The 113,389-nt window shown below is 73.2% G+C and carries 101 protein-coding genes and 5 tRNA genes (2 of these 106 running past the window's edge); 50 read left to right on the top strand and 56 right to left on the bottom strand.

Annotation, left to right across the window (positions count from 1 at the left end; translation table 11 throughout):
• Positions 1-15 carry the start of a response regulator transcription factor gene (locus tag ACN268_RS30625; RefSeq protein WP_088642184.1) on the bottom strand. It extends 642 nt beyond the left edge of the window, so only the first 15 of its 657 coding nucleotides appear in the window; it begins with the start codon at positions 13-15; the stop codon falls past the left edge of the window.
• Between the two features lie 95 nt (positions 16-110).
• Here ACN268_RS30625 and ACN268_RS30620 point away from each other — a divergent pair, with 95 nt between their 5' ends.
• Complete coding sequence (locus tag ACN268_RS30620; RefSeq protein ID WP_421486510.1) at positions 111-1,250, top strand: LolA family protein; 1,140 nt, start codon at positions 111-113, stop codon at positions 1,248-1,250.
• Positions 1,251-1,445: 195 nt separating this feature from the next.
• Positions 1,446-3,806, top strand: coding sequence for a HelD family protein (locus tag ACN268_RS30615; RefSeq protein WP_421486509.1), 2,361 nt, complete (start codon positions 1,446-1,448; stop codon positions 3,804-3,806).
• A gap of 70 nt (positions 3,807-3,876) precedes the next feature.
• Here the strand turns inward: ACN268_RS30615 and ACN268_RS30610 are convergent, their stop codons facing one another.
• On the bottom strand, positions 3,877-4,266 hold the full coding sequence (locus ACN268_RS30610; RefSeq protein ID WP_421487037.1) for a hypothetical protein: 390 nt from the start codon (positions 4,264-4,266) through the stop codon (positions 3,877-3,879).
• A 415-nt stretch (positions 4,267-4,681) separates the two neighbouring features.
• Between ACN268_RS30610 and ACN268_RS30605 the strand changes: the two genes are divergently transcribed.
• Complete coding sequence (locus ACN268_RS30605; RefSeq protein ID WP_204924175.1) at positions 4,682-4,966, top strand: hypothetical protein; 285 nt, start codon at positions 4,682-4,684, stop codon at positions 4,964-4,966.
• Between the two features lie 124 nt (positions 4,967-5,090).
• Here the strand turns inward: ACN268_RS30605 and ACN268_RS30600 are convergent, their stop codons facing one another.
• From ACN268_RS30600 to ACN268_RS30590, 3 genes are all read right to left on the bottom strand, one after another.
• Positions 5,091-6,077 carry a sporulation protein gene (locus tag ACN268_RS30600; RefSeq protein WP_421486508.1) on the bottom strand — a complete coding sequence of 329 codons (987 nt, stop codon included), beginning with the start codon at positions 6,075-6,077 and terminating at the stop codon, positions 5,091-5,093.
• A gap of 63 nt (positions 6,078-6,140) precedes the next feature.
• Complete coding sequence (locus ACN268_RS30595) at positions 6,141-7,406, bottom strand: Bcr/CflA family efflux MFS transporter (RefSeq protein ID WP_421486507.1); 1,266 nt, start codon at positions 7,404-7,406, stop codon at positions 6,141-6,143.
• A 72-nt stretch (positions 7,407-7,478) separates the two neighbouring features.
• Positions 7,479-8,147: a TetR/AcrR family transcriptional regulator gene (locus tag ACN268_RS30590; RefSeq protein WP_421486506.1), complete on the bottom strand. Its 669-nt coding sequence runs from the start codon at positions 8,145-8,147 to the stop codon at positions 7,479-7,481.
• 56 nt (positions 8,148-8,203) lie between these two features.
• Here ACN268_RS30590 and ACN268_RS30585 point away from each other — a divergent pair, with 56 nt between their 5' ends.
• A complete protein-coding gene (locus ACN268_RS30585; protein WP_421486505.1) occupies positions 8,204-9,058 on the top strand; it encodes an alpha/beta fold hydrolase in 855 nt (284 codons plus the stop codon).
• A 93-nt stretch (positions 9,059-9,151) separates the two neighbouring features.
• On the opposite strand, the gene ACN268_RS30580 is transcribed toward ACN268_RS30585, so the two are convergent.
• The 3 genes from ACN268_RS30580 to ACN268_RS30570 form a co-directional block, all read right to left on the bottom strand.
• The gene (locus ACN268_RS30580) at positions 9,152-9,493 is read right to left on the bottom strand and encodes a hypothetical protein (protein WP_421486504.1); all 342 of its coding nucleotides are present in this window, start codon (positions 9,491-9,493) and stop codon (positions 9,152-9,154) included.
• 126 nt (positions 9,494-9,619) lie between these two features.
• Entirely contained in the window at positions 9,620-10,180 is a 561-nt protein-coding gene (locus ACN268_RS30575; protein WP_421486503.1) for a DinB family protein, read from the bottom strand.
• A gap of 126 nt (positions 10,181-10,306) precedes the next feature.
• On the bottom strand, positions 10,307-11,080 hold the full coding sequence (locus tag ACN268_RS30570) for a phosphotransferase (RefSeq protein ID WP_421486502.1): 774 nt from the start codon (positions 11,078-11,080) through the stop codon (positions 10,307-10,309).
• Positions 11,081-11,181: 101 nt separating this feature from the next.
• Here ACN268_RS30570 and ACN268_RS30565 point away from each other — a divergent pair, with 101 nt between their 5' ends.
• Entirely contained in the window at positions 11,182-11,613 is a 432-nt protein-coding gene (locus tag ACN268_RS30565; protein ID WP_421486501.1) for an NUDIX domain-containing protein, read from the top strand.
• Here the strand turns inward: ACN268_RS30565 and ACN268_RS30560 are convergent.
• Both ACN268_RS30560 and ACN268_RS30555 read right to left on the bottom strand, forming a co-directional pair.
• Positions 11,587-12,021: a hypothetical protein gene (locus ACN268_RS30560; RefSeq protein WP_421486500.1), complete on the bottom strand. Its 435-nt coding sequence runs from the start codon at positions 12,019-12,021 to the stop codon at positions 11,587-11,589. The two genes, ACN268_RS30565 and ACN268_RS30560, sit on opposite strands and share 27 nt — an antisense overlap.
• A gap of 57 nt (positions 12,022-12,078) precedes the next feature.
• The gene (locus tag ACN268_RS30555) at positions 12,079-12,444 is read right to left on the bottom strand and encodes a DoxX family protein (protein ID WP_421486499.1); all 366 of its coding nucleotides are present in this window, start codon (positions 12,442-12,444) and stop codon (positions 12,079-12,081) included.
• A gap of 117 nt (positions 12,445-12,561) precedes the next feature.
• Here ACN268_RS30555 and ACN268_RS30550 point away from each other — a divergent pair, with 117 nt between their 5' ends.
• The 3 genes from ACN268_RS30550 to ACN268_RS30540 all read left to right on the top strand — a co-directional run bounded on the left by ACN268_RS30550 (position 12,562) and on the right by ACN268_RS30540 (position 14,148).
• Complete coding sequence (locus tag ACN268_RS30550) at positions 12,562-12,939, top strand: winged helix-turn-helix transcriptional regulator (RefSeq protein WP_421486498.1); 378 nt, start codon at positions 12,562-12,564, stop codon at positions 12,937-12,939.
• A gap of 32 nt (positions 12,940-12,971) precedes the next feature.
• On the top strand, positions 12,972-13,175 hold the full coding sequence (locus ACN268_RS30545) for a hypothetical protein (protein ID WP_421486497.1): 204 nt from the start codon (positions 12,972-12,974) through the stop codon (positions 13,173-13,175).
• A 232-nt stretch (positions 13,176-13,407) separates the two neighbouring features.
• Complete coding sequence (locus ACN268_RS30540) at positions 13,408-14,148, top strand: hypothetical protein (RefSeq protein WP_421486496.1); 741 nt, start codon at positions 13,408-13,410, stop codon at positions 14,146-14,148.
• Between the two features lie 143 nt (positions 14,149-14,291).
• Here ACN268_RS30540 and ACN268_RS30535 read toward each other — a convergent pair whose 3' ends face one another.
• Together ACN268_RS30535 and ACN268_RS30530 are read right to left on the bottom strand one after the other, a co-directional pair.
• The gene (locus ACN268_RS30535; RefSeq protein ID WP_421486495.1) at positions 14,292-14,513 is read right to left on the bottom strand and encodes a DUF397 domain-containing protein; all 222 of its coding nucleotides are present in this window, start codon (positions 14,511-14,513) and stop codon (positions 14,292-14,294) included.
• Positions 14,510-15,367, bottom strand: coding sequence for a helix-turn-helix domain-containing protein (locus tag ACN268_RS30530; protein ID WP_421486494.1), 858 nt, complete (start codon positions 15,365-15,367; stop codon positions 14,510-14,512). Before ACN268_RS30530 ends, ACN268_RS30535 begins: the two co-directional genes overlap by 4 nt.
• Before the next feature lie 304 nt (positions 15,368-15,671).
• Between ACN268_RS30530 and ACN268_RS30525 the strand changes: the two genes are divergently transcribed.
• Together ACN268_RS30525 and ACN268_RS30520 are read left to right on the top strand one after the other, a co-directional pair.
• Entirely contained in the window at positions 15,672-15,920 is a 249-nt protein-coding gene (locus ACN268_RS30525) for a DivIVA domain-containing protein (RefSeq protein WP_357537967.1), read from the top strand.
• Positions 15,914-16,177: a hypothetical protein gene (locus ACN268_RS30520; protein WP_421486493.1), complete on the top strand. Its 264-nt coding sequence runs from the start codon at positions 15,914-15,916 to the stop codon at positions 16,175-16,177. Before ACN268_RS30525 ends, ACN268_RS30520 begins: the two co-directional genes overlap by 7 nt.
• A gap of 10 nt (positions 16,178-16,187) precedes the next feature.
• Here ACN268_RS30520 and ACN268_RS30515 read toward each other — a convergent pair whose 3' ends face one another.
• Together ACN268_RS30515 and ACN268_RS30510 are read right to left on the bottom strand one after the other, a co-directional pair.
• Positions 16,188-16,964, bottom strand: a complete 777-nt coding sequence (locus tag ACN268_RS30515) for a DeoR/GlpR family DNA-binding transcription regulator (protein WP_421486492.1) — start codon at positions 16,962-16,964, stop codon at positions 16,188-16,190.
• A gap of 40 nt (positions 16,965-17,004) precedes the next feature.
• Positions 17,005-19,053: a beta-galactosidase gene (locus tag ACN268_RS30510; RefSeq protein WP_421486491.1), complete on the bottom strand. Its 2,049-nt coding sequence runs from the start codon at positions 19,051-19,053 to the stop codon at positions 17,005-17,007.
• A 278-nt stretch (positions 19,054-19,331) separates the two neighbouring features.
• Here ACN268_RS30510 and ACN268_RS30505 point away from each other — a divergent pair, with 278 nt between their 5' ends.
• The 4 genes from ACN268_RS30505 to ACN268_RS30490 all read left to right on the top strand — a co-directional run bounded on the left by ACN268_RS30505 (position 19,332) and on the right by ACN268_RS30490 (position 24,904).
• Entirely contained in the window at positions 19,332-20,657 is a 1,326-nt protein-coding gene (locus ACN268_RS30505; protein ID WP_421486490.1) for an ABC transporter substrate-binding protein, read from the top strand.
• Positions 20,658-20,679: 22 nt separating this feature from the next.
• Positions 20,680-21,639 carry a carbohydrate ABC transporter permease gene (locus ACN268_RS30500; protein WP_421486489.1) on the top strand — a complete coding sequence of 320 codons (960 nt, stop codon included), beginning with the start codon at positions 20,680-20,682 and terminating at the stop codon, positions 21,637-21,639.
• Positions 21,636-22,556: a carbohydrate ABC transporter permease gene (locus ACN268_RS30495; RefSeq protein ID WP_421486488.1), complete on the top strand. Its 921-nt coding sequence runs from the start codon at positions 21,636-21,638 to the stop codon at positions 22,554-22,556. Before ACN268_RS30500 ends, ACN268_RS30495 begins: the two co-directional genes overlap by 4 nt.
• A 152-nt stretch (positions 22,557-22,708) precedes the next feature.
• Complete coding sequence (locus ACN268_RS30490; protein ID WP_421486487.1) at positions 22,709-24,904, top strand: alpha-galactosidase; 2,196 nt, start codon at positions 22,709-22,711, stop codon at positions 24,902-24,904.
• A gap of 157 nt (positions 24,905-25,061) precedes the next feature.
• Here the strand turns inward: ACN268_RS30490 and ACN268_RS30485 are convergent, their stop codons facing one another.
• On the bottom strand, positions 25,062-26,441 hold the full coding sequence (locus ACN268_RS30485) for a cellulase family glycosylhydrolase (RefSeq protein WP_421486486.1): 1,380 nt from the start codon (positions 26,439-26,441) through the stop codon (positions 25,062-25,064).
• Between the two features lie 381 nt (positions 26,442-26,822).
• On the opposite strand from ACN268_RS30485, the gene ACN268_RS30480 reads away from it, so the two are divergent.
• Both ACN268_RS30480 and ACN268_RS30475 read left to right on the top strand, forming a co-directional pair.
• Positions 26,823-27,785, top strand: coding sequence for a TIGR03557 family F420-dependent LLM class oxidoreductase (locus ACN268_RS30480; RefSeq protein ID WP_377682238.1), 963 nt, complete (start codon positions 26,823-26,825; stop codon positions 27,783-27,785).
• Positions 27,782-28,804 (top strand): alpha/beta fold hydrolase, encoded by a 1,023-nt coding sequence (locus ACN268_RS30475; RefSeq protein WP_421486485.1) that lies wholly within the window; start codon positions 27,782-27,784, stop codon positions 28,802-28,804. The genes ACN268_RS30480 and ACN268_RS30475 overlap by 4 nt, the downstream gene beginning before the upstream one ends.
• A 168-nt stretch (positions 28,805-28,972) precedes the next feature.
• Here the strand turns inward: ACN268_RS30475 and ACN268_RS30470 are convergent, their stop codons facing one another.
• The 8 genes from ACN268_RS30470 to ACN268_RS30435 all read right to left on the bottom strand — a co-directional run bounded on the left by ACN268_RS30470 (position 28,973) and on the right by ACN268_RS30435 (position 36,019).
• Entirely contained in the window at positions 28,973-30,082 is a 1,110-nt protein-coding gene (locus ACN268_RS30470) for a hypothetical protein (protein WP_421486484.1), read from the bottom strand.
• A complete protein-coding gene (locus ACN268_RS30465; protein ID WP_421486483.1) occupies positions 30,079-30,597 on the bottom strand; it encodes a SigE family RNA polymerase sigma factor in 519 nt (172 codons plus the stop codon). Before ACN268_RS30465 ends, ACN268_RS30470 begins: the two co-directional genes overlap by 4 nt.
• 91 nt (positions 30,598-30,688) lie before the next feature.
• Positions 30,689-31,516, bottom strand: a complete 828-nt coding sequence (locus tag ACN268_RS30460) for an endonuclease/exonuclease/phosphatase family protein (protein ID WP_421486482.1) — start codon at positions 31,514-31,516, stop codon at positions 30,689-30,691.
• A gap of 10 nt (positions 31,517-31,526) precedes the next feature.
• Positions 31,527-33,020, bottom strand: coding sequence for a phosphatase PAP2 family protein (locus ACN268_RS30455; protein ID WP_421486481.1), 1,494 nt, complete (start codon positions 33,018-33,020; stop codon positions 31,527-31,529).
• Between the two features lie 83 nt (positions 33,021-33,103).
• Entirely contained in the window at positions 33,104-34,105 is a 1,002-nt protein-coding gene (locus ACN268_RS30450; RefSeq protein WP_421486480.1) for a YihY/virulence factor BrkB family protein, read from the bottom strand.
• Complete coding sequence (locus ACN268_RS30445) at positions 34,098-35,105, bottom strand: diacylglycerol/lipid kinase family protein (protein WP_363795430.1); 1,008 nt, start codon at positions 35,103-35,105, stop codon at positions 34,098-34,100. Before ACN268_RS30445 ends, ACN268_RS30450 begins: the two co-directional genes overlap by 8 nt.
• A gap of 102 nt (positions 35,106-35,207) precedes the next feature.
• Positions 35,208-35,786: a Clp protease N-terminal domain-containing protein gene (locus ACN268_RS30440; RefSeq protein WP_421486479.1), complete on the bottom strand. Its 579-nt coding sequence runs from the start codon at positions 35,784-35,786 to the stop codon at positions 35,208-35,210.
• A complete protein-coding gene (locus tag ACN268_RS30435; RefSeq protein WP_088642213.1) occupies positions 35,783-36,019 on the bottom strand; it encodes an HTH domain-containing protein in 237 nt (78 codons plus the stop codon). The genes ACN268_RS30440 and ACN268_RS30435 overlap by 4 nt, the downstream gene beginning before the upstream one ends.
• Positions 36,020-36,135: 116 nt before the next feature.
• Between ACN268_RS30435 and ACN268_RS30430 the strand changes: the two genes are divergently transcribed.
• The 4 genes from ACN268_RS30430 to ACN268_RS30415 all read left to right on the top strand — a co-directional run bounded on the left by ACN268_RS30430 (position 36,136) and on the right by ACN268_RS30415 (position 41,316).
• Complete coding sequence (locus tag ACN268_RS30430; RefSeq protein WP_204924060.1) at positions 36,136-36,942, top strand: PP2C family protein-serine/threonine phosphatase; 807 nt, start codon at positions 36,136-36,138, stop codon at positions 36,940-36,942.
• Between the two features lie 83 nt (positions 36,943-37,025).
• The gene (locus ACN268_RS30425; protein WP_421486477.1) at positions 37,026-37,850 is read left to right on the top strand and encodes a universal stress protein; all 825 of its coding nucleotides are present in this window, start codon (positions 37,026-37,028) and stop codon (positions 37,848-37,850) included.
• Between the two features lie 125 nt (positions 37,851-37,975).
• Positions 37,976-40,378, top strand: coding sequence for a phosphoketolase family protein (locus ACN268_RS30420; RefSeq protein WP_421486475.1), 2,403 nt, complete (start codon positions 37,976-37,978; stop codon positions 40,376-40,378).
• A gap of 71 nt (positions 40,379-40,449) precedes the next feature.
• Positions 40,450-41,316, top strand: a complete 867-nt coding sequence (locus ACN268_RS30415) for a universal stress protein (RefSeq protein ID WP_421486473.1) — start codon at positions 40,450-40,452, stop codon at positions 41,314-41,316.
• A 164-nt stretch (positions 41,317-41,480) separates the two neighbouring features.
• On the opposite strand, the gene ACN268_RS30410 is transcribed toward ACN268_RS30415, so the two are convergent.
• The gene (locus ACN268_RS30410) at positions 41,481-43,814 is read right to left on the bottom strand and encodes a heavy metal translocating P-type ATPase (RefSeq protein ID WP_421486472.1); all 2,334 of its coding nucleotides are present in this window, start codon (positions 43,812-43,814) and stop codon (positions 41,481-41,483) included.
• A gap of 187 nt (positions 43,815-44,001) precedes the next feature.
• Here ACN268_RS30410 and ACN268_RS30405 point away from each other — a divergent pair, with 187 nt between their 5' ends.
• Positions 44,002-45,012, top strand: a complete 1,011-nt coding sequence (locus tag ACN268_RS30405; RefSeq protein ID WP_421486470.1) for an Acg family FMN-binding oxidoreductase — start codon at positions 44,002-44,004, stop codon at positions 45,010-45,012.
• 96 nt (positions 45,013-45,108) lie between these two features.
• Positions 45,109-46,779 (top strand): GAF domain-containing protein, encoded by a 1,671-nt coding sequence (locus ACN268_RS30400; RefSeq protein ID WP_421487036.1) that lies wholly within the window; start codon positions 45,109-45,111, stop codon positions 46,777-46,779.
• A 136-nt stretch (positions 46,780-46,915) separates the two neighbouring features.
• Here the strand turns inward: ACN268_RS30400 and ACN268_RS30395 are convergent, their stop codons facing one another.
• Positions 46,916-47,554 (bottom strand): response regulator, encoded by a 639-nt coding sequence (locus ACN268_RS30395; protein WP_067310092.1) that lies wholly within the window; start codon positions 47,552-47,554, stop codon positions 46,916-46,918.
• Between the two features lie 284 nt (positions 47,555-47,838).
• Between ACN268_RS30395 and ACN268_RS30390 the strand changes: the two genes are divergently transcribed.
• Entirely contained in the window at positions 47,839-48,813 is a 975-nt protein-coding gene (locus ACN268_RS30390; protein ID WP_421486468.1) for an Acg family FMN-binding oxidoreductase, read from the top strand.
• Positions 48,814-49,149: 336 nt separating this feature from the next.
• Here the strand turns inward: ACN268_RS30390 and ACN268_RS30385 are convergent, their stop codons facing one another.
• The 3 genes from ACN268_RS30385 to ACN268_RS30375 form a co-directional block, all read right to left on the bottom strand.
• Entirely contained in the window at positions 49,150-49,350 is a 201-nt protein-coding gene (locus ACN268_RS30385; protein WP_421486466.1) for a hypothetical protein, read from the bottom strand.
• Positions 49,347-49,664: a hypothetical protein gene (locus ACN268_RS30380; protein ID WP_421486464.1), complete on the bottom strand. Its 318-nt coding sequence runs from the start codon at positions 49,662-49,664 to the stop codon at positions 49,347-49,349. The genes ACN268_RS30385 and ACN268_RS30380 overlap by 4 nt, the downstream gene beginning before the upstream one ends.
• Positions 49,665-49,946: 282 nt before the next feature.
• On the bottom strand, positions 49,947-50,951 hold the full coding sequence (locus ACN268_RS30375) for an NAD-dependent epimerase/dehydratase family protein (protein WP_421486462.1): 1,005 nt from the start codon (positions 50,949-50,951) through the stop codon (positions 49,947-49,949).
• 559 nt (positions 50,952-51,510) lie between these two features.
• Between ACN268_RS30375 and ACN268_RS30370 the strand changes: the two genes are divergently transcribed.
• Positions 51,511-51,633, top strand: a complete 123-nt coding sequence (locus ACN268_RS30370) for a hypothetical protein (protein ID WP_421486460.1) — start codon at positions 51,511-51,513, stop codon at positions 51,631-51,633.
• Between the two features lie 540 nt (positions 51,634-52,173).
• Positions 52,174-52,764: a hypothetical protein gene (locus ACN268_RS30365; protein WP_421487035.1), complete on the top strand. Its 591-nt coding sequence runs from the start codon at positions 52,174-52,176 to the stop codon at positions 52,762-52,764.
• 108 nt (positions 52,765-52,872) lie between these two features.
• Here the strand turns inward: ACN268_RS30365 and ACN268_RS30360 are convergent.
• Both ACN268_RS30360 and ACN268_RS30355 read right to left on the bottom strand, forming a co-directional pair.
• A tRNA-Val gene (locus ACN268_RS30360) sits at positions 52,873-52,947 on the bottom strand.
• 9 nt (positions 52,948-52,956) lie between these two features.
• Positions 52,957-53,029 (bottom strand) — tRNA-Gly (locus ACN268_RS30355).
• A 155-nt stretch (positions 53,030-53,184) separates the two neighbouring features.
• On the opposite strand from ACN268_RS30355, the gene ACN268_RS30350 reads away from it, so the two are divergent.
• Positions 53,185-53,421: a DUF6458 family protein gene (locus ACN268_RS30350; RefSeq protein WP_421486458.1), complete on the top strand. Its 237-nt coding sequence runs from the start codon at positions 53,185-53,187 to the stop codon at positions 53,419-53,421.
• 49 nt (positions 53,422-53,470) lie between these two features.
• On the opposite strand, the gene ACN268_RS30345 is transcribed toward ACN268_RS30350, so the two are convergent.
• The 4 genes from ACN268_RS30345 to ACN268_RS30330 form a co-directional block, all read right to left on the bottom strand.
• Entirely contained in the window at positions 53,471-55,891 is a 2,421-nt protein-coding gene (locus ACN268_RS30345; RefSeq protein ID WP_421486456.1) for an ATP-binding protein, read from the bottom strand.
• Between the two features lie 195 nt (positions 55,892-56,086).
• A tRNA-Val gene (locus ACN268_RS30340) sits at positions 56,087-56,158 on the bottom strand.
• A gap of 13 nt (positions 56,159-56,171) precedes the next feature.
• Positions 56,172-56,242 (bottom strand) — tRNA-Cys (locus ACN268_RS30335).
• Between the two features lie 34 nt (positions 56,243-56,276).
• Positions 56,277-56,349: transfer RNA gene (locus ACN268_RS30330), tRNA-Gly, on the bottom strand.
• Between the two features lie 298 nt (positions 56,350-56,647).
• Between ACN268_RS30330 and ACN268_RS30325 the strand changes: the two genes are divergently transcribed.
• Together ACN268_RS30325 and ACN268_RS30320 are read left to right on the top strand one after the other, a co-directional pair.
• Positions 56,648-57,247 (top strand): TetR/AcrR family transcriptional regulator, encoded by a 600-nt coding sequence (locus ACN268_RS30325; protein WP_421486455.1) that lies wholly within the window; start codon positions 56,648-56,650, stop codon positions 57,245-57,247.
• Positions 57,248-57,366: 119 nt separating this feature from the next.
• A complete protein-coding gene (locus tag ACN268_RS30320) occupies positions 57,367-60,297 on the top strand; it encodes a M36 family metallopeptidase (protein ID WP_421486453.1) in 2,931 nt (976 codons plus the stop codon).
• 49 nt (positions 60,298-60,346) lie between these two features.
• Here ACN268_RS30320 and ACN268_RS30315 read toward each other — a convergent pair whose 3' ends face one another.
• Positions 60,347-61,216 (bottom strand): hypothetical protein, encoded by an 870-nt coding sequence (locus tag ACN268_RS30315; RefSeq protein ID WP_421486452.1) that lies wholly within the window; start codon positions 61,214-61,216, stop codon positions 60,347-60,349.
• Positions 61,217-61,419: 203 nt separating this feature from the next.
• Here ACN268_RS30315 and ACN268_RS30310 point away from each other — a divergent pair, with 203 nt between their 5' ends.
• The 3 genes from ACN268_RS30310 (at position 61,420) to ACN268_RS30300 (ending at position 65,581) form a co-directional block, all read left to right on the top strand.
• Positions 61,420-62,088, top strand: coding sequence for a class I SAM-dependent methyltransferase (locus ACN268_RS30310; protein ID WP_421486451.1), 669 nt, complete (start codon positions 61,420-61,422; stop codon positions 62,086-62,088).
• Between the two features lie 9 nt (positions 62,089-62,097).
• Complete coding sequence (locus tag ACN268_RS30305) at positions 62,098-63,264, top strand: cytochrome P450 (protein ID WP_421486449.1); 1,167 nt, start codon at positions 62,098-62,100, stop codon at positions 63,262-63,264.
• 805 nt (positions 63,265-64,069) lie between these two features.
• Complete coding sequence (locus ACN268_RS30300; protein WP_421486448.1) at positions 64,070-65,581, top strand: SulP family inorganic anion transporter; 1,512 nt, start codon at positions 64,070-64,072, stop codon at positions 65,579-65,581.
• Between the two features lie 79 nt (positions 65,582-65,660).
• On the opposite strand, the gene bioD is transcribed toward ACN268_RS30300, so the two are convergent.
• Both bioD and ACN268_RS30290 read right to left on the bottom strand, forming a co-directional pair.
• Positions 65,661-66,365 (bottom strand): dethiobiotin synthase, encoded by a 705-nt coding sequence (gene bioD, locus ACN268_RS30295; protein WP_421487034.1) that lies wholly within the window; start codon positions 66,363-66,365, stop codon positions 65,661-65,663.
• Positions 66,366-66,503: 138 nt separating this feature from the next.
• Positions 66,504-67,664 (bottom strand): 8-amino-7-oxononanoate synthase, encoded by a 1,161-nt coding sequence (locus tag ACN268_RS30290; RefSeq protein ID WP_421486446.1) that lies wholly within the window; start codon positions 67,662-67,664, stop codon positions 66,504-66,506.
• Between the two features lie 258 nt (positions 67,665-67,922).
• Between ACN268_RS30290 and bioB the strand changes: the two genes are divergently transcribed.
• Genes bioB through ACN268_RS30275 form a run of 3 tightly spaced genes read left to right on the top strand, consistent with a single transcriptional unit; the run spans position 67,923 to position 69,681 of the window.
• A complete protein-coding gene (gene bioB, locus ACN268_RS30285) occupies positions 67,923-68,918 on the top strand; it encodes a biotin synthase BioB (RefSeq protein WP_088645442.1) in 996 nt (331 codons plus the stop codon).
• A gap of 7 nt (positions 68,919-68,925) precedes the next feature.
• Positions 68,926-69,171 carry a hypothetical protein gene (locus ACN268_RS30280; protein WP_421487033.1) on the top strand — a complete coding sequence of 82 codons (246 nt, stop codon included), beginning with the start codon at positions 68,926-68,928 and terminating at the stop codon, positions 69,169-69,171.
• A gap of 3 nt (positions 69,172-69,174) precedes the next feature.
• Complete coding sequence (locus tag ACN268_RS30275; protein WP_421486445.1) at positions 69,175-69,681, top strand: GNAT family N-acetyltransferase; 507 nt, start codon at positions 69,175-69,177, stop codon at positions 69,679-69,681.
• Positions 69,682-69,752: 71 nt separating this feature from the next.
• Here ACN268_RS30275 and ACN268_RS30270 read toward each other — a convergent pair whose 3' ends face one another.
• Positions 69,753-72,227 carry a non-reducing end alpha-L-arabinofuranosidase family hydrolase gene (locus ACN268_RS30270; RefSeq protein WP_421486443.1) on the bottom strand — a complete coding sequence of 825 codons (2,475 nt, stop codon included), beginning with the start codon at positions 72,225-72,227 and terminating at the stop codon, positions 69,753-69,755.
• A 210-nt stretch (positions 72,228-72,437) separates the two neighbouring features.
• Entirely contained in the window at positions 72,438-75,401 is a 2,964-nt protein-coding gene (locus ACN268_RS30265; RefSeq protein ID WP_421486442.1) for a glycoside hydrolase family 9 protein, read from the bottom strand.
• A 240-nt stretch (positions 75,402-75,641) separates the two neighbouring features.
• Between ACN268_RS30265 and ACN268_RS30260 the strand changes: the two genes are divergently transcribed.
• On the top strand, positions 75,642-76,046 hold the full coding sequence (locus ACN268_RS30260; protein WP_421486440.1) for a VOC family protein: 405 nt from the start codon (positions 75,642-75,644) through the stop codon (positions 76,044-76,046).
• A 244-nt stretch (positions 76,047-76,290) separates the two neighbouring features.
• On the opposite strand, the gene ACN268_RS30255 is transcribed toward ACN268_RS30260, so the two are convergent.
• Both ACN268_RS30255 and ACN268_RS30250 read right to left on the bottom strand, forming a co-directional pair.
• Positions 76,291-77,415: a GNAT family N-acetyltransferase gene (locus tag ACN268_RS30255; RefSeq protein ID WP_421486439.1), complete on the bottom strand. Its 1,125-nt coding sequence runs from the start codon at positions 77,413-77,415 to the stop codon at positions 76,291-76,293.
• Between the two features lie 89 nt (positions 77,416-77,504).
• A complete protein-coding gene (locus ACN268_RS30250) occupies positions 77,505-78,206 on the bottom strand; it encodes an amino acid-binding protein (RefSeq protein WP_282272364.1) in 702 nt (233 codons plus the stop codon).
• Between the two features lie 152 nt (positions 78,207-78,358).
• Between ACN268_RS30250 and ACN268_RS30245 the strand changes: the two genes are divergently transcribed.
• Positions 78,359-79,447: a phosphotransferase family protein gene (locus ACN268_RS30245; protein WP_421486437.1), complete on the top strand. Its 1,089-nt coding sequence runs from the start codon at positions 78,359-78,361 to the stop codon at positions 79,445-79,447.
• Positions 79,447-80,658, top strand: a complete 1,212-nt coding sequence (locus ACN268_RS30240; protein ID WP_421486435.1) for an acyl-CoA dehydrogenase family protein — start codon at positions 79,447-79,449, stop codon at positions 80,656-80,658. The genes ACN268_RS30245 and ACN268_RS30240 overlap by 1 nt, the downstream gene beginning before the upstream one ends.
• Before the next feature lie 79 nt (positions 80,659-80,737).
• Here ACN268_RS30240 and ACN268_RS30235 read toward each other — a convergent pair whose 3' ends face one another.
• The 6 genes from ACN268_RS30235 to ACN268_RS30210 all read right to left on the bottom strand — a co-directional run bounded on the left by ACN268_RS30235 (position 80,738) and on the right by ACN268_RS30210 (position 87,338).
• A complete protein-coding gene (locus ACN268_RS30235) occupies positions 80,738-81,784 on the bottom strand; it encodes a LacI family DNA-binding transcriptional regulator (RefSeq protein ID WP_088645450.1) in 1,047 nt (348 codons plus the stop codon).
• Between the two features lie 92 nt (positions 81,785-81,876).
• On the bottom strand, positions 81,877-83,310 hold the full coding sequence (locus tag ACN268_RS30230) for a GH1 family beta-glucosidase (RefSeq protein ID WP_421486434.1): 1,434 nt from the start codon (positions 83,308-83,310) through the stop codon (positions 81,877-81,879).
• Positions 83,307-84,149: a carbohydrate ABC transporter permease gene (locus ACN268_RS30225; RefSeq protein ID WP_421486433.1), complete on the bottom strand. Its 843-nt coding sequence runs from the start codon at positions 84,147-84,149 to the stop codon at positions 83,307-83,309. Before ACN268_RS30225 ends, ACN268_RS30230 begins: the two co-directional genes overlap by 4 nt.
• A gap of 10 nt (positions 84,150-84,159) precedes the next feature.
• Complete coding sequence (locus ACN268_RS30220; RefSeq protein ID WP_204924032.1) at positions 84,160-85,128, bottom strand: carbohydrate ABC transporter permease; 969 nt, start codon at positions 85,126-85,128, stop codon at positions 84,160-84,162.
• 118 nt (positions 85,129-85,246) lie between these two features.
• Entirely contained in the window at positions 85,247-86,539 is a 1,293-nt protein-coding gene (locus ACN268_RS30215; protein WP_421486432.1) for an ABC transporter substrate-binding protein, read from the bottom strand.
• Positions 86,540-86,792: 253 nt separating this feature from the next.
• A complete protein-coding gene (locus tag ACN268_RS30210; RefSeq protein ID WP_421486430.1) occupies positions 86,793-87,338 on the bottom strand; it encodes a plasmid pRiA4b ORF-3 family protein in 546 nt (181 codons plus the stop codon).
• Positions 87,339-87,488: 150 nt separating this feature from the next.
• On the opposite strand from ACN268_RS30210, the gene ACN268_RS30205 reads away from it, so the two are divergent.
• On the top strand, positions 87,489-88,274 hold the full coding sequence (locus ACN268_RS30205; RefSeq protein ID WP_421486428.1) for a pyrimidine reductase family protein: 786 nt from the start codon (positions 87,489-87,491) through the stop codon (positions 88,272-88,274).
• Between the two features lie 106 nt (positions 88,275-88,380).
• Here ACN268_RS30205 and ACN268_RS30200 read toward each other — a convergent pair whose 3' ends face one another.
• Positions 88,381-89,925 (bottom strand): M4 family metallopeptidase, encoded by a 1,545-nt coding sequence (locus ACN268_RS30200; protein WP_421486426.1) that lies wholly within the window; start codon positions 89,923-89,925, stop codon positions 88,381-88,383.
• Positions 89,926-90,367: 442 nt separating this feature from the next.
• On the opposite strand from ACN268_RS30200, the gene ACN268_RS30195 reads away from it, so the two are divergent.
• The 9 genes from ACN268_RS30195 (at position 90,368) to ACN268_RS30155 (ending at position 101,468) form a co-directional block, all read left to right on the top strand.
• The gene (locus ACN268_RS30195; protein ID WP_421486425.1) at positions 90,368-92,128 is read left to right on the top strand and encodes an ATP-binding protein; all 1,761 of its coding nucleotides are present in this window, start codon (positions 90,368-90,370) and stop codon (positions 92,126-92,128) included.
• Positions 92,129-92,140: 12 nt separating this feature from the next.
• Positions 92,141-93,289 carry an exonuclease SbcCD subunit D gene (locus ACN268_RS30190; RefSeq protein WP_421486423.1) on the top strand — a complete coding sequence of 383 codons (1,149 nt, stop codon included), beginning with the start codon at positions 92,141-92,143 and terminating at the stop codon, positions 93,287-93,289.
• Positions 93,289-95,763 carry an AAA family ATPase gene (locus tag ACN268_RS30185; RefSeq protein ID WP_421486422.1) on the top strand — a complete coding sequence of 825 codons (2,475 nt, stop codon included), beginning with the start codon at positions 93,289-93,291 and terminating at the stop codon, positions 95,761-95,763. The genes ACN268_RS30190 and ACN268_RS30185 overlap by 1 nt, the downstream gene beginning before the upstream one ends.
• Positions 95,764-95,850: 87 nt before the next feature.
• Positions 95,851-96,816, top strand: coding sequence for a hypothetical protein (locus tag ACN268_RS30180; protein ID WP_204924024.1), 966 nt, complete (start codon positions 95,851-95,853; stop codon positions 96,814-96,816).
• Between the two features lie 28 nt (positions 96,817-96,844).
• Positions 96,845-97,702: a spermidine synthase gene (locus tag ACN268_RS30175; protein WP_421486420.1), complete on the top strand. Its 858-nt coding sequence runs from the start codon at positions 96,845-96,847 to the stop codon at positions 97,700-97,702.
• A gap of 82 nt (positions 97,703-97,784) precedes the next feature.
• The gene (locus ACN268_RS30170) at positions 97,785-98,489 is read left to right on the top strand and encodes a sigma-70 family RNA polymerase sigma factor (RefSeq protein ID WP_088645463.1); all 705 of its coding nucleotides are present in this window, start codon (positions 97,785-97,787) and stop codon (positions 98,487-98,489) included.
• Positions 98,486-99,268, top strand: a complete 783-nt coding sequence (locus ACN268_RS30165; protein WP_421486419.1) for an anti-sigma factor family protein — start codon at positions 98,486-98,488, stop codon at positions 99,266-99,268. Before ACN268_RS30170 ends, ACN268_RS30165 begins: the two co-directional genes overlap by 4 nt.
• A 207-nt stretch (positions 99,269-99,475) precedes the next feature.
• Positions 99,476-100,144, top strand: coding sequence for a hypothetical protein (locus tag ACN268_RS30160; RefSeq protein ID WP_363656353.1), 669 nt, complete (start codon positions 99,476-99,478; stop codon positions 100,142-100,144).
• A gap of 403 nt (positions 100,145-100,547) precedes the next feature.
• Positions 100,548-101,468: a DNA-3-methyladenine glycosylase family protein gene (locus ACN268_RS30155; protein ID WP_421486417.1), complete on the top strand. Its 921-nt coding sequence runs from the start codon at positions 100,548-100,550 to the stop codon at positions 101,466-101,468.
• A 127-nt stretch (positions 101,469-101,595) separates the two neighbouring features.
• Here the strand turns inward: ACN268_RS30155 and ACN268_RS30150 are convergent, their stop codons facing one another.
• The 3 genes from ACN268_RS30150 to ACN268_RS30140 form a co-directional block, all read right to left on the bottom strand.
• Complete coding sequence (locus tag ACN268_RS30150; RefSeq protein ID WP_421486415.1) at positions 101,596-102,093, bottom strand: DUF1990 family protein; 498 nt, start codon at positions 102,091-102,093, stop codon at positions 101,596-101,598.
• 153 nt (positions 102,094-102,246) lie between these two features.
• Positions 102,247-102,669 carry an SRPBCC family protein gene (locus ACN268_RS30145; RefSeq protein ID WP_421486413.1) on the bottom strand — a complete coding sequence of 141 codons (423 nt, stop codon included), beginning with the start codon at positions 102,667-102,669 and terminating at the stop codon, positions 102,247-102,249.
• A gap of 247 nt (positions 102,670-102,916) precedes the next feature.
• Positions 102,917-103,126 carry a hypothetical protein gene (locus tag ACN268_RS30140; RefSeq protein WP_204924018.1) on the bottom strand — a complete coding sequence of 70 codons (210 nt, stop codon included), beginning with the start codon at positions 103,124-103,126 and terminating at the stop codon, positions 102,917-102,919.
• A gap of 135 nt (positions 103,127-103,261) precedes the next feature.
• Between ACN268_RS30140 and ACN268_RS30135 the strand changes: the two genes are divergently transcribed.
• A complete protein-coding gene (locus tag ACN268_RS30135) occupies positions 103,262-104,377 on the top strand; it encodes an ATP-dependent DNA ligase (protein ID WP_204924017.1) in 1,116 nt (371 codons plus the stop codon).
• A gap of 32 nt (positions 104,378-104,409) precedes the next feature.
• Positions 104,410-105,990 carry an alpha/beta hydrolase gene (locus ACN268_RS30130; protein WP_421486412.1) on the top strand — a complete coding sequence of 527 codons (1,581 nt, stop codon included), beginning with the start codon at positions 104,410-104,412 and terminating at the stop codon, positions 105,988-105,990.
• A gap of 30 nt (positions 105,991-106,020) precedes the next feature.
• Here ACN268_RS30130 and ACN268_RS30125 read toward each other — a convergent pair whose 3' ends face one another.
• Positions 106,021-106,518 carry a potassium channel family protein gene (locus ACN268_RS30125; RefSeq protein WP_357928182.1) on the bottom strand — a complete coding sequence of 166 codons (498 nt, stop codon included), beginning with the start codon at positions 106,516-106,518 and terminating at the stop codon, positions 106,021-106,023.
• Between the two features lie 121 nt (positions 106,519-106,639).
• Between ACN268_RS30125 and ACN268_RS30120 the strand changes: the two genes are divergently transcribed.
• A complete protein-coding gene (locus ACN268_RS30120; protein WP_421486410.1) occupies positions 106,640-107,092 on the top strand; it encodes a GNAT family N-acetyltransferase in 453 nt (150 codons plus the stop codon).
• Positions 107,093-107,097: 5 nt separating this feature from the next.
• Here ACN268_RS30120 and ACN268_RS30115 read toward each other — a convergent pair whose 3' ends face one another.
• The 4 genes in view from ACN268_RS30115 to ACN268_RS30100 are tightly spaced (at most 43 nt apart) and all read right to left on the bottom strand, a layout consistent with a single transcriptional unit that may run on beyond the window.
• Positions 107,098-107,814 (bottom strand): ABC transporter ATP-binding protein, encoded by a 717-nt coding sequence (locus tag ACN268_RS30115; protein ID WP_421486409.1) that lies wholly within the window; start codon positions 107,812-107,814, stop codon positions 107,098-107,100.
• The gene (locus tag ACN268_RS30110; protein ID WP_204924014.1) at positions 107,811-108,809 is read right to left on the bottom strand and encodes an ABC transporter ATP-binding protein; all 999 of its coding nucleotides are present in this window, start codon (positions 108,807-108,809) and stop codon (positions 107,811-107,813) included. The genes ACN268_RS30115 and ACN268_RS30110 overlap by 4 nt, the downstream gene beginning before the upstream one ends.
• Before the next feature lies 1 nt (position 108,810).
• Complete coding sequence (locus ACN268_RS30105) at positions 108,811-111,501, bottom strand: FtsX-like permease family protein (protein ID WP_421486408.1); 2,691 nt, start codon at positions 111,499-111,501, stop codon at positions 108,811-108,813.
• A 43-nt stretch (positions 111,502-111,544) separates the two neighbouring features.
• Positions 111,545-113,389 carry the 3' portion of an FtsX-like permease family protein gene (locus tag ACN268_RS30100; protein ID WP_421486407.1) on the bottom strand. The gene runs 1,341 nt beyond the window's last position, so the window shows 1,845 of its 3,186 coding nt (coding positions 1,342-3,186); its start codon lies off the right edge, out of view; the stop codon is at positions 111,545-111,547.

Here is a 113,389-nt window from a genome sequence, read left to right as displayed (position 1 = left end):
CACCAGCACCCGCATCGTCCCAGCGTGCCACCTCGACGCGACGGACCGGCACGCCGTCCTCAGCGGGCTCACAGCAGCGAACCGGCAGGATGGTCGCAGGAGGTGCGCTCATGTCCGTACTGAAGAACCGTTCCACCCTGCGGTGGCTGGTGCCGCTGACCGCCGCGGTCACCGTCGTCGGTGGGGGTGCCGCGATCGGCACGTTCGCCGCGAACGCCGAGCCGGCCCTGCCGCCGCGCAGCGCCGCCCAACTCCTCGTCGACCTGCAGACCGCCCGGCTGGACGGGTTGTCCGGCACGGTGGTGCAGCGGGCCGACCTCGGGCTGCCGCCGCTGGCCGGGCTGGCCGGCGGGGACGCCGCGCTGCTCACCGGCACGCACACCCTGCGGGTCTGGTACTCGGGGCCGGACCGGCAGCGGGTCGCGTTGCTCGACACCCTGGGCGAGCGGGACGTCATCCGTTCCGGTCGGGACGTGTGGACCTGGGACAGCAAGGCCAACACGGCGACGCACCGGACGCTGCCGGAGTCGACCGGGCGGGCGGCGGAGGGCGCGTTGCCGGTCACCCCGAAGGACGCCGCCGAGCAGGCGTTGGCCGCCGTCGACCCGAGCACGCTGGTGACCACCGGCCGGTCGGCCACGGTCGCCGGTCGGGACGCGTACGAGCTGGTGCTCACCCCCCGTGACGAGGCGTCCCTGGTGCACCAGGTGCGGATCGCCATCGACGCGACGGAGCACGTGCCGCTGCGGTTCGAGGTGCTCGCCGACGGGGCCGACCGGCCGGCGTTCGAGGTGGCCTTCACCCAGGTCGACTACCGTCGTCCCGACGCCGACCAGTTCACCTTCAACCCGCCGCCCGGGGTGAAGGTGTCCGAGGAGACCACCGGCCGGCCGGGGTCGAAGGCCGGTCCGCACCGCAAGGAGGGCAAGCCGGGCGCGCAGCGTCCGGGGGCCGGGGACGCGGGTCTGCGTACCGTGGGGACGGGCTGGACCACCGTGCTGGTGGCGCGGACCGGCGCGGCGGACGTGGCGCGGACGCCGGCCGGTGACGCGGCGAAGCCGGGACCGGCCGACGGCCCCGGCGCGGCGCAGGCCCTCGACCTGCTCAACGGGTTGCCGAAGGTCAGCGGGGACTGGGGCAGCGGTCGGTTGTTCGCCGGGAAGCTGTTCAGCGTGCTGCTCACCGATGACGGGCGGGTGCTCGCCGGTCTGGTGACGCCGGAGCGGCTGTACGAGGCGGCGCGGGGCTGATCCCGCACGTCACGACCCTCGGGGGTCCGGGTCGGCGCGAGCCGACGCGGGCCCCCGTCGCCGTGTCCGGCATGGGTTCGGAGTCGTGTCCGGCGTGGGCTCGGAGTCGTGTCCGGCAGGCTTGGTGGGGGCCGCCGCAGGCGGTATCTTGAACAGTTCCCGAAATGCAAAAAGGAACGGCTGAAGAGCCATTCCATGCGTGATTCTAAGCGACGAGGAGACGGCTTGTCAACGCACCCGGACGAGCTGCGACAACACGACGACGAGATCGGCCGCGAGCAGGAGTACGTCTCGATGCTCTACGGCCGGCTGGACGCCATGCGTGAGCAGGCCGCCCGGCGGCTCACCGACGAGCTGCGCGCCGGTGGCGGCGGCACCCAGCAGGACCGCTCCCAGCGCGACAGCGCCGTCCAGATGTACGCCGACCAGGTCGAGCAGTTCTCGGCGGTCGAGCAGGGGCTGGCCTTCGGCCGGCTCGACGGGGCCGACGGCGGCCGGCACTACATCGGCCGGATCGGCATCTTCGACACCGAGGGCGACTACGACCCGCTGCTGATGGACTGGCGTGCCCCCGCCGCCCGGCCGTTCTATCTCGCCACCGCCGCCAACCCGCAGGGCATCCGGATGCGGCGGCACCTGCGCACCCGGGAGCGGAAGGTCACCGGCCTCAACGACGAGGTGCTGGACATCGAGACCGCCTCCCCCACCGGCCACGAGGAACTGACCGGTGAGGCGTCGCTGCTCGCCGCGCTCAGCGCCGGCCGGACCGGCCGGATGCGGGACATCGTGGAGACCATCCAGGCCGAACAGGACCGGATCATCCGGGCCGACCTGCCCGGCGTGCTGGTCGTGCAGGGCGGCCCCGGCACCGGCAAGACGGCGGTCGCGCTGCACCGCGCCGCGTACCTGCTCTACACCCACCGGCAGCAGCTCTCCACCCGGGGCGTGCTGCTGGTCGGGCCGAACGCGACGTTCCTGCGCTACATCTCGCAGGTGCTGCCGACGTTGGCCGAGACGGGTGTGCTGCTCAGCACCCCCGGCGACCTGTTCCCCGGGGTCAGCGCCCGGCGCACCGAACCGGCCCGGACCGCCGCCCTCAAGGGCCGGGCGGTGCTGGCCGAGGTGCTCGCCGCCGCCGTCCGCGACCGGCAGTGGGTGCCGGACGAGCCGATCGAGATCGAACTGCCCCAGCGGGAGGTGCTGCGACTGGACCCGGAGACGGTACGCCAGGCCCGTGACCGGGTCCGGCGTAGCGACCGACCGCACAACCTGGCCCGCGCCCTGTTCGACATCGAGATCGTGCACGCCCTCGCCGACCAGGTCGCCGAGCGGATCGGGGCGGACCCGCTCGGCGGGGACAACCTGCTGGAGGAGGCGGACCGGGCCGAGATCCGTCGGGAGCTGCGCGAGGAACCGGAGATCACCGCCGTCCTGGACGAGTTGTGGCCGGTGCTCACCCCGCAACGGCTGCTCGCCGACCTGTACGCCGCGCCCGAGCGGATCGCGGCCGCCGCGCCGATGCTCACCGACGACGAACGCGCCCTGCTGCACCGCGCACCCGGCGGTGGCTGGACGCCGGCCGACGTGCCGCTGCTCGACGAGGCCGCCGAGCTGCTCGGCGAGGACGAGCGGGCCGCCGCCGCCCGCCGGGAACGCATCAGGTCCTTCCAACGCGAGTACGCCGAGGGCGTGCTGGAGATCGCCAGGGGTTCCCGCTCGATCGACGTCGAGGACGAGGCCGAAGGCGGTGAGATCCTCGGCGTCACCGACCTGATCGACGCCGATCGGCTGCTGGAACGGCAGGAGGAGACCGACCGGCTGACCACCGCGCAGCGGGCCGCCGCCGACCGACGGTGGGCGTTCGGGCACGTGATCGTGGACGAGGCGCAGGAGTTGACCCCGATGGCCTGGCGGCTGCTGATGCGCCGCTGCCCGAGCCGGTCGATGACGATCGTCGGGGACGTGGCGCAGACCGGGGCGCTGGCCGGCACCCCGTCCTGGGGCGAGGCGCTGGAGCCGTACGTGGCACGGCGCTGGCGGCTGGAGGAGCTGACCGTCAGCTACCGCACCCCGGCCGAGATCATGGCGGTGGCCGCCGAGGTGCTCGCCGGGATCGACCCGGAGCTACGCCCGCCCCGCTCGGTACGCCACAGCGGCGTGCCGCCGTGGGACCGGACTGTCACGGCGGGCCGGCTCGGCGCGGAACTGGTCGCGGCGGCCCGTGCGGAGGCCGCCGACCTCGCCGGTGGCGACGGGGACGGCCACCCCGGCGACGGCGGCGGCCGACTCGGGGTGATCGTGCCGGCCGGGCGGGCCGACGAGTTGGCGGGCGTCGTGCTGGCCGCGATGCCCGAGGTGGCCGTGGGCGAGCAGCCCGAGTTGGAGAGCCGGGTGGTGCTGCTCACCGTCGGCCAGGCCAAGGGGCTGGAGTTCGACTCGGTGCTGGTGGTCGACCCGGACGGGATCGTCGCCGAGTCGCCCCGGGGCCGCAGCGACCTCTACGTCGCGTTGACCCGCGCCACCCGACGCCTGGGCGTGCTGCGCCCGACCGGCTGACCGCCCGCGCGGCCGGGTCGGGGGGCGGGCCCCTCCGACCCGGCCGCCGGGGCGTCGGCGGCGGCCGGCGTCAGTCGTCGGAGAAGTCGCCGATCTCGACGGCGCTGGCGGACTGGTCGCTGACCGGGCCGCCGGTCGGGGTGCTCAGGCCACCGGTGGTGGCGTCGCCGATGGTGGTCGGGGCCACCGTGCCCGGATGCCGTTCGGGTTGCCGGGCCACCCGCCGGACGCTGGCCGGCCCGGCGGTGCCTCCGGTGGTGGTGACCGCGCCCTGACCCCGGGTGGGGCCGCCGTCGCGCAGCACCTCCGGGTCGACCGGCACGTCGGCCACGTCGTCCGGGTCGTCCTCCTGTAGTGCCCGGGTCACGTCGATCTGGGGCACGGTCACCTCGTCGAGGGCGCCGGGACCGTACGCCCCGGCGGTGAGCCGTTCCTCGGCCTGGCGGGTGGACTCCCGCATCCTGTCGTCGCTCACGTTCCTCACCTCACAGGGTGTCGGTGGAACCCACTGCGTGCCCGGGGGCCCGACCACCAAACACCACCGCCCTTGGCCCGGCCGGACACCACCGCTTTCTGCCGGCCGGGGCGGCGCGTACCACGGTCGGGGCACCGGGCTGCGGACCCGGCGGGTGGCGGATTTTCGGCCGGAGGCCGGTGTTACCTGCTCCGGGTCGGGGGGTAGACCCAGGGTGCCCCCGCCACAGCAGGTGAACCGTGCCGTGGCCGACCGCGGTAGCGGGGCGAGGGAGTGCAGGTACTCATCAAATCCTGAGGAGGACCAGATGAGCACGCAGGCTGCATCCACCAGGCCCATGAACCGGCCGATGCAGGACACCGCCCAGCGCAACGCCATGATGAACGACCAGACCCGGCAGATGCCGATGATGCACGACGGGCACCGGGAAGCGATGCCGTCTCCGGGTACGGAGACCAAGCAGTCGTTCCTGACCACCGAGTTCTGGGTCTACGCCGCCGCCGTCGCGGTCGTGGTGATCTCCGCCTTCTGGCGTGGCACCACCACGAACGGCCTGAACATCAACAACCCGACGCAGGCGTGGTGGTTCCTGACCGCCCTGACCGGCGCCTACCTGGTGAGCCGGGGCCTGGCGAAGGCGGGTTCGGCGCGGCGTTCCGGCGCGGAGCGCAAGGGTCGTCGCTGACACGGCTGACCCGAGCAGCGTGAGCTGCTGAGCACGATGGCCCCCGGGATTCCTCCCGGGGGCCATCGCTGGTCCGCGTCGGCCGCCGCACGGCGGCCCGCCGGTGTCGGGCGCGATCCTCAGCTCACTCGTCGTCGCCGAAGTCGCCGCCGTCGTCGTCGCCCTCGAAGGCGTCGTCGAGAAGTTCACCGGCGACGAGTCCACCGGCGACACCGAGTGCCGCGCCGGCCACCACGCCGCCCATCCCCGGCCCCCGGCCGTGGTGACCGTGGCCGTGGCCGTGCATCGGGTAACCGTGGCCGGGGGCACCGAAGCCGGAGGAGGCGCGCAGGTTGCCGTACGTGGCGGTGGTCTCGCGCAGCCAGCCGTCGACGACCTGGGCCCAGTCGACCCGGTCGACGTCGCCGTGGGAGACGGTGTACCTGCCGAACACGTCGTGCCCGGAGCTGAGGAAGCCGCCCCGCTTGTCGCACTCCAGCACCACCTCGACGCCGTGCGGGCTGGTCACGAAGGTCAGCTCCACCTCGGAGATGACCTGCGCGTACTGGGGCGCGGCGAAGAACTCGATCTCCTGGTAGAACGGCAGCGTCTGCTGCGAGCCCCGGATGTGTCCCCGCTCCAGGTCGGCGTGCTTGAACCGGAAACCGAGCTGCTGGAACGCGCCGAGGATGCGCTCGTGCACCGGCAGCGGGTGCACGTTGACCTGGTCGAGGTCGCTCTTGTCGACCGCGCGGGCGATGGCCAGCTCGGTCCGCAGCCCCATGGTCATGCCGTGCAGGCGCTGCCCGTAGACGTCGGTGATCGGGGTCTCCCACGGCACCGGGAACTGGAACGGGATGGCGAGCTGCTGCTTGGGGGCGAGCTGGAGCGGGCCGCTGACCACCATCCGGTGGAACTCCATGACGCCTGCGTACTCGCTGTCGCCGCCCTCGATCTCGACCCGGGTGACCAGGCCGATGCCGATCTGCTCGATGTTGGCGGGGGCGTCCCCGCCGACCAGGTTCACGTTGCCGTCGAGGGTCAGGCCGGGCCGGGTGTTCGGGTTGGCCAGGACGGTGTCGACGCTGGGCCCGCCGACCCCGAACGCGCTCAGCATCTTCTTGAAGACCATCGGAACTCCCGCTTCACGGTCGGCGCACTCCACCGTGGAGCACGCACGGTTACCCGGCGCACCCTAACCGCCAGGACTGTGAAGTGCCTGAAAGGACGCACCGGGGCGGGCCAGCAGCACCAGCACCACGCAGGCCGCCACGAAGAAGACCGCCATGGCCGAGGCCATGGGCAGCAGGGTGGCGTACCCGAGGAGACCGGTGAGCGGCGTGACCAGCGCGCCGGCGAGGAAACCCAGGCCACCCTGGAGCGCGGCGGTGGTGCCGGCGGAACGCCGGCCCGCCTCCTGGGCCAGCGCGGTGCTGGCCGGGAGGGTCAGGCCCATGCCGGCGACCACCACGGCGAGCAGCGTCCACGGCACGGCCAGCGGCCCCCCGGCCCGCCGGTCGACCAGGGCGACGACCAGCAGTACGAGGGTGGCCACCGTGGACGCGGCGAGCCCGGCGGCCCGCAGCCGGCCGGCACCGACCCGCCTGACCAGCACCCGGAACAGCAGCCCGGCGGCGGCCATCCCGGCGGCGTTGGTGGCGAAGATGAGGGTGTAGCGGGACTCGTCCACCCGGTAGGCGGTCTGGAAGACGAACGCCGAGCCGCCGATGTAGGTGAAGAACCCGGCGATGGCCAGGCAGAGCACGACCAGGTTGGTGAGCACCGTCCGGTCGCGCAGCAGCCCGGTCATCCGGGCCAGCGCTGCGTGCGGCCCACCGCCGTGCCGGCGGTGCGCGGGCAGCGTCTCCGGCAGGCCGACCAGCGCGGCCACCGCCATCGCCGCCCCCAGCCCGGTGAGGGCGAGGAAGACGGTACGCCAGGTGCCGTGGTCGAGGATCACCCCGCCGACCGCCGGTGCCAGCACCGGGCCGAGAAACGTCACCGAGGCGATGCTGCCGAACCGGGCGGCGGCATGGTCGCCCTGCCACGCGTCGGTCACCATCGCCCGGCCGAGCGCCACCCCGGTGCCGGCCGCGATCCCCTGCCCGAGCCGGGCGAGCACCAGCACCCCGGCGGTCGGGGCGGCGGCGCAGAGCAGCGACAGCAGGGCGAAACTCACGGTGCTCACCAGGACGATGCCGCGCCGGCCCCGGCTGTCGCTGACCGGGCCGAGCAGGAGCTGACCGGCGGCCACACCGATGATGAAAGCGGTGAGCGTCAACTGCGCCATGGTGGCGCTGGTGTCCAGGGAGCGCCGCAGTTCGGGCAGGGCCGCGATGTACGCGTCGGTGGCGAACGGCCCCACACCGGTCAGCAGCACCAGCGCGACCATGGAGGGTTTGCCCGCCGCCCGGCCGGGTGGGTGCGACCTGGACGGCGTCTTCACCTGCGGTGGTGTCACCCATGGACCGTAGTCCCGTGACCGGGCGGGCGCAGGGTTGTGGTGTCGGGCCGCCATCAGGCGCGTCCGGGCCTATCCGGCGTCGTCGACGAGCAGTCCACGCAGGACGCTGCGTACCGTCGCTTCGAAGAGGTCGCGGGGCGCGGACGGTGACGGGTCGGCCATGGCGGCGACCAGGTTCGGGTAGGCCGCCAGGTCGATGCCGGCGAAGCCGACCGGCGGCGCGGCGGACTCCTGCCGGGCGAACAGCGACGTCACCCCGGTCATCATGGCGATCGCCTCGAACTTGGTGGTGGTCGCCGCCGGCACCGGCCGCAGGACGGCCAGGCAGTGGTCGAACCAGGCCAGGCTCTGCGGGCCGGGGGCGGTCGGCCGGGGCAGGACCTCCACCAGCCAGGGGTGCCGCCGGTAGAGGTCGAGTTGCCGCCGGGCGAGGCGCAGCATGGTGTCGAGCCAGTCGTCGCCGGCTTCCGGGTAGGGGCGCAACTCCCCCGCGGCCCGGTCGACCATCAGGTCGAGCAGGTCGTCGCGGGAGGACAGGTAGCGGTAGAGCGAGCCGGCACCGGTGTGCAGCGCGGCGGCGACCGCCCGCATGGAGACCGCGCCGATGCCGTCGGCGTCGGCCACCACGATCGCGGCGGCCACGATCTCGTCCCGGGAGTGCGAGGGCACGGGGCCGCGCTGCCCCCGGGCGGGCCGGGACCAGATCGGCGGACGCGCTGGCTCGTCGGGTGAGGTCACCGCTACACTCTAAAACTGCAAACGCCGTTCGCGGTTTCGATGTCGGGGAGGACGAGATGGAACAGCACTGGACCGTGCAGCGGGTACCGGCGGCCGACCACGCCGAGATCGTGCTCCACTCCACCGGCAGCGGGCCGGGCATCGTCGTGGTGCACGGCGGCGGCGTCACCATCGGCATCTACCGCCGGTTGGCCCTGCGGCTGGCCGACCGGTTCACCGTGCACCTCTACAACCGTCGCGGGCGCGACGACGCGGCGGCCCGTGCCGAGCCCTACGACGGCGAGCAGGACGTCGACGACCTCGCCGCGCTGCTGACCGCCACCGGGGTCGGCAACGTGCTCGGCCACAGCGGCGGCGGCTTCGTGGCCCTGCGCGCCGCCGCCCGAGGGCTGCCGATCGACCGGCTCGCCCTCTACGACCCGGCAGTCCAGGTCAACGGCCTGTTCCCGCTCGACTGGGTGCCCGCCGCCCGCGCGGCGGCACACGCGGGCGACATCGCCCGCGCCATGGCGATCACCGGGGCCGGCCTCAACACCCAGTCGGCCACGTCGCGCCTGCCACTGGCCGTCCAGGTGGCCATCTGCCGGCTGTTTCTGCGTACGCCGATCGGGCGCGGCATGGGCGAGCTGCTGCCGTCCACCCTGGACGAGAGCGCGCTGATCCAGCACCACGACAGCCCGCCGCAGCGGTGGGCCGGCGTCACCGCCGAGGTGCTGCTGGCCTGCGGCGGCAGCGGCCCGCCCTACTACCGGCCGATCACCGAGGCGCTGGCCGGGGCGCTGCCGCACGCCCGCACGCTGGTGGTGCCGCGCGCCGGTCACGACGCGCTCAACCGGGCCCCGCAGCACCTGGTCGACGCGCTGGCCGAGTTCTTCACCACCCCGGTCACCTCGCAGCGGGCCCGCTCCTGACCAGCCGGCGGACGGCAGGCGGGCCGGCGTCAGCCGTGCGACAGGGCCGGCGTCGGCCCACCGAGGTGCCGGTTACGCCGACCCCGCCCACCCTCACCGACCGGTGAGCACCGGCGACGTGATCACCGACAACTCCAGCACGGCCGGCAACGCCGCCACACCCGGACCACCGGCCCGAACCCAGGCGACCAGATCAGCCACCACGGCGTCGTCGGCGACAAGCCCGAACCAGACCGGCCGCGCACCGTGACGCCGCGCGGCCGGACCGGGCTGCACCACCATCACGTTGGACTGCGCGCACACGTCCAGGCACAGACTGGTCCGCACCCGATGATCCGGCTCCAGAGCCTCTCGTAGACCGTCGAGCTGCGCCCCGTGATCGACCGTCGGATGCTTGGTCCGGCTGCCGCAGCAACAGTCGCGGCACACCGTCACCGTGCAACCCTCGGTCAAACCCGTTCCTCCCGTAGTGCCCCCTCACCACGGTAGCCGCACCTCCGCCTTCGACCGGCCCAGAACTCGTCCGCGACGATCCACGGGGTTGCGCACCCCTCTCGGCGGCTACTGGCCCGTACGTCCATCGATGCATTCGCGGAGCAGGTCCGCATGGCCACAGTGCCGCGCGTACTCCTCGACCATATGGATCAGGATGTCGCGGACGCTGACCTGCTCGCCGTTGGCCATGCTGACCATCGTGCCGAGATCGGTCACCGAATCCAGCCACCTGTCAGCCATGGCGATCTGCTCTCGCCAGGTGGTGAACGCATCGTCCACGACGTCCGGGTCAGCCACCGCACCGTCGAAGTCCCGGTCGGGTTCCTCCGTGGACCAGTGCAGCGGCGGCGCGTCCAGGTTGCCCTGCAGGATCCGGTAGAACCAGTTGTGCTCCACGGCGGCCATGTGGCGGAGCAGGCCGAGCAGGCTCATCGTCGACGGCGGCACCGACCGGGAGGCCAACTGCTCCGGTGAGAGGTCTTCGCATTTCATGCCCAGCGTCAGGCGGTAATTGGACAGGTAACCACGGATGGTCGCCAGTTCGCCCTCAGGGCTGACGGCGGACCTGGGGTCCGCTTCGGGTTCCGCCCACATGCCGTGGTAACCGACGTGCCGCTGACTGGTCATGCGTGCACCCTTCCCGATGGCTGCAATCCTGCCAAACCCGTTTCCGTGGGCGTCCGTGTTGTTGCCGACGCGCTCACCTCGGCAGGAGCGAATGGCTGGTGGTGGCGTCTCCGCCCACGAGTGCGGTCACCGCATCCAGAAGGTCGCCGGAAGGGCTTCGACGTCGGTCGCGGACCGCTCCAGCAGGGCCGCGATGGGCAGCAGCGCGGTCGCCGCAGCATCCCCGGCGTCGGCCAGGTGACGGATCACGCCCGCCTGCCGCCGGGCCCGCTGCGGTACGGCAGCGGCGAACCCACCCCGGTCACCCTCGTAGCCGTACGCGTCGAGCAGCAGGCGTAGCCGGCGGGCCCGCTCGCGCAGGTCGTCGTCGCTCAACGGGCTGCCGTCGCGCGATGATGCCAGCGGCACCCAGGTCAGCGCGGAGAACGCCAGGTCCCACTCCCGCGACGACGGGCCGGCGGTGTCCCAGTCGCAGAACCCGACCAGCCGGTCACCGTCCACCACCGCGTTGTAGGGGGAGGCGTCCTGGTGCCCGACGACCAGCCCGGGGCCCATCGTGCGGCCGACGAACCAGCATTCGTCGGGCGGCGGGGTGAAGTCGGCGGTCAGGTCGTGGACCCGGCGCAGCCACCGGCCGACCTGGACGAGCATCGCGTCGGCCCTCGCCCAGTCGGGCCAGGGCTCCCGGCCGCCGATCGTCTCCCCCGGCAGATAGCTGAGCATCTCGCGGCCCTGGTCGTCGAAGCCGAGGGCGCGGGGAGCGGCGTCGAACCCGGCATCCTCCAGATGTCGCAGCACCGCGTGCACGGTGGTCGTCCACCGCGACGCCCGCTTGTGTACGACACCATCGATCGACACGGCACCCGTGGTGTTACCGCCGGGAAGCACCTCTTCACGCATCTGCCCGGTATACCGGGCGTCACGACGCCGACGACACTGAATTTGGTACGACCGGACCCGACCACGGCCCGACTGTCCCACCCCTGTGGTCGAATCCCGGCATGCACATCGTCGTCTGCGGGGCGCTCGTGGTGAACGACGCGGTCCTGCTGGTGCACCGCAGTCCGGCCCGCCTGGCGTACCCGGATCTGTGGGATCTGCCCGGGGGTCACGTCGACGCGGGCGAGTCCGAACGCCAGGCCCTCGCCCGTGAGCTGTGCGAAGAGGTCGGCGTCGAGATCGTCGCGGAGTCCTGCTCCCGGCTGGGCGAGCTGCGGTCCGGCAGCGGCGAGGACGCCGTACGCGTGGGTGTGTGGCACGTCGGAGCCTGGCTCGGCTCCCCCACCAACCGCGCGCCCGACGAGCATGACGACCTCGGCTGGGTCGGGCTCAGCGAGCTGGGCGGCCTCCCCCTCGTGCACGGCGGCCTACCGGCGCTGCTCCGCGCCCTCGACCGGCCGCCCGCCTCACGCCTGATCGAGGAGGTGGCGTGACGGCAGGTAGTCGATCTTCGTGTCGGCGTAGACGCCGAGCGTGCCGTCGTCGAGGCACCGCAGGCCGACGCTGATCCAGCGCACCTCGCCGTCGGCACCGAGCGCGTAGCCGACCGCGACGGCGAACTGCTCACCCCCGCAGGGGCAGGAGCAGGACTCGTGACCCGCCTCGTCCCAGTAGTCGGCGCTGTCGCCGATGAAGGCGACCGCGCCGCAGGCGAGGCAGGTCCGTCGGGTCGCCTCCTCCTCGTCGATGTCGACGCGGAAGGCACGGCCGTCGCACCCGGCACACCGGGACTCCACCACCGTGGCGACCGGGTAGCCGCCGGCCGCGAAGTAACGGAGGTAGTCGGCGAGGTCGTCGACGTTCTCCCCGCGCCACAGTTTTCCGGACCTGTCGAGTGCCATCCCGGCATTCTGCCCGGTGCGGGCGGCGCGTCGGCCAGCGGACGACCCTCGTCCGGCTCAGACCCAGACGGTGGCCAGCCAGGTGGCGACGGCGGCGGTCACCAGCAGGACGATGTTGAGCCCGATCTGGCGGGCCTCACCCCGGGACAGGTGCACCGCGATGCCGCCGACCTGGATCAGGACGAACCCGACGGCCGCCGCGACCGCGAGCCAGGGTGCGATCCCGGTCAGCGGCGGCAGGATCAGGCCGGCCGCGCCGAGCACCTCCAGCACCCCGATGGTCCGGACCAACGGCATGGGTACGCGGTCGACCCAGCCCATCATCGGTTGCAACTGCTCCCGGCTCTGCGCGACCTTCTTGCCCCCGGCGTAGAGATAGAAGACGGCCAGCAGGGCGGCGACGATCCAGTAGGCGAGTGTCATGACGGGCCCCTCCGACTCCGAGCGCGATAGTTACGAGAAGGAACTAGCCACATCATGTGTCAGTATCGGAGGGCTTACAAAAGGCACACGGGTGTGCGTAAGGCACAGGGGGTGGTCATGTCGCAGTACGAACACACCTGCATGATCCGGGGCGACGGCGGCCGGACGATCCGGGCGATCCTCGACCGCATCTGCAACAAATGGACGCTGCTGATCGTGGCGACGCTCGACGCGGGCGCGCTGCGCTTCACCGAGCTGCACCAGCAGATCCCCGGCATCTCCCAGCGCATGTTGACGCTCACCCTGCGCCACCTGGAGCACGACGGCCTGGTGTCCCGCACGGCGTACGCGGAGGTCCCGCCCCGGGTGGAGTACGCGCTGACCCCCACCGGCAAGAGCCTCATCCCGCCCGCGCTGGCCCTCGCCGGCTGGGCCATCGAACACGTCCCCCACATCGAGGCCAGCCGCGCGTTTCACCAGAAACCCGCCAGATGACCCGGTCCGGTCCGCCCGGCTAGGCTGACCACATGCGGCAGGAATTGAAGGACCTGACCTTCTCCGACCACTCCGAGTGGTTCGGCGTGGGCCCGCTGTTGTTCGCCGTCCTTGCCGGCATCCGCGCGATCGTGGCCGATGAGCCCTTCGCCCGCTGGGCCTGGGCCGCCGTCGCCGTCATCATGCTGATCATCTGCGCCGTCTATGTGATCTGGGCGAGGAAGAAGCGCTCCTGAAACCCGAGACACATCGCTTTATGTCCAGTCGACTATTCACCAGGTTCGACCGGGTCGTCGTGCACGCCGACCTGCCCGCACCCCCACTGGCGGTGACCATCGGCTGCGTCGACCCGGGATACGCAGACCGCCGCGTGCGGGCGCACTACGACTTGCCGCCGATCGGTATGCTGACACCTCACCGCATACACATAGATCAAATAATCTTGATCGACCGCTTGGGGCGTCCGAAGTGAAGCCATATGAACGCAAGTCTGAGGTCGTAGAGGAGTGGGCCCTACTTGTCTTTCTGCTCGCCTGCTTCCTTCTTGCATTCTTCAAGGACATCTACCCCGTCCTCGACAAAAGCCTGACCGCCGCAGTTTTCGCAAGCGCTTTCTTCATCCTCAAGCAGATCCGCGACCTTCGCATCGAGGTGCGCTCTCTCGACGACCCTCCGGAGAAGCACTATCCTTCCGCGCGAGAGTTCTACGAGTCGGCCGCACGTGCCGTGACGCGCTCCCAGCACCAAATATGCGCCACATACTTCAGGAACAACAGGCCAACGAAAGACTTCGGCAAGGCTGCGGAACAATACTTCGACGCGGTTCTGAGGTTTGCGAAGGAGAAGGGGACGGTTCGACGCATAATAAAGGTGACCAACCCAGAACTTGCAGCGTGGTGCCGGGAGCAGGAAGCGCTAGACCGAAGCATTCCCAGGTACTACGTGAGAGTCCTCAACCCAGCCCAGGGCAACATGGAGCCCATGAACATGGCAATTATGGACAAGACTATCACCTACCTACTTTTCGCAGACCACACCGACACCCAACTTGGCGGCGTCCGGCCGACCGGAAAGCAATTAGCAGAGTTTCTCCAAGCGAGATTCGACGAGCATTGGAGGTTGGCTATTCCGATCAGGGATTACGTGGAGAGCGATGAATTCAAGTCGCTGTCACAGAGCGGTGGCAATACCAGGCGCGGTCGACCCTGAATGAACAACCCATCCTCACGCGCTGCACATGGCCACGCTCCAATGAACAGGTTGTGACGCGAGGCGAGAATACTCGCCCGCAGCGCCACGAGGGGTAGCAACATCCACGTCGCCACCCCTCGCCCCGCCCGAAGGGCTGCGGGTCACGCCCCGGTGAAGTCGAACTCGCCGCCCTTGACTCCACCGACGAAGGCCGTCCACTCGTCAGCCGTGTAGATGATCGTCGCCGCGTCACGCGCCTTGCTGTGTCGCACCGCCACCCGACCCGAGCCGTCGAGCAACGGCCCCGCCTCCACACAACTCCCGCCGTTGTCGTTGCTTTTCGTGCTGATGTGCCAGGCCACTGCCGGCAGACTCCCGCTCATGACAACCCCTCCACGACACTTGCGATCAACTGACCCGACTCACTGGTGCTCAGCGCAGCATCCCTCAGCCGATCGTATACGTGAACGAACTTCATTGATCTTGGCGCTTCCACATAAAGTCGCCCGGCGAGGTTCTCCACGTAGGCGACTGCCGGGTAGGGCTTCGGCAGAGTGAACACCGTGAAGGCTCCGTCCATGCCCGCATGGAGAGCCTTTGCAGACGGCAAGACCGAAATCTCCACGTTCCGTCGCGCGGCCAGTTCGAGAAGATGTTCGAGCTGTGCGCGCATGGTCGAGGGTCCACCAACCAACCGACGCAGGACGCTCTCGTCAAGCACGGCACCCACCTTGGCTTTCCCGTCGAGTACCTTCTGCCGCTCGATGCGCAACTCCACCCACCGGGCCACCGTCGCGTCAGGCACACCGGGCTCCTCCGCGTTGCGGATCACCGCTTCGGCATAGGCCCAGGTCTGCAGCAGACCGGGCAGCAGCATCGTGTTGTACGAGCCGATGTGCTCGGCGCGGCCCTCCAGCCACGGGTACTCGATGAAGGACGAGTCGACGACATCGCCGTAGTCCTCGTCCCAGCGGTCGGTGCGCCACACGTCCTCGGCCAGCGCCAACAGGCGGGCCCGCTCGGCGGCGTGGTGGAAGCCGTAGAGGTCGAGCAGTGCGACGACGTCGCCCTTGCGGATCGGCCAGTCCGCCCGCTCGTAGCGGCCGAGCGCCGACATGTCGCGTTGCAGGTGCTCCGAGACGAGCTTCAAGGTCATTCCGCGTTCTTCCCGGAGGGCGCGGAGTTGTTGCCCGAGCCACTGCGCGCGCAGGGTCCGTATGAACGGCTTGTGCGGCATGATCCACCTCTCGAAAAAGTTGACGAGGCCCGCGAAGGAACCATTGCTCCAGTTCCAACCCACTGGAAATGTGGCCTTCGGGTGAGGGTGATCACCGGCCCCCGGGGACGCCCGGTGCAAGCGCAGTAACCGCGGCTGTGCCAACAGCCGAGAAGGTGACGAGAGACGGCCTCGCGGATGGCAGCCGCATACCGGATCTCGTCGGGTCTCAACATGAAGCCGAATTCCGGCTCCGACCGACTTGCTGAATACCTATCACGGCGGCGCGGGTTCCCGCGACCCCGTACCCGTCAGGAGGCGACGAATGATCCGCGATGACGGCACGCTGCCGGCCCGGCTGCATCCGGTCCTGGTCCGCGACCACCAGTTCCCCGCCGCCGGCTTCGGCCGGCGCGGCCTCGACCCGCGGGAGGTACGCCGGTTCCTGCTCCGGGTCGCCCTGGAGCTGGCCAGCCTGCACCAGGAGGTGACCCGGCTGACCGGGGAGAACACCAGGCTCAAGCGGCTGCTGCGGGACCGCCGCAGCGCCCAGGCCAACCGTCCCCCGTGCTGAGTCACGACCCGACGACCGGTCCCCGCTACGTGCTGCACCTGCCCGTGACGGTCCCGACCGAGGAGCAGGCGTTGCGGTTCGCGTACGCGCTCGCGCGGTCGTTGGCGTTGGTGCCGGGGGTCGAGGTGGCCGGGGCCACCGTGTCGGCCGAGGACGCCCAGCACGTACGACGGTGGGTGTTCTGTGACCGGATCATGGCCGACCGGCGGCGCTGCCGGGCGCGGGCCGACCACGACGGGCCGTGCGACCCCGACTGATGAACCGGGGTCAGCCGACCTCGACGACGACCAGCTCACCGACCTGTTCGCCGATCTGCCGGCGGCCGTCCGCCGACAGCCCGGCGTCGGTGATCAGCAGGTCGGCCTCGGCCAGTGGGGCGATGGTGGCGATGCCGATCGTCTCCCACTTGGTGTGGTCGGCCAGCACCACCAGGTGCCGGGCCGCCCCGATCAGCCGCTTGTTGACCGCCGCCTCCAGCAGGTTGGGGGTGGTGAACCCGGTGCGCGGGCTCATCCCGTGCACGCCGAGAAAGAGCAGATCCACGTTCAGGGTACGGATCGCCGCCTCGGCCACCGGCCCGGTCAGCGCGTCCGACGGGGTACGGATGCCGCCGGTCAGCACCACCGTCTGGTCGACGCGCGGGTTCTGGTAGAGCGCGTCGGCGACCGGGATCGAGTTGGTCACCACGGTCAACCCGGGTACGTCGCCGAGCAGGGTGGCCAGCGCGGCGGTGGTGGTGCCGGCCGACAACGCGACGGCCATCCCGGGCTCGACCATCCGGGCCGCCCGGCCGGCGATGGCCCGCTTCTCGTCCTGCTGGCGGACCGACTTCGCGGCGAAGCCGGGTTCCTCGGCGGACCCGGGGCCGGCCAGGGTCGCCCCGCCGTGCACCTTGTCGACCAGCCCCCGTTCGGCGAGCACCTCCAGGTCGCGGCGGATCGTCATGTCGGAGACGCCGAACCGGCTGACCAGGTGACTGACCCGCACCCCGCCGCGCTGCCGGATCAGCTCCAGGATGGCGTTCTGCCGTTGCTGAGCGAGCATCGAACCTCCCAACCGCGCGGACGAGGGAACGGTACGCAGGTCAGGCCGCTGCGGCCGGGGACGGTTCACCCGCTGGGACCGCCCCGCTCACCGCCGGCTCCTCCCGGACCACGGCCACCTCGCCGGCCGGCACCCGCAGCGTGCCGCCGCAGGGCTGCCCGGTGAGCAGGTCGGTGCCGGTCACGTCGAGGGTCGCCTCGGCGTCGGTGTGGTTGACCACGAACAGCCAGGACCGGTCGTCGGCCCGGCGACGGACCACCTCGACGCCGGGCGGGGCGGCGGCAGGTGGGCGTACCCCGGCCTCGGTGAGCAGCCGGCCCACCAGGGCGTCGGTGGCCGCCTCGTCGAGCCGGGTGGCCAGGTACCAGGCGGTGCCGTCGCCGACCCGGTGCCGGGTCAGCGCGGGCACGCCCGGCAACGGACCGTCCTCGTAGGACGCGACGACCTCCGCGCCGGCCGGGTGCAGCCACTCGGTCCACACGTCGGCGGTGGACCCGTCGTCGAGGGCCACCCGCTCGCCTGCCAACAGCGGGAAGAACTCTTCGGTACGCACCCCGAGCAGGTCCCGGAACGCCCCCGGGTAGCCGCCGAGCCGGATGTGGTCGTGCTCGTCGACGATCCCACTGAAGTACGTCACCAGCGCCGTCCCGCCCCCGGCGACGTACCGGCCCAGCGCCTCGGCGTCGGCGTCACGGACCAGGTAGAGGGTGGGGACGAGGACCAGCCGGTAGCCGGACAGGTCGGTCGACGGGTGCACCACGTCGGCGGTGACCCCGGCCCGCCACAGCGCGTCGTAGAGCGCCCGCATCCGGTCGGCGTAGGTGACGTCGACGCTGGGGTGGGAGTCCAGCTCGACGCCCCACCACGCCTCCCAGTCGAACAGGATCGCCACGTCGGCGTCGACCCGGCTGCCGCGTACCTCGGCCAGGGCGGTGAGGTCGGCGCCGAGCCGGCAGACCTCGTCGAAGACCTTCGTGTCCGGGCCGGCGTGCGGGACGAGGGCGGAGTGGAACTTCTCCGCCCCGGCCCGGGAGGCCCGCCACTGGAAGAACAGCACCCCGTCGGCGCCGCGCGCCACGTGGGTGAGGCTGTTGCGGCGCAGCTGGCCGGGGGTCTTGGCGACGTTGCGCGGCTGCCAGTTGACCGCGCTGGTGGAGTGTTCCATCAGCAGCCACGGGTCGCCGCCGGCCACGCCCCGGGTGTGGTCGGCGGCGAACGCCAGGCCGAGGTGGGCGTTCGGGTCGGTGACGGTCAGGTAGTGGTCGTTGGCGACCAGGTCCACGTCGGCGGCCCAGGAGTGGTAGTCCATGTGCTTGATGCCCATGCCGATCATGAAGTTGGTGGTGACCGGCTGGCCGACCCGCCGCTTGAGCACCTCCCGTTCGGCGCGGAGCTGGGCGCGCTGGGCGTCGGAGGAGAAGCGCAGGAAGTCGAGTTGCTGGGTGGGGTTGGCGAAGGTGGGCGCGGCGCGCGGCGGGTTGATCTCGGCCCAGTCGTGGTAGCGCTGGCTCCAGAAGGTGGTGCCCCAGGCGTCGTTGAGCCGGTCGAGGTCGCCGTAGCGCTCCCGCAGCCAGTCGCGGAACGCCTCGGCGCTGACGTCGCAGTAGCAGTGCACGTTGTGGCAGCCCAGCTCGTTGGAGACGTGCCACATCACCACGGCGGGGTGCTCGGCGTAGCGGTCGGCGACCGTCTCGACTAGGGCGAGTGAGTGCTGGCGGAAGATCGGCGAGCTGGGGCAGTAGCCCTGCCGGCCGCCGGGCCACAGCACGGTGCCGTCGACGGTGCGCGGCAGCGTCTCGGGGTGCCGGTGGGCCAGCCACGGGGGCGGGCTGGCGGTGGCGGTGGCCAGGTCGACCCGGATGCCTCCGGCGTGCAGGACGTCGAGGGCGCGGTCGAGCCAGCCGAACTCGTACCGGCCGGGGGACGGTTCGAGCAGGGCCCAGGAGAAGATGCCGACCGAGACGAGGTTGACGCCGGCCCGGCGCATGAGCGCGACGTCGTCGGCCCAGACCTGCTCGGGCCACTGCTCGGGGTTGTAGTCGGCGCCGAAGTAGATTCCGTCGCCCTGCCAGCTGCCGTGTTGCCGCATGAGAGCAGAGCGTGCCCCTAGCGGTCGATCAAGTCAACACTTTCCAACACGGACCCGCTTTCCAACGTTTACCGCCAGGATCCCGTACGGCTTCGGCGATACCGATCCGGAGCTGCCCTCTTGACAGGCGCGTACGGACGGGTAGCTTCAAGCGCCACCGGGAGTTTGTGTTTGCCAATGTTCGTTCTCGGTGGATCTATGTTGGCATCTCGAACAGCCGCTCCCCCACCACTGACGGCCCTCGGGCGCAGCGCACCTCTTCTTCCGCAGGAGGCACCATGTCCCGTCCCCGCACCGAAGCCGAGTATCTCGCCCGGCTCGTACCGTCCTCCGTCGCCGGCATCGGACGACGTTCCCTGATCACCGGGGTCGGCGCGGGCGCGCTGCTCGGCACCGGGCTGCTCGCCGGTTGCGGCTCCGACTCCGGGTCGGGCGCCGACAGCAAGGAGGTGTCGGTCGGTTCCAACCAGTCCGACCCGCAGCCCAAGGGGGTCATCGCCAAGGTGATGGACGGGTTCAAGACCTCGTCCGGCATCACCACCAAGATCAACACCGTGGACCACAACACCTACCAGGAGAACATCAACAACTACCTGCAGGGCAAGCCGGACGACGTGTTCATGTGGTTCGCCGGCTACCGGATGCGCTTCTTCGCCGCCAAGGGACTGGCCGGCGACATCAGCGACCTGTGGGGCAAGCTCTCCGGCTACTCCGACGCGTTCAAGAAGGCGTCCACCGGGGACGACGGCAAGCAGTACTTCGTGCCGTCGTCGTACTACCCGTGGGCGATGTTCTACCGCAAGTCGGTCTGGAAGCAGCACGGCTACCAGGTGCCGACCACCCTCGACCAGCTCACCACCCTCAGCGCCCAGATGAAGCGGGACGGCCTCACCCCGATCGCCTTCGCCGACAAGGACGGCTGGCCGGCGATGGGCACCTTCGACATCCTCAACCTGCGGATCAACGGCTACCAGTTCCACATCGACCTGATGGCGGGCAAGGAGGCGTGGACCTCCGACAAGGTCAAGAAGGTCTTCGACACCTGGGCCGGGCTGCTCCCGCTGCACCAGCCGGACAGCCTGGGCCGCACCTGGCAGGAGGCCGCCCAGTCGTTGCAGCAGAAGAAGAGCGGCATGTACCTGCTCGGTCTCTTCGTCGCCCAGCAGTTCGGCAACGACGAGCAGGACGACATCGACTTCTTCACCTTCCCCGAGATCGATCCGGCCATCGGGGCCAAGGCCCTGGACGCGCCGATCGACGGCTACATGCTGGCCCGCAAGCCGAAGGCCGAGGCCAACGCCAAGAAGCTGCTGGAGTTCGTCGGCTCCAAGGAGGCCGCCGACATCACGGTGAAGAACGACCCGACCACGCTGGTCGCCAACAGCGGCGCGGACACCAGCGGCTACACGGCCCTGCAGAAGAAGGCCGCCGAGCTGGTCGGCTCGGCCACCGAGATCGCCCAGTTCCTCGACCGGGACACCCGGCCGGACTTCGCCTCCACCGTGATCATCCCGGCGCTCCAGCAGTTCATCAAGAACCCCAAGGACATCGACGGGCTGGTCAACAGCATCGAGAACCAGAAGAAGTCGATCTTCACCAGCTGACGGCGAGAGGGGGAGGACCGTCGTGTCCGACCTGCCCCTGATCCAAGCGGATCACGCCGTGTCGTCGCCGGCCACGACCACCCCCTCCCCGGGTGGTCGCGGCCGGCGGCTACGGCTCCTGTCCCGCACCGACCGCGTGGTGATCACGCTGATGGTGCTCGTACCGCTGCTGCTGGTGGTCGCGCTGGTCTGGCTGCCCGCGCTGGCCACCGTGGCGCTCTCCGGCACCGACTGGGACGGCATCGGGCCGCTCAGCGAGATCGACTGGGTCGGCGGCCGGAACTACTCCGACGTGGTCAACATCTACCCGCCGTTCGTGCCGGCGATGCAGAACAACCTGCTCTGGCTGGCCGCCCTGTTCGTGGTCGCCACCCCGTTCGGGATGTTCCTCGCCGTGCTGCTCGACAAGGAGATCCGGGGCAGCCGGTTCTACCAGACCGCGCTCTACCTGCCGGTGGTGCTCTCGCTGGCGCTGATCGGCTTCGTCTGGCAGCTCATCTACTCCCGCGACCAGGGGTTGCTCAACGCCGTCCTGGGCGGCCAGACCGACTGGTACGGCGACCCGAACGTCAACATCTGGGCGGTGCTGGTGGCGGCCGGCTGGCGGCACGTCGGCTACATCATGCTGCTCTACCTGGCCGGGCTCAAGGGCGTCGACCCGTCGCTGCGGGAGGCCGCCTCGGTCGACGGCGCGTCGGAGACCAGCACCTTCTTCCGGGTGATCTTCCCGGTGCTGCGGCCCATCAACATCATCGTGCTGGTGGTGACCGTGATCGAGTCGCTGCGCGCGTTCGACCTGGTCTGGGTGATCAACAAGGGGCGCAACGGGTTGGAGCTGATCTCCGCCCTGGTGACCCAGAACGTCGTCGGCGAGGCCAGCCGGATCGGTTTCGGCTCCGCCCTGGCGACGATCATGCTGGCGGTCTCGCTGGTCTTCATCACCATCTACCTGGCCGTCGTCATGAGGGAGAACCGGCGATGAGCGCGTCGACCGTGACCCGACCGCCGGCCCCGACGCCGACGGCCAAGCCGGCACCGCGCCGCCGGCCGCTGCGCCCCGCCCGGGTGGTGCTGCACCTGTTCCTCGGCGCGGTCGCCGTCGGTTGGCTCTTCCCGATCCTCTGGGCGGTGCTGACCTCGCTGCGCTCGTACGCCTACACCGCCGCCAACGGGTACGTCTCGTTCGGCGGGTGGACGTTCGACAACTACGTCACCGCCTGGCAGACCGCCGAGTTCGGCAAGCACTTCCTCAACTCGGTCTACATCACCGTCCCGGCGGTGCTGCTGACCCTGTTCCTCGCCTCGTGCGTGGCGTTCGTGATCGCCCGGTTCAGCTGGAAGCTCAACATCGTCCTGCTCGGGCTGTTCACCGCCGCCAACCTGCTGCCCCAGCAGTCGCTGCTGATCCCGCTGTTCCGGATCTTCACCGAGGTGCCGCTGCCCGAGTTCATGAGCGACTCGGAGCTGCTCTACGACAGCTACTGGGGGCTGATCCTGGTCAACGTGGCCTTCCAGTGCGGCTTCTGCGTCTTCGTGCTGAGCAACTACATGAAGGCGCTGCCCCGCGACCTCTACGAGGCGGCCATGGTGGACGGTGCGAGCATCTGGCGGCAGTACTGGCAGGTGACCATGCCGCTGTGCCGGCCGGCGCTGGCGGCCCTGGCCACCCTGGAGGTGACCTGGATCTACAACGAGTTCTTCTGGGCCACCGTGCTGATGCGTACCGGCGACAAGTTTCCGGTCACCAGCTCGCTGAACAACCTGCGCGGCGAGTTCTTCACCGACAACAACCTGGTGTCGGCCGGTTCGGTGCTGGTCGCCATCCCCACCCTGGTGATCTTCTTCCTGTTGCAGAAGCAGTTCGTCAAGGGCCTGACCCTGGGGGCGTCCAAAGGCTGAGTCACCGCACCCACCCGCCCATGCGCGCGAGAGCGGTATTCCTGGCAGGCATGAACATGACCCACAGGCATACCGCTCTCGCGCGGCACTGACACCCCTCGACCTCACCCACCGTGACGGACGCCGGGGTGCCCGCACCGGAGATGAGCGCCATGACCGATCCGACCGTGATCCACCTGCGCCGGGGCCACACCAGCCTGGTGCTCGATGCGCGCGGCCCGGGGTTGCCCCGGGTCGTGCACTGGGGCGCCGACCTCGGTCCGGTGCCCGCCGACGACCTGCCGGCCCTGCTCGACGCCACCGTGCCGCCGGTGGTGCCGAGCAGCTTCGACGCGCCGACCGTGCTGTCCCTGCTGCCCGAGGCGAGCGCCGGCTGGAGCGGCCGGCCCGGACTCGCCGGCCACCGGCACGGACGGGACTGGTCGACCGCCTTCCGCCCCGACACGATCGGTGTCGATGATCCACGTGGCGACATGGGGGACGCGGTGCGCGTACCCCATGAGGAGGATGACCGGGGTGGAGTCGGCGCGGCGCGGGTGACCGTGCGGGCGACGGACCCGGACGCGGGGTTGACCCTCACCGTCGAGGTCACCCTCGACCCGGTCGGGGTGCTGACCGTGCGGCACCGGCTGCGCAACGACGCCGACCAGCCCTACGAGGTACGCGAGCTGACGCCGGTGCTGCCGGTGCCGGCGGTCGCCACCGAACTGCTCGACCTGACCGGCCGTTGGTGCCGCGAACGCGCGCCGCAACGGCACCCGTGGCCGCACGGCGCGTGGGTGCGCGAGGGTCGGCACGGGCGCACCGGGCACGACGCCACCCTGCTGCTGGTCGCCGGCACCGCCGGGTTCGGCTTCGGCCACGGCGAGGTGTGGGCGGTGCACACCGCGTGGAGCGGCGACCACCTGACCGTCGCCGAACGCCGCCCGACCGGGGAGTCCACCCTCGGCGGCGGGGAACTGCTCGCCCCCGGCGAGATCGTCCTCGGCCCCGGTGAGGAGTACGCCACCCCGCTGCTCTACGCGGTGCACTCCACCGCCGGGCTGGACGGGCTCAGCGACCTGCTGCACACCCACCTGCGGGCCCGGCCGGAACACCCCCGCACGCCGCGTCCGGTCACCCTCAACGTGTGGGAGGCCGTCTACTTCGACCACGACCTGGACCGGCTGCGGACCCTCGCCGACCGGGCCGCCGAGGTGGGCGTGGAACGGTTCGTCCTCGACGACGGCTGGTTCACCGGCCGCCGGCACGACCGGGCCGGCCTGGGCGACTGGCAGGTCGACGCCGACGTCTGGCCGGCCGGCCTGGGACCGCTCGTCGAGCATGTTCGCGGGCACGGCATGCAGTTCGGGCTCTGGGTCGAACCGGAGATGGTCAACCCCGACTCGGACCTGTTCCGCGCCCACCCCGACTGGGTGCTCACCGCGCCCGGCCGGCTGCCCCTGCCGTGGCGGCACCAGCAGGTGCTGGACCTGGCCAACCCGGCGGCGTACGCCCACCTGCTCGACCGGCTCGACGCCCTGCTGACCGGGAACCCCGGGATCGGCTACCTCAAGTGGGACCACAACCGGGACCTCACCGAGGCCGGGCACGCCGGCCGGCCCGGGGTGCACGCGCAGACCGTGGCGGCGTACCGGCTCCTCGACGAGCTGCGCGCCCGGCACCCGCACCTGGAGATCGAGAGCTGCTCGTCCGGCGGGGCCCGGGTCGACCTGGAGATCCTGCGACGTACCGACCGGGTCTGGGCCAGCGACACCAACGACGCCCTGGAACGGCTGTCCATCCAACGCTGGACCGGGCTGCTGCTGCCCCCGGAGCTGGTCGGCACGCACATCGGCCCCGGGCGCTCGCACACCACCGGCCGGGTGCACACCCTGGGCTTCCGGGCGGTCACCGCGCTCTTCGGCCACCACGGCATCGAGTGGGACATCGTCGCGCTCGATCCCACCGAGCGGGCCGAGCTGACCGCCTGGGTGGCCCTGCACAAGCGGCTCCGGCCGCTGCTGCACACCGGGCGGGTGGTGCGGTTCGACCACCCGGACCCGGCCGTACAGGCGCACGGCGTGGTCGCCCACGACCGCTCCCGGGCCGTGTACGCGGTGTCCCGGGTGGCCACCTCCGTCACGCAGGTCCCCGGCCCGGTGCGCCTGCCCGGCCTCGACCCGACCCGCCGGTACGCCGTCCGTCCCGCGCAGGGGGTGCCGGAGCCGGAGACCATGCAGATCACCGGACCGGGCTGGCTGCCCGCCGTGACGCTGCCCGGCTCGGTGCTGGCGACGGTGGGCCTGCACCTGCCGGCCCTGAACCCGGAGCAGGCGCTGCTCCTGGAGGTCGACGCCGTCGCCTGACCGGCGCGGCCCCTGGTGCTTGCTCGTCGCAACGGGGGCGAAGTTGCAGCATCCCCGACGGTTGACACCGCTACACCGCCTCCGATAAGTGGATCTCGCCATCCCGGGCGGGGACGGGTGGTGGCCGGGCCCTCACTGGGCCCGGCCACCCGGGGTGTCAGCTCGCGGTGCAGGTAACCGCAGGCGCCGGGTTGCTGCCGGTCCAGCTGCCGATGAAGCCGAATGCGGTGCTGGCGCCGGCACCGAGCCGGCCGTTGTAGTCGACGTTGCGCGCGGTCACCGTGCTGCCGCTGCTGCTCAGCGAGGCGTTCCACGACTGGCTGACGGTCTGGCCGTTGGCGTAGGTCCACTTCGCGGTCCAGCCGTTGATGGCCGCGCTGCCGGCGGTCACCTTCACCTCACCCTGGAAGCCGCCCTGCCACGACCCGATGACCGTGTACGTCGCGGTGCAGCCACCGGTCGCCGGCGGGGTCGTCGTCGGCGGGGTGGTGGGGGGCGTGGTCGGCGGGGTGGTGGGAGGCGTGGTCGGTGGGGTCGTGGTCGGGGTGGTGCCGGAGTAGACCGACGCCTCCTTCGCCGTCGCCTTGATGCCGTTGACGCCGTTGAAGATCCGCTGGCCCCAGGTGGTCAGGGCGGCCGGGTTGAAGTTGGTGGTCATGTCGAGGTATTCCACGCCGCCGCCGTTGCCGCTCCACGACCAGCCCAGGTAGCCGATCCCGTTGGCCTGGGTGTACGACAGGATGGCGTCCTCGTCGGGGTTGCCGTCGGAGTGGTCGAAGCCGAACTCGCCCACCACGATGGGCAGCTTGGCGGTGCGGAACCGGCCCAGGTAGTCGCTGATCTCGGCGGCGGTGTCGAAGACGCCGTACATGTGGATCGAGAAGACCGTGTTCTTCTGCGGGTCGGCGGCGAACACCCCGGCCGCGTTGTCACGCATCGTGAACGACCAGTCCTGCCCCCAGTTGGGGGCGTCCACCATGATCGTGTGGGTGATGCCGCCGGCCCGCAGCCGCTTGATCGCGTTGGCGTTGTCGGTGGCCCAGGTGGCGTAGCCCTGGTTGCCGTACGGCTCGTTGCCGATGTTGACGATGACGTACCGCTCCTGGCCCTGCAGGGCGCTGGCGATGCTCAGCCAGTAGTCGACCGCCCGGTCCAGGGTGATCGCCCCGGCCTGCTCGCCGTACCCGGTGGTGTCGTGCACCTCCAGTACGCAGATCAGCTTGTTGGCCCTGCACAGCGAGATGACGTTGCTGACGTCGGCGGCGGTGTTCTTGGTCCAGCGGTCACCGCTGGCCAGCACCACCCGCACGGTGTTCGCGCCGAGCGCCTTGATGTTGGCGAAGGAGGTGGTCTGCTGTGGGTACCAGGTGTGGGCGTGGTTGACGCCCCGCATGATGAACTCGTTGCCGTTGGCGTCGTACAGCTTGCCACCGGAGACCGTGAAACCGGCCGCAGCCTGGGCCGGCTGGCCGAAGGCGAACACGGCGGCGAGGACGGTGAGCAGGGCGACGCCGGCGACGGAAAGCCGCTTCTTCATGGGTTTCCTCAGGAAGGGTCGACCCCGTTGCCCTGGCGGGGTGGCGATGCTGGTGACGGTGGCGCTCGGCTGCAGCCCGACAGCCGCCGCCTGACTCCCTGGCCGCGTGCCGACCAGCGTAGGGCCACCGGGTCGGGAAGGCAACCGGTTAAGTTGCCTGCCTACCCACGCCGACCCTGTGGCGACCCACGCCGACCGCGAGCCGCCACAGGGGGCGGTCATCCCCACCACAGGATGTGACACCACCAGCCTGAACCGGTTAAGCCGGACCTTAGACCGCCCTCCCGTCACCGTCAAGAGGGACCCGGCCGCACATCCGAGGTTGACCGGCACCGGCCAGGGGTATCCGGTGACGATCGTCGCCCGGAAGGAGAAACCAGGATGGTCCGCGTCGGCTACACCCTGATGTGCGAACAGACCGGCCCGAAACAGTTGGTGGACCACGCGGTACGGGCGGAGGCGGCCGGCTTCGACCAACTGGTCATGTCCGACCACTACTATCCGTGGCTCGACGCACAGGGCCACTCCCCGTACGCCTGGTCGGTGCTGGGTGCGGTCGCCCACGCCACCAGCCGGGCCGAGCTGATGTCCTTCGTGACCTGCCCGATCCGGCGGTACCACCCGGCGGTGGTGGCGCAGAAGGCCAGCACCATCGGGGTGCTCTCCGACGGGCGGTTCACCCTCGGCCTGGGCGCCGGGGAGAACCTCAACGAACACGTCGTCGGCGGCTGGCCGCACGTGCAGCAGCGGCACGAGATGTTCTCCGAGGCGCTCCAGATCATCCGACCGCTGCTCAACGGCGAGACGCTGACCTTCTCCGGCAACCACTTCGACGTCCCCGACGCCTACGTCTGGGACCGGCCGGAACACCCCGTGCCGATGGCCGTCGCCGCGTCCGGGCCGTCGTCGGCCGCCCTCGCCGCCGAGTACGCCGACGGCATCGTCGCCACCGAACCCGACTCCCGGATCATCCAGCTCTACGACGACGCGGGCGGCGCCGGGCAGCCCCGCTACGGCCAGGTGGCCATCTGCTACGGCCCCGACGAGGCCGAGTGCCGCAAGATCGTGCACGACCAGTTCCGCTGGTTCGGCAGCGGCTGGAAGGTCAACGCCGACCTGCCCGACCCGGAGGCCTTCGCCGCCGCCACCCAGTTCGTCCGGGAGGAGGACGTCGCCGACGGCATCCCCTGCGGCCCCGACGTCGACCGGCACGTCGAGGCGTTCCGCGCCTTCGTCGACGCCGGCTTCACGCACGTGGCGATCGTCCAGGTCGGCGGGGACAGCCAGCCGATGTTCCTGGACTGGGCGCAGGAGCAGCTACTGCCCCGACTGCGCGAACTGTGACCGCCGTGGCGGGTCGGGCCGGGTCGCGTACCCGTCCCGACCCGACCGGCACCGGCCTCGACGCGTTGCGGCGGGCACTGGCCGCACCCCACCCGACCGCCGGATCGGATCGGCCGCCCGCCCACACTCCCGACCCGGACCGCACGTCCCGCCCGGCAACCGTGCCGGACCCGGAGGCCGCCTCCCGGGCCGCGCCGGCTCCGGCCCGCACCTCGCCGGCCACGCCGGGCCCGCAGGCCGCCGCGCGCCGGGTACGGACGACGCTGACCAGCGAGTTCCGGCTCGTCGACGGCCTGCGCACGCACACCCGGCGCTCCGCCGACCCGACCGTGCCCGGCACACCCCCGGTGGTGCTGGTGCACGGGCTGGCCGTGTCGCACCGCTACCTCACCCCGTTGGCCGAGACGCTCGGCACCACCCACCCGGTGTACGTGCCGGACCTGCCCGGCTTCGGGCTGAGCGCCCACCCCGGCCACTCCTACGACCTGCGGCAGCACGTCGCCCACCTGCTGGCCTGGCTCGACGCGTACCGGATGCCCCCGGTCTGCCTGGTCGGACACTCGTTCGGCGCGGAGGTGGCCGCCGCGCTCGCGGCGGACCGCCCCGGGGTGGTCCGGGCGCTGGTGCTGGCCGGACCGACCAGCGACCCGACCGCCCGGTCCCGGCGGGGGCTGGTCGGCCGGTGGCTGGTGGACAGCCTGCGGGAGGCGCCCTGGCAGGCACCGATCCTGGTCCGCGACGTCCTGGACGCGCGCCCCTGGCGGGTGGCCGCCACGATCGCGCACTCGGTACGCAACGCGGTGGAGGAGGATCTGGTCAGGATCACCGTGCCCACCCTCGTGCTGGCCGGGGAACGTGACCCGATCGTGCCGCCCCGGTGGCGTGCCCAGGTGACCCGGCTGGTGCCCGACGCCCGGCTGGTCACCGTGCCCGGTGCCGCCCACAACGTGCTCACCACCGCCCCCGGGCCGGTGGCCGGGGCGATCCGTGACCTGCTCGTCCCGACCCTGGCCAGGTGAACCAATGCGTTTCGGAAACACGCAGATCCGACCCCTCGGCGGCGGCTTCGGCTGCCTGCTGATGATCCTGTTCTCGGTGCTCGCCTCGATCGCCCTGACCGTCCTGGTCAACCTGCTCCTCTGACGACGGCGGGGAGGGACCACGCGCCCGCTCCCCGCCGGTCGACGTCACAGCGGTCGCCAGGTCGATTCGTCGTCGTGGTCGGCGACCGGTCGGATGGCGGCGGCCAGATCCCGGGCCCCGTCCTCGCCGCCGAGCGCGGCGCTGCCCGCCGGACTCCCCGTCCCCACCAGGGCCCGGCAGCCGACGCAGCCGGGCACACCACCGACCGACCAGGTGCCGGACCAGCCATGCCAGACGGAGATCCACGCCGGTCGGCCCTGCACGACGCCGGTCGGGTCGTCCGGCTGGTCGCTGCGCTCCAGGCCGACGGTCAGGTCCCTACCGGCGGCGGAACCGGCGAGCCGGAAGTCGAGAGTGACCCCGTTCCACCGGCCGTCCCGCCACGCCACCCGTGCCGCGTCGAGCCGGGCGTCCGACGGCAGCGCCACCGGCTGGAACGGCACCCGGACCGGTTTCCGCTCCCACACCATCCCCTCGGCCACCCGCCGCAGCTCCTCCACCGCCCGGTCGCGGGTGACCACGGTGATCGTGACCCAGGCCTCCGGGGCGTACTGCCAGGAGAGCACCGTCTCCTTGCCGTTAGGGCTGGTGTGCAGGAAGGCCGGGTGGCCCTGCACCGGATCGACAGGTGAGCCCGGCGGGGTGGCCCAGGGGGTCGGACCGCTGCGGAGCCTCCCGACGGAGGAATTGTCCCGGCTCAGCTGGTCGGTGAAGAAGTCCACCCCCCGCGCGCCCACGGTCACCGTGACGCTGCCGGCCCGGAAGTCGGTCCGGCTCGCCCTGACCGGCGCGGAGCGGGTCGCCCGGATCGTCTGCCGGTCCACCCCGGTGGAAAGGTTCCGTTCGGACAGGTCGGCCGGTAGCCAGGCCAACCGGAAGAGCTGCCGGGCCGGATCGAAGGCGGTCGGCGCGATCGTGGGCGGCCAGGTCCGGTCGGCCGGGGTCGGCGGCTGTCGTACCCCCAGCAGGACGGTGACGCCGAGCAGCGCCACGGCGGTGACCACCGCCGTGGCCGCCACGGCCAGCCGGCGGCGACGCCGTACCGCGCGCTCCCCCGCCGTCGCCAACGCCGCTGCTCCCGGCCCCCCGGCCGGTAGGTCGTCGGCGGCCCGGGTCAGCATCTCCCGGACCAGGATCTCGTCGTCGTGGATCACCGGTTCACCTCCGTCGGCTCCGCCAGCGGCAACTGCCGGCGCAACGCGGCCAGCCCCCGCGCGGTCTGGCTCTTGACGTTGCCGGCTGAGCAGCCCAGCACCTCGGCGGTCTGCTCGACGCTCAGGTCGGCGTAGAAGCGCAGCACCAACACCACCCGCTGGCCGGGTGGCACCGCCGCCAACGCGGCCCGCACCGCGACCGTGTTCACCACCGCGTCGGTCGGCGGCACCCCCCTCGGCTCCGGCTCCGGCGGGCGGTCGAGCAGGCGTACCCCGAACCAGCGGGACCGGCGCTCCTGCCGGAACGCGTTGACCAGCATCCGGTGCACGTACGCCCCGATGTCGTCGGCGGACCGTGCCCGGCCCCACTTCACGTAGAGCCGGGTCAGCGTCTGCTGCACGACGTCGTCGGCGCGGTGGGCGTCGCCCCCGGTGAGCAGGAACGCCGTGCGGCGCAGCGTCGGTGTCGCCGCCGTGACGAAGTCGACGTACTCCTGCCGTTGCGTCGCATGCATCGACCACTCCCCGTCCCGGACGCTGGCACTGTCACCCGTTGCGATGGCGGCGGGAGCGCAAAGGGTTGCACGGGTTTCTGCGGAGGGGCGGTCAGGCCAGGTCGAGGTCCAGCTCGGCGACGACCGGGTAGTGGTCGGAGGCGTACTCGGCGTCGCCGCCGCGTACCACGTGGACGTCGCGCAGCCGGGCAGCGAGCGCCGGGGTGCCGAGCAGGTAGTCCAGCCGCATGCCGGAGAACTCGACGCCGCCGCCGTGCCGGGTCGGCGCGGTCAGTCCGGCCTCGACCGACCCGGCCGGATCAACCGATCCGGCGGCGGCGTGGGTCCAGAGGTCGACCAGGCCGGCGGCGAGCAGCCGGGCCACCGCCCGGGTGTCCACCGTCCGCCCGTCGCGGCGCAGGTGCCGCCGCCGGTACGCCACCGGTAGCCGGGCCACCCGCCCGGTGTGGTCGGTGCCCGGGTCGAGGGTGTTCAGGTCACCGGCGAGCAGCCCCAACTCCCCCGGTGCGCGGCGCACGGCTGCGGCGAGCCAGCCGGCCTCGATGCGCCGCCGCAGCCCGGTGTACGGATCGAGGTGGGCGCTGAGCACGGTGAGCGGCCCGGCGGTGGTGGCCAGCTCGACCCGCTGCGCCGCGTGGTGCAACGGCCGACGCACCGGCCCGGCCGAGCGGGTCCGCCACGGCGGGCGGACCAGCACCGCCACCGGCTGACCGAAGCAGGTGCGGGCCAGGTACGGGCGCATCCCCACCCGGTCGGCGAACCCGGCCAGCACCCCCGGCCGGTCGAAGCCGCGCAGCTCCTGCACGGCCAGCACGTCGGGGGCCTGCGCGGTGACGACCCGGCACACCAGGTCCCGCCGGTCCGGGCCGGTACGGTCCCGGCCGCCGGTCCTGATGTTCCAGGTCATCACCCGCAGCACGGTCGGCGGCTCACCCGGGGCGGCCGGCCTTGGCCAGCTCGTCGTCCAGCTCGTCGACCTGCTCCGACTCGATCTCGGGGCGATTGCCCTCGTAGACGTCGGCGTTGGGGCGGATCACCCAGTAGAGCAGGCCGATCCACAGGCCGCTGAGGATCAGCGCACCCATGAAGTCGGTCGGGTGGTGCATGCCCCGGTACATCCGGGAGACCGCCACCCCGATCGGCATGATCACGGCCAGCGCCACGAAGAGCCACCGCCACCAGCGGTCGGTGCGGACGAACACGATGATCGCGATGACCAGCCAGAGGCAGGTGGTCGCGGCGATGTGCCCGGACGGGAAGGACGAGGTGGGCATCTGCCCGTCGAGGTTCTCCACCGCCGGGCGGGGCCGGTCCACCACCCGGGCGGAGGCGAGGAACAGGCTCAGCTCGCCGAAGAGGGCCAGCACCACGAAGAGCACCGGCCGCCACCGCTTCCAGATGGCCAGCACCAGCGGGCAGAAGACCAGCGAGACGATCAGGATGGCGTGGGTGTCGCCGAACTTGCTCCACCACCAGCTCAGCTCGGTGAGGAAGTCGGTGTGCCGGTCGGCGAACCAGCGCGGCACGTCGGTGTCCAGGGTCTCGAAGACGGTGCCCTTGGCGTGGTAGCTGACGTACGTGCCGAAGGCGTACAGGGCACCGAAGACGATCACCCAGCCGACCAGCAGTTCGGCGACGGCGGAGCGGGGGTGCTCCAGCACGTGCTCCTCGGCCGGGGCGGGGGTGATCTTGTCGCCGGCCTCCGGTTCCAGCCCCTCGGTCAGCGGCGGCACCGGTCGGCCCCGCTCGCGCCGCCACAGCCGGAAGGCGTACGCGGTGACGCCGAGCCAGGCCGCGCCGAGCAGCCAGCCGCCGATCACGTCGGAGACGAAGTGCACGCCGAGCGCGATCCGGGTCAGCCCGATCAGCGCCACCAGCACGGCGACGATGGCGATCGCCGGCTTGCGCCAACGGGGCGACATGGCGGGCAGGAAGACCAGCAGCAGCGCCCCGTACGCGACGAACGAGCCGAGCGCGTGCCCGCTGGGGAAGCTGTTGCCGGGGGCGCTGGCGACCGGCACGTCGACCACCGGGCGGAGCCGGCCGACCAGGGCCTTGAGCGACGGGTCGAGGATCAGCCCGCCCACCCCGGTGACGATCAGGTAGACCGCCAGCCGGGACTGACGCCGGATCAGCAGGGTGACCACGGCGATGGTGACCAGCCAGATCAGCACCGGCCGCCCGCCCAGGTCGGTGACCGCCTGGAGCACGGTGACCAGCGCGTGGTGCGGGGCGACGAGACCGTTGAACCACTCGGCCACCTCGTGGTCGGCGTGGTACATCGGGCTCCACCTGAACCGGACGAGCATCAGCAGCAGCCCGAAGGCCACGCCCGCGCCGGCCACGGCCAGCAGGCCGACGACGCTCCGTTCGGCGAAATGGCCGAGCGGCCGTCGGGCCGTTGACTCCTTGACCGCGGTCACCCCGCACCTCCCTTACGTCGACGTGGCGAGGCGCGCTGTACCCGATTCCGCCGCCGCGTACACGCCCGTCCGGTGTGGCGGGCTCAGAGAGCGGTCATGTCGCCGGTGTCGAGCAGTTCACCCCGCTCGGCGTCGGGCTCCCACAGGTCGGGTTGGGCGGGCTCCGGGGCCCCGATCCGCATCGCCTCCAACTGGGCGGCGAAGGACAGCCCACCGAACAGCGCCATGCCGGTGAGGTTGGCCCACAGCAGCAGCGCCATCATCCCGGTCAACGCCCCGTACGTCTGGCCGAACCCGCCGCCGAACTTGACGTACGCGGCGAGCAGCAGGCTGGCCAGCCACCACAGGGCGGTGGCGATGCCGGCGCCGAAGTAGAGCCAGGACAGGCCGGGCTGCTTGCGCCGGGGCGCGTGCCGGAAGATCACCGCCACCGCGACGACGGTCAGCACGAGGCTCAGCGGCCAGCGCACCACCTCCCACACCCCGGCGGCGAGATCCCCCCACCGGTAGTGCCGCTGCACCGACTCGCCCATCGCCCCGCCGCCGACCAGGATCAGGAACCCGGCCAGCGCGGGCAGGCCGGCGACCACGGCCAGCACCGCCGCGCGAAGGTACTTCCACAGCGCGGGACGGTCCCGTTCCACGCCGTAGATCCGGTTGGCGCCGCGTTCGATCTGGGCCATCGTGGTGGTCAACGCGACCAGGCCGGTGATCAGGCCGAGGGTCAGCGCCAGTTCGCCGGTGCGCTCGGTGCGGTCGCCCTCGCCGAGCAGGTCCTGCACCACCTGTTCGCTCTGCCCGGGGGTCAGCGCCAGCACGGTGTCGGCGACCACCCGGCCGCCCTCCTCGACACCGAGGTCGCTGATCAGGCCAGTGAGCGCGATCAGGAACGGCACGACGGCGAGGCAGAGTTGCAGGGCGAAGGCCCGGGAGTGGCTGAACCCGTCGCCGTAGCGGAACCGGATGAACGCGTCCCGCATGAGCTGCCAGCCGCCGTGGCGGCGCAGCGTACGCCAGGCGTCGTCGGCGGAGAGTTCGTCCGACGCCATCAACCGGGTCTCGGGGACGAGCCGGGTGCTACTCACGGCGCGCTTCCCCGACCAGCTTCTCCCCGCGCCGCGCGGCCGCGTCGGCGTCGTGGGCCAGGTCGGGGTCGCCGGCCGGACGCGGCACACAGAGCCAGAGCGACTCGGGTTTGATCTCGGCGGTCAGGGTGCGGCCGGGTGCGATCAGGTCGCCGTCGAGTTGCCGGGGCTGGGCCCGGTTGCTGGTGATGACGACCTTCCGGGCCCGGTGCACCTCCATCCGGGGGACGCTGCCCCGACGGCGGACCAGGGCCCAACCCATGGCGAGCCAGTGCCGGACCCGGTTGGGGGTGAGCACCGCGACGTCGAGCCACCCGTCGTCCGGCTCGGCCTCGGTGAGCAGGCGGACCCCGCCCTGTAGCCGCCCGACGTTGGCGACCAGCACGGTGCGGGCCCGGCGACGCATCGGGGGCCGGTCGTCGATGCGGATGCTGAGCCGCATCGGGCGGTCCCGCAGGTGCTTCGCGGCCCCCACCACGTACGCGGGCCAGCCGATGCGGGCCTTGGTGGTCTCGGAGGTGTCCGCCAGCATCTGCGCGTCGAAGCCCATCCCGGCCATCACCGCGAAGCACCTGTCGTCGACGACGCCGACGTCGAGCCGGCGGCGGCCCCGTTCGACGGCCACCTGCAGGCCTGCGGCGAGGTCGTTGGAGAGCCCCAGATTGGCGGCGAGCAGGTTGCCGGTGCCCTGGGGCAGCACGGCGAGTTCCACGTCGGTGCCGGCCAGCGCGGTGACGCAGGCCATCACCGTGCCGTCGCCGCCGCAGGCGAACACGAGTTCGGCCCCGGCGGCGACGGCCTGCTCGGTCTGCCCCCGGCCCGGGTCCTCGGCGCTGGTCTCGTACCAGGTGGGGGCGGGCCAACCGGCGGCGGCGAGCGCCTCGTCCACGGTCGCGCGGAACTCGTCGAGATCGGCCACCTTCGTCGGGTTGACCACCACCGCCGAACGCGGGGAGCGGTCGCCGCCGGTCACCGTACGCTTCTGCTCTGCACCGTCCACGGCGTCAGTGTGCAGCACCCCGGCGCGGTCAGCGACCCGGCGACGACCGACGTTGCGTTGACCGCAAACAGGTTTGAGCCGGGCCGGACCCGTGGCGGCTGGTCAGGCGGCCGTACGCAACGCCGACTCGACCCGGCGGCGCAGGTCGTCGAGATCCGCGCCGGCCTCGGTGAGGACCGTCGCGCCCAGGCCGCCGCCCTCGCGGAGCACGCCGAGCAGCAGGTGTTCGGTGCCGATGTGCCGGTGGCGCAGCCGCAGGGCCTCGCGTAGCGCCAACTCCAGTGCCGTGCGGGAACGCGGGGAGAGCGGCCCGCCGAGCGGTCGGCGCAGCCACCGACGGCGGGGGGCCGGGACCGCCTCGCGCAGGGCGTCGGGGCCGAAGGTGTCCTCGATCCGGGCGACGATGGCCGCGAGGTCGATGCCGATCTCGCGTAGCGCGGCGGCGTCGGCCTCGCCGAGCCCCGTGCCGCCGTCGCCGGTGTGCCGCCTGATCCGGGCACGCAGGTCGTCGGCGTCGAGGCCGGCGGCGGTGAGCACCCGGCGGGCGAGCCCCTCACCGTCGGCCAGGACGGCGAGCAGCAGGTGCTCGGTGTCGACGGGTCGTCCCCCGTCGGCCCTGGCCTGCTCGACCGCGTGGCGGACGACCGCGCGGGCGCGGTCGGTGAACCGTTCGAACATCATGCCTCCCCGGTGCCGTGGACCGCCGGTCGCCCGGCGTGCTTCTTGTGGACCGCCTGCCGGCTGACCTCAAGCGCGTCGGCGATCTCCTGCCAGGACCAGCCCTGTCGTCGGGCGTTGTCCACCTGGACCACCTCCAGCCGTTCGAGGAGCCGGCGCAGGGCGCGCACGGCGCGCAGGCCGACCCGGGGGTCGGTGCTGCCGGCGGCCGCCGCGAGTTCCGTCGCCTGACTCATGCTGTCAATGTACGTTGACACTCCCCCGTCGTCAACCTGAGTTGACGACGGCGTCGGGTACCCGACACGACGCCGGACGACCCGGTCCGGGCCGGCGGCGGTGCTACGGTCCGCTGGTGTTCCGTCGCCGCAGTACCGCTGACCAGCCCGTCGAGGCGGCCCGCCGGCTGCCCGTCGGCCGGGTCGAGTGGGAGATCGCCGGCGGCACCGTCGCCGGCCACCGGTACTCCGCCAACTTCGACGCCCTGCACGTCGACCCGGAACTGCCGTTCGCGGTGGTCGTCGACGGCATGGGCGAGGGCGAGGGCAGCCGCGTCGCCGGCGACACCGCCCGGGACACCCTGCACGAACTGGTCCGCGCCGGCTGGCCCGCCGTCGGCCCGCGCGAGCTGCGCGCCGCGATCACCGAGGCCCAGATCCGGGTACGCCGGGCCGGCGCCGCCATCGACGAGCTGGCCGGCTGCACCCTGACCGCCATGCTCGCCCAGCCCGACGGCGAGCTGGCCTGGATCGTCCAGCTCGGCGACTCCCGGGCCTACCGGCTGCGCGACGGCCTGTTGGAGCTGGTCACCGTGGACCACACGATGGCCTGGCTCGGGGTGCTGCACGGCTGGTGGCCGGCGAACTCCCGGGAGGCCGCCCGCGCCCGCTACCAACTCCTGCGCTACCTCGGCCACCCCGACCGGCCGGACCCGGACCTGCTCGGGGTGCCGCTGCGCCCCGGCGACACCTGGCTGCTGTGCACCGACGGGGTCAGCGACCAGCTCGACTACCACCGGCTGCGGGACCTGCTCGCCGAGCCGGACCCGACCCGGGCGGTACGCGGCCTGCTCGCCGCGAGCCTGGCCGAGGGTGGCAGCGACAACGCCACCGCCGTCGTGCTGCGCGTCCACCCGGCGACCGGCGGGCACCCGTCCGACTGATCCGGCTCCACCGCCCGCCCGGCGCGACTAGCGTCGGTGGGGACGGCGTGGACGTGGGTGCGGACGCCCGGGAGGTGAACCGGATGACCGGGTCCACGGACGGGCCGGTGGTGGTCGGGGTCGGGCCGGCACCGGCCGACCTCGCGGTGGTCCGGCTGGCCGCCCGCGAGGCCGCCGCCCACGGCCGGGGGCTGACCCTGCTGCACGCCTTCAACTGGGAGGCCGCCCTCGTCGGCCCGTCGGTGGCCGGCAGCCGGGACGCCGCCGAGGAACTGGTCGCCCGCGCCGCCACGGCCGCCAACGAGGTCGAACCGGCGGTGCCGGTCAGTGGGGAGATCGTCGAGGGGGCACCGGTCGAGGCCCTGATCCGCCGCTCCCCGACGGCGTTCCTGGTGGCCATCGGGGACGGCGGGATGGCCGGCTGCGGCGCCTGCGTACCGGCCGACGCGCCCGCCGTGCAGCTCGCCGCCCGCGCCGGCTGCCCGGTGCTGGTGGTCCGCCGCGACCCCCCGCCCCCGGGCCCGGTGCTGGTCGGGGTGGACGGCTCACCCAGCTCCCGGGCCGCGCTCGACTTCGCCTTCGACTGCGCCGCCCGCAGGCGGGCCCGGGTCATCGCGGTCCGGGCGGTCGAGCCGGGACGCCCCGACGACGACGTGCTCGGCGCGCTGGTCGCCGAGGTCGGCCGGCAGCATCCACAGGTGCCGGCGGAGTGCCACACCGTACGCGGCGACCCCGGCACCGTCCTGGTGGAGCAGTCCCGCTCGGCGCAGGTGGCGCTGGTCGGGGCGCGGGGCGACCAGCCGGGGCGGGGCATGCTGGGCGAGGTGAGCCAGACCCTGCTCTACCACGCGCCAGCTCCGGTCATCGTCGTCCGTGGATTGGTTTCCGCCGGAGCGGGCGGGGCATGACGTCCCCAACGGCCGGGACCAACGGCCCTGACCGGTGACCGCTCGAACGCGAAGACTGGGTCTGCCCGGGGCGAATCGGCGCTTCCGGGTGCAGAACTCCCCGACCCGCGAGAGGCTTTGGCAGCATGGACACCGCTCTCGACCTGCACAGCCCCCTGACCGACGACGAGCTGCGCCGGCTGGACGCCTACTGGCGGGCGGCGAACTACCTGACCGTCGGGCAGATCTACCTGCTCGACAACCCGCTGCTGCGCGAGCCGCTCGCCCCCGAGCACGTCAAGCCCCGGCTGCTCGGCCACTGGGGTACCAGCCCCGGCCTCAACCTGCTCTACGCCCACCTCAACCGGGTCATCGTCAACCGTGACCTGTCGGCCATCTTCGTCACCGGCCCCGGCCACGGCGGCCCGGCCCTGGTGGCGAACACCTGGCTGGAGGGCACCTACAGCGAGCTGTACCACTCGGTGAGCCGCGACGAGACCGGCATGCAGCGACTGTTCCGCCAGTTCTCCTTCCCCGGCGGCATCCCGAGCCACGTGGCACCGGAGGTGCCGGGCTCGATCCACGAGGGTGGCGAGCTGGGGTACGCCCTGAGCCACGCCTACGGCGCCGCCTTCGACAACCCGGACCTGCTGGTCGCCTGCGTCATCGGCGACGGGGAGGCGGAGACCGGGCCGCTGGCGGGGAGCTGGCAGTCGAGCATCTTCCTCAACCCGGCCCGCGACGGCGCGGTGCTGCCGATCCTGCACCTCAACGGCTACAAGATCGCCAACCCGACGGTCATGGACCGGATCCCCACCGAGGACCTGCTCAACCAGATGCGCGGCCACGGCTACCAGCCGTACCTGGTCGCCGGGGACGACCCGGAGCAGGTGCACCAGCTCCTCGCCGCCACCCTGGACCGGGCCTGCGACGAGATCGCCGAGATCCAGCGGGTGGCCCGCTCCGGCGGCCACGTCGAGCGCCCCCGCTGGCCGATGATCATCCTGCGGACCCCGAAGGGCTGGACCGGCCCGGCCCAGGTCGACGGCAAGCAGGTCGAAGGGACCTTCCGCGCCCACCAGGTGCCCATCGCCGAGGTACGCGACAACCCGGCGCACCTGGCCGAGCTGGAGCGCTGGCTGCGCAGCTACCGGCCGGAGGAGCTGTTCGACGCCACCGGCGCCCCGGTCGCCGAGCTGACCGCGCTGCCGCCGAAGGGCGAGCACCGGATGAGCGCCAACCCGGTCACCAACGGCGGTCGGGTGCTGCGCGACCTGACGCTGCCGGACTTCCGCGACTACGCCGTGGACGTCAAGCGGCCGGGTGAGCCGGTGGTCGGCGCGGCCGGGGTGCTCGGCACCTGGGTCCGCGACGTGATCACCGCGAACCCGCAGACCTTCCGGCTGTTCGGCCCGGACGAGGTCGCCTCCAACCGGCTCGGTGCCGCGTTCGAGGTCACCGACCGGTCCTTCGACGGCCGGATCGAGACCACCGACGACCACCTCTCCCCCGACGGCCGGGTGATGGAGGTGCTCTCCGAACACCTCTGCGAGGGCTGGCTGGAGGGTTACCTGCTGACCGGCCGGCACGGCATCTTCACCAGCTACGAGGCGTTCATCCACATCGTCGACTCGATGGTCAACCAGCACGCCAAGTGGCTGAAGGTGACCCGGGGCATCCCCTGGCGGGAGCCGATCGCCTCGCTGAACTACCTGCTGTCCAGCCACGTGTGGCGGCAGGACCACAACGGCTTCTCGCACCAGGACCCGGGTTTCATCGACCACGTGGTCAACAAGAAGGCCGAGGTGGTCCGGGTCTACCTGCCGCCGGACGGCAACACCCTGCTCTCCACCATGGACCACTGCCTGCGCAGCCGGCACTACATCAACGTGGTGGTGGCCGGCAAGCAGCCCGCCCCGAACTGGCTGACCATGGACGAGGCGGTCCAGCACTGCCGACGCGGGCTGGGCATCTGGGACTGGGCCAGCACCGACGACGGCCGGGAACCCGACGTGGTGCTCGCCTGCGCCGGTGACGTGCCGACCCTGGAGACCCTCGCCGCCGCCGACCTGCTGCACCAGCACCTGCCCGAGCTGAAGGTGCGGGTCGTCAACGTGGTCGACCTGATGCGGCTGCAGCCGTCGTCGGAGCACCCGCACGGCCTGCCGGACAACGAGTTCGACACCATCTTCACCCGCGACAAGCCGATCATCTTCGCCTACCACGGCTACCCGTGGCTGATCCACCGGCTCACCTACCGGCGGGCCAACCACGACAACCTGCACGTGCGCGGCTACAAGGAGGAGGGCACCACCACCACCCCGTTCGACATGGTGATGCTCAACGACCTGGACCGCTTCCACCTGGTCATCGACGTCATCGACCGGGTGCCCGGCCTGGCCGCCCGCGCCGCCCACCTGCGGCAGGAGATGGTCGACACCCGGCAGGCCTGCCGCGACTACACCCGCCGCCACGGTGAGGACGACCCCCGGGTCGCCGAGTGGCGCTGGCTCCGGGAGACCCAACCGCAGCAGCTCGACGGGCAGTGACCCCCGGGGTCCATGGTGGGCCGGTCACCGGCCGGCCCACCATCCCCCATCCGCCAGGAAAGGACGAGACGATGAACCCCGACGAGATCCTGGTCGGCTACGACGGTTCCGCCGACGCGGGCGTCGCCGTGGACTGGGCACTGGCCGAGGCGCAGCGCAGCGGACGCCCGGTCCGGCTGGCGTACGTCTTCGAGTGGATGACCGTCGCCGGTTGGGTCGGCCCGGGGGTGGCCCCCGGGGTCTGGCCGGACGACAACGCCCGGCGGCAGGTCGAGGAGCTGGTGCACCAGGCCGCCGCCGACGCCACCGCCGCCTGGCCCGGCGTCACCGTGCACGGTGAGGTATTCGACGGCCCGCCCGCGCTGGTGCTGGAGGAGCGTTCCGCCGAGGCGGGGCTGCTGGTGCTCGGCAGCCGGGGCCACGGCGGCTTCACCGGCCTGCTCGCCGGCTCCACGGCGGTCTCGGTGGCCGCCCACGCGCACTGCCCGGTCGTCGTGGTACGCGAGGCGCAGGCCAAGGTCACCGGCCCGGTGGTGGTCGGCTACGACGGTTCCGAGCAGGCCGGCACGGCACTCGGGTTCGCCGTGGAGCGGGCCGCCCAGCGCGAGGCCCCGCTGCGGGTGCTGCGGGCCTTCGAGCCGCCGGACGACCGCTGGCGGCCCTCCGACCCGGATGCCGAGGCCCGGCTCGCGGCGGACCGGGCCGAGATCGACCGGGCCCTCGCCGGATGGCGGGAGACCTTCCCCGAGGTGCCGGTCACGGTGGAGATCGCCCCGGCCCGGCCGGCTGCCGCGCTCGTCGAGGCGAGCCGGGAGGCGCAGCTCGTGGTGGTCGGCAGCCGGGGCCGGGGCGGGCTGCGCGGGATGCTCCTCGGCTCGGTCGGCCAGCAGCTCATCCAGCACGCGCACTGCCCGGTCGCCGTCGTCCGCGAACGCTGACCGGCCGCGCCCGGCCGGCCCGGCCCGGCCCGCAGCTCGGGCGGCTGTTGGGCCGATGTTGCGGTGATCCGACGACCTGACACCGCAACATCGGCCCCGGCGCATGGATCACCACGGGGGCGTGGATCGCCACCGGGGCGCGGATCGCCACCCGGGCGGGTGGATCAACGCGGGGCGGGCGGGTCGGGGTCCAGAGCGAGGTAGGTCTCCTCCTCCTGGGCCAGGTGCAGGCGCAGCACCGCGTCCAGTCCGTACAGGCTGGCGAGCAGGTCGGGCACCTGGTCGGGGCGCAACCGCCCGTCGGCCCGGGCCAGGTGACCGCCGATCGCGTCCACCAGCCGGTGGATCTCCACGTGTTCCCGGCTCATCGTGGACGTCGCCTCCCCGCCGAGCGGGCCGGTCAACGCCGGATAGAGCTGCCGTTCCTCGGCGCTGTCGTGCGGCAGCACCTCGTCGGTGAGCCGGCGGTGCGTGTCACGCAACGCCGGCAGGCACCCCTCGGCGGTCGGCCGGGTCGCCACCAGGTCGGCGGTGTCCCGTACCCGGGCGAGCACGTCCCGTACGCCTGCGTGCTGGCCCGCGTACCGGTCGAGCAGGGCGCGGGCGGCCGGCGGGACGTCCGGGCGACGCAACCCGCCACGCAGCGCCCGCAACGCGTTGAGGATCACCAGCACGTCGATGCCTTCCTGGAGGAACGCGCCCGCCACCGGCGGTAGCCGGCCGGCGGCGGCGACCAGCATCGCGGCCACCGCCAGCCCCATCCCGACGGCGGCGCTCTGCACCGCGATCCGGCGGGCGTGCCTGGCGATCTCGACGGCGTCGGCGAGCCGGTCCAACCGGTCCACGGTGATCACCGCGTCGGCGACGTCCGCCGAGGCGGTCGCCCCGGTCGCCCCCATCGCCACCCCGACGTGCGCCGCCGCCAGCGCCGGCGCGTCGTTCACCCCGTCGCCGACCATCACGGTGACGGCCCGCCGCGCCTCCTGCCGGACCCGGGCCACCTTCTCCTCCGGGGAGCACCGGGCCAGCGCCTCGTCCACCCCCACCAGCCGGGCCACCTGCTCGGCGGTGCGCGGCCGGTCCCCGCTGAGCAGCAGCAGCCGGGACAGCCCGGCGTCCCGCAGCCGCCGTACCGTCCGCCGGGCGTCGGGACGGACCGGGTCCTCCAGCAGGACCGCCCCGAGCGGGCCGTGGTCGTCGCTCACCCACACCGTCGACCAGCCGGCCAGCTCGGCCCGCTGGCGGGCCTGCTCCGCCCAGTCGGGCAGGTCGCCGGTGAGCTGCCCGACCCGCACCGGCCGGCCGTCGACCCGGCCGCTGACCCCGCGCCCCGGCTCCTCGGTCACCTCCGTCGGCGTGGTCAGCCGCAGCCGCCGCTCGCGGGCCTGCCGCACCAGCGCCGCCGCCAGCACGTGCGGGGAGAGCTGCTCCACCGACGCGGCCAGCCGCAGCACCTCGTCCCGGTCGCCGCCGGGGCCGGCCACCGTCTCCGCCGCCCGGGGCCGCCCGGCGGTCAACGTGCCGGTCTTGTCGACCAGCAGGGTCCGGGCCCGGCCGAGCAGCTCCAGCGCACCGCCGTCCCGCACCAGGACGCCCCGGCGGGCCGCCCGGGACAGCCCGGAGACGATCGCGATCGGGGTGGCCAGCAGCAGCGGGCACGGCGTCGCCACCACCAGCACGGCGACCGCCCGGACGACCTCTCCCGACCACCACCACGCCACCCCGGCCAGCAGCAGGGTGAACGGCACGAACGCCGCCGCGTACCGGTCGGCGAGCCGGACCGTCGGCGCCCGGTGGGCGGTCGCCTCCCGCGCCAGCCGGACGATCCCCGCGTAGGTGCTGCCCGCCGCGTCCCGGGTGGCCTTCAGGCCCACGGCGGCGCCCGCGTTGACCACCCCGCTGGACACCTGCTCCCCGGCCGCCCGGCCCACCAGTTGCGCCTCGCCGGTCACCACCGACTCGTCGAGCGTCGCCGGGGCCGTGAGCACCCCGTCGACGGGCACCACGTCCCCCGGCCCGACCAGCAGGTCGTCCCCCACCGCGACCCGGTCCAGCCCGACCACCTCGATGCCTCCGTCCGGGGTGCGCCGCCGCGCCTGCCGGGGCGCCCGCGCCAGCAGCGCGCGCAGGTCGCGGGTCGCCCGCCCCCGGGCGTACGCCTCCAGCGCCCGGCCGGTCGCCACCATCACCGCGATCACCGCCCCGGCCAGGTACTCCCCGACCAGCAGCGCACCGGCCAACGCCAGTACGGCGATGACGTCCACCCCGAACCGCCGCCGCCACCACTGACGCAGCACCGCCCCGACCGCCGGCACCAGCGCCCCCAGGGTCGCCGCCGCCCACACGGCGTCGGCGGGGCCACGCCGCCCGGTCAGCCACAGCGCCGCCCCGACCAGCAACGCCCCGCCGAGCAGGGCCAGGGGCGTCCACTCGCGCCAGCGCACCGGACGCCTGTCGACCGGCCGCTGCGGAACACACTCCTGCGGTGCCGCGTCCACCTGCGGATCGTCCCAGCAGGTGGCCGGCGGGGGCCGGGAACCGGGAAACCGCCGGGCCGAAATGCCCCCGAGGGGGGACCTGCGGGCCGTGCGCCGGGCCGGGTCGGCAGGCCAGGATGGAACGGTATCCCCACCCCGGGGCCGACGGGGTGGGGCACGATGGGAAAGAAACGGAAAGGTCGTGCCGATGAGCCACCAGACACCCGCGACGGACCGCCCGCTGACCACCGCGCTCGCGGAGGCGGCGGCGACGGCAGGTCACGCCCCCTCGGTGCACAACACGCAGCCGTGGCGCTGGCGGGTCCTGCCCGACGCCCTGGAGCTGCGGGTGGTCCGGGAACGGCAGCTCTCCGCCACCGACCCGGAGGGCCGGCTGGTGGCGGTGAGCTGCGGCGCGGCCCTGCACCACGCCCGGGTGGCGCTGGCGGCCGAGGGCTGGACGGCGCTGGTCGAGCGGCTGCCCGACCCGCAGCAGCCGGACCTGCTGGCCCGGTTGACCGGCCTGACCCGGTCCGGGGCCGACCCGGAGGCGATGCGCCTGGTGCAGTGCATGCAGGTGCGGCACACCGACCGCCGGCCGGTCAGCGACGAGCCGGTGCCCGCCGGGGTGCTCGACGACATCGTCCGCGCCGCCGACGCCGAGGGTGCCCGGTTGCAGATCCTCGACGCCGACCAGGTGATGGAGCTGGCCGCGACCGCCTCCCGCGCCGGCACGGTCGAGGCGGAGGACCCGCAGACCCGCGAGGAGTTGCAGTACTGGACGCACCGGGCCGGAACCGGCACCGGTCTGCCGCCTGAGGTGCTGCCGCAGGATCAGCCGCAGACCACCGTCCCGGCCCGGGACTTCGGCAGCCCCGGCGACCTGCCGGTCGGCCCGGGGCACGACAAGGCCGCCGCGTACGGGCTGCTCTACGGTGACGAGGACGAACCGGACAGCTGGCTGCGGGCCGGTGAGGCGCTCTCCGCGCTGTGGCTGACCGCCACCCGGCACGGGGCGTCGGTGGTGCCGCTGTCCGGCGTGGTCGAGGTGGCCGGCACCCGGCAGACGCTGCGGCACCTGCTCAGCGGGCTCGGCTACCCGTACCTGGTGCTGCGGGTCGGGATCGCGGACCCGGCGCACGCCGGCCCACCGCACACCCCCCGGCTGCCGGCCGCGCAGGTGGTCGACACCTCCGCCGTACGCGACCAGCGGCCCTGACGATCTCGTGCCGGGCGGTCACGGGGCGGTAACATCGCCCGCGTGGCCGCCAGCACCCCTGCCTCCCGCAACGAACACCAGGTCCCCTCGCTCGGGTTGAGCCCGTTGTCCCGGGTCCGCCTCGACGAGCTGCTCCAGGAGATGCTCGACCGGGTCGGCGACGTGGTGACCAGCCGGGAGCGGCTGCGGGCACTGCTCGACGCGGTGGTCGGCATCGGCACCGACCTCGACCTGCGCAGCACCCTGCAACGGATCGTGCAGGCGGCCTGCGAGCTGGTCGGTGCGCGTTACGGCGCGCTCGGCGTGATCGGTCCCGACCGGCTGCTGCACGACTTCATCACCCACGGCATCGACGCCGAACTGCACGCGAAGATCGGTGACCTGCCGCACGGGCGGGGGGTGCTCGGCCTGCTGATCGACGAACCCCGCCCGGTGCGCATGCCCGACATCACCCAACACCCCCAGTCGTACGGCTTCCCGCCGAACCACCCGCCGATGCACAGCTTCCTCGGCGTGCCGGTACGCATCCGCGAGCAGGTCTTCGGCAACCTCTACCTGGCCGAGAAGCAGGGTGCCCCGGAGTTCACCGAGGACGACGAGGAGATCGTCGTGGCGCTGGCCGCGGCTGCCGGCGTGGCCATCGAGAACGCCCGGCTCTACGCGCTGGCCCACCGCCGGGAACGCTGGCTCGCCGCCACCGCCGAGATCACCTCGGTGCTGCTCGGCGAGGTACGCCGGACCGACGCGCTGACCCTGGTGGCCCGCCGGGCCCGGGAGGTCGCCGAGGCGGAGCTGGCGCTGGTGCTGCTCTACGACGAGGACGCCGGCCACTTCACCGTCGAGGTGGTCGACTCCGCCGACGGTGACGCCGACGGGCTGGTCGGCGCGCTGCTGCCGGCCAGCGAGACCAGCTTCGCCGGCCCGGTCACCGAGCGTCGCCGGGAGCTGCTCGACAACCTGGCCGAGGCGGCCCCCTGGCCGGTGCCGGTGGTCGCCGGCCCGGCCGTGGTCTCCCCGCTCGCCGCCGCCGACACCCTGCACGGGGTGCTGGTGGTGGCCCACCGGCCCGACGCCGGCCGGGCCGCCGACGCCGACGTCACCCTGCTGGCCAGCTTCGCCGGTCAGGCCGCCCTGGCCATGGAGCGGGCCCGGGGGCAGGAGGAACGGGAACTGCTGGTGGTCCTGGAGGACCGCGAACGCATCGCCCGGGACCTGCACGACGTGGTGATCCAGCGGCTGTTCGCCACTGGCCTGCAACTGCAGAGCGGCGCGATGCACGCCCGCCCCGACGTCGCCAAGCGGATCAACGCGGCCGTCGACGACCTCGACGCCACCATCCGCGACATCCGCCGCACCATCTTCGAGCTGCGTACCCCGATGAGCGCGGCGCTGCGCACCGAGATCCGGGAGGCGGTCGACGTGGCCGCCGGGTCGCTGGGTTTCCGGCCCGCCGTCGAGCTGGACGGCCCGATCGACAGCGCCGTGCCGGAACCGGTCCGCCCCGACCTCACCGCCGTGCTCCGTGAGGCGCTGTCCAACGCGGTACGCCACGCCGAGGCCACCCGGGTCGCCGTCGCCGTGCGGGTCGACGCCGGCCGGGTCACCGTGACGGTCACCGACGACGGGGTGGGCTGTGATCCGGCCGCCGCCCGGGGTGGCCTGGTGAACCTGCGCGAACGCGCCGAACGGCACGGCGGCGAGTTCGAGGTACGCCGGGTCGAGCCGCACGGCACCCAGCTCTGCTGGTCGGTCCCGCTGCGCGACTGATCAGGGCCGCCGGCCGGTTCCTGCTCAGCCGGGTTGTTCCTGCTCAGCTGGCCCGTTCCTGCTCAGCCGGCCGGCGCGGCCGGGCGTTTCCTGCTCGGCCAGCCGGTGGTCCCCGCTCGGCCGGCGGTGCGGTGGGTCAGTGCCGTTGCCCGAGCAGGCGGGTGGCGAGCACGGCGGCCTGGGTGCGGCGTTCCAGGCCCAGCTTGGCCAGCACGCTGGAGACGTAGTTCTTCACCGTCTTCTCGGCGAGGAACATCTTGCCGGCGATCTCCCGGTTGGTCAGCCCCTCGGCCACGTACTCCAGGATGCGGCGTTCCTGCTCGGTGAGGGTCTTCAACTCGCGGGGCTGCTCGACGCCGCTGCGGATGCGTTCCAGCACCCGGGTGGTGATCGCCGGGTCGAGCAGCGACTGACCGGCCGCGACCCGACGGACGGCGTCGACCAGGTCGGTGCCCCGGATCTGCTTGAGGACGTACCCCGCCGCACCCGCCATGATCGCGGCGAACAGCGCCTCGTCGTCCTCGTACGAGGTGAGGATCAACCCCTTGATCGACGAGTCGACCGCCCGGACGTCCCGGCACACGTCGATGCCGTTGCCGTCGGGCAGCCGGGCGTCGAGGATCGCCACGTCGGGGCGGAGGGCGGGAATCCGCCGGGCCGCCTCCTGCGCGGAGCCGGACTCGCCGACCACTTCGATGTCGCCGCTGCTCTGCAACAGGTCGGCCAGGCCACGGCGGACGACTTCGTGGTCGTCGAGGAGGAACACCCGGATCATCCCTCGTTTCTACCCGCCCGGAGAGGCCCGTGCACGGGCCGAAGGTCCCTAACCCGGCGCGTCGGTCCACCTTTCCCGGCACGTCGCGCCGGGGACGGGCGGCCCGGCCGGGTCGGGGAGGGCGGCCCGGCGGGTCGGGACGTCCGGCCCTGCCCGGCCCACCCCCGGGTGACGGACCGTGGAGGGGAACCACCACCGGGAACCGGGTCGGCGTCGGCCGGCCGGGGCGACGCGTTCCCCGCTCGGGGTGGAGCGGCACGAACCGCCACGGAAGGAGCACGACCATGGGCACCGGGTACACCGAGGCGCAACTACGGGCCGCCGTCGCGGACGCCGTCCGCGCGCCCTCCCTGCACAACACCCAGCCGTGGCGGTTCCGACTGCGCGACGGCGGAATCGAGGTGTCGGTCGACCCGACCCGCCGGCTGCCGGCCACCGACCCGAGCGGCTGGGGCACCCGGATCTCCGGCGGGGCGGCCCTGTTCAACCTGCGGCTGTCCCTGGCGGTGGCGGGTACCCCGGCCACCGTACGGCTGCGACCGTACCCGGCCGACCCGGACGTGCTGGCCCGGCTGGTCCCGGACCTGCCGCGCCGGCCCACCCCCACCGAGCAGAGCCTGTACGCGGCCATCGCGCGCCGGTTCAGCAACCGGGCGCCGTTCTGGCCCGACCCGGTGCCCGCCGACGCCCGCTGGCGGCTCGGTGAGGCGGCCCGTACCGAACAGTGCTGGCTGGAGCTGGTGATCGGGGTGAGCGCCGTCAATGCCTTCGCCGAGGTCGCCCGCAGCGCCCACCGGGTGCTCGAACGCGACCCCGCCTACCGGGCCGAACGCGCCGACTGGGTGCGTACCGAACCCGCCCCCGACGGGGTGCCCGCCCGCGCCGGCGGACCGCAGACCGAGCCGCAGGATCTGCTGCCGTCGCGGGGCTTCGGCGGCCTGGACCGTGCCCCCGGCCGCGACTTCGAACCGGAACCGCTGGTGGCGGTGCTCGGCGCGGCCGGCAACACCGTCGTCGACCAGGTGCTCGCCGGGCAAGCGTTGCAGCGGGTTCTGCTGACCGCCACCGACGCCGGGCTCGCGGTGTCGATGCTGTCGCAGCCGATCGAGGTGTCGGGGGCGCGGGAGGCGCTGCGGCTGTCGCTGGGACGTTTCGGCACACCGCAGATGGTGATGCGGATCGGGTACGGGCAGCCGGGGGTGGCGACCCCGAGGCGGAGCGTGGACGAGGTGCTGGACGTGGCGGTGGCATCCGGCTGAACGCCTCCCTGTGCCGCCGTAGCGACTACCGACGGGATTCGAATGCCTCCTAAGCTCCACTACTCGTATCGGAGCCATAGGCCGCGTCGTATGCGGTATTGCGGTCGCCTCCCTGACCCTTTCCTCCCAGGGAACCCCTAGACCTCCTGCTCCTCTCCTTGGCCATCTCCTGAATGACCAGGCGACCGGCGGCCGCCTCGTCGGTCGCACCACGATTGACCCTCCGCCGCATCACTACAACCATGACCGAGATCGCAGCAGACACCAGAACAGCACCGACCACAAACCAAACAGCCATATCGACTCCCACGGCTTTCCTCCAATCCGACAACGGCACTAGAGGCCGCCACGCTTGGCCCGCCACTTCGCCCACACCCGCATCCGGCGTAGTTCGTCGTAGCGGAAGCACTGGGTGTCGGCGACGCCGACCTGGGGGGTGTCGGCGATGGACGTGATGTTGCCCGCCGCGTCGTAGCTGTAGCTGGTGTCGTTGACCGTGCCGGTGGCGGTCTCCGGCTTGACCTTCGTACGGGTCACCCGCCGGGTGACGGAGTCGTAGTAGGTTGAACGTAGAGGTCGCTGTCGGTCTGGCGGGTGGTCAGCGTGGGCTCGCCGTACCGGGTGTAGTCCTGCCCGATCACGTACTGGCCGACACCGGTCAGGTTGGAGGACAGTTCAGTAGGCAGGCCGGTCGTCGAGTCATACCTGGTCTCCACCAACTCGGAGAGCAGCCCACCAGAAAGCGGGTAGGTGATAGTGGTGGGGCTGCCATCGTATGTGGCGTAGCCGTAGCGATAGTTCCAGATTCCCGCCAGGCCGCTGCCCTCGTTGGCGGGAATCACATAGTTCACGCCGGTCGGCTGGTAGCGGATGTTGAAGGCGGTTGCCTGCCACTTGTAGACGTTGGTGGAGCCGGCCGACTCGTAGCGGATGCTCTGTAGTAGGTGTTCTGCACCGGTTGACCGTGGTCGGTGCTGCCGACCATGACCTTGATGTCGGACTCGGAGACCTGGGTGACGACGTACTTGTGCCAGTACTCGGTGATTTCAAGGTCGGCGTCGTGCGGGTCCGGGCCGACCACCGGATACAGGATCTCCGGCGCCCCGACCCCTCATACCCGGACGGGTCGGCGGCTAACGGGGATGCTGCGCGGCAAGCAGGGCGTCCTCCCGGGCCGGGTCGAGGCCGACGGTCGTCCGCGCCGGCCGCCCCGCACGGGGCGGGACCGTGCCCACCCGCTCCAGCCAGCGCCAGGTGTCAGCGACCGTCTCGGCCACCGGGCGACAGGTCAGCCCCGCCGCGTACGCCTTCTCGACGCCACGTTGCTGCAACCACCGGTACTCGTGGCCTGGTGGAATCCAGATCGGCAGGTCGTTCCACGGTTCGATCCCGGCGGCGAGGATCACCTCGGGGTCGGTCCAGCGCAGCCGGGCGTCGGCACCTGTCACCGCCACCGCCTCGCGCAGCAGTTCACCCATCGTGGTGTGCCCCGGTCGACTGATCACGTTGAACGCCCCGCCCACCCCCTCGGCGGCCCGGTCGAGCATGAAGGCAGCCAGGTCCCGGACGTCGACGTACTGCACCGGCAGGTCGGCCGGCCCCGGGGCCAGCACGTCACCGCCCCGGGCCACCCGGCGCAGCCACCACGGCAGCCGCCCGATGTCCTCCCCCGGCCCGAGGATCAGCCCTGCCCGCACCAGCAGGGCGCGGTCGCCGAACACCCCGGTCGCGGCCAGTTCACCGCCGGCCTTGCACCGGGCGTAGTCGTCGTCGCCGGTGTCGTCGGCCGCCGACGACACCACCGCCGACTCCTCGCCGGCCCCGGGGAGCACGGGCGGGGCGTAGACCGAGCCGCTGGAGACGTAGGCGTAGTGCCCGGCGGAGCGCAGCTGCGTGGCGGCATCACGTACCGCGCGGGGCGCGCCGTCCCAGGTGTCGACCACGATGTCCCACGCGCCGCCGGCCAGTTCGGCCAACCCGCCCGGCGCGGTCCGATCACCCCGCAACCGGTGTACGCCCGGCGGGGTCGCCCCGTGTATCCCCCGGTTGAACATGGTCACCGTCCAGCCCCGGCGTACGCCCTCGGCCACGACGGCGGAGCCGACGAAACCCGTGCCGCCCAGCATCAGCAGTCTCATACGTCCCACCCTGCCGGCCCGGGACATCAGCGGGGCATCCTGTTCACCGGCAGCGGATCTGCCCTCGGCAGAACCCGCTCCCCCACCACCCCGCATCAGCCGCGCACCGACCCCGTGCCTCGTTGCGCACATTCGTCATATAGCGGTATCCGCCCCGGCCCAAAGCCGCTATTTCGGCCCCGTGACGATAGGCCCATGCCGTCTCCCGGAAGATGTCCGCCCATCGTCACGGAAGGCACGGACCGAACATTCGGCGCACATTCCAGTCCGTCCACCGACGGGTCGACAATGGGTCCCTAGGCGGTCGACTCGGCGGACACCGGTATGCCTGTCAGGCATATTCATGACCCACAGGAATGAAGCTCTCCGCGCAAGACTGCCCGCACTCCCACACCACAGGCAACGGTTGAGGCAGGCTTCCGGGGGCGATCAACGGCGCCTCCCGGCTGCGGACGAACCAGACCAACACCTGAATCGGCGTGCTCGGCCAGAATCCCCGCAAGGGGCAGCGTCGCCAGCCCGTACCGGGAGACCCAGGGTCACCCACACCCGTGCGGAGGTGGCCGCCGAGTTGGCCGACGTGGTCTTCACCGCCCTGGTCGCCATCGAGAGCCTGGGCCTGGACGCCCGGTCGGTGGTGACCGCCTGCGCCGCGAAGGTCGAGTCCCGGATCACCCCCTGACGACCCGCCCGACCCCGATGGCCGATACCGCCCCGGCCCCGGCCCTGGCCCTGGCCCCAGTGCCGGTGCCGGTGCCGGTGCCGGTGCGACGATCGTCCGGTATCACCCGGTCCGACCGCTGTCGTCGTGACCGGCGGCACCCCCGGGCCGGAATCCCGACCCCGCCCCCGGCGTTACACCCTGCGTACGACCGCAGCAGCACCCCGGACCACCCGACGTCCCGGCCGCCGGCGGAATGACCCGGCACCGACGCTCGTTACACCCCCGGTACGACCGCAGCAGGCAGTACCCCGGCCGACCCCGCACCCCGCACCCGCCGGGCGGGAATGGCCCCGGACCCCCGGTCGTTACACCTGACCCCGGCACGAGCGGCCACCGCCCCGGCCGGGAACCCCCTGAACTTCTTTTCCCCGTACGAGCGCCCCCGACGTGGTGCCCACGCCCCCTTCCGCAGCCCGTCCCCCACGGGCACACCCAGCCCTCCACGGGCCGGGTCGGGGCGTCTACCCCCGAAGGAGCAACCCCATGAAGACCACCATCATGAACACCACCATCCTGCGTAAGAGCGTCCTCGGCATCGCCGGTCTCGCCGTCGCCGGAGGCATCGCCGCCGGCCCGCTCAACCACGACACCCCCACCATCGACACCCGCCCCGTCGCCACCGTCCAGGCCGACAAGCCCACCGTGGACACCACCAAGCTGATCCCGCACGGCGTGCAGGGCGAGCAGTCCCGCATCGACCTCAACGACGAGCAGACCAGCAACGCCAAGGCGATCATCGCCGCCACCAAGAAGGCCGGCATGGACGAACGCTCCGCCGTCGTGTCGATCGCGACCAGCCTGCAGGAGTCGAAGCTGGAGAACCTCGGCCACCTCGGTGACCGCAACGACCACGACTCGCAGGGCCTGTTCCAGCAGCGGCCGTCCAGTGGCTGGGGCACCGTCGAGCAGATCACCGACCCCGAGTACGCCACCCTGGCGTTCCTCAAGGGCCTCAAGCAGGTCGACGGCTGGCAGGACATGCCCCTGACCAAGGCCGCCCAGACCGTCCAGGTGTCGGCGTACCCCGACCACTACGCCCAGTGGGAACAGCAGGCCGCCGACCTCGTCGCCCAGCACTGGAACAGCTGACCCACCCGCGACGCCACCACGAAGCGCGTCCCCACGAAGCGCATCACCATGAAGCGACATCATGCGAAGGCCCCCGGCTCAGCTGAGCCGGGGGCCTTCGTGATCCTCTGGTGGGCGATACTGGGTTTGAACCAGTGACCTCTTCCGTGTCAAGGAAGCGCGCTCCCACTGCGCCAATCGCCCGTGGTCGAGAGCGGACGACGGGATTCGAACCCGCGACCCTCACCTTGGCAAGGTGATGCGCTACCAGCTGCGCTACGTCCGCGTGCCGCCCGGTCTCCCCGGCGACGGGGTGAACTCTACCCCATTCCAAGATCGCCCGCCCGGCCGACCCCACCGCGTGCTCCCTCCCGACGATTGCCCTGCTCATCGACGGGGTACTGCATCCCGACAGCACACTCCCACCCCCAAGGAGCTGTCATGGGAATCGGAACGAGCATCTTCCTGCTCGCCGTCGGCGCGATCCTCACCTTCGCGGTGAACGCGAGCGTCGGCGGTGTCGATCTCGACGTCGTCGGCTGGATCCTGATGGCCGCCGGTGTCCTCGGCCTCGTCATGGTCCTGCTGATGCGCGATCGCCGCCGTACGGTCACCACCGCCGAGCCGGTGGCGTACCAGCGGGTCGAGGAGCGTCGGGACGTCGCTCCGCCGCTGTGAGGCGACCGACCCGGCACCCCGCGACGCGGGGGTGGACCGGCCCGTAGTGCTACCGCGTGGACGGCAGCGCGTCGAGCCGGTCGCGCACCAGTGCGGCGTCCGGGTGGCCGAGCTGGTCGAGCACGTCGAGCGCCTGCCCCCAGGCGGCCCGGGCCGCGTCGGGTTCGGCGGCGGCCAGGTGGCTGTCACCGACGTGCATCAGCGTGACGGACTCGTAGTAGCGTTCGCCGGTCTCCCGCCACAGCACGAGCGCCTCCCGGAAGCAGTCGAGGGCGTCGCGGTGCCGGCCGAGGTGGTGGTGGGCGAAGCCCAGACTGTCCCACGCGTGCGCCTCCCAGTAGCGGTTGCCGGTCTGCTGCTGCCGCACCAGGGCCTGGCCGCAGTAGTCCAGCGCACGGAGGTGGTCGCCGAGCTGGATGTGGTACCAGCCGATGTTGTTGAGCGCGTTGGCCTGCCCCTGCGCGTGCCCGGCGGCCTCGAACAGGCGGTGCGCCCGTTGCGCGTGGCGCAGCGCCCGCCGGTGGTCGTCCTGCCGCTCCGCGAGGATGCCGAGGTTCAGTTCGGTCCGCCCACCACCGACCCGGTCGCCGAGTTCGGCGTACAACAGCCGGGAGCGTTCCAGATGCTCGTGGGCCTCGTCGTACGCGCCGAGGCGCAGGCAGGCGACGGCCCGGTTGCGGTGGGCGCGGGCCTGCCCGTCGCGGTCCCCGGCCGCCGTGGCGGCCCGCAACGCCAACTCCTGGGCGCGGGACTGGTCCGTCCAGGCACCCACCCGGTCGAGGTAGGTGTTGACGCTCCACGCCAACTGCCAGGCGTGCGTCGGTAACCCGTGCTCGACGGCCAGGCCGATCGCGGCGAGCAGCGCCCGGTGCTCGGCGGCCAGCCACGCCCACGCCTCGTCCCGGTCGGCCGGCGCGGGCACCGCCGTCCCGGGGTGCGCCGCCGGCAGGTCGATGTCGTCGCGGTGCTTGTGCAGCAGCAGAGCGGCGGCGTACGCGGTGTGCAGGTAGTGGTCGAGCAGCCGGCACAGCGCCGCCCGCCGCAGGCCGGCGGAGTCGGTGGCCACGGCCAACTCGACGGCGTACGCGCGGAGCAGGTCGTGCAGGACGTACCGGCCGGGGGCGTGCTCGGTGAGCAGGTTCGCCCGGGTCAGTACCGCCAGCGGCCGGCGCACCTCGGCCGGGGCCAGGGCGGCGAGGCTGGCCGCCGCCGCCACGGACACGTCGGGCCCGGGGTGCGTGCCGAGCGCCCGGAACAGGTCGGCCGCCGCCGGATCGAGACCCCGGTACGACCAGGACAGCACCGCGCGGACGTCGACGCCGGCCTCGCCGCCACTGAACGCGTCGAGGGCGCCCCGGCTCACGCTCAGCTCGGCGGCGAACCGGGCCAGCGGGAAGTCCGGATAGGTGGCGGCCCGCGCGGCCACGATCGCCAACGCCAGGGGCAGCCCGGCCGCCGCGGCGACGACCCGGTCCACCGCCTCCGGCTCCGCCGCGACCCGCTCCGCGCCCAGCCGGCGGGACAGCAGCTCACGCCCCTCCGCCGGGGAGAGCAGACCCAGCGGCAGCGGTCGGGCCCCCTCGGCCGTGACCAGCCCCGGAAGCTGGTTACGGCTGGTGACCAGGACCAGGCATCCCGGCGAGCTGGGCAGCAGCGGACGTACCTGGTCGGCGTCGCGGGCGTTGTCCAGCAGCACCAGCACCCGCCGGTCGGCGAGCAGGCTGCGGTAGAGGGCGGCCTGTGCCGCCAGCCCCACCGGAATCCGCTCCGGCGGCACCGCGAGCGCCTCCAGGAAGCCGGCCACCGCCTCGGCGGGACTCAGCGCGGGCGACTCGGCGTCGAAGCCGCGCAGGTCGACGTAGAGCTGGCCGTCCGGGAAGCGGTCGGCGACCTGGTGCGCCCAGTGCACGGCCAGGGCCGTCTTGCCCACACCCGCCGTACCGCCGATGATCGCGACGGGGACGGTGCCCGGCGGGCCGGCCGGCTCGGTGAGCAGGGCGGTCAGGGCGGTCAGCGGCGCGGACCGGCCGGCGAAGTGCCGTACCGCCGCCGGTAGCTGGCGGGGCACGAACGGTGCCGGGGCCGACGACGCGGTGGCGGCGTGGGCCTGCCGGTCCGGCTCGGCGCGGGCGGCCGTGGCGAGCCGGTCGTCGGCGCGCGCCGCGTCCGCCGCCGCCAGCAGCTGCCAGTACGCCGCCTCCCAGCGGGCCTGGTCGGTCAGCTCGGCGGGCAACCGGATGCCGGCCTGTCCGGCGTACGCGACACACGCGCCCAGGTAGCCGGTGACGAAGTCCCAGTCCGGCAGCGACTTGGCGTTGAGCTTGTCGCTGAGGGTGGAGCGGGCCAGCGGCCTGCCCCGGGCGGCGGCGACCGCCACCAGGGAGTTCAACGACGGCCCGCCCGCCTGCTGGCGTAGTCGCCGCAGTTCGTCGGCGAAGGCGAGCAGCGCCTCCCGACCCGTCTCCCCCACCCCACACCCCACCCGGCGTCGCGATGTTCCCCTGGAAGAACCGGAGCCAGGATAGCTTGGCATCGATGTGCGGTGATGCCCCGGAACGGGGGCGGCGACCGGGCCGGCGACCGGACAGCCGCAGGGTCGGACAACAGCGGGACCGGACAGCAGTAGGGCCACCTTCCGTCACGGAAGGTGGCCCTACTGACCGAGTGGGCGATACTGGGTTTGAACCAGTGACCTCTTCCGTGTCAAGGAAGCGCGCTCCCACTGCGCCAATCGCCCGTGCTTGTTACCGAGGTGGGGACGGGATTTGAACCCGCGTACACGGCTTTGCAGGCCGTTGCCTCGCCTCTCGGCCACCCCACCGAGGTTGCCCCCGTCATGCGTGGCGGCAGCTCCGAGCGGACGACGGGATTCGAACCCGCGACCCTCACCTTGGCAAGGTGATGCGCTACCAGCTGCGCTACGTCCGCTTGCCTCCGGGACGACACCCGGTGACGGATGGAAACTCTAGCCGAGCGGTCTCACCGATGCCAAATCGGGGCCGCCGACGGCGCGTCAGGCCGCCACGATGGTGACCGGCACCACCATCCGCAGAGCTTCCTAGGAGAGTTGGTCGTCGCAGGTGGGCACCTCGCCCGCACCCCTACCGAACAGGTCGGCAAGGTAGCCGACCCGCCGGTGGGGTGCTGTCCGGCTTCCGACTACCGGCAGCCGGATCGGGCGGGTCGGTAACTCCCCGTGGTCGGTTCGATAGGTTACCGTAGCGGCGTGACGAGACGTGCCGCCGCCGATGTCCGCCTGGATTCCCTGCTGCGCACGGCCTGCGACGTGATCGTCGAGCGTGGACTCGCCAACACCCGCACCGCCGACGTGGCCGCCGCCGCCGGGGTCAGCCAGGCGCTGGTCTTCTACCACTTCGCCACCAAGGAGCGGCTGCTCGCCCAGGCGTTCGCGTACGCCGTCGAGCAGGAACTGTCCCGGCTGGACGCGGTGCTGCGCTCCGCCACCCCGCCACTGACCAAGCTCCGGCGCATCCTGCGCCTCTACACCCCCACCGGGCGTCCCTGGGCGATGTGGATCGACGGCTGGGCCGAGTCGCTGCGCACCCCGGAACTGGAGAAGGTCTGCCGGCGGCTCGACCTGCGCTGGCGGCAGGACCTGGCAGCGGTGATCTCGGCCGGGGTGGCCGACGGGACCTTCGAATGCGCCGACCCCGCCGGTGCCGCCTGGCGGATCAACGCGGTGATGGACGGGCTCGCCGTCCAGCTCGCCGTGCACGAGCGGGTGATCTCCCGGCGACAGTTCGGCGAGTGGATCCGGCTGGTCACGGCCCGGGAACTGGGGCTCGACCCCGCCCAGCTCGTCTGATCCGCGCACTCCGCGCCATTGCCCCCGTCCGATCCGCCTGGTATCCACGTATGCGCATGCGTTACCCCGCCTGCGCCGGGCCGGCGGTGCGCCGGTCCCCGCTCCCACGAGGAGGATCCGTGCCCAGACCGGAGTGGACACCCCGAACGAGCCGGCATCGACGCCGGCTCGTTCCCGTACTGGCGACCGCCGCCGTGGTCGCCGCCCTGCTGCCCGGCGGAGGCACCGCCACGGCCGCGCCGGGCGACACCGCGGCCCCGGCCCCGGGCCGCTCCGGCTCGTTCGCCGACGACCGCCACCAGGCCGCCGACGTCGACAACCGCACCGGTACGGCCGCACCCGACGCCCGCCAACGCAGCCTGGCCCGCGCCACCGGCGCCCCGGTGCGCTGGAACCGGCTCGGCACCCCGCACGCCCTCGGCCCGGCCCGGCTCGCCACCGGCCTACCCACCGACCCGGAGGCCGCCGCCCGGCGTTACCTCGCCACCCAGCGGGACCTGTTCGGGCTGGACGCCGACGCGGTGACCGCGCTCGACCGGGTGCTGGTCCGGCGGATCGGCGACGGCGCGGTGGTCACCCTGCGGCAGCGCTTCGGCGACCTGCCCGCCGGCCACGACGGGCTGGTCACCGTGGCGGTCGCCGACGGCACCGTGCTCTCGGTCAGCTCCTCGCTGACCCGGGACGCCTCGGCCCCCGCCCCGGCCACCCGCACCCCCGGGCAGGCGTACGCCGACGCCCTCGCCGACGCCGGCCTGGCCGCCGACGCGGTGGCCAGCCACCGGGTGCGCCCGGTCGCCGTGCCCACCCCGGTCGACGGCAACCGGGCCGCCTACGAGGTGACCCTGATCGGGCGGGACAGCGACCACCCGGCCGCCTTCACCACCTACGTCGACGGGATCACCGGGAAGGTGCTGGTCCGCGAGGACCTCGTCGACTTCGACTCCGACAACCCGAGCTGGGCGGTCTACCCAGCCACCCCGCCGCAGGACCTCGCCCCCGGGCAGGACCCCCGGGTCCGCTGGTGCGCCAGCCCCGCACCCGACTGCGCCGCCGCCTTCCGCGACCCGGCGAGCGGGCAACCCTGGGACGTCGACCTCGCCACCGGGGCGCCCACCGGCACCACCCGGGGCAACTCCGCCAACACGGTGGTCTCCTGGGGCGCCGGCAGCCCCATGGTCAACGCCCCCGACCGGCCGGACCGGCGCTACGAGTACCCGTTCACCGACCAGTGGCACCAGGCCCGCTGCAACCCGGCGGCGTTCACCTCGGCCCAACGCAACGACGCCGACGCCGCCACCGCCAACCTGTTCGCCATGCACAACCGGATGCACGACTGGGCCTGGCACCTCGGCTTCACCGAGGCCACCTGGAACCTCCAGGCGGTCAACGTCAGCGGCGCCGGGCTGGGTGGCGACGCCGAGCAGGGGCGGGCCCAGCAGGGCGCGCTGAGCGGCAACCGGAACAACGCCAACCAGTCCACCCCGCGCGACGGGCTGCCGCCGAGCACCAACATGTACCTGTGGCAGCCGCAGGCCGGTGGGCCGTACCCGCCGTGCGTCGACGGCGACTACGACATGACGGTGATCGGCCACGAGTACACCCACGCCATCACCAACCGGATGATCGCCGGCCCGGACAGCGGGATCGGCGGCCACCAGGGCGGGGCGATGGGCGAGTCGTGGAGCGACCTGCTCGCCGCCGAGTACCTCTACGAGCACGGCCTGCGCGCCCCCGGTGAGACGCCCTTCGTCACCGGCGGCTACGTCACCGGCAACCTGGTCAGCGGCATCCGCAACTACGACCTGAGCCGCAGCCCGCTCAACTACTCCGACGTCGGCTACAACACCGGCGGGCCCGCGGTGCACGCCGACGGGGAGATCTGGGGCGCGACCAACTTCCGCATCCGCGCCGCCCTGGTCAAGAAGTACGGCCTGGGCACTCCGGCGCGGCAGCTCGACTGCGCCCAGGGCCGGGTGGCCGCCGAGAACTGCCCCGGCAACCGGCGCTGGGTGCAGCTGGTCTTCGACTCGTTCCTGCTCCAGGCGGCCAGCCAGGTCAGCATGCTCGACATGCGGGACAACCTGCTCACCGCCGACCGGCTGCGCTTCGGCGGGGCCAACCAGGAGCTGATCTGGGCCGAGTTCGCCCGCTCCGGGATGGGTCGGGACGCCGCCACCGTCGGCGCCGCCGACACCGACCCGACGCCGAGCTTCGCCAGCCCGGCCGGCGGCAACGCCACGCTGACCCTGCGCCCCCGGGGTGACAGCGCCAACGCGCCGATCCGGCTCTACGTCGGTGACTACGAGGCGCGGGCCACCCCCGTCGCCGACACCGATCCGGCCACCCCGCTGCCGGCCACCTTCGAGGCCGTCGCCGGGACGTACCAGCTGCTGGCGGTCGCCCCCGGCTTCGGCCACCAGCGCCTGGAGGTGGTCGCGAAGGCCGGCCAGCAGGGGTACGTCGACCTGCGGCTGAGCCAGAACCTGGCGTCCACCAGGTCGGGGGCGAGCATCGCCGGGGACGGGGTGAACCTGGACCGGATCGCCGACGACACCGAGGCCACCAACTGGGCGTCGTTGACCGGGGTGGCCGGCAAGCAGGTCACCGTGACACTGCCCTTCGGCACGCCGCAGCCGGTGCAGCGGGTCACCGTCAGCGCCATGCTCCGCCCGGCGATCACCGGCGACGCCGACCCCGGTGCGCAGAACGCGCTGAGCGCGCTGCGGTCGTTCGCGGTGTCGACCTGCGACGCGACCACCACCGACTGCGCCGACCCGGCCCGCTGGACCCGGATCTACACCAGCGCCGACGACGCGTTCCCCGGTGGGAGGTACCGGGCCTACAGCCGGGACCTGATCGCCAGGTCGTTCCGGGTGCCGGCCACCGTCGCCACCCACGTCCGGCTGGAGGTGCTGGCCAGTCAGTGCACCGGCGGCCCGGCGTACGCCGGTGAGCAGGACGACGACCCGGCGACCCGGACCGACTGCGCGACCGCCAGCCCGGCGCGCGACCAGGTGCGGATCGCCGAGTTCCAGGTGTTCGCGAAGTGAAACCCGCCGGGGCCGGGTGGTGGCGCCACCCGGCCCCGGCGGCCCCCGATCACCGTCGGACGGTGGTCCAGCGGACCGGTCGACGGACCGGGCGGGCATCGTCGCCCGCCACACCGTCGGACGCGGTCCGGGTGAGCTGCCGCAGCCGCATCAGCAGGCCGACACCGAGGAAGAGCAGCAGGCCGCCGAGCAGGAACGCCGCCTGCACCAGTCCGAAGCCCCCGCTCTGGTCGGCCGACCGGTTCGCCGCGGCCGGCGGCGGCACCTCGGCCAGCGCCTCCTCGGTCGGCTCGGTCTCCTCCTCGCTCGGCTCCAGCACCTCCTCGGTCGGCTCCGGCGACGCGGTGGTCGGCTCGGGCGCGGCCGTGGTGGGCGCAGGCGCCGTGCCGACGACCTGCCGGGTGGCGGTGCGTCGGGCGAGCAGCCGCAGGTTCGGGTCGTACGCCTCGGCGGCCATGGTGATCCGGCCCCGGGTGACGTCCTCGGCGAAGGCCACCCGGTAGGTGGCGGTGACCGTACGGTCCGGGCAGAGGGTGCCCGGGTCGAGTTGCCGGTCGGTCAACCGGGCCACGTCGCCCTGGGCCCGGATGTCCAGCGGGAACGAGCCGGTCTCCTCGACCCGGTCCATCTTGACCTGGTCCAGCCGCAGCCCCTGCACCGAGAGCACCATCGACCAGCGGACCTTCACACAGCCGCCGTTGCCCTGGCGGGACACCACCGCCGAAACCGTCCGCACCTGGTCGCCGGCGGTGAACTGGGCGGGCAGGCCACTCAGCTCGGTGGAGAAGCGGTCCGCCGCCGACGCCGGTGTCGGCCCGACGAGCCCTGTCCCCGACAGGCAGGCCAGCACCGCCCCGACCCGTAGCGCGTTCCGCCACACCATCACCACCGCCTCGCTCCTCCCGTCGGTCTTGTCCACTCGCCACGCTATGAGCAGGATGGGGAAGCCGGTAGACGGGCGTGTTCGCGCCGATCGGCAAGTGCGGTGCCGGTTAACACCGACAGTGGTGAACCGGTCACCCGTCCTCGCCGACACGCCGGGTGACGGCGTGGGCTAGGCCGCTTCGTCGGGCCGGTGAGGGTCGACCGCGCCGGGGTTCGCGCGGCTGACATCCTGGGCGGGTGTCCGATCTCTCCGCGGCCTTCGTCCGGCTGCACGCCCGGCTCGCCCCGGTCGCCTTCGTACCCGAGGTGCGGTTGCACCAGGCCGACGAGCCGATCGGCCTGTGGGAGCTGACCGAGGGTGAGTTCCGCAGCTCCCAGCCGCCGCCGTTCTGGGCGTTCGCCTGGGCCGGTGGGCAGGGCCTGGCCCGGTACGTCACCGACCACCCGGAGACGGTCGCCGGCCGCCGGGTGCTCGACCTCGCCTCCGGCTCCGGCCTGGTCGCCATCGCCGCCGCACGGGCCGGTGCGGCGACCGTGCGGGCGGTGGAGATCGACGAGCGGGCCGTCGCCGCCGTCGCCCTCAACGCCCACGCCAACGGGGTACGCGTCGATGCCGAACTGGCCGACGTGCTCGACGGCGACGCCGGGGACGCCGAGGTGCTGCTCGCCGGGGACGTCTTCTACAGCGAGGCGATGGCCCGCCGGGTGCTGCGTTTCCTGCTGCGGGCCGCCCGCTGCGGCGCCCGGGTGCTGGTCGGCGACCCGGGCCGGGCGTTCCTGCCCCGGGAACGGTTCCGCGAGCTGGCCGGCTACGACGTGCCGGTGCCGGAGGCGTTGGAGAGCGTCCGGGTGAAGCACACCACGGTGTGGGAACTGGACCCCGCCCCGCCGGGGGCCGCCCGCTAGCGTGACCGGGTGCTGTTCCGGGGGTGGGAGGCGTCCGTCGACGAGCCCTGGCCGGACGTGGCCACGGTCGTCGACCGGGTCGGCGGCGTCCACCTGGTGGTGACCCGGCACGCGCTGGTCCGGCAGGTGCTCGCCGACGCGGTGACCTGGCGGCCCGACAACGCCCTGGACGCGGTGACCCCGATCCCGGTGGCCGCGCTGCGGGTGCTCACCGCGCACCGGTTCCGGCTGCCGCCGACGCTGGCGAACAACGCCGGCCCCAGCCACCCGGCGATCCGGGCGATCGTCGCCGAGGCGCTGCACCCCGACCGGGTGGCCGCCCAGCGACCGTGGCTGACCGCCCTGGTCCGGGCCCGGGTCGCCGACATCGCCGCCGACCTGGCCGCCGGTCGGCCGGTCGACCTGCACGCCCGGCTCGCCGCCGACCTGCCGCTGCTGGCGCTGGCCCGGCTGGTCGAGCTGCCGGACGCCCCGGTGGGCGCGGTGAAGGACTTCGCGCGGGCGGCACTGGAACTGTTCTGGGCCCCGCTGGACGCCGACCGGCAGCAGAGCCTCGCCGTCGAGGTGGGCCGGTTCCACGCCGTACTGCGGGAGTTCGCCGGCACCGGCGGCGGCCTGGCCGCTCGGCTGCGCGCCGCCGGGCACCGTCCGGACGTGGTGGTCGGGGCGCTGTTCTTCCTGCTGGTCGCCGGCCAGGAGACCACCAGCCAGTTCCTCACCCTGCTGCTGCACCGGCTCACCGGCGAACCGGGGGTGCGCGCCGGGCTGCGGGCCGGCACGGTCGCTGTGGCCGACGTGGTCGAGGAGGGCCTGCGCCGGGAGCCACCGATCGTCACCTGGCGGCGGGTGGCGGCGACGGACACCGCGCTGGGCGGCGTGCCGGTGCCGGCGGGCAGCTCGGTGCTGCTGTGGCTGGCCCGCGCCGGCTGCGACCCGGAGGTGGTGGCCGACCCGGCCGGGTTCCGCCCGGGGCAGCGCGGGTCCCGTCGGCACCTGGCCTTCGGGGCGGGGGCGCACCGCTGCGTCGGCGCGCAGCTGGCCCGGCTGGAGGCGGCGGTGGTGGTCGCCGAGGCGACGCCGCTGCTGGACGCGGTGACGGTGGTCCGTCCGCCGTGGTGCCCGGACAACCTCACCTTCCGGATGCCCGACGCCTTCGTGGTCCGCCGCAGCGGGTGACCCTCCCGCCGGCCCGACCAGAGGCACCGGCACGGCCCGCCGGCACACCGCGCGGCGTACGGGCGTAACCCGGCCTCCTGGCGACGGGTTGAGCCCAGTGTCGACGCGCGGTCGCGCGTCCGCCTGTCGGGCCGGGGGGTGAGGGTGCAGCGCACGCCGGTCGTCCTCGTCCCACTGCTCAGCATCGTCCTGCTGTGGCCGATGGCGGTCGTCCCCGGTGGCGAACCGCTGCCCACCGCCGCTACCGCCGGGCAGCTCACCGTGGCCGGGTCCACCCCGTCGAGCCGGTTGAGTACTCCCCCCGTGACCCTCCGTTGTATTTTGGACCGTCTATACGCTCGTATCAGTCGGGAGAAGCCGGTAGTATCAGACATCGACAGGTATCAACGCCTTTCGACCGGCCCGGCTGCCTCGGACAGCGCCGGAGCGGGTCGGACCGGAGGGGAGATCGGAACGGCAGTCGGGCGGGCGGGGCGCGGGCAGTCGTCGACCGAACGACGTGACCCGATCGGGCAGGAGTGCCCCGGGGTCCGGGGCACCCCCCACCGGTGGCAGCGGGGCACGGACCGGCGTCCGACCCCCGACACCGCCGACGCCGTGCCGCTGAGGGTGAGCGTGCTGCGCTGCTGACTGGTGGCGGTCCGCTCCACCATGCCCGTCGCCGTCGCGCGACGTCCGGCCGATCCGGCGACGAACCCCGTCGCCGGTCCGCAACAGACCGCCGCCCAGCCCGTCGTTTCGCCGGTCGGTGAGCGACGGCGAGGTGGCGACCCGTTGACCGCTGCCAGCCTCCTGGATGTGAATCGTGCTCTCCACTGACACCCGGCGTGCCCTGCGCGCCGACCTACCCGCCTCACTCGTGGTCTTCCTCGTCGCACTGCCGCTCTGCGTGGGCATCGCCGTCGCCTCCGGCGTCCCCGTCGAACTCGGCCTGGTCACCGGCGTCGTCGGCGGGCTGGTCGTGGGCATGATGCCCGGCAGCAGCATGCAGGTCAGCGGCCCGGCAGCCGGCCTGACCGTGCTGGTGGCCGAGGCCGTGGACCGCTACGGCCTGGCCGGCCTCGGCACGATCGTGCTGATCGCCGGGCTGATCCAGATCGGCCTGGGGTTGCTCCGGCTCGGCCGGTGGTTCCGGGCCATCTCGATGGCAGTGGTGCACGGCATGCTCGCCGGCATCGGGCTGCTGCTCATCGCCGGGCAACTGCACATCCTGGCCGGCGCCGACACCGCACCGGTCGGCCTCGCCGCGTTCGCCGGCCTGCCGGCGCTGGTCGGTGACCTGACCAGCTCCGAAACCGCCAGGCTGTCGCTCGTCGTGGGAACCGCGACGCTCGCGGTGATGCTGCTCTGGAACGTCCTGCCCGGAAAGCTGCGGACCGTGCCCGGCGCGCTGGTCGCCGTGGTCGCGGCGGCCGGGGCGAGTGTCCTGCTGGACCTGCCGGTCGACACCATCGAGGTGTCCGGGCTGCTCGCGGCCATCCAACCGTCGCTCGGGCATCCGAGCCAGCTCGCCGACCTCGGAGTGCTCGCCACCATCGCCACGTTCGCCCTGGTCGCCTCGGCGGAGAGCCTGTTCAGCGCGGCGGCGGTCGACCGGCTGCACCAGGGACCGCGCACCGACTTCGACCGGGAACTCGTCGCCCAGGGCACCGGCAACACCGTATGCGGCCTGCTCGGCGCGCTGCCGATGACCGCCGTCATCGTGCGCAGTTCCGCAAACGTGCACGCCGGCGCGAAGACCAAGGCCTCCCGGGTGCTGCACGGGCTGTGGCTCCTGGTCTTCGTCGCCGCCGTACCCGGCCTGGTCGGGCTGATCCCCCTGCCGGCGCTCGCCGCCGTGCTGGTGCACGCCGGGTGCAAGCTGCTGCCGCTGCGGACGCTTCCCGACCTGTGGCGGGAACACCGGGGCGAGGCGGTGGTGCTGGTGGTGACGGCCACCGCGATCGTCACCACCGACATGTTCACCGGGGTGCTGGTCGGCCTCGGCCTGGCGGTGGCCAAGGCGGCCTGGGAGACGTCGCACGTCCGGGTCACCGTGGACGACGGCGACGGCGGCACCGGGCCGATCGACGTCGCCATCGTCGGCAACGCCACCTTCCTGCGGCTGCCCACCATCCTCAACACGCTGCACGCGCTGCCCGCCGAGCGGATCATCCGGCTGGACCTGCACGGCCTGCGGCACCTCGACCACGCCTGCGGCACCGCGCTGGACACCTGGATCGAGGCGCACAACCGCTCCGCCGGCGGCCAGGTGCAGGTCGTCGCGCCCCGTCCGGCCGAGGACGACCGGCCCCGCCCCGTCCCCGCCACCGAGTGAGCAGGGACGGTCGCCACCGCGGCCCGGGACCGGTCCGTCGCGATCCGCGCCGCCACCGCGGCCCACGGCGGTGTGGCGCTCAGCCGGCGTCCTCGGCCCAGGTGCGCCAGTCGTCGAGCACGCCGTACAGGTCGGGGGTGAGCCAGCCCGGAGCGGACCGGCGGAACACCCCCGGGTCCATCGCCCCGGCCCCGGCCGGCAGCGCGCCGAGCAGGTTCGGCACCAGCTCCGTCAGGTTCGCCCAGTGCACCAGCTGCGGCTCCGCCGGCCACGCACCGATCACCACCCCGGCGGGCACGGCCCGGCGCTCCAGAGCCTCCAGGGTGAGCGCGGTGTGGTTGAGGGTGCCCAACCCGGCCCGGGCCACCACCACCGCCGGAGCACCCAGCGACACCGCCAGGTCGGCCACGGTCCACGCCTCACCCGACGGACGCAGCCCCATCGGCACCAGCAGCCCCCCGGCCCCCTCGACGAGCACCAGGTCGTGCTTGTCGACCTCCGCGCGGATCGCGTCGACGGCCGTGTACAGCTCCAACGGCTCCAGCTCGGCCACCCGGGCGGCGGCCAGCGGAGCCAACGGGTCGGGGTAGCTGGCCAGGGTACGACCGGTCAGCGGGGCGGCCAGCCGGGTCACCGCGTCCACGTCACCGGGCTCGCCGGTGGCCGTCCCCGACTGGCCCGGCTTGACCACCGCGACCCGCAGGCCGGCGGCCTGCGCCGCGGCCGTGATCGCCGCCGTCACCACCGTCTTGCCGACCTCGGTGTCGGTCCCGGTGACCACCACCGCACCCTTCCACCCACTCAAGGCAGGACCACCTCGGTTCGCGACTGCGGGGCTCGCAAAACCGGCTCACTCCTCACGCTCACAGGACCACCTCGGTTCGCGACTGCGGGGCTCGCAAAACCGGCTCACTCCTCACGCTCACAGGACCACCTCGGCTCGCGACTGCGGGGCGCACTCCACGATGGTCTCCAGGGCGTGTTCGAAGTCCGCCCGGGTGACCCCGGTGGAGAGGGTCAGCCGGAGGCGGGAGCGGTGGTCCGGGGTGGACGGTGGGCGGAAACAGCCGACCGCGACGCCCCGGGCCCGGCAGTCGGCCGCCCAGGCGGTGGCGGCCTCCGGACCGGGTGCGGTCACCGACACCACGGCGGCGTCGGGGGTGGACACCGGCAGCCCGGCCGCGCCGAGGCGGCGTACCGCGTAGCCGGCCCGGTCGGCCAGTTCGGCGCGCAGGTCCTCGGCGGAGCGGGCCAGCGCCACGGCGGCGCGTACCCCGGCGGCGACGGCCGGTGGCGGCGCGGTGTCGAAGATGAAGGTCCGCCCGGTCTCCACCAGGTGCCTGACGAACTCGGCCGGGCCGGCGACCACCCCGCCGGCACCGCCGAGCGCCTTGGACAGGGTCGCGGTGACCACCACGTCCGGCGCGCCCGCGAGCCCGGCGGCGGCCACCGCGCCGGCGCCGGCCGGGCCGGCGACCCCGAGTCCGTGCGCGTCGTCGACCAGCAGCAGCGCGCCGTGCCGCCGGGCCACCGCGTGCAGCGCGGCCAGCGGCGCGAGGTCGCCGTCGACGGAGAACACCGACTCGGTGACCACCACCGCCGGGCGGCCCGGCGCGGCGGCGAGCGTCGCGGCCACCGCGTCGACGTCGGCGTGCGGGGTGACCACCGTCTCCGCGCCGGAGATCCGGCAGCCGTCGATCAGCGAGGCGTGGTTGTGGGCGTCGGAGACGAGCAGGGTACGCGGCTGCACCAGGCCCCGGACGGCGGCCAGGTTGGCCAGGTAGCCGGAGGAGAAGACGAGTGCCCGGTCGACGCCGAGCCAGTCGGCCAGGTCGTCCTCGAGCGCGTGGTGGACGTCGGTGGAGCCGCGGACCAGCCGGGAGCCGGTGGCGCCCAGCCCGTACCCGGACAGGGCCCGGCCGGCGGCGGCCACCACCTCGGGGTGGGTGGAGAGGCCCAGGTAGTCGTTGCCGGCCAGATCGACGTCCGGGTCACCGGCGGCGCGGGGGCGCAGGGTACGGGTGAGCCCCGCCTTCGCCCGCAGCGCGGCGCGCCGGTCCAGGGCCGCCAGCCAGTCCGCCACCGGTCCCGCCTCCGTCCGTCGTCCGACCTGCCGCCCGCCCGTCCGTCGGGCGTCTGCCGCCCACGGACGACCGGCCCGTGCCGGTGGGTGACGGCGTTGCCGCCGCCGGGCGAAATTACCATCCGCCGGGCCGGCACCGGCGTGGCGGCGGGCCCCCGCCACGCCGCGCGAGGGGCGGCCCGCGGGGCCGCCGGGGTGGCCCGGGGGCCGTCGGCTCGGGCGTTTCCCGGCCCGCACCGGCCTTGTAGGGTACGAGCCATGCCAGAGATCCTCGACCAGGCCCGGACCCAGGTGCTGGGCGACGGCGTCGGCCTCGACCAGGCCGGTGTCCTCGCGGTGCTGACCCTGCCCGACGAGCACCTCACCGCCGCCCTCCAACTCGCCCACGAGGTGCGGATGCGCTGGTGCGGCCCGGAGGTCGAGGTCGAGGGGATCGTCTCGCTGAAGACCGGCGGCTGCCCGGAGGACTGCCACTTCTGCTCGCAGTCCGGCCTGTTCACCTCGCCGGTCCGGTCGGTGTGGCTGGACATCCCGTCGCTGGTCGAGGCGGCGAAGCAGACGGCGGCGACCGGGGCGAGCGAGTTCTGCATCGTGGCCGCCGTGCGCGGTCCCGACGACCGGCTGATGAAGCAGATGCGCGAGGGGGTCGCCGCGATCCGCGCGGAGGTCGACATCCAGGTCGCCGCGTCGCTGGGCATGCTCAGCCAGGAGCAGGTCGACGACCTAGTCGAGATGGGCGTGCACCGCTACAACCATAACCTGGAGACCTGCCGCTCGTACTTCCCGAACGTGGTCACCACGCACTCGTGGGAGGAGCGCTGGGAGACCCTGCGGATGGTCCGCGAATCGGGCATGGAGGTCTGCTGCGGCGGCATCCTCGGCCTCGGCGAGACCGTGGAGCAGCGCGCCGAGTTCGCCGCGCAGCTCGCCGAGCTGGACCCGCACGAGGTGCCGCTGAACTTCCTCAACCCGCGTCCGGGCACGCCGCTGGGCGACCGGCCGGTGGTGGAGGGTAAGGACGCGCTGCGGGCCATCGCCGCGTTCCGGCTGGCCATGCCGCGCACCATCCTGCGGTACGCGGGCGGCCGGGAGATCACCCTCGGTGACCTGGGCACCCGCGACGGCCTGCTCGGCGGGATCAACGCGGTGATCGTCGGCAACTACCTGACGACGCTGGGGCGGCCCGCGACCGACGACCTGAAGCTGCTCGACGAGCTGAAGATGCCGGTCAAGGCGCTCTCCGCCACCCTGTGAGGTGATGATGACCGACGCGGGTGACCCGACCACCGACGGTCGTACGGCGGAGTCCGCCGTGCTGACGTCGGCCGCGACCTGGTGCGACCGCTGTGGTGCGGACGCCACGGCGGGCCCGCACCCGGGGTGCGCGGCGGCCCGGGTGCTGGAACCCCCGCGCTACTGCGGGCACTGCCGACGGCGGATGAAGGTGCAGGTGCTGCCGGTCGGCTGGGCGGCGGTCTGCGTCGAGCACGGCGAGCGGCGGGGCTGACGCGTGCTGCGCGGTCGGACGGTGACACTGCGCCCGGTGACGGAGGCCGACGTGCCGGCCCTGGCCGCGATCCGGGCCACCCCGGAGGTGCGCCGCTGGTGGCGCGGCGGCGACGACCTGGCCGCGTCGGTGCGGGCCGACCTGGCCGACGACGCCCTGACGGTCTACGTGATCGAGCACGCGGGCCGGCTGGTCGGGGCGATCCAGTGGTACGCCGAGACCGACCCGGACTACCGCCACGCCAGCCTGGACGTCTTCCTGGACCCGGCGGCACGCGGCAACGGGCTGGGCGGGGACGCGGTGCGCACCCTGGTCCGGCACCTGGTCGACGAGTACGGCCACCACCGGTTCACCATCGACCCGGCGGCGGCGAACACGGCGGCGATCCGGGCGTACGCGAAGGTGGGGTTCCGCCCGGTGGGCGTGATGCGGCGCTACGAGCGGGGCGCGGACGGACGCTGGCACGACGCGCTGCTGATGGACCTGCTCGCGGAGGAGTTGGCCGGCTGAAACCGGGCGGGGCGTGCCCGGCACCCTCGGGTGCCGGGCACGCCCCGGTCGTTCAGCGTGCGAAGGTGCGCCTAGCGCTGGAGGGTGAGGACACCCGGCCGCCACGGCAGCAGGTTGTAGTCGGTGTTCGCGTTCGGGTCCTTGCCCTGGTAGAGCAACTGCAGGTTGCAGGCGTCGACGGTCTTGGTCTGGTCGGGGTTGGTGCGGACCAGGTCACCGTGGCTGATGTCGTTGGTCCACGTGGCTCCGCTGTTGGCCTTGCCGGCGAAGGGGTTGCTCTCGCTGGCGGCCTGCGGGGTCCACGAGCCGCCCAGGCTGCTGGACGTGAACGACCGGAAGTAGCGCTGCCCCTGGCTCCCGATCGCCTCGACGATCATCAGGTACTGGTTCTGGCCCGCCACCTTGTAGACCTCGACGCCCTCGAACAGGTTGTTGGTCGAGTCGGTCATGACCGTCGTGTAGCTCGAACCGAAGCTGCCCGGGAAGTTCCCCAGCGGCATGCTCGACCGGTAGATCTTGCCGTTGTCCCCGGCGAAGAACAGGTACATGTTCTGGTCGTCACCGATGAGGGTCTGGTCGATCACCCCGTACGGGGCGTCCGGGAGGGTGGCGGTGGACAGCGTCTGCGCCGAGGACCAGCCGTTGGCGTTGGTCGGGTCGCTCGACGTCTTGTAGCTGAACGAGGTCGGTCCCCACTGGTACGCCAGCACCCAGATGTTCTTCGGGGCGAAGTACAGCAGGGTGGGCGCGACGGTGCCCTGGCTCATGCCGTTCTGGCTGGCCGAGGCCATGTCCGACCAGTTGGTGAACGTGCCGAAGTTCATCGAGCTGTACTGGCCGCTGCTGTTGACGTACGAGCCGTAGACCAGGTGCTTGCCGTTGTAGACGACGTTGGTGAAGTCCTTCAGCGAGACCCAGCCGTTCTTCGGGCTGGTCAGCGCGCCGGTCGAGGACCACCGGTAGGTCGACGGGAGCGCGCAGCCACCACCCGGGGGCGGCGTGGTCGTCGGCGGCGGGGTGGTCGGCGGCGCGGTGGTGGGCGGGTTGCTGCCACCGAAGTCGGTGCGCCACTGCTGGTTGGTCTGCCCGTGGCAGTCGTACAGCTGGACCTGCTGGCCGTTGCCGGTGCCCCAGACGTCCAGGCAGCGGCCGGACTGCACACCGCTGATGGTGCCGTTGGAGTTGATGTTCCACTGCTGGTTGGCCCCGCTGTTGCAGTCCCAGATGATGATCCCGGTGCCGTTGGCGGTGGCCGCGCCGTTCGCGTCCAGGCACTTGGTGCCGTAGACCCGCAGCTGCTTGCCGCTGGTGTACGTCCACTGCTGGTTGGACTGGCCGTTGCAGTCGTAGAGCTGCACCCGGGTGCCGTTGTTCTGGGTGGAGTTCGGCACGTCGATGCACCGGTTCGACGCCACGCCGACGATCCGGCCGGCACCGCCGCTCGGCGGCGGGGTCGTGGTCGGCGGGGGCGTGGTGGGCGGGCCCGTGGTCGGCCCGGAGGTCGGCGGCGCCGCGTTGAGCGCGTTGAGGACCGAGTTGTACGCGGCCTTCTTGTTGCCGCCGCCGTCGAACAGCAGCGGGTTCTCGTTGGAGCGCCAGGAGTCGCTGTCGCGCACGCCCCACACCGTGATGCCGATGCAGCGCGGCACGTTCAGGCAGGCCTGGGTCAGCCCGGCGTACTGGGTGGTGGAGGAGTTCGTGACGTCGACCTCGGTCAGCGCCACGTCCACGCCGAGGGCGGCGAAGCTGGACAGCGTGGTCTGGAAGTTGCTCGGCAGCGAGCTGCCCCCGGTGAAGTGGGTCTGCAGGCCGACGCAGTCGATCGGCACGCCCCGGGACTTGAAGTCCTGGATCATGCGGTAGACGCCCTGCGTCTTGCCGTACGACCAGTTCTCGATGTTGTAGTCGTTGTAGCAGAGCTTCACCGACGGGTCGGCGGCCCGCGCGGTGCGGAACGCCACCTCGATCCAGTCGTTGCCGGTGCCCTGCAGGTTCGACGACCGGCGGCTGCCGTCCTCGTTGAACGCCTCGTTGACCACGTCCCACGCGGCGAGCTTGCCCTTGTAGTGGCCCATCACGCCGTTGATGTGGTCGATCATCGCCTGGCGCAGGTTGCTGCCGCTCAGGCTCTGCATCCACGGCGGCTGCTGCGCGTGCCAGGCCAGGGTGTGCCCACGGACCTTCAGGCCGCGCTGGGTCGCCCAGTTGTAGATCTGGTCACCGGAGCTGAAGGTGAACTGGCCCCGCTGGGGCTGCGTCGCGTCCGGCTTCATCTCGTTCTCGGCCGTGATCATGTTGAACTCGCGGCCGGCGATCGTGCTGTAGGTCGAGTCGCCGAGCCGGCCGGCCGCGATGGCCGTGCCGAAGTACCGGCCCGACTGCGCGGCGGCCGCGCCCAGCGTGCTCGCGGCGGCGTTCGCCGACGGCATCATCACCGCGGCGGCTGCCACCGTCACGACGCCGACCGCGCCGGCGAGCAGCGCCCGGACGGCGGGGGATCGCCGTCGCCGGCCGCCGTCGTGGTGGACGGATGGACTCGTTGCCATCGTGGCCTCCTTGCTGGCCAACACCCGGGCCGTCGGGACGGGACGGCCGGACGTCTTCGGTTGTTAAATCTAGTACCGTCGATGTTTCCATCCTGCACCGGCCGGAACAAAGGTGTTTCGGAAAAGTTTCGGAACATTTTTGGCCCGGCCTGGTCCGACGTGACGTGGCCGGTCACCGCAGGTGCGGTGCCGGCCACGTCACGTCGATGCTCAGGAGACCGTGCAGGTGGCCCCGTTGAGCGTGAAGCTCGTCGGCTTCGGGTTGCTGCCGGTGTGGGTGCCGTTGAACCCGATGCTGGTGGACGCGCCGGGGGCCAACGCCCCGTTGTAGGTCATGCTGGTCGCGGTCACCGCCGTACCGGTCTGGGCGTACGTCGCCGACCAGCCCTGGCCGATCTTCTGCCCCGCGCTGGGGAAGGTGAAGGCCAGCGTCCAGCCGTTGAGCGCGGCCGTGCCGGTGTTGGTGACGGTGATGCTGGCGGTGAAACCGTTGGTCCAGTCGCTGGTGGTGTAACCGACCTTGCACGACGACGCGGGGTCGGTCGGGGGCGGGGTGGTCGGCGGCGGCGTGGTCGGCGGCGGGGTCACCGACCCGGTGGTCCGCACGGTGACCGTCGGCGACGGGGTGGACGGGTTGCCGGCCGCGTCCACCGCCACCACGTAGAACCCGTACGAGGTGTCAGGCGTCAGCCCGGTCACCTGGACGGTGGTGCCGGTGCTCGTGGCGACGACGAGATGGGCCGGCCAGGACGTCTTGTAGACCCGGTAACCGGTGACCCCGACGGTGTCGCTGGACGGCGTCCAGCTCAGGGTGACCCCGTTCGCGCCGATGTTCGACGCGGTCGGGGTGCCGGGCGGGGTCGGACCGGTGGTGTCCGGACCGGTGCCCGCCGGGGTGGCCACCGCGAGCGCCGACGACCACAACGAGCTGTTGCCGGCGCCGTCGCGGGCCATGACCGAGAACCGGTAGTTGGTGGCCGGCGAGAGGTTGGTCAGGGTCAGGCTGTTGGTGGTGGTGCGGTGCGACATCATCACGTCGCTGCCGACCGTCTCGCGCACGACGTCGTAGCCCGCCACGCCGCTGCCGCCGGTGTCGGTGGACGCGGCCCAGGTCAGCGTGACCGAGGTGGGGCCGATCGCCGAGACGACCGGGGTGCCGGGGACGGTGGGCGGGGTGGTGTCCGTCGGCGTCGAGGTCGGCTCGTCACCCCAGACCCGGGTGGTCCCGGCGTACAGCGGCACCTTCGGGTTCGGGCCGGCGGTGGCCTGGTACGACGGGTCGTTGGTCGGGTCCCAGGTGCCGCCCTCCGGTACGCCGATCTTGAACTGCACCTCCATCCGGTGCTGCGACTGCCCGGCCGGGGCGATCGTCTGACCGGTGCAGTCCACCTCGACGTACCAGATGTCGCCGGAGAGCTGCTTGGCGGTGGACGGCGACGGGCAGCCCTGGGTGTAGCCGGGGGTGACCTGCACGGCGGTGCTGCCCTCGGGGCGGAAGTAGTAGCGGAACTTCCCGTTGGTCAGCGCCCGCGCCGGGAACGCCGACTTGTTGTAGATGATCGCCTTGAGCCCGGTGGCCCGGGGCTCGGCCTGCATCACCGTGGTCTCCACGGTCAGCTCGGGGATGTCCGGCTGCTCGGCGGTGGGGAAGTTGGCGAGCGGGGCGCCGCCGTACTCCTGGGAGAGCCGGGCCAGGGCGGAGGTGAAACCGGCGTTGTAGTCGGTGGCGACCTCGTTCATCACGTAGTCCGACCGGCTGTCGGTGTAGGCGTCGTTGGCCGCCGACGGGCCGCCGACCAGCGCGCCGTAGAGCACGTGCCGGGTCTCCACCGGCACGGTCTGGCTGTCCCACCAGGAGCCGTGGGCGGTGCGGTGGTGCGGGTTCTTCGGCGCGTTGCTGCCGAACCCGATCACGTAGCTGGACTTGCGCGGGTTGTCGCCGAGCGCGTAGTTGATCTGCCGGACGGCGAAGTCGTGGAACCGGGCCTTGCGGGTGGCGTCGGTGGTCTTGTCGCTGTAGACCAGCGCCGCGAAGCTGGTGTTGGCGGCGTACCGCAGCGCGCCCCAGGAGTCGAGGACGGCCATCCCACCCGGCGAGTACGGCACCTTCTGGCCGTTGACGCCGACCGTCCAGTAGTCGAGCCACCGGTTGGCGTCGTCGACGTACTTCTGCTTGCCGGTCAGGTTGGCCAGCAGCACGTACGCCCCGAACTGCTTGTTGTCCCAGGCGATCGTCCACTTGTAGGACCGGGTGGTGGACTGCGGCTCGGTGCCGAGCTTGTCGTACTCGCTCTCGGCCTTGGCCAGGTAGCTCGCGTCACCGGTGGCCCGGTGCAGCCAGATCGCGCCCCAGACCAGTTCGTCCTGGTATCCGCTCCACGACTTGTAGAAGCTCGTCGCGTCGGTGATGCACTCGTGGTAGCTCTTGCGCACCGTGTCGGCGAACGTGTAGAGCTGCTTGGCGTGGGTGAGCAGCTTGTCGGCGTAGGCGGCGTCGGTGGGCCGGAACACCATCGACGACGCGGCCATCGCCGCCGCCGTCTCCCCCGCCAGATCCGCGCCGCCACAGCTCGCATCGATCTTGTACGCGGGCCGCGCCATCGGCAGCACCTCGGCCGGGCCCCACCACTTGTGGTCGTCGTCGCCCTTGCCGACCTGCCCGTAGAGCACGTTGGCCGAGGGGTGCGCCTTGATGAAGTAGTCGTTGACGAAGCGCAGGTTGTTCAGCAGCGGGGTGAGCTGGCCCGAGGCGACGTACCCGTCGCGGTACTCGACCGCGCCCCAGGCGAGCATGGTGGCGCTGAACGCCATCGGGAAGCCGAACTTCACGTGGTCACCGGCGTCGTACCAGCCGCCGGTGAGGTCCACGCCGACGTCCGCCCCGTCGGTGAGCGCGGAGTCGCCCCGCCAGGAGACCCGGTTCCAGGACGGCTTCTTGCCCGACTGCTGCGCCTCGTAGAACAGCAGCGACTTCTGCAGCGCCTCGGGGTAGTTGAACATGCCGGTGCCGGCGGCCTCGGCACGCCCGGCAGCGGTGGGGGCGGCCCCGGCGGTGAGCGGGAGCGCGCTGATGGCGAGAGTCAGACCGCTGGCCAGGGCGGCACCGGCGGCGAGCAGGCGGCGGAGCCGGGGCCGGCCCGCGCCCGACCGGCCGGGCCGGTTCGGGTGCTGCATGCGGAACTCCTGTCGGTGGTGCCTCCGACGACGCCCACCGGACGCGGGGACGGGGGCGTCGCGGGTGGTGGGCGTCGTCGGAGGCGGGTGGTGGTGAGAGGACCGAGGGAGTCGCGGGAGCGCTCCCATGGATGTGCGCCAATGTAATCGTTCGGTCATCGGTTTGTGAAGAGGCCAACCCCGACGACACCGGCGGAAGCTCCCCGGGCACCACCACCGCGACCGGACTAGCCTGGATCGATGTCGATGATCGAACAGGTGTCACTGGGGGTGACCGACGACCGTCGCGCCGGCCGGTTCTGGGCCGGGGCCCTCGGCTACGTCCGCCGGCCACCCCGCTACCCGGGGGACGGGTGGATCGTGCTGGAACCGCCACCCGACGCCGCCGGGGTGCCGCTGGCGATGGACGTCAGCGTCAGCCCGGTGTCGGATTTCCCCCGCATCCACCTCGACCTGCACGCGGGCGACCGGGATCTCGACGACGAGGTCGACCGGCTGTGCGCTCTGGGCGCCGAACGGGTCGACTGGCCGCACTACCCCACCGAGCCGGAGCCCGGCCAGCTGCCGTACGTCGTCCTCGCCGACACCGAGGGCAACCGGTTCTGCGTCTCCGGGCACCGCCGGGCCGGCGTCTTCTTCGGCTGACCGCCACCCCACCGACCGTGCACCCACCAACCGCACGCCCACCGGACCGACAGGCGGCGGCTCCGGGGCACCCGGGGCACAGCAGGCCCCGACGGGCTGCCCAGAACCAGTCCGGACATGGGCAGGGCCCCCGCACCGGGGGCCCTGCCTGTACACCGTTCTCCGCATCGGAGTTCGGCCACGCACCGGAAGGAAGCCCCCGCCCGGTGCCACACGGGTCGTCTCGATGAGCGGTGCCCGGTGGTCAGCAGACCCCGCCGGTCGCGCTCGTCCGCCGGGGACCGATCACGGCCGCACCGGGCCGACCGGTCCCGTCCGCGACCGGGCCGTCGCCCACCCGGGCGGACAGCGCGACGGTCACGGTGAGCAGGCTGCCGTCCCGCTCGATCGGCGCGGACCGGCCCAGCCGGGCCACCGTACGCACCATCGGCGTGTTCTCCGCCTGCGTGTGCAGGACCAGCGCCGCGAACCCGGCCCGCTCGGCGTGGGCGATCAGCCGGCGCAGCAGCCCGGTGCCCAGCCCCCGCCGCTGCCAGTCGTCGCGGACCAGCAGCGCCGCCTCCGCCTCGTCGCCCTCGACGAGCAGGTTGGCCAGCGCGACGACCGACTCCGCCGCCCCGCCGGAGCCGGTCGTCGTGGCCACCAGGGTCAGCCCCCGGGCGGGTTCCAGCAACCGGCGCAGCCGGGCCGGCGAGGGCAGCGCCGCCCCGCTCAGGTAGCGCCGCTGTCGGCTCTGCGCCGAGCAGCGCTCGTGCAGGTCGACCACGCCCGCCAGGTCGTCGGCGGTCGCCGGCCGGACGGTCAGCTCCGCCCCGTCGGGCAGCACCAGGACCACCCGGTCGGCCTCCCGCCGGGCCACCGCCGCCGCCAGCTCGACGAGCGCCTGCGCCCGCGCGTACTCGGCCGGGGTGAAGCTGGGCGCCTGCCGGCGCAGTTCGTACGAGCCGCCGGCCGGGTCGGTCAGCAGCATGGTCGTGGTGCCCACCGCGTCGTGCCCGGCGGCGGCCGTCGGCCGCCAGGTCACGTCGTCCGCGCCGAGCGTGGCCCGGAGCACCTCACCCGCCAGTTCCGGGTCACCGACCAGCCGGGTGGCCAGCCCGAGCACCCGGGTCGGCTGGTCGGCCAGGCCCCGCGCCTCGCTGCGGGCGACCCAGCAGTCCCGGCCCCGGCCCCGCTCGACGGCGGCGATCAGATCCGCCTCGTCGAGGGTGTCCGGCGCGTCGACGAGGAAGTCGTCCACCGCGCCGACCTCGGTGGTGTGCACCTGCACGGTGAGGATGTTGACCCCCCGCAACGCGAGACTCGCGGTGAGGACCGACAGGTATCCCGGCCGGTCGTCCACGGTCGCGCGAACCCGCCACAGCGCCATGTCCACTCCCTTCCCCAGCACGAAGCCTGCCCGCGGCCTGTTGCCGTGGCGTTGCCCGGCGGTGTCGCACCGGCAACCGTCCGCCCAGGTCAGGTGACGGTGGTCACCGACCGCGGGCCGACCAGGTCGAGCCGGTCGCCGAGGATCACCGCGCTGGCCCGGACGAGCTGGGCGAGCCGGTCCACCTCGGTGGCGTGGAACCCGGCGGCGGTCAGCGGCTCGGTGTGGTCCCGGGCGACCACCAGCACCAGCCCGGCCCGGCCGAACGGCGCGATCGCGTAGTGCGTGCCGTCGGCCATGGTCAGGGTGCGGGCCCGCAGCGGGGTCACCTCGGGCAGCCGGGGCGGCTCGGGCGCGCGCCAGCTGGCGTGCCCGACGGTCGCCGTCCCCGCACCGGCCCGCGAGGCCCAGTCCACCGGCACGACGGCCGCCACCGCCCAGTCCGCGGCGAGCAGCCCCGGCACCGCGTCGACCAGGGTGGCCACCCCGTCGGTGGGGTTCGCCGCCACCTGGGCGAGCAGTTCGGCGTCCTGACCGGTGGTGGTCGGTGCGCCGATCGCCCGCCACACCCCGTCGACGCGCACCCCGGGGATGGCGGCCAGCCCCGCGAGCAGCCCCTCGACCCGGGCGGCACCGGGCCAGACCACGGTGAAGTCGTCCACCGCCCGGCCGCCGAGCCGTTCCAGCACCACGACCTGGACGATGTCCGCCCCGGAGACGCCGAGCGTGCGGGCCACCTGGCCGAGTGTCCCGGGTCGGTCCGGCAGGGTCACCCGAACTCTCAGCAACATGTCTGTCCCTCCGCTCGGCGGGCCGACCGCACACGGCCGGCAGGCTGGTCCCCAGCCTGCCGGTTGACCATTTCGCCCCTGTTGCCGTGGCATGTCCCGGGCGGAAAATCGCTGACCTTGACAACCCGGCTGACCTGCCATCAACTATGCGGATGACCGAGCCGGCCGTCGACGCGTCCCACGACGGCGGCTCCCCCGGCGGCCCGACGCCCCCCGGGCTGGATCTCGACCGGTTGACCGGATGGCTGGCCACGCACCGGCCGGAGCTGGCGGCCGGCGGGCCGCTGCGGGCCAGCCTGATCGCCGGCGGCAAGTCCAACCTGACCTACCTGCTGCACTGCGGCGGGCACGAGCTGGTGCTGCGCCGCCCGCCGCTGGGGCACGTGCTGGCCACCGCGCACGACATGGCCCGCGAGCACCGGGTGATCGCCGCGCTCGCGCCGACCGCCGTGCCGGTGCCCGGGGTGGTGCTGCTCTGTGTCGACCCGGCGGTGATCGGGGCACCCTTCTACCTGATGCACCGGGTGCCGGGCGAGGTGCTGCGCACCCGGGCCCAGACCGACCCGCTCACCGACGGGCAACGCCGCGACCTGGCCTGGGCGATGATGGACACCCTCGCCGCCCTGCACACCGTCGACCCGGCCGAGGTCGGGCTGGCCGACTTCGGCCGTCCGGAGGGCTACCTCGGCCGGCAGGTACGACGCTGGGCCGGCCAGCTCGACCGGTCCCGCAGCCGGGAGCTGCCCGGGGTGGACGAGCTGCGCGACGCGCTGGCCGCCTCGGTGCCCGAGGGGGTGAACGCCGGCCGGATCGTGCACGGCGACTACCGGCTGGACAACCTGCTCACCACGGTCGACCCGGTGTCGGTCCGGGCGGTGCTGGACTGGGAGATGGCGACCCTGGGCGACCCGCTGGCCGACCTCGGGCTGCTGCTGACGTACTGGGACGTGCTCGGCGACAGCGACCTCGCCGAGGGCAACCCGGTCGCCGACGGGCTCGGCCCGCGCGCCGGCTTCCCCACCGGCGACGAGCTGATCGCCCGGTACGCCGGCCGCAGCGGCGTCGACGTGGGGCCGCTGCACTGGCACCTGGCCCTCGGCTGTTTCAAGCTCGCGGTGATCTGCGAGGGCATCCACTACCGGCACACCCTGGGGCAGACCCTCGGCGGTGGGTTCGACCGGATCGGCGACATGGTGACGCCCCTGGTGGAGCACGGTCTGCACGCGGTCAGGGGGAACTGATGGACTTCGGCTACGACGCCCGTACCGTCGAGCTGCGGGAGCGGCTCGGCGCGTTCCTCGACGAGTGCGTCCTGCCGGCCGAGGCGGTGCACGCCGCGCAGGTCGCCGCGGCGGGTGACCCGTGGTCGCGGTCCCCGGTGCTCGACGAGCTGAAGGTCGAGGCGCGACGGCGCGGCCTGTGGAACCTCTTCCTGCCCGATCCGCGCTACGGCGCCGGGCTGACGAACCTCCAGTACGCCCCGCTCGCCGAGTTGACCGGGCGCAGCCCGCACCTGGCCCCCGAGGCGGTCAACTGCGCCGCCCCGGACACCGGCAACATGGAGCTGCTCGCCGAGTTCGGCACCGGCGCGCAGCGCGACAGGTGGCTCGCGCCGCTGCTGGCCGGCGAGATCCGCTCGGCGTTCTGCATGACCGAGCCCGAGGTGGCCTCCTCCGACGCCACCAACATCGCCACCCGGATCGTCCGCGACGGCGACCACTACGTGGTCAACGGGCGCAAGTGGTGGTCGTCCGGGGCGATGGACCCCCGGTGCGAGCTGTTCATCGTGATGGGCAAGACCGACCCGGACGCCGACCGGCACCGCCAGCAGAGCATGGTGCTGGTGCCCCGGGACACCCCGGGCGTGCACGTCCGCCGGGGCATGACGGTCTTCGGCTACACCGACGCCCCGCACGGCGGGCACGCCGAGATCGACTTCGTCGACGTCCGGGTGCCGGCGGAGAACCTGGTCGGCACCGAGGGGGGCGGGTTCGCCATCGCCCAGGCCCGGCTCGGGCCGGGCCGCATCCACCACTGCATGCGCCTGGTCGGGATGGCCGAGCGGGCCCTGGAGCTGCTCTGCCGGCGGGCCAACGAGCGGATCGCGTTCGGTCGGCCGCTCGCCGAGCAGGGCGTGGTCCGGGAGTGGATCGCCGAGTCCCGGGTACGGATCGAGCAGGCCCGGCTGCTGGTGCTCAAGACCGCCTGGCTGATGGACACCGTCGGCAACAAGGGCGCGCACACCGAGATCCAGGCCATCAAGATCGCTACGCCGGCGATGGCCGAGTGGGTGATCGACAAGGCGATCCAGGGGTACGGCGGTGCCGGGGTCAGTCAGGACACCCCGCTCGCCGGGCTCTGGGCCCAGGCCCGCACCCTGCGGCTCGCCGACGGCCCGGACGAGGTGCACCGCGCGTCCCTGGCCAAGCGGGAACTGCGCCGCTGGTCCTGAGGCCGGAGCCGCTGGCCCGAACCGACGTCACCGGCGCGTCAGGCCACCCGGAGGTGGAGGTCGGAGCTGTCGAAGCGTTTCAGGTGGAGGCACGCTGGATGAGTTCGGTGTCCAGCAGGATGTGCGGGGTGGGGATCTCGTCGCCCCGGATGCGGGCCACCAGCAGCCGGGCCATCTGCCGGCCCATCTCCTCCACCGGCTGGAAGACCGTGGTCAGCGGCGGATCGGCCTGCTGGGCGACAGGCGAGTCGTCGAACCCGATGATCGCCACGTCCTCGGGCACCCGTCGGCCCGACTCGCGCAACGTCCGCAGCGCGCCGAACGCCATCAGGTCGGAGGCGACGAAGACCGCGTCCAGCTCGGGGCAGGCCTCCAGCAGCCGCCGCATGCACGCCGCGCCGCTGCCCTCGCTGAAGTCCCCGTAGGCGATCATGCGGGGGTCGAGCATCCCGACGGTGGACTCCACCGCCTCTCGGTAGCCGACCAGGCGGGCGAGGCCGGCGCCCATGTCCTGCGGGCCGGCGATGGTGGCGATCCGGCGGCGGCCCTGCCGGGCCAGGTGCTGCACCGCGTTGCGGGCGCCACCGACGTTGTCGACGTCGACGAACCAGGACGGCCGCGCACCCGGGCGCAGCATCCGGGCAGGCCGACCGCCGAGCACGGTGGGCAGGTCGCGCTCCTCCAGCAGGGTGGGCAGCGGGTCCGAGTCGTGCAGCGACAGCAGCAGGACCCCGTCGACGTGCTGGTTGGTCAGGTGGTTCTCGACCCGTTCCCGTTCGATCGGGGACTGCACCATGGCGAGCCAGAGTTGCAGCGGCGTCTCCAGCAGGCCGGAGCTGACGCCCCGGACGATGCCGGCGAAGAACGGCTCGGTGAAGACCCGCTCCCCCGACTCGGAGACCACCAGGGCCACCGAGTCGGTCCGCTGGGTGACCAGTGCCCGTGCCGCCCGGTTCGGGACGTACCCCAGTTCGGCGATGGCCTGTTGGACGGCGGCCCGGGCCTCCGGGCTGACCTGGGGTGAGCCGTTGACCACCCGGGAGACCGTGCCCCGCCCGACACCCGCGCGGGCGGCGACCGCGTCGAGGGTCGGGCGCCCGAGTGACCGGGTGCGTTGCGTTGTCATCGTCTGCTCCTCCGACGTCGGACGGTCCCCGCCGTCCGCCCCCGGGGGCGGGCGGCGCGGCGGGGCCGTCCGGAATGCTGGCTGGCCTCTGCCTATTGTGCGGCCAGACCGTTGCGTCGGATCACCTCGGCGTACCACCTGGCGCTGGACTTGGGGATACGGGCCTGGGTGTCGTAGTCGATCCAGATCATCCCGAAGCGCTTGGTGTAACCCCAGGCCCACTCGAAATTATCCATCAGCGACCACGCGAAGTAGCCCCGCAGGGGCACCCCGGCCGCGATCGCCTCGTGCGAGGCACGCAGGTGGGCGTCGAAGTAGGCCAACCGGTCGACGTCGTCGACCCGACCGTCCTGCACGGTGTCGACGAACGCCGAGCCGTTCTCGGTGACGTAGAGCGGCAGGTCGGTGTACTCCTCGTGGACCCGCCGCAGCGTCTCCACCAGGCCCGGGGCGTCGATCTCCCAGTCCATGTCGGTGACCGGGACACCCCGGGTGACGAACCGCACGTCCTCGCTGCCCGGCCAGCAGGACGGCGCCCGCCAGTACTTCTCCGGCTCCTCGCCGGCGACCGGCGCGGCCACCACGTGCCGGCTGTAGTAGTTGATCCCGACCAGGTCCAGCGGAGTGGAGATGATCTCCAGGTCGCCGTCGCGGACGTGTCCGAAATCGGTCACCTCAGCCAGGTCGGCGGTCAGGTCCGCCGGGTACGACCCGCGCAGCAGCGGGTCGAGGAAGAACCGGTTGGCCAACCCGTCGATCCGGCGGGCGGCGTCGACGTCGCCCGGGGCGTCGCTGGCCGGGGTCACCGGGTAGAGGTTGACCGTGACGCCGAGCTGGGCCTGCGGCAGCTTCGCCCGCAGGGCCTGCACGGCGAGCCCGTGACCGAGCATGAGGTGGTGCCCGGCCCGGACCGAGTCCGCCCCGTCGGACCGCCCGGGGGCGTGCGCCCCGGAGCCGTAGCCGAGGAACGCCGAGCACCACGGCTCGTTGAGCGTGGTCCAGTACTTCACCCGGTCGCCGACGGCGTCCGCGACCAGGGACGCGTAGTCGGCGAACCGACCGGCGGTGTCCCGGGCCGGCCAGCCGCCCGCGTCCTCCAGCGGCTGGGGCAGGTCCCAGTGGTAGAGGGTGAGCCACGGCTCGATGCCGTTGGCCAGCAGCTCGTCGACCAGCCGCCGGTAGAAGTCCAGGCCCTCCTGGTTGACGCCGCCGGTGCCGCCGGGCTGCACCCGCGGCCAGGAGACCGAGAACCGGTACGACTTCAGGCCCAGCTCGGCCATCAACCGGACGTCGTCGGGCATCCGGTGGTAGTGGTCGCAGGCCACGTCCCCGGTGTGCCCGGAGACCACCCGCCCTTCGGTGTGACTGAACGTGTCCCAGATCGACGGGGTCCGGCCGCCCTCGGCGGCGGCCCCCTCGATCTGGTACGCGGCGGTCGCCGCGCCCCACAGGAAGCCGGGCGGGAAGGTCAGTTCCGGCCCCTGGTCGAGTACGCCGACGGCGGGCGGGTGGGTCGGGTTGCTCACGACTTGACGGCGCCTTCCATGATGCCGCCGATGATCTGGCGGCCGAACACGATGAACACGATCACCAACGGCACGGTGCCGATGGCGGTCGCGGCGAACACCTGCGAGTAGTCGGTGTAGTAGGCGTAGGACAGGAACGCCAACGACACCTGCAGGGTCGGGTTCTCGGGGGTGAGCACGGCGTACGGCCAGAGGTAGGAGTTCCAGGTCTCCATGAAGGTGAGCAGGCCGAGCACGGCGGCGGCGGGGCGCAACGCCGGCAGCACGATGTTCCAGAAGATCCGGAAGGTGCTGGCGCCGTCGACCCGACCCGCCTCGATCAGCTCGTCGGAGATGGCCTGGATGGCGTACTGCCGCATCATGAACACGCCGAAGGCGCTGACCAGGAAGGGCACGGTCACCGCGTAGAGGGTGTCGTACCAGCCGAGGTCCTGGATCATGCCCCAGAGCGGGATCAGACCGAGCTGGGTCGGGATCATCATGGTCACGATGATCGTCAGCAGCAGGGCGTTGCGACCCCGGAACCGCAGCTTGGCGAAGGCGAAGCCGGCCAGCGACCCGGTGATCACCACCGAGACGGTCACCACCGCGGAGACGATCACCGAGTTGAGCAGGCCGGTGAGGAAGTTCGCCGCGTCGTTGTCGAGCACCCGGCCGAAGTTCGCGCCGAAATCGCCGGCCGGGGTGAACGGCGGCGGCACGTCGTTGATCTGGTCGAGGCTACGGGTGGCGATGACCACCATGTAGTAGAACGGGTAGACCGAGAAGAGCACCGCGACGACGAGCGCGATGTAGAGCAGCGGACTGGTGCGCCAGAGGCGCTGGGATGCCTTGTTCACGGCGCGGTCCTCACTTCACCGAACGGCGGACGAGCAGGAAGTTCACCAGCGAGACCAGGGCGATCATGACGAACATGGCCCAGGCCACCGCTGCGCCGTAGCCGGCGGAGCTGAGGTTCTCGATACCGAGCTCGTACATGTACATCGCCAGGGTCTGGAACTCGCGCTGGTCGCCACCGATGATGTTGCCGTTGCCGAAGACCAGCGGCTCGGTGAAGAGCTGGAGCCCACCGATGGTGGACAGGGTGACCACGAAGACGAAGGTGGGGGTCAGCATCGGCAGGGTGATCCGCCAGAACTGCTTCCACTGGTTCGCGCCGTCGATCGCGGCGGCCTCGTAGAGGTCCTTCGGGATGGCCTGCATGCCGGCCAGCAGGATCAGCGTGTTGTAGCCGGTCCACCGCCAGTTGACCATGGAGGCGATGGCCGTCCAGGAGCTCCACTTCTGGGCGTCCCAGTCGACCGCGTCGACGCCGACCAGGCTGAGCACCCAGTTGATCAGACCGAAGTCGCGCTGGAAGAGCATCCCGAAGACGATCGCCACCGCGGCGACGGAGACCACGTTGGGCATGAAGATGGCCATCCGGAACAGCGTCCGGGCCCGCAGGAAGGTGCGGTTGAGCATGGTGGCCAGGAACAGCGCCAGGAGCAACTGCGGAATCGTCGACAGGATGAAGATGCCGAACGTGTTGATCGTGGCGTTCCAGAAGTACTCGTCGGTGAACAGCCGGGTGTAGTTGTCGAACCCGATGAAGCTGTGGTCGCCGATGAGGTCCCAGTCGTGCAGCGACATCCACGCGGTGCGCAGCATCGGGTAGAACCCGAAGATGCCGAAGATCACGAAGAACGGCGCGATGTAGAGGTAGGGCGAGAGCTTCAGGTCGAGGCGGTTCAGGGTGATCGCCCGGCTGCGCCGCCGGGGAGGTGTGGGGGGTGGTGCGCTGGGCGACGGCGGCGCCGTCGTGGCCGAGAGGCTCATGCGGGGTCCTTTCCCGGCTCCGGCGGGGCCGGTGAGGCGGGCGGTACGTGGAACGGGGGGACGCCATTGGTGGCGCCCGGGACATGCCCGGACGCCACCGCCGGTGGTGGTGCAGTGATCAGAAGGCGCCCTGGGTCTTGGCGTCCTTGAGGAACTGCTCCCAGGCCTTGTCCTTGGGGGACTGCCCGTTCTCGTACGAGCGCAGGGCCGGCTCGAACGCGTTCTCCTTGATCGCCTGGTGCTTCGGGCCGAGGTGCAGCGGCTGGATCTTCTCGACGCTCTCACCGAAGATCTTGCCGGTCGGCGCACCGCTGAAGTACTCGTTGGTGTAGCTGGTGAACTCCGGGTTCTTCAGCGCCTCGAGGTTGGTCGGCAGCGGGCCCTTGAGCTTGAACGCCTCGACCTGGCTCTTCGCGTTGGTCAGGTACTCGGCGAGCTTGGCCGCCTCCTTGGGGTACTTGCTCTGGGCCGGCACGGCCAGCCAGGAGCCGCCCCAGTTGCCCGCGCCGCCGGGAACCGGCGCCAGGTCCCACTTGCCCTTGTTCTCCGGGCCGGAGTTGTCGGCGACGATACCGAGCATCCACGACGGGCAGAAGGTGGCCGCGAAGGTGCCCTGCTTGAAGCCGGCCGACCACTCGGGCGACCAGGTGGCGCTCTTCGCGGAGATCTTCGCGTCGGACATCGCGACCGCGGTGTCCCACGCGGTCTTCACCGCCGCGCTCTTGTCGGCGATGACGTTGTCCTCCTTGTCGTAGAACAGGTCACCGCCCTGCTGCACCATGACCGCGCTGGCCGCGGTGGTGGCCGAGTCGATCATGCCCTTGTTGGTGGCCGCCCGGTACTTCTTGCCGGTCTCGATGAAGGCGTTCCAGTCCGGCCAGAGCGCCGCCACCTGGTCCCGCTCGGTCGGCAGACCGGCCGCGGCGAACAGGTCCTTGCGGTAGCAGACGCCGAGGCTGCCGACGTCGGTGGGCAGGCCGATCAGCCGGCCGTCCGCCGCCTTGCCCAGCTCCCACTTCCACGGCAGGTATTCCTTGCTGTGGTCGGCGATCAGCGGCGCGAGGTCGGCCCAGTTCGCGGGGTTGGTCTTGAACTCGTTGAGGATGCCCTCTTCGAGGGCGGTCACGTCCGCCGCGCCCTTGCCGGTGGCGAGCGCCCGGACCACCTTCGGCCGGTACTCGTTGAGCTGCGCGGTCTTGCGCAGCTCAACCTTGATACCGGTGTCCTTCTCGTACTGCTTGACGATCTCGTCGTATCCGAACTCGCCGAAGGTGTCGACGACCAGCTTGCTGGGCTTGCCGCCGGCCTCCTTAGGCTCGTCGTCCTTGCCGCAGGCCGCGAGACCGCCGATGGCGGTTACTGCGGCCAGGGCGGCGACCGCGAACCGGTTACGCCGCGTGGTGACGCTCATCCTGACCCCTTTTCGATGGTGAGGCTGGGTGGTGTGTGGTGGGGGGTGCTGTCGCACGTCCTGGCCGGTCCGGCGGTGATCGCCGATCGGTCCGGGAGGGTCGCGGGTGATCCGCGCCACGCCCTTGGGAACGCTCCCATGAGATTGCCGGGAGGTGTCGGGGGTGTCAATAGACCGTTGGGAGCGTTCCCAGATCGTTACCAGCTATCGCGTTTACCGCGCCTGATGTGATGACCCCCGGCGGGGACGCAGATCAACAGAAGCGGCGCAGCAGGGTGGTCGCCCGCCCGGCGTCGAACGCCGCCGGGTCGTGCCCGGGGCCCACCCAGTCCCGCATCGTGACATGCTCCGGATGGTGCGGATCGGCCAGCGCCGCCAGCAGCAGGAGCTGACCGGCCGGGCCACCGACCCCCTCCGGCGGGCAGGCCCGCGCCCCCTGCGGGCAGCTCGGGTAACGCTCGTCCGGGTCGGCGGCGAGGACGTCCTCCACCACCAGCTCGTGCTCCCACCAGTCACCGAAGTCGTAGACGTAGCCGAACCGGCTGCCCTTGCCGGCGACCGCGTCCAGCCGGGTGTCCAGCTCGTCGTGCACCACCGGCTCGGCGTCCGGGTCGGGTTCGCCGTACTGCACCCCGTCGATCTCGAACGCGTGCAGGTGGCAGTCCCGCCAGCCCATCGCGTGCTGCACCACCCGGTGCAGCCGGTCGAGGGTGTAGCCGCCGGGGACCAGCACCCGCCGCCAGACCGACGGGCGCACCCCGGTGAGGGACACCTTCAGCTGGAAGATCTGACGTGACATGTTGCCCCCTCCACCCACCGCATAGGCTGCCGGCATGATCTGCCGAGCGTGCCGACAGCGGCGGCACGACGACTGCCCCGGCCGGAAGTGGTGCGACTGCCAGCACCGTACCCCCGCACCCACCCCTCCGGTCACCGGTCCGGCCGGCGAATGAGCGTCGGAATCCCGATCCGGCGGATCTGGCCCACACCCGCCGACGGCCCGCTGGACGACGCGGCACTGACCGCGCTCTACGCCCGCGCCGACACCCCCCGGCTGCGGGTCAACTTCGTGGCCAGCGCCGACGGCGCGGTCACCCTGGACGGCTACTCCGCCGGCCTGTCAAGCGAGCCGGACAAGCGCGTCTTCGGCCTGCTCCGGATGCTCTGCGACGGGCTGCTGGTGGCCGCCGGCACGCTGCGCCACGAGGGCTACAAGGCGGTGCGGCTCAGCCCGGAACGCCGGGCCTGGCGACGCGCGCACGGGCTGGCCGAGTACCCGACGCTGGCGGTCGTCTCCCGGTCGCTGCGGCTCGACCCGACCCAGGCCGCGTTCGCCGACGCGCCGGTGCGCCCGGTGGTGGTGACCACCGCGACGGCCGTCGCTCCGCCGGGCCTCACCGACGTCGTCGACCTGGTCCGGGTCGGCCGCGACGACGTCGACCTCGCCGCCGGCCTGGCCGCGCTGCGCGAGCGGGGCCTGGGACAACTGCTCTGCGAGGGCGGCCCACACCTGTTCGGCGCGCTCACCGCCGCCGACCTCGTCGACGAACTCTGCGTCACCGTCGCCCCGCTGCTGGCCGGGGCCGGCCCGGGGCGGATCACGGCCGGCCCGGCCAGCCCGCCCCGCCCGCTGCCGCTGCGGCACACGCTGGCCGCCGCCGACGGCGTACTCATGCTGCGGTACGCCCGCGACGCGCCCGGCGTCGGCACCGCCGGGGCCGCGCCCGTCGGCTGACGTCGCCCTCCCCCGGACACGGCGCGGGGCGTGGGCCACCCGGTCGGTGTGCCCACGCCCCGCGTCGAGGACGTCGGGGCCGGCGGGTCGCCGCCGGCCCCGGGGGTCAGCTGACGCTCACGCCCGCCCAGGCGGCGGCGACGGCCTTGTACTCGGCGCTGGTCGCGCCGTACAGGTCGGTCGCGGCCGACAGGGTCGCCGTCCGGGCGCCCTTGTAGTTGGTGGTGGAGGTCATGTAGCGGGTCAGCGCCCGGTACCAGATCGCCCCGGCCTTGGTGTTGCCGATGCCGGCGACCGTGGTGCCGTTGCAGGTCGTGCTGGTGCCGTACGACGAGGTGCCGCTACCCACCGCGAGCAGGTAGAAGAAGTGGTTCGCCACGCCCGAGGAGTAGTGCACGTCCAGGCCGCCCACCGAACTGCTCCAGCAGTCCGCCGACTTGCCGTCCTTGGAGGGCTTGTCCATGTAGCGCAGCGGGGTGCCGGTGCTGCGCAGCTTCTCGCCGATCAGGTAGTCGCCCGGGTCCTTGGCGCTGGCCGCGTAGAACTCGACCAGGGTGCCGAAGATGTCGCTGGTGGCCTCGTTCAGGCCGCCCGACTCGCCGCTGTACCGCAGCCCGGCGGTGTTGCTGGTGACGCCGTGGGTCATCTCGTGCCCGGCCACGTCCAGCGAGGTCAGCGGGTACCAGCCGGAGCCGCCGTCGCCGTAGGTCATGCAGAAGCAGGAGTCCTGCCAGAAGGCGTTGGCGTAGTTGCTGCTGTAGTGCACCCGGCTGTACGCGCCGACACCGTCGTTGCGGATGCCGTTGCGGCCGTGCGCGCTCTTGTAGTAGTCCCAGGTCTTCTGCGCGCCGAAGGCGGCGTCGGCGGCGGCGGTCTGCCGGTTGTTCAGGGTGCCGTCGCCGAACACGTTGGTGGCGCTGGCGACCAGCGTGCCGGTGCCGAAGGTCCGGCCGTTGAGGTCGTAGGTGCGGTGGTTGCCCCGGGCCGCGTCGGTGAGCTGGTAGGTGCTGCCCGACTGGGTGCTGCCGACCGAGACCGACCCGGAGTGGAAGGTGTTGCCGGTGCCCTCCCGCTGCACGCCCTCCCACGAGTCGCGGACCGCGCCGGTGGTGGCGTCCACCAGCACGTGCAGCTCGCTCGGGGTGCCGTCGGCGTGGGTGCCGCCCACCACCACCTCGTAGGCGAGGGCGGTCGCGGTCGCACCGGCGTCGAAGACCAGCTGCGCGCCCGCGACCGAGCGGCCGGTGGCGGTCGACGCGGCGAAGGCGATCTTGCTGGCGGCGGCCTCGCTGACCTTGGCCTTCGGGGAACGCTGCGGGGCGTTGGCGAGGCCGTGGGTGGCGCCGCGCCAGGAGTCGCCCTTGCCGAGGTGGACGACCACCTCGCCGCCGAGGACGGGCAGGCCGTCGGAGTAGCGGTTGAGCCGGACGTGCTCGGTGCCGTCGGCGTCGGTCACCACGTTGCGCGGGGTGAACGTCTGCCCGTCGGCGGCGAGGCCGGCACCGGAGTGGGCCTTGAGCTGGGCGACCGCGCGGGTGAACGGGTCGGCTGCGGGGCCGGCGGGCGCGGCGGTGGCCGCGGTGGGCACCGTGACGGCGGTGGCCAGGAGGGCGGCCGTGGCGAGGCCGCTCAGCAGGGGGGTTCGACGCATGGGGGTTCTGCCTCCACAGGGACAGTCGGGGGGGTGCCGACTGACGGCGGCCCGCCGGTCCTTCACCGTGGGCCGGTCACGTGTCCGCAGGTTACGGACGTGACGGCCGGCACCGAAGCAAGAAGATCCTCGATGTCAGCTGTGGCTATTCTGAGCCCAACCGGTCGGTTTCTGTCACGCCCTGCGCGGGGATTTTTTTCCCCGGATTTCCGCCGGGCCCGCCACCTGCGCAAACGCCCCCACCGCGCGGGAAAAAGTCGACCGATGGTGACCGCACCGTCCCCTGCGGTCACCAAAACGGCGGTCACGGCGGTGGTCGGCCGGACGTCGACGGCGGCCCGCCGGTGGCGTCCGCCGCGTCGCGTGGCAACCTGTCGCACTCCTCGGGCAGGATGCAGGGCGTGCGCCCTGACCGAGACGACCAGCTGACCGGAGCCCGCGGATGACCGACGACCGGACCGACGGCCGGATCGACAGCCCCGGCGAGCCCGTCGGCCGGGTGCTCGGCACCGCCGACGCCACCCCGTTGCAGTTCTGGACGGCCGTCTCCCCCGGCAGCTACCTCCAACTCGACGACGTCGTGGTCACCCGGCGCGACCTGCCCGACCGGGAGCCGGTCACCATCGCCGGGGTGGTCACCCAGGTCCGCGCCCGGCACGAGGGCGCCCAGTTCGAGTCGGACGTCTTCGCCATCGCCGACGGCACCCTCCCGGCCCAGGTGCAGGAGGCCGCCGAGATCACCACCACCCGGGTCGACCCCGAGCTGTACGTGCCGCCCGCGCCGGGCGCCACCGTGCACCGGGCCGAGGGCGACGCCCGCGCCCGCGCGCTGCACTTCGACCGGATGGAACGGCGCATCCCGATGGGGATGGGCCGCGACGGCGTGCCGGTCTACCTCAACGCCGACTTCCTCGACGGCAGTCGGGGCGCACACGTGTCGATCTCCGGCATCTCCGGGGTCGCCACCAAGACCAGCTTCGCCACCTTCCTGCTCTACTCGGTGTTCCGCTCCGGGGTGCTCGGCGGCGACGCGGTCAACGCCAAAGCGCTGATCTTCAACGTCAAGGGCGAGGACCTGCTCTTCCTCGACCACCCCAACGCCCGCCTGGACGACACCACCCGGGCCGCGTACGCCAGGCTGGGGCTGGCCGCCGGCGCGTTCCCCGACGTGCGGGTGTACGCCCCGCCCCGGGTCGGCGACGCCTCCGGCACCCCCGACGTGAGCAGCCGGCTCACCGGCGTCGACGCCTTCTACTGGACGCTCAGCGAGTTCTGTGCCGACCGCCTCCTGCCGTACGTCTTCGCCGACGCCGACGACGAACGCCAGCAGTACACGATGGTGGTGCACTCGGTCACCGCCCACCTGGCCCGCTACGCCCAGCCCGCCGACGGTGGGGTCAGCGTCGACGGGGTGCGCCTCGGCTCCTACGCCGACCTGGTCGACCACGTCGTCGAGCAGCTCAACGACGACGAGACCCGGGGCGACTGGGCGGGCAGCGCGGTCGGCCTGGGCACGGTCAACGCGTTCGCCCGCCGGCTGATCGGCAGCAAGAAGGACCTCGGCCGGCTGATCCGGGGCGACCTGGCGACCCGCCGCCCGCACTCCATCAACACCGCCGAGAGCGCCCAGGTCACCGTGGTCGACCTGCACAACCTGCCGGACCGCGCGCAGCGTTTCGTGGTCGGCGTGACACTGCGCGGCGAGTTCGAACGCAAGGAGAAGGCCGGCACCGCCAAGCCGCTGCTCTTCGTCGTCCTCGACGAGCTGAACAAGTACGCCCCCCGCGAGGGCTCCTCCCCGATCAAGGAGGTGCTGCTCGACATCGCCGAGCGCGGCCGCTCGCTCGGGGTGATCCTGGTCGGCGCGCAGCAGACGGCCAGCGAGGTCGAGCGGCGGATCGTCACCAACTCGGCGATCCGGGTGGTCGGCCGGCTCGACCCGGCCGAGGCGTCCCGCCCGGAGTACGGCTTCCTCCCGCCGGCCCAGCGGCAACGCGCCCTGCTGGCCAAGCCGGGCACCATGTTCGTCAACCAGCCCGACATCCCGGTCCCGTTGTGCCTGGAGTTCCCCTTCCCCGCCTGGGCGACCCGGGTGTCCGAGGCCGGTCGGGCCCCGTCGGAGACGCTGCGCTCGATCACCGGCGCGATCGACCCGTTCGCCGTGGTCGGCTCGGGCGGCGTCGACGACGACATTCCGTTCTAGGGGGCCGGCCGCATGAAGATCCTGCACACCTCCGACTGGCACGTCGGCAAGGTCCTCAAGGGGCAGTCCCGGGCCGAGGAGCACAAGCAGGTGCTCGCCGGGGTGATCGAGATCGCCCACGCCGAACGCCCCGACCTGGTCATCGTCGCCGGTGACCTCTACGACACGGCCGCCCCCGGCCCGGAGGCGACCCGGCTGGTCACCCGGGCGTTGACCGCGCTGCGGCGGACCGGGGCCGACGTGGTGGCGATCGGCGGCAACCACGACAACGGCAACGCCCTCGACGCGCTGCGCCCCTGGGCGGAGGCGGCCGGCATCACCCTGCGCGGCGGGGTCCGGGACAACCCGGCCGAACACGTCGTCGACGGGGTCACCGCCGCGGGCGAACGCTGGCAGCTCGCCGCGCTGCCCTTCCTGTCCCAGCGGTACGCCGTCCGCGCGGTGGAGATGTACGAGCTGACCGCCGCCGAGGCCACCCAGACCTACGCCGACCACCTCGGCCGGGTGCTGGAGAAGCTGACCGAGGGGTTCACCGAGCCGGACCGGGTGCACCTGGTCACCGCCCACCTCACCGTCGTCGGGGCGAGCACCGGCGGCGGCGAACGCGACGCGCACACCGTCCTCGGGTACGCGGTGCCCGCGTCGGTCTTCCCCGGCACCGCGCACTACGTGGCGCTGGGGCACCTGCACCGCTCGCAGCGGGTGATCGGGCCGTGCCCGATCCGCTACAGCGGCAGCCCGATCGCCGTCGACTTCGGCGAGCAGGAGAACGTCTGCTCGGTGACGCTGGTCGAGGTGGGCGCGACCTCGGCCGCCCGGATCCGGGAGGTGCCGGTGGCGGCGGCGGTGCCGCTGCGCACGGTCCGCGGCACGCTCGCCCAGTTGGCCGCCGCGGACCCGCCGGAGGGCTGGCTGCGGGTGTTCGTCCGGGAACAGCCCCGGGCCGGACTGCGGGAGGAGGTGCAGGAGCTGTTCCCCCGCGCGCTGGAGATCCGGATCGACCCCGAGCTGCTGCCCACGCCGGGCAGCGGCACCCGGGTCGCCCAGCGGGCCGGCCGCTCGCCCCGGGAGTTGTTCGCCGACTACCTGGGCAGCCGGGGCCACGAGGACGACGGGGTCCGGGACCTCTTCGACGAGCTGCTGGAGGAGGTGGAGCGCTGATGCGACCGATGCGGCTGGACCTGGCCGGCTTCACCGTCTTCCGCGACGAGACCACCGTCGACTTCACCGACGCCGACTTCTTCGCCCTGGTCGGGCCGACCGGCTCGGGCAAATCGACGGTGCTGGACGCAATCTGCTTCGTCCTCTACGGTGCGGTGCCCCGCTGGGGTGGGGCGCGGGGGCTGGCCAACGCGCTCGCCCCGTCGGCGGTGGAGGCCCGGGTCCGGCTGGTCTTCGAGTCGGCCGGCGACCGGTACGTGGCGACCCGGGTGGTCCGCCGCGACGGCCGGGGCGCGGTCAAGACCGCCAACGCCGGGCTGCAACTGATGCCGCCCGGGTTCGACGTGACCAAGCTCGACACCGGGCTCAGCCCGGAGGACCTGGGCGAGGTGCTGGCCGGCACCCCGGCCGAGATGGAACCGGCCGTGCTGGACGCGGTCGGGCTGCCGTACGAGCAGTTCACCTCCTGCGTGGTGCTGCCGCAGGGGCAGTTCGCCGACTTCCTGCACGCCAAGCCGGCCACCCGGCAGCAGATCCTGGTCAACCTGCTCGGCCTCGGCGTCTACGAGAACGTGCAGAAGCGGGCCACCGAACGGGCCGGGCAGGCCGAGGCGAAGCTGGAGGCGGTCGCCCGGATGCTCGCCGGGTTGACCGACGTCGACGACGAGACGTTGGCCGCCGCGTCCGACCGGGTCGACCGGGTGCGGGAGCTGGCGGCGGCGGTCGCGGCGGCCGTACCGGAGCGGGAGCGGGCCCGGGCGGCGGCGCGTGAGGCGACGGCGGCGCTGGCCGCGCTCGACGCCGACCTGGCCGGGCTGGCCGGGGTGCGGGCCCCGACCGGGGTGACCGAGGTGGCCCGCGCGGTGAGCACGGCGCGGGAGGCGGTCGACGCGGCGACCCGCACCGTGGCGTTGGCCGAGGAGCAGGAGGAGAAGCTACGCGGCGAGCTGGCCGGCGCGGGCGACGAGAGCGCGCTGCGGCTGCTGCTGCGGGCGCACGCCGACGCGGAACGGCTGACCGGCGAGGCGGACACGCTCCGGGCGGCTCTCGACGCGGCGCAGGCCAGGCACGACGCGGCGACGACGGCGCTCGGCGCGGCCCGGGAGGCGGCGGCGCGGGCCGAGGCCGGACTGGAGGCGGCGTTCCGGGCGCACGAGGAGGCCAAGACCGTCGACCAGGCGGTCGCGTTGCGGGCGCACCTGGTCGACGGCGGGACCTGTCCGGTCTGCGAGCAGCCGGTTGACCGGGTGCCGGCGGTGCCGGCCGGTTCGGCGGTGGCCGCGGCCACCGCAGCCGGCAAGGCGGCGCGGGCGGCCAGCAAGGCCGCGCTGGCGCTGGTGGAGGAGCGGGACGCGGCGGCCCGGGAGCAGGAACGGGCGCTGGTGCGGCTGCGGGCCCAACACGACCAGCTGCACGGCCGGCTGACCGAGCTGGCCGGGCAGCTCGCCGGGGCGGCCACCCCGGCGTCGTTGCGCGACCAGCTCGCCGAGCACGCCCGGCTGCGGCAGGCCCTGGACGAGGCGGCGGTGGCGGTACGCACCGGCCGCGACGCCGCCCGCCGGGCCCGGGGCGCGGCGGACACCGCCGAGGAGCGGCTGCGGGCCGCCTGGCGGGACTTCGACACGACCCGCGACGGGCTGGCCCGGTTCGGCCCGCCGGCCACCGACCGGGACGACGTGGCCGCCGCCTGGACGACCCTCGTGCAGTGGGCCGGCGCGCAGGCCCGGCAGCGACGGGTCGACCGGGACGGGCTGGTCGCCGCGGTGACCGAGGCGCAGTCGGCCGCCGAGGCGGTGGAGGACCGCATCGGTGGCCTGCTCACCGCCGCCGGGCTGCCCCCCGCCGACGACCCGGCGCAGGCGGTGGCGGTGGCCGCCGAGCGGGCCGGGGCCGACCTGCGGCGGATCACCGAACGCCGGGCGCAGGCCGTCGAGCTGCGGGAACAACGCGCCGAGCACGAACGGCAGGCGCGTACGGCGCGGGCGCTGGCCGGGCACCTGCGGGCCAACAACTTCGAACGGTGGCTGCTGGCCGAGGCGCTGGACCTGCTGGTCGACGGGGCCTCCCGGATCCTGCGGGAGCTGTCCCAGGGGCAGTACGACCTGGTCCACGACAAGGGCGAGTTCTTCGTGGTCGACCACCACGACGCGGGACTGCGCCGGGGGGTGCGGACGCTGTCCGGCGGGGAGACGTTCCAGGCGTCGCTGGCCCTGGCGCTGGCGCTGTCCGAGCAGCTCGCCGGGATGTCCACCACGGCGGCCAGCCTGGAGTCGATCGTGTTGGACGAGGGGTTCGGCACCCTCGACGCGGCCACCCTGGACATCGTCGCCGCCACGCTGGAGAGTCTGGCCGCCCGGGGCGACCGGATGGTCGGCGTAGTCACCCACGTGCCGGCACTGGCCGAGCGCATCCCGGTGCGTTTCGAGGTCCGCAAGGACGCCCGCACGGCCCACGTCGAACGGACCGGCCGGTGAGCGCGAGGAGTGCAGCGCAGCGGAGCCCCGCAGTCGCGAACGAAAGGCGGGTCCCGTGAGTGGGGCGTCGGTTCGTGGGGCGGTGACGTGACCGGGCCGCAGCTGTTCGTGGACGCCTGGGACCCGTCCTACGGGGCGTCGTTCGAGGCGACCCCGGGCGGGCCGGTCGCGCCGAGCAGCACCCAGGTCGACACCGACGTGGAGCTGCCGGCGGTGGACTGGCGGGCGATCGGCCCCCGCTCCGGGGTGGCCGCCCCGGACGTGGTGCTGCTCGTCGACGGGGTGCGCCGGATCGACGCCAGCGTGTGGACGGCCGAGGAGGACGGTGCCTCGTACCCGGGGATCGCCGCCTCGTACGCGGCCGGGGTGGTCCGTTGCGACCTGGAGCGCGGCGCGGCGGAGCTGGCCGGTGCGCGGGTGGGGCGGGGGCTGTTCACGGCGAGCCCGTCGGCGCAGGAGGTGACCTGCGGGCAGGTGCGTTACCCGGTGCACCGGGTCGGCGGCACCGGTGAGCTGAGCAAGCTGCCGGCGGCGGTGCAGGCCCCGCTGACCGCCCTGGAGGTTGCCGTGTCCGACGCGGCCCGCACCGACGGGGACCTGCTGGTGGTGGACGGCCCGCTGCGGGCACGCCGGCAGTTGCCGCGCACCCTGGGCTACATCAAGACGCAGCACAGCCAGTATCTCGACGCCCGGCTCACCGCCGTGGTCACCGGGCTGGGCTCCGGCCAGCGGTCCCCGGTGTTCCGGCTGGGCACCGCCTGGGGCGGCTGGTCGTGGTACCTGCGGCTGCCGGTGGCGGTGGGTGCGCCTTGGGCGGGGATCGTCCGGTTGGAGTGCTCGCCGGACCTCGAACCGCAGGACGCGGTCGCGCTGGCCGACCTGTCGTTGGTCACCCTGCCCCGGTTCGCCTCCTCGCCGTACAAGGACCCGCGCGCGCCGCAGAACCTGGTGCCGATCGCCGGGTTGGAGCGGCGGCTGCGCGGGATGCTGGGCGACGCGCGGCTGCTGCACCGGGCGTTGACCATGGCCAGCCGTAGCGGCGGGACCCGCTGATGGCCAGCCGTAGCGGCGGGACCCGCTGATGGGCCGCCGTCGGGGTGACGACCGGATCGTGGTGGACGTGGCCACCGGCCGGGCGGAGCTGGTGCCGGACCCGGACCGGCCGCGCTCGTGGACGCTGCTGCTCGACGACGCGCCGCAGTCGCATGTGGACCTGGCCGACCCGACGCACCTGGAGTTCGAGTACGTCAGGCGGCTCGGCGCGGCGCTGGACCTGATCGCCCCGCCGGGTGCCCCGCTGCGGGTGCTGCACCTGGGCGGCGGCGCGTTGACCCTGCCCCGGTACGTCCAGGCGACCCGCCCCGGGTCGACGCAGCGGGTCGCCGAGGTGGACGGCGCGCTGGTGGAGCTGGTCCGGCGGGAGCTGCCCTGGCCGACCGACCCGAGGCTGAAGGTCCGCGTCGCCGACGCCCGCGCCACCCTGGAGTCCAGCCGCGACGCGTCGTACGACGTGGTGGTCGCCGACGTCTTCGCCGGTGCGCGCACCCCGGCCCACCTGACCAGCGCGGAGTACGCCGCACAGGTGGCCCGGGTGCTCGCGCCGGCCGGCTGGTACCTGGCCAACCTGGCCGACGGGCCGCCGTTGCGGCACACCCGTGCCCAGGTGGCCACGGTCCGTCAGGTGCTGCCCCGGGCCGCCCTGGTCGGCGACGCCGCGGTGCTGCGCGGGCGGCGGCACGGCAACCTGGTGCTGGTGGCCGGGCGGGTCGAGCCGCCGGTGCCGGAGCTGACCCGGCGCGCGGCCGGGGACTGGTTCCCGGGGCGGGTGCTGGCCGGTGCCGAGCTGGACCGGTTCGTCGCCGGTGCCGCCGTGGTCACCGACGCGGACGCCACCGACTCGCTGCCGCCGCCGCCCGGAATTTTTTCGGTCCGCCGTTGATCCGCTGGGAAGAGCGGTCCGTATCAACGGTCGGCGCCCTCCCCGTGGGCCCGCTGATGTCGGTGGACAGCAGGAGGTCTGGATGAGTGCGGTCGCGGCCGGCTTGCACGGTGAACTGGCCAGGCCAGGGTGGATGTTCGCCCGGGCTCAGCCGCAGTCGCGTGCGTCGAGGTCCAGCCGGGGGGTCGACGCCGGTCCCACCGATCGCCAGAATGGCCCGGTGACCCCGCGATCGACGCCCGGGCGGCACCAGGCCCCGGCGACGACGCCCGAGGCGAGCCACTCCGACCAGCTGGTCCGGCTGCTCTACGCCGAGCACGCCGGCCCGCTGCTGATGTTCGTGATGCGGTTGACCGGTGGTGACCGGCAACGCGCCGAGGACATCGTGCAGGAGACGCTGCTGCGGGCCTGGCGCAACGCGCACCGGCTGGGCGTGCAGGGGCAGGGTTCACTACGGCCCTGGCTGGTCACGGTGGCCCGGCGGATCGCCATCGACGAGCACCGCAGCGAGCAGGCCCGCCCACCCGAGACGTACGACCGGGATCTGACGGCGTTCGCCGAGGCGGACAGCACCGACCGGGTGCTGCGCACCATGACGGTGGCGGACGCACTGCGTACGCTGAGTCAGTCGCACCGGGAGATCCTGGTGGCGACGTACTTCCGCGGGCGGACGGTGCCGGAGGCGGCCGAGGAGTTGGGCCTGCCGCTGGGTACCGCCAAGTCGCGGGTCTACTACGCGCTGCGCGCGCTGCGCACGGCCCTACAGGAGAGGGGGGTGACGGAATGAGCCGGGCAGACCATATGGATGTCGCCGCGTACGCGCTCGGCGTCCTGGACGTGCAGGACACCGAACGGTTCGAGGAACACCTCGCCACCTGCTGGGCCTGCGCCGCCGAGTTGGAGACGATGGTCCCGGTGGTGGGGCTGCTCTCCGACATCGACGGCGAGACGATGATGGCGATGGAGCAGACCGCGACGGATCCACGGCTGCTGGACCGTACCCTGTCGGCGGTCCGGACCCACCGGCGCAAGGCGCGGTTCCGGCAGGTGCTGACGATGGCCGCCGCGGTGGTGGCGGTCGGCGCGCTCAGCGGCATCGGGGTCGCCACCTTCGGCGGTACGGTCGGCGGTGGCAACGCGGTGGTCGCCGAGCCGAGCCGGTCCACGCCGGTGGACGGTCCGGCGAGCCCGCAGCCGACCCGGTCGGGGCCGGCGGTGGGTGGCACCGAGATCGAGGGTGACCAGTTCGACGCCACCGACGGCAGCACCGGCGTGAAGACCACGATGTGGCTGGACAGCAAGGAGTACGGCACCTGGATCGGGTTCAACCTGACCCGGTTGCCCGGCCCGCGCACCTGCCGGCTGGTGGTGGTCCGCAAGAACGACACCACCGAGGTGGTCTCCACCTGGGCGGTGCCGGGGACGGGTTACGGCACCACGGCCAACCCGCAGGATCTCCAGTTGGAGGCGTCCACCTCGGCGCCGCGCGGCGAGATCGCGAAGTTGCAGGTGCAGTCGGTGGACGCCAACGGCGTGGCGAGCCCGCTGGTCACCGTCGTGCCCTGAGACACCTTCCGTCGGAAACGGCGTCGGCCCGCTGCGGGCCGACGCCGTTTCGGCTTTCCGGGCGCAGGGGTGCCTCTGCTCGCGCACACGTACGGCCGGCCGGAACGGTTCAACGATGGCGATGTGAAATGGCCCACTGTCGATCGTTCAACCTTGACAGTGGACGCTCCGTACTACTCGGTGAACCGCCAAGAATGAGGAGGGCACGTGGCAAAGATCAAGCGGACGACCGTCATCGTCGCGAGCGCGGTGGTCGCACTTACGGCCTGCGCGCCCGCAGGCTACGACGGAGCGAACTCCAGCGTCGCCGAGCCGGTCGCCGTCGCCGCGGCCGAACCCACCGCGTCGGTCGAGCCGGACACCTCGGCCTCTCCCGGCCCCTCCGGCGCCCCCGCCGCCGACCAGGCGCCGCCGCCGGCCAACGTCCAGCTGACCGACGAACTCGTCGGCAAGAAGATCGCCCGGATGGGCCGGGTCGTGGTGGACCAGGAGGGCTTCATCCTCTACCGCTTCGACAAGGACTCCGACGACCCGCCGTCGTCGAACTGCGTCGACAAGTGCGCGCAGGTCTGGCCGCCCGCGCTGACCGACGGCAACCCGCAGCTGCAGGGCGTCTCCGACGACAAGGTCGGCACCGTCACCCGCCAGGACGGCACCCGTCAGATCACCATCGGCGGCTGGCCGGTCTACCGCTACATCGGTGACAAGAAGCCGGGCCAGTGGAAGGGCCAGGGCGTCGGCGGCACCTGGTTCGTGGTCGACCCGAACGGCAAGAAGAACCTGACCTGCCTGCCGACCGGCACCCCGAAGGCGGTCGCCCCGCCGGCGGCCGGCGACTCGGGCGGCTCGAACAGCGGCGGGGACTACACCTACTGATCCTGCGTCAGCCGGGACACGGTGGCCGGTCGCAGCCGGGGAGGGCGCGACCGGCCACCGTCACGGATCAGGACCGTCGACGAACCGGCAGCGTCGGACGGTCCGGGCCGCGACGCCGGCCCCCTGGTCGGGCCGGCGTCGCGGTACCCACCCGCCGGTCCCTCCCCCACCAGACCCCCGGAACGGGCCAGGGCGGTGGACGCGCCACACGCCAGCGGGCGCGCGCCACCGAAGGTCCCCCCAACCCCGCACCCACGGCCGCTCGGGCGGCCGGTCCGCTCCGGGATGGAGACACCGCCGACGCGCAGGGCGTCGGCGGTGTCGTCCATTTCCGCCCCGGTCACCCTCCCCGGCGGTACGGGGCGGGGCCGTCCGTCCCCCGCGACCATGGCACAGTGGCGGGGTGACCTGGGACGAGCCGGCAGCACGCCGGGTGCTGCGACCGCCGGCCGACTACCGGCTGACCGCCTCGGTCCGGGCCCTCACCTTCAGCCCGTACGACCCGTGTGCGCGGATCGTCGCCGGCACGTTCTGGTGGGCCACCCGCACCCCGGCCGGTCCGGCCACCCTGACCCTGCGCCCGGAGGCGGGCGAGCTGCTGGCCGAGGGGCACGGGCCGGGCGCGGACTGGGTGGTCGACCGGGCCGACGCCGTCGCCGGCCTGCGTGACGACCTGACCGGGTTCGCCGAGGTGGCCGCCGCCCACCCGCTGGTGGCCGAGCTGGCCGCCCGGCACCGGGGGCTGCGGATGCCCGCCACCGGGCAGGTCTTCCCCCGGGTGCTGCGCGCCGTCTTCGAACAGAAGGTCACCGGCACGGAGGCGTACCGGGCGTACGCGGCGACCGTGCGGCACTTCGCCGAGCCCGCGCCGGGGCCGTTCCAGCCGCTGCTGCTGCCGCCCGACGCGGCGAGGGTGGCGGCGGCCCCGTACTGGGTGTTCCACCCGTTCGGCGTGGAGCAGCGCCGGGCCGAGACGCTGCGCCGGGCCGCCGCCCTGGCCGACCGGCTGGAACGCTGCGTCGACAGCGCCGAGGCGACCCGGCGGCTCACCGCCGTCCCCGGCATCGGCCCGTGGACCGCCGCCGAGGTGGTCCGGGTCGCCTACGGCGATCCGGACGCGGTGAGCGTCGGCGACTACCACGTGCCGAACACGGTGGCCTGGGCGCTGGCTGGTGAGGCGCGCGGCGACGACGCCCGGATGCTCGACCTGCTCGCCCCGTTCCGGGGTCACCGGGGGCGGGTCTGCCTGCTGCTGGCCGCCGCCGGCATCCAGGCACCCCGGTTCGGCCCCCGGATGCCGATCCGTTCCTTCGCCCGCTTCTGACGCCCGGGGTGGGGCGGGGGCTGTGTCGCCGAGATTGCGGTATCGCAGCGGGCGGATGCCGCTGTTTCGGCCCCGTCGCGTTGGCCACGGGCCCGGCGACCGGAGCGGCCGCGCCGGGTGGGGCCGGTCAGCGGACGAGGCGGCGCAGGGTGTGGGCCAGCCAGCGGGCGTACCCGTGCTGGACGGCGCGACCGGCGGGCCCGGCGGCGGTCATGAACCAGCGGTCCGGCCGGCTGAACGCGGTGACCTCGAAGCTGACCGCGCCGTCGGCGTCACGGCGGACCAGGAACGCCTCCTCCCCGCGTTCCGGATGGCCGGGCAGCGTGCCGTAGCCGAAGCCGGCCTCCCGCTCGTCGTCGACCACCCAGACCACCTCGCACGGCCCCCACACCCGCAGCGGACCCACCCCGAGTCCCGGGGTGACCCGGACACCGGGTGCGGCCCGCACCGCGTCGGTGCGCATCCGCACCCCGGCCGCCCGGTGCAGCCGCCAGCTCAACACGGCCTCGGCGGCGACCGGGAAGCCGCCGGGCGGCAGCGCGCACCGGTGCCGCAGGTGGTGGTAGCCCGCCGGCAGCACCCCGCCCCGGGTCGCCCCCACCTCGGGGTACGTCAACTCGGTCACCGCGCCTCCCCAGGGTCACCGTCAGCCTAGGGCCGGTGCCGTCGACCGGCGACCCGGGCGGTGGTGCGGGCGCGGCGGGTGGCGGTCGGCCGGTGCCGTCCCGCGCGGTGGTGGGCAGGGACACCGACGGGTCGCACGTACCCCGGCCGGGGCTCAGCCGGCTTCGCAGCGCCGCCGCAGGCCGTCGGCCTCCAGCCGCAGGTAGCGGCGCACCAGCCGGCCGCCCAGCCAACCGACGGGCCCGGCGAGCGGGCCGGTGAGTTCCAGGGCCAGCTCCACCCGGACCCGGCCGTCGGGCAGCGCGACGATCCGGTGCTCGCCCCGGCTGCGTACCCCCGGGGTGGTCGATTCCCAGACGAAGCAGCGGGGCGGGTCGATCTCGGTGACCCGCCAGGACGTCGGGCGGAGCCGGGGCTGTTCCAGCCGGGCGGTGGACCCGAGGACCAGCGGCCCGGCCTCGCCCCGGCGGGCGGTCCGGACCGAGGCGGTCCACTGCGGCCACCGTTCGATGTCGGTCTGCACCGCCCACACCGCGTCGATGTCCGCGTCGATCTCGGTCGCCGTCTCGAACCGCATGCCGCCTCCGTGGTCGCACCGCCGGCACCCGCGTGCCGCCCGGTTCCCCGACGAGCGTGCCGCAGCGACCGTGACCGGGCCACCCTCCGGTCGCCCTCCCGACCGTGCGTCCTCCCGACCGTGCGCCCACCGGGACGCGGCCCCGGCCGGCTGCGGGGACCGGACGCAGCTTCGGCCCGGTGCGGGGCCGGGCGCGGCCTCGGGCGGGCGCGGGTTCGGGCAGGCGCGGGTTCGGGCGGTGCGCGGCTCAGCCGGCCTCGCGCAGGTCGGCCAGGTCGAGCGGGGTGTGCCGGTGGAGCAGGTCGGTCAGCTCGGCGACCGTGCCCACCTCGCCGAGCACGTTCTTGCCGCCGCCGAACCGGTCCGGGTAGCGGTGCACCAGCCGGTAACGGTGCCGGCCCCGGACCAGCTCGACGGTGACCCGCCAGCGCCCACAGCAACCACACCGCCACTCCACCCGGCGAGGCTAGCTCCGAGCGGGGCGGACGGGATCCGTATCCGCGGGGACGGACGGTACGGGCGGGGACACGCCGGACCGGCACCGACGGTGATCTGCCTCACCACTGTCGGTGGTGTCTGGTTGACTGTCGCCGTGGACCTGCCGATCAACCCCCCGGTCGAGCCGATGCTGGCCAAGAGCGTGGCCCGCCTGCCCACCGACCCCGGCCTGACCTACGAGCCCAAGTGGGACGGCTTCCGCTGCATCGTCTTCCGCGACGGCGACGAGGTCGAGTTGGCCAGCCGGGGCGGCAAGTCGATGACCCGTTACTTTCCCGAGGTGGTGGCGCAGGTCCGGGCGCAGTTGCCCACCCGGTGCGCGGTCGACGGCGAGCTGATCGTGATCCGGCGCGACGGTCCGGGCGGTCAGCCCCGGCTCGACTTCGAGCAGCTCGCCCAGCGGATCCATCCGGCCGCCTCCCGGGTGGCCCTGCTCGCCGAGACGACCCCGGCCGACTTCGTCGCCTTCGACCTGCTCGCCCTCGACGACGAGCTGCTGGTCGACGAGCCCTACCCGGCCCGGCGGGAACGCCTGGTGCGGGCGCTGGCCGGGGTCCGGCCGCCGGTGCACGTCACCCAGGTCACCACCGACCCGGAGACCGCCCGGCGCTGGTTCGAGGTGTTCGAGGGCGCCGGCCTGGACGGGTTGATCGTCAAGCCGGCCGACCTGCCCTACCAGCCCGGCAAGCGGCTGATGGCCAAGGTCAAGCACGCCCGGACGGCCGACGTGGTGGTGGCCGGGTTCCGCTGGCACAAGTCGGGCCCGGTGGTCGGCTCGCTGCTGCTCGGTCTCTACGACGACGCCGGGGTGCTGCACCACGTCGGGGTGAGCGCCTCGTTCACGATGGCCCGTCGGCAGGAGCTGCTCGACGAGCTGGCCCCCTACCGGGAGGATGTCGACGCCCACCCGTGGGTGCACGGCGACCACGAGCGCGGCCAGCGCATCCCGGGCGGGGTCAGCCGGTGGACGGGCGACAAGAACCTCGACTGGGTCCCGCTGCGACCCGAGCTGGTGATGGAGGTCGGCTACGACGCGATGGAGGGCGACCGGTTCCGGCACACCGCCCGGTTCGTCCGCTGGCGGCCGGACCGCGATCCCCGGTCCTGCCGCTACGACCAGCTCGACCGTCCGGTGCGCTTCGACGTCGACCAGGTGCTCCGGGGCGATCCGACGGCGACCGTGCCGCCGGCCGCCGACACCCCGGCGTAGCCTGACTGCTACCCGATCATGGAGGTCCGCCGGTGACCAGCACCGCCCGCCGCAACCGCCGGTTCCGGCTCGCCCTGGCCGGGTTCGTCGCGGGCGCGTTGCTCGTCACCGGGTGCACCATGCCGGCGTTCGCCCCGCGCACCGAGGACTCGTCGGCGGCGCAAACCGGCACCGGGCCCACCTGGCGGGCCTGCCCCGAGGTCGCGCAGGACCTGGTCGGCCGGGGCGCACCGGGCATGCGTTACGAGTGCGCCCGGATCGCCGTGCCACGCAACTGGGGCACCGGCACGGGGGCGACCGCCGGGCCGGGCAGCGGCGAGACCTTCGAGATCGCGCTGCTGCGGGCCCGTTCCACCAAGCAGCGGGACCGGATCGGCTCCCTGGTGATCAACCCGGGCGGGCCGGGCGGGTCCGGCGTGGACACCGCCGTCTACCTGTCGTTCGGGCCGTCGTTCGGGGGGCTGCCCACGGCGGTGACCGACCGGTTCGACATCGTCGGCTTCGACCCGCGCGGGGTGTCCCGGTCCAGCCCGGTGAAGTGCATCTCCGACGCCGACCTCGACGCCAGCTTCGGCTACGACCCCGATCCGCGCAGCCAGCAGTCGTTCGACGCCTACCAGGCGCTCAACCGGCGGATCGGCCGGGGCTGCGGCGACCGGTACGGCGACCAGCTCCCGCTCTACGGCACCGAGCAGGCCGCCCGGGACATGGACGCGGTCCGGGCCGCCGTCGGCGACGACAAGCTCACCTACCTCGGCTACTCCTACGGCACCCTGCTCGGCGCGACCTACGCGCAGCTCTACCCGCAGCGGGTCCGGGCGCTGGTGCTCGACGGTGCGGTCGACCCCCGCCAGCAGTTGGTGGCCGGTTCGGAGAGCCAGGCCCGGGGCTTCGAGCGGGCGTTCGACAACTTCGACAGGTGGTGCGCGGCGAACGCCGGGCGCTGCCCGATCGCCCCGGACGCCCGGGGCGCGGTCACCTCGGCGATCGACAAGGCGAAGGTCTCCCCGGTACGCGGTGCCGACGGGCGGGAGGCCACCTCCGGGTGGGTCTTCTACGCGGTGATCTCCTCGCTCTACACCGAGTCGGGTTGGGAGGAGCTGGCCCGGGCGATCGACCGCCTCGACGAGGGTGACCCGACCGACGTGTTCAAGCTCGCCGACTCGTACGCCGGACGGGGCGAGGACGGGCACTACTCCAACCTCTTCGACGCCAACCTGGCGGTGAACTGCGCCGACGAGACCGAGAAGCCCAGCGTCGACCAGATCCGCCAATTGCAGTCCGAGTGGCGGCAGAAGTATCCGCTGTTCGGCCCGGCCCTGGCGGTGGGCATGTTCGGTTGTGTCGAGTGGCCGGGCGGGCGGGACCCGTACCCGACCGGCCGGGCCGACGGCGCGCCGCCGATCGTGGTGGTGGGCACCACCGGTGACCCGGCCACCCCGTACGAGCAGACCGCCCGGCTGGCCGACATGCTGGGGGTCGGGCGGGTGCTCACCTGGGAGGGCGAGGGGCACACCGCCTACCCGCAGACCTCCTGCATCACCGAGGCGGTGGACGCCTACCTGATCTCGCTCACCGTGCCCCGGGAGGGGCTGCGCTGCCCCGCCCGCTGACCGGCGACGGGCCACACAGCGGGCGACGGGTCAGCGGCGGTTGCGGCGTCCGCGTAGCCGTTGCCGGACGAGGGTCGCGTGGTCCGGTGGGGCCGGTGGTGGCGGCGGTTCCGGCAGCACGATGCCCTGCCGGGCGGCCAACTCCTCCAGCAACGCCCGCATCCGCCGCACGTCGTTCTTCAGCTCCTCCTGCTCGACGTGCTCGAACGCGTCGTCGTCGACGATGAGCCGACTGGCGAAGTGTGCGGTGATCAGGGGGATGACCAGCAGCACCATGGTGGAGATCAGCAACGCGGCGAGGGCCCGTCCCGCCCAGGTGGTCGGCGAGATGTCGCCGTACCCGACGGTGGAGGCGGTGACCACCGCCCACCAGACGGCGTCGGCGGCGCTGCGGTGCTCCACCTGGCCGTAGATCACCCCGGCCACCACGATCATCAACAGGTACGACGTGATCAGCGTCCGGGGCGAGTTGGCGAAGTACACCAGGCCCCGGTAGACCCACCGGAACGGCAGCAGCAACAGCTCCATGCCGCACCATGCTGCACCCCGGCCGCCACCGCTGCCCGTCGAGCGTCCGACGACCGACCGCAGGCCGGGCCACTTACCTGCGCCCGGCGACCGGGCGGGGTGCTGTGACAGGCTGCCGGTCATGACCGACGTGACCCTGCGCGAGGCGGTCCGGGCCGACCTGCCCGCCATCCTGGCCCTGCTCGCCGACGACGTGCTCGGCCGCACCCGCGAGCACGCCACGGTGGACGAGGCGTACGAGCGGGCCTTCGCCGACATCACCGCCGACCCGCGCAACCAGCAGGTGGTGGCCGAACGCGACGGCGAGGTCGTCGGCTGCTTCCAGCTCACCTACATCCCGGGGCTGGGCCGGCACGGCGCGCAACGGGCGTTGGTCGAGGCGGTCCGGGTCCGCGCCGACCTGCGCGGGCAGGGGGTGGGCGAGGCGATGATGGCCTGGGCGATCGACCAGGCCCGGCGGCGGGGCTGCGGGTTGGTGCAGCTCACCACCGACAAGTCACGCGCCGACGCGCAGCGGTTCTACCGACGCCTCGGCTTCGTCGCCAGCCACGAGGGCATGAAACTTCCCCTCTGACAGGGTCAGTCGTCGGCCAGGCGGCCGTCGCGCAGGGTGAGCGTCCGATCGGCCACCTCGATCAGCGCCGGGTCGTGGGTGGCGACCAGCGCGGTCATCCCCCGGGCGTGCACCACCGCGCGGAGCAGGTCCATGATCGCCCGGCCGGTCTCAGAGTCGAGCTGGCCGGTCGGCTCGTCGGCGATCAGCAGGTCGGGTTCGTTGGCCAGGGCGCGGGCCACCGCGACCCGCTGCTGCTGACCGCCGGACAGCTCGTACGGGCGCTGTCGGGCGTGCGCGCCCAGACCCACCAGTTCCAGTAGCACCGCCACCCGTTCCTCGCGCTCCGCCGCCGGGACCCGGGCCAGCCGCAGCGGCACCCCGACGTTCTCCGCCGCCGACAGGATCGGCACCAGTCCGAAGGTCTGGAACACGAAACCGACGGTGCCCCGGCGCAGCCGCAGCAGCTCGGCCTCACCGGCGGCGGTGACGTCGTGCCCGGCCACCCGCACCCGGCCGGCGTCCGGCCGGTCCAACCCGCCGACCAGGTTGAGCAGGGTGGTCTTGCCGGCGCCGGAGCGCCCCCGCACCGCCACCAGTTCGCCCCGGGCGGCGGTGAAGGAGACGTCGCGGACGGCGTGCACGGCGTGCCGTCCCCGGCCGAACGTGCGGCTCACCTGCTCGACCCGGACCACCTCGTCGGTGACCGGGTCGGCGGCCCGGACGGAAACCTGCTCGCTCATGCGTCACTCCCGTTGGGTTGCGGCGTCCGGTCGCCGGGGCGGACCTGCACGTGGTCCGGGGCGAGGTCGAGGCGGACCCGGTCGCGCAGGGCCAGCGCCTCCACGAACGGCGCCGGTAGCTGCATCCGGCCGGTCCGGTCCAGCACCGCGTACTCCTCGCTGACCAGTTCGGTGCTGCCGTCGACGCCGACGCGGGCGGTGCGGCGTACCTCGGAGGCGGTCCGGCCGTCGCGGATCGCGACGGTGCGGCGGACCTGGTCGGCGACGGCGTGGTCGTGGGTGACCACGACCACGGTCACCCCCAGTTCGGCGTTGATGGTGCGTAGCGCCGCGAAGACCTCCGCGCCGGTCGCCTCGTCCAGCTCACCGGTCGGCTCGTCGGCGAAGAGCACCTCCGGGTCGTTGGCGACCGCCACCGCCACCGCGCAGCGCTGCTGTTCGCCGCCGCTGAGCTGGCCGGGCCGCCGGTCCGCGCAGTACCCCACGCCGACCAGTTCCAGCAGTTCGTCGGCGCGCTGCCGGCGGGCCCGTGCGCCACCGCCGCGCCGGGCCAGCCGCATCGGCAGTTCCACGTTCTCCCGCGCGGTCAGGTACGGCAGCAGGTTCCGGCCGGTCTGCTGCCAGACGAACCCGACGGTGCGTCGCCGGTAGGCCAGCCGTCGGCGGGCCGACATCGACAGCAGGTCGTACTCGGCGACCCGGGCGATGCCGGCGGTCGGGGTGTCCAGCCCGGAGAGGATGTTGAGCAGGGTCGACTTGCCCGAGCCGGAGGCCCCGACGATCGCCACCAGCTCACCCCGGTCGATCACCAGGTCGAGCCCCTGGAGGGCGACCACCTCGACCCCCTCGGTCTTGAAGATCCGGACCAGCCCGTCGCAGACGATGTGCCCGCGCAGCCGGTCCTGCCCGCCGGCCCGTTCGGCCGCCCGCTGCGCCGCCCGGCGTTGCAGGTCGGCCAGGTCCGGGACGACGGGGTTCGGGGCGGTCGTGGTCATCTCAGCTCTCCTCTCCGAGCCGGAGCACCTCGCCGAGGCGCATCCGACGGTTGTTCAGGGCCTCCACCGCCAGCGCGAAGCCCAGCGCGACCACGCCGAGCCCGACCGTGGCGGCGACCGTACCGGGGGCGAACCCCACCCGCACCGGCGTGCCGTTGGTGAACGCGGCGAGGCCGAGCAGCGGGGTGAGCAGCAGCGGCAGCAGCACCCCGACCAGTGCACCGGTCAGCACCGACACCCCGACCAGCGGGGCCAACTCCACCAGCAGCAGCCCCCGCCACTGCCGGCGGGACAGCCCGAGGGTGCGCAGCCGGGACAGCACCTCGCCCCGGGCGCGGGCCCCGGCCAGCACGGTGAAGGCGACCGCGAGCAGCGCCAGCACCCCACCGGCCACCGCCCCGGCGGTGAACCCGAACGCCAGCAGCCCGTTGGCGCCCCCGCCGCCCAGCCGCAGCCGGGTCTGTGACCAGGTCTGCACCGCCACGCCCCGGGGCCGTTCCCGGCCGGTGACCGCGCCGCCGGTCTGGTAGCGCTGCTGCCCCTCGTCCCCGGCCTGGCGCAGCGCCCCGACGTCGAGCCGGTCGCCGGCCACCAGGAACCCGGTGGGCACCGGCGGACTGTCCCGCCGGGGCAGCGCCTGCCAGGGCAGCACCACGTACCGGCTGGTGTTCGGCCGGGCCAGCGGGAAGTCGGCGACGGTGTCGGCGGGGATGAACTCGTACCGCTGGCCCTGCACGGTGACGAAGGCGGACCGCAGGCCGGCGTCGGCGAGGTCGGCGGCGACCGCCGGGGAGACCACCGCCGGCAGCGGGCCGTCGCCCGGCCGGGCGTCGCGGAGCGGGCCGGGCACCGGGACGTCCCGGCCGGCGGCCCGCGCCGTACGGGCCAGGCCGGGGCCGTCGACCAGCAGCACGCTGGTGTCGCGCAACCGGGCGTCGGTGCCAAGGGCGTCGGTGGCCAGGCGTTGCGCCGACTCGTCGACCAGCCCGGTGGCGGCCCGCACCCCGGGCAGCCGCTCCAGGGCCGGCCCGGTGTCCGGGGCGAGCCGGTCGCCCCGGATCAACGCGTCCGCCGGCACCGCGCGGGTGGCGACGTCGTCGCGGGTGTCCTCGATGCCGGTGGCGACCACCGCGCAGAACGCGGCGGTGGCGACCGCGAGCACCACCACGACCAGCGGGGTGGCCGCCGCCGCCCGGCCGGCGCGGGCCGTGCCCAGGAAGGCGACACTTCCCCGGGTACGCGCGGCGAGCCGGCCGGCCAGCCGCACCGGCCACGGGTACAGCCGCAGCGCCAGCACCGACGCGGCGATCGCGACCAGCGCCGGCACCGACACCAGCAGCGGGTCCACCGTGCCGGGGGTGAGGCCGCGCCGCCGCAGCAGCACCACCGCCAGCCCGGCCAGCAGCACCAGCGCGGCCTCGGTGGTGGCCCGCCGGGCGGACGGCCGCAGCCGACCCAGATCCCGCCGCCCGACCACCCCGGACGGTACGGCCAACGTCGCCACCGGCAGCGCCAGGGTGACCAGGACCGTCGCGCCCACGGCGAGCGGCCCGGTGCCGCCGGGCGCACCGGGCAGCAGGCCACCGAGCAGCCAGCCGAGCCCGGCGGCGGGCGGGACGACCAGCAGCGACTCGGCGAGGCTGCGCCGCAGTCCGGTGGTGGCCCCGCCGCCCCGGGCGCGGATCAGCACGAACTCGGCGCGGCGGCGGCGTACGGCCAGCGCGGCGGCCAACACGACCAGCCCGGCCAGCGTCGCCAGCACCCCGGCGGCGATGACGGCGAGCAGGGTACGCGCCGAGGTGACCGCCCGGCTGAACTCGCGCAGCGGGACGTCGACGCCCTGGGTCAACTCGGTGTCGGTGGCGGTGCTGGCCCGCGCCAGCCGTTGCACCCCGTCGACGAGCTGGTCGATGTGCCGCACGTCGATGCCGTCCGCGCCGAGCCGGTAGCGCCAGGTGAAGGAGATCGGCCGCCCCTGCCCGGCCAGCCGGTCCAGGGCGGCGACGGCGACCGCCCCGACCAGGATGAACGGTTGACCGTCGCCCTCCGGCTCGCCGACCTGGAGCAGCGACGGCAGGGCGTCCCAGCTTCCGTCGGCGGGGTCGACGGGGCGGAACGTCCCGACCACGGTCAGCGGGGTGGACGGGTGCTGCGGGTCGGGGGCGGCGAGTCGGAGCCGGCTGCCGACGCGCAGCCCGAACCGGCCGGCGACGTCGGCGGCGAGGGCGACCTGCACCGGGGCGTCGTCGTCGGGTGGGACGGCCGGCCAGCGTCCCTGCACCAGGGTGCCGGTCGTCTCGATGCCGGGGGCGGCCCGCAGGCCCAACTCCACCAGATAGTTGCCCCGGGCCAGGTCGGGGCCGGTGACCAGGTCGCCGGGGGTCTGCGCGGTGTACCAGCGGTGCGCCACGGCGGCACGCACGTCGGCGGGCATCCGTTGCTGGAACGTGTCGAGGTCGGCGGCCCGGCTGCTGGCCGGTGGCGCGTCGACGACGGGCCGGGTGGTCCAGGTCAGGTCGCGGCGGGCGCCGGGTTCGGCGGCGAGGTGTTCCCGCAGCCCCTGGTCGGCCAGCCGGTTGGCCACCCTCGGCACCCCGGCGACCAGCAGGGCGATCACCAGGGTCAACGCGGCCAGCAGCAGGAACTGCCCGCTGTGGGCGCGTACCCGACGGATCACGACGCCGATGTTCATCGCTGGTCCTCCCCGTGGTGCAGCGGTCCGGTCGTCGTGGTCCTCACCGGTCTCCCCCGGTGCGCAGCCGGGCGGCGGCGACCCGCTGCCGCAGCCCGGCTGCCATCGCCGCGCTGCCGGCCAGCGCGGCCAGCAGCAGTCCCGCCACGGTCCACCCGATCGGGGTCCAGGCCAGGGCGAACGTCGGTGCGGGCACGGGTCGCCCGGCGGCCGGGGTGAGGATCACCAGGGGTGCCATGGTGGCCCCGACGACCGCGCCGAGCAGCAGGCCGACGCCGACGCCGATCCCGGCCAGGAAGGTCTGTTCGGCGAGCAGCGCGCGGGCCAGCAGCCGGGGGGACGCGCCGAGGGTGTGCAGCACCGAGAACTCGCCGAGCCGGTGCCGGGCGGTGGCCCACACGTCGACCACCAGGCCGACCAGGGCGAGCAGCACCGAGCCGAGGGCGGCGGCCAGCAACCCGGTCCGGGCCCCCTGCCAGTACGGGTCGTCGGCGGCCACGGCGGCGGCCTGCCGGCGGTCCAGCAGGGTCGTCCCGGGTAGCGCGGCGGCGGCCCGGGTCGCCTCGCCGTGGGCGGTGGCGTCGGTCCGCAGCCACCACTCGGGTACCGGCCGGACGGTGCCCGAGTTGCGGATCAGCCAGTCGGTGGCGGCGGGCAGGTCGAGCAGCACCCCGTCCCCGGCGGTGGCGGGCAGCGCGGTCACCTCCCCGACCAGGCGCACCGGCAGGGAGACCCCGGACAGGGTCAGCTGCACGGTCTCCCCGGGCCGGACGTTGAGCGCGGCCCGCACGGCCGGGCTCATCACGGCCGGTACGGCGGTGTCCGGGCCGTCCGGCACCACCGCGAAGCGGGACGCCGGCTGGTAGGCGTACCGGCCGCCGTCGAGGAAGCCGACGGGGTGGGTGGCGGTCAGTCCGGCGTCGTCGGCGGTGGCGGTGCTGCTCCCGGCGGACTCGGCGGCGGCCACCCGCCACCGGCCGGTGGGTGTGAACGTGGTGGACCGGGCATCCGGGCCGACGGTGCGCAGGTCCCGCACCTTCAGCGCGTACGCGGTGCCGGCGACGTCCCCGCCGTCGGCCTCGAACCCGGCCAGCCGCAGTCCCGTGACGGCGGGCAGGTCGACCCGGAACCCGGTGGCCCGCCCGTCGCTGCCGGTGCGCGCCACGGGCAGCCGGTAGGCCAGCCCGTCGGCCCGGGTGAGCAGCACCGACACGGCGATCCGGTGCGGGACGACGGCCTGGTCGACGGGGGTGCTCACGGTGCCGGTGAGGCTGCGGGCGTCGGCCGGCAGCGGCTGCCCGAGGGCCGGTCCCCGGGCGGCGGTCAACTGCGCGAACAGTTCCCGCGCGGGCCGGTCGGCGAGCCGGTCGCTGAGCTTGGCCACCTCGGCTGCCTGTGCGGTGTCCAGGCCGAGCACGGTGGCCTGCCGGTCGTCCCGGCCGACCCGGATGTCGTCCCGCCAGGCCGGCAGCGCCCGGTCGACGCCGGGCAGCGCGGCGAGCGCGGCGGCCCGGTCGACGGGGGCGACGCCTGTGCGTTCGACCAGCCGCAGGTCCGCGCCGACGCGGTGGTCGGCCTGGTCGACCTGGGACCGTTCCCCGGTGGCGACGAGCGACCAGGCCAGGGTGCTGCCGCCGACGGCGAGGGCGAGCAGCAGCACCGGCCCGGCGTGTGGCCGCCGCCCGGCCTGCCACATGCCGAAGATGGTCGCGGTCCACGGTCGCCTGTCGACGAACCGTTCGGCGAACCGGGTGGCCGGCGGCAGCAGCCGTAACGCCACCACCGCCCCGGCCAGCACCCCCAGGGTCGGCGCGGCCACCAGCAGCGGGTCGAGGCCGAGGTCGTTGCCGGCACCGGCCAGCGGTGAGGAGTAGCGGCGCAGTTGCAC

Source organism: Micromonospora sp. WMMD735 (assembly GCF_049178995.1).
Classification (GTDB): domain Bacteria; phylum Actinomycetota; class Actinomycetes; order Mycobacteriales; family Micromonosporaceae; genus Micromonospora; species Micromonospora wenchangensis.
This window is presented reverse-complemented; position numbering and strand designations above follow the sequence as displayed.

Excerpts from the sequence above, each read along its gene's own strand:
- ACN268_RS30515 (WP_421486492.1), bottom strand. The coding sequence starts at position 16,964 with ATGCTCGCTCAGCAACGGCAGAACGCCATCCTGGAGCTGATCCGGCAG.
- ACN268_RS30530 (WP_421486494.1), bottom strand. The coding sequence starts at position 15,367 with ATGCCGCACAAGCCGTTCATACGGACCCTGCGCGCGCAGTGGCTCGGG.
- ACN268_RS30185 (WP_421486422.1), top strand. The coding sequence starts at position 93,289 with ATGCGACCGATGCGGCTGGACCTGGCCGGCTTCACCGTCTTCCGCGAC.
- ACN268_RS30170 (WP_088645463.1), top strand. The coding sequence starts at position 97,785 with ATGAGTGCGGTCGCGGCCGGCTTGCACGGTGAACTGGCCAGGCCAGGG.
- ACN268_RS30415 (WP_421486473.1), top strand. The coding sequence starts at position 40,450 with ATGAACCCCGACGAGATCCTGGTCGGCTACGACGGTTCCGCCGACGCG.
- ACN268_RS30565 (WP_421486501.1), top strand. The coding sequence starts at position 11,182 with ATGCACATCGTCGTCTGCGGGGCGCTCGTGGTGAACGACGCGGTCCTG.
- ACN268_RS30240 (WP_421486435.1), top strand. The coding sequence starts at position 79,447 with ATGGACTTCGGCTACGACGCCCGTACCGTCGAGCTGCGGGAGCGGCTC.
- ACN268_RS30550 (WP_421486498.1), top strand. The coding sequence starts at position 12,562 with ATGTCGCAGTACGAACACACCTGCATGATCCGGGGCGACGGCGGCCGG.
- ACN268_RS30605 (WP_204924175.1), top strand. The coding sequence starts at position 4,682 with ATGCCGATGATGCACGACGGGCACCGGGAAGCGATGCCGTCTCCGGGT.
- ACN268_RS30495 (WP_421486488.1), top strand. The coding sequence starts at position 21,636 with ATGAGCGCGTCGACCGTGACCCGACCGCCGGCCCCGACGCCGACGGCC.
- ACN268_RS30200 (WP_421486426.1), bottom strand. The coding sequence starts at position 89,925 with ATGCGTCGAACCCCCCTGCTGAGCGGCCTCGCCACGGCCGCCCTCCTG.
- ACN268_RS30250 (WP_282272364.1), bottom strand. The coding sequence starts at position 78,206 with ATGTTGCTGAGAGTTCGGGTGACCCTGCCGGACCGACCCGGGACACTC.
- ACN268_RS30350 (WP_421486458.1), top strand. The coding sequence starts at position 53,185 with ATGGGAATCGGAACGAGCATCTTCCTGCTCGCCGTCGGCGCGATCCTC.
- ACN268_RS30220 (WP_204924032.1), bottom strand. The coding sequence starts at position 85,128 with ATGAGCCTCTCGGCCACGACGGCGCCGCCGTCGCCCAGCGCACCACCC.
- ACN268_RS30235 (WP_088645450.1), bottom strand. The coding sequence starts at position 81,784 with ATGACAACGCAACGCACCCGGTCACTCGGGCGCCCGACCCTCGACGCG.
- ACN268_RS30600 (WP_421486508.1), bottom strand. The coding sequence starts at position 6,077 with ATGGTCTTCAAGAAGATGCTGAGCGCGTTCGGGGTCGGCGGGCCCAGC.
- ACN268_RS30125 (WP_357928182.1), bottom strand. The coding sequence starts at position 106,518 with ATGGAGCTGTTGCTGCTGCCGTTCCGGTGGGTCTACCGGGGCCTGGTG.
- ACN268_RS30215 (WP_421486432.1), bottom strand. The coding sequence starts at position 86,539 with ATGAGCGTCACCACGCGGCGTAACCGGTTCGCGGTCGCCGCCCTGGCC.
- ACN268_RS30560 (WP_421486500.1), bottom strand. The coding sequence starts at position 12,021 with ATGGCACTCGACAGGTCCGGAAAACTGTGGCGCGGGGAGAACGTCGAC.
- ACN268_RS30395 (WP_067310092.1), bottom strand. The coding sequence starts at position 47,554 with ATGATCCGGGTGTTCCTCCTCGACGACCACGAAGTCGTCCGCCGTGGC.
- ACN268_RS30265 (WP_421486442.1), bottom strand. The coding sequence starts at position 75,401 with ATGCAGCACCCGAACCGGCCCGGCCGGTCGGGCGCGGGCCGGCCCCGG.
- ACN268_RS30615 (WP_421486509.1), top strand. The coding sequence starts at position 1,446 with ATGCGTGATTCTAAGCGACGAGGAGACGGCTTGTCAACGCACCCGGAC.
- ACN268_RS30110 (WP_204924014.1), bottom strand. The coding sequence starts at position 108,809 with ATGACCACGACCGCCCCGAACCCCGTCGTCCCGGACCTGGCCGACCTG.
- ACN268_RS30485 (WP_421486486.1), bottom strand. The coding sequence starts at position 26,441 with ATGAAGAAGCGGCTTTCCGTCGCCGGCGTCGCCCTGCTCACCGTCCTC.
- ACN268_RS30480 (WP_377682238.1), top strand. The coding sequence starts at position 26,823 with ATGGTCCGCGTCGGCTACACCCTGATGTGCGAACAGACCGGCCCGAAA.
- ACN268_RS30260 (WP_421486440.1), top strand. The coding sequence starts at position 75,642 with ATGTCGATGATCGAACAGGTGTCACTGGGGGTGACCGACGACCGTCGC.
- ACN268_RS30210 (WP_421486430.1), bottom strand. The coding sequence starts at position 87,338 with ATGTCACGTCAGATCTTCCAGCTGAAGGTGTCCCTCACCGGGGTGCGC.
- ACN268_RS30205 (WP_421486428.1), top strand. The coding sequence starts at position 87,489 with ATGAGCGTCGGAATCCCGATCCGGCGGATCTGGCCCACACCCGCCGAC.
- ACN268_RS30105 (WP_421486408.1), bottom strand. The coding sequence starts at position 111,501 with ATGAACATCGGCGTCGTGATCCGTCGGGTACGCGCCCACAGCGGGCAG.
- ACN268_RS30465 (WP_421486483.1), bottom strand. The coding sequence starts at position 30,597 with ATGCATGCGACGCAACGGCAGGAGTACGTCGACTTCGTCACGGCGGCG.
- ACN268_RS30280 (WP_421487033.1), top strand. The coding sequence starts at position 68,926 with ATGACCGACGCGGGTGACCCGACCACCGACGGTCGTACGGCGGAGTCC.
- ACN268_RS30510 (WP_421486491.1), bottom strand. The coding sequence starts at position 19,053 with ATGCGGCAACACGGCAGCTGGCAGGGCGACGGAATCTACTTCGGCGCC.
- ACN268_RS30490 (WP_421486487.1), top strand. The coding sequence starts at position 22,709 with ATGACCGATCCGACCGTGATCCACCTGCGCCGGGGCCACACCAGCCTG.
- ACN268_RS30570 (WP_421486502.1), bottom strand. The coding sequence starts at position 11,080 with ATGCGTGAAGAGGTGCTTCCCGGCGGTAACACCACGGGTGCCGTGTCG.
- ACN268_RS30165 (WP_421486419.1), top strand. The coding sequence starts at position 98,486 with ATGAGCCGGGCAGACCATATGGATGTCGCCGCGTACGCGCTCGGCGTC.
- ACN268_RS30555 (WP_421486499.1), bottom strand. The coding sequence starts at position 12,444 with ATGACACTCGCCTACTGGATCGTCGCCGCCCTGCTGGCCGTCTTCTAT.
- ACN268_RS30405 (WP_421486470.1), top strand. The coding sequence starts at position 44,002 with ATGAGCCACCAGACACCCGCGACGGACCGCCCGCTGACCACCGCGCTC.
- ACN268_RS30255 (WP_421486439.1), bottom strand. The coding sequence starts at position 77,415 with ATGGCGCTGTGGCGGGTTCGCGCGACCGTGGACGACCGGCCGGGATAC.
- ACN268_RS30525 (WP_357537967.1), top strand. The coding sequence starts at position 15,672 with ATGATCCGCGATGACGGCACGCTGCCGGCCCGGCTGCATCCGGTCCTG.
- ACN268_RS30245 (WP_421486437.1), top strand. The coding sequence starts at position 78,359 with ATGACCGAGCCGGCCGTCGACGCGTCCCACGACGGCGGCTCCCCCGGC.
- ACN268_RS30435 (WP_088642213.1), bottom strand. The coding sequence starts at position 36,019 with ATGAGTCAGGCGACGGAACTCGCGGCGGCCGCCGGCAGCACCGACCCC.
- ACN268_RS30120 (WP_421486410.1), top strand. The coding sequence starts at position 106,640 with ATGACCGACGTGACCCTGCGCGAGGCGGTCCGGGCCGACCTGCCCGCC.
- ACN268_RS30375 (WP_421486462.1), bottom strand. The coding sequence starts at position 50,951 with ATGAGACTGCTGATGCTGGGCGGCACGGGTTTCGTCGGCTCCGCCGTC.
- ACN268_RS30270 (WP_421486443.1), bottom strand. The coding sequence starts at position 72,227 with ATGGCAACGAGTCCATCCGTCCACCACGACGGCGGCCGGCGACGGCGA.
- ACN268_RS30195 (WP_421486425.1), top strand. The coding sequence starts at position 90,368 with ATGACCGACGACCGGACCGACGGCCGGATCGACAGCCCCGGCGAGCCC.
- ACN268_RS30585 (WP_421486505.1), top strand. The coding sequence starts at position 8,204 with ATGGAACAGCACTGGACCGTGCAGCGGGTACCGGCGGCCGACCACGCC.
- ACN268_RS30575 (WP_421486503.1), bottom strand. The coding sequence starts at position 10,180 with ATGACCAGTCAGCGGCACGTCGGTTACCACGGCATGTGGGCGGAACCC.
- ACN268_RS30620 (WP_421486510.1), top strand. The coding sequence starts at position 111 with ATGTCCGTACTGAAGAACCGTTCCACCCTGCGGTGGCTGGTGCCGCTG.
- ACN268_RS30190 (WP_421486423.1), top strand. The coding sequence starts at position 92,141 with ATGAAGATCCTGCACACCTCCGACTGGCACGTCGGCAAGGTCCTCAAG.
- ACN268_RS30115 (WP_421486409.1), bottom strand. The coding sequence starts at position 107,814 with ATGAGCGAGCAGGTTTCCGTCCGGGCCGCCGACCCGGTCACCGACGAG.
- bioB (WP_088645442.1), top strand. The coding sequence starts at position 67,923 with ATGCCAGAGATCCTCGACCAGGCCCGGACCCAGGTGCTGGGCGACGGC.
- ACN268_RS30440 (WP_421486479.1), bottom strand. The coding sequence starts at position 35,786 with ATGATGTTCGAACGGTTCACCGACCGCGCCCGCGCGGTCGTCCGCCAC.
- ACN268_RS30425 (WP_421486477.1), top strand. The coding sequence starts at position 37,026 with ATGACCGGGTCCACGGACGGGCCGGTGGTGGTCGGGGTCGGGCCGGCA.
- ACN268_RS30420 (WP_421486475.1), top strand. The coding sequence starts at position 37,976 with ATGGACACCGCTCTCGACCTGCACAGCCCCCTGACCGACGACGAGCTG.
- ACN268_RS30535 (WP_421486495.1), bottom strand. The coding sequence starts at position 14,513 with ATGAGCGGGAGTCTGCCGGCAGTGGCCTGGCACATCAGCACGAAAAGC.
- ACN268_RS30505 (WP_421486490.1), top strand. The coding sequence starts at position 19,332 with ATGTCCCGTCCCCGCACCGAAGCCGAGTATCTCGCCCGGCTCGTACCG.
- ACN268_RS30145 (WP_421486413.1), bottom strand. The coding sequence starts at position 102,669 with ATGCGGTTCGAGACGGCGACCGAGATCGACGCGGACATCGACGCGGTG.
- ACN268_RS30610 (WP_421487037.1), bottom strand. The coding sequence starts at position 4,266 with ATGCGGGAGTCCACCCGCCAGGCCGAGGAACGGCTCACCGCCGGGGCG.
- ACN268_RS30390 (WP_421486468.1), top strand. The coding sequence starts at position 47,839 with ATGGGCACCGGGTACACCGAGGCGCAACTACGGGCCGCCGTCGCGGAC.
- ACN268_RS30365 (WP_421487035.1), top strand. The coding sequence starts at position 52,174 with ATGAACACCACCATCCTGCGTAAGAGCGTCCTCGGCATCGCCGGTCTC.
- ACN268_RS30545 (WP_421486497.1), top strand. The coding sequence starts at position 12,972 with ATGCGGCAGGAATTGAAGGACCTGACCTTCTCCGACCACTCCGAGTGG.
- ACN268_RS30175 (WP_421486420.1), top strand. The coding sequence starts at position 96,845 with ATGGGCCGCCGTCGGGGTGACGACCGGATCGTGGTGGACGTGGCCACC.